Source organism: Pseudoalteromonas umbrosa (assembly GCF_030125375.1).
Taxonomy (GTDB): Bacteria; Pseudomonadota; Gammaproteobacteria; order Enterobacterales; family Alteromonadaceae; genus Pseudoalteromonas; species Pseudoalteromonas umbrosa.
This window is the reverse complement of sequence record NZ_JASJUU010000001.1, coordinates 1-115,343: the sequence shown is the minus strand read 5'-3', so window position 1 is coordinate 115,343 and position 115,343 is coordinate 1. Positions and strand designations below refer to the sequence as shown.

Annotated in this window: 110 protein-coding genes and 3 rRNA genes; 37 read left to right on the top strand and 76 right to left on the bottom strand. The window is 41.3% G+C overall.

The features are described from left to right. Positions 1 to 18: 18 nt before the first annotated feature. From pyrH to rpsB, 3 genes are all read right to left on the bottom strand, one after another. On the bottom strand, positions 19 to 759 hold the full coding sequence (gene pyrH / locus QNM16_RS00560; RefSeq protein WP_023401852.1) for a UMP kinase: 741 nt from the start codon (positions 757 to 759) through the stop codon (positions 19 to 21). A gap of 141 nt (positions 760 to 900) precedes the next feature. After that, positions 901 to 1,752 carry a translation elongation factor Ts gene (gene tsf / locus QNM16_RS00555; RefSeq protein ID WP_046355137.1) on the bottom strand — a complete coding sequence of 284 codons (852 nt, stop codon included), beginning with the start codon at positions 1,750 to 1,752 and terminating at the stop codon, positions 901 to 903. Between the two features lie 104 nt (positions 1,753 to 1,856). Beyond that, positions 1,857 to 2,585 (bottom strand): 30S ribosomal protein S2, encoded by a 729-nt coding sequence (rpsB, locus tag QNM16_RS00550; protein WP_063362921.1) that lies wholly within the window; start codon positions 2,583 to 2,585, stop codon positions 1,857 to 1,859. A gap of 289 nt (positions 2,586 to 2,874) precedes the next feature. On the opposite strand from rpsB, the gene map reads away from it, so the two are divergent. The 4 genes from map (at position 2,875) to QNM16_RS00530 (ending at position 8,139) form a co-directional block, all read left to right on the top strand. Then, positions 2,875 to 3,663 (top strand): type I methionyl aminopeptidase, encoded by a 789-nt coding sequence (map, locus tag QNM16_RS00545; RefSeq protein ID WP_284018658.1) that lies wholly within the window; start codon positions 2,875 to 2,877, stop codon positions 3,661 to 3,663. A gap of 189 nt (positions 3,664 to 3,852) precedes the next feature. After that, positions 3,853 to 6,471, top strand: coding sequence for a [protein-PII] uridylyltransferase (gene glnD / locus QNM16_RS00540; protein ID WP_284018657.1), 2,619 nt, complete (start codon positions 3,853 to 3,855; stop codon positions 6,469 to 6,471). Between the two features lie 11 nt (positions 6,472 to 6,482). After that, complete coding sequence (gene dapD / locus QNM16_RS00535; RefSeq protein WP_284018656.1) at positions 6,483 to 7,310, top strand: 2,3,4,5-tetrahydropyridine-2,6-dicarboxylate N-succinyltransferase; 828 nt, start codon at positions 6,483 to 6,485, stop codon at positions 7,308 to 7,310. A 124-nt stretch (positions 7,311 to 7,434) separates the two neighbouring features. Continuing rightward, complete coding sequence (locus QNM16_RS00530) at positions 7,435 to 8,139, top strand: hypothetical protein (RefSeq protein ID WP_284018655.1); 705 nt, start codon at positions 7,435 to 7,437, stop codon at positions 8,137 to 8,139. Positions 8,140 to 8,211: 72 nt separating this feature from the next. Here QNM16_RS00530 and putP read toward each other — a convergent pair whose 3' ends face one another. Further along, positions 8,212 to 9,690 carry a sodium/proline symporter PutP gene (gene putP, locus QNM16_RS00525; RefSeq protein ID WP_284018654.1) on the bottom strand — a complete coding sequence of 493 codons (1,479 nt, stop codon included), beginning with the start codon at positions 9,688 to 9,690 and terminating at the stop codon, positions 8,212 to 8,214. A gap of 274 nt (positions 9,691 to 9,964) precedes the next feature. Here putP and QNM16_RS00520 point away from each other — a divergent pair, with 274 nt between their 5' ends. Beyond that, on the top strand, positions 9,965 to 11,188 hold the full coding sequence (locus QNM16_RS00520; RefSeq protein WP_284018653.1) for an EAL and HDOD domain-containing protein: 1,224 nt from the start codon (positions 9,965 to 9,967) through the stop codon (positions 11,186 to 11,188). Positions 11,189 to 11,414: 226 nt separating this feature from the next. Then, positions 11,415 to 13,442 (top strand): TonB-dependent copper receptor, encoded by a 2,028-nt coding sequence (locus QNM16_RS00515; protein ID WP_284018652.1) that lies wholly within the window; start codon positions 11,415 to 11,417, stop codon positions 13,440 to 13,442. 45 nt (positions 13,443 to 13,487) lie between these two features. Here QNM16_RS00515 and QNM16_RS00510 read toward each other — a convergent pair whose 3' ends face one another. The 10 genes from QNM16_RS00510 to ccmA are packed head-to-tail and all read right to left on the bottom strand — an operon-like array spanning position 13,488 to position 21,226. Next, positions 13,488 to 14,219 carry an MlaA family lipoprotein gene (locus QNM16_RS00510; RefSeq protein ID WP_284018651.1) on the bottom strand — a complete coding sequence of 244 codons (732 nt, stop codon included), beginning with the start codon at positions 14,217 to 14,219 and terminating at the stop codon, positions 13,488 to 13,490. Further along, entirely contained in the window at positions 14,220 to 15,494 is a 1,275-nt protein-coding gene (gene ccmI / locus QNM16_RS00505) for a c-type cytochrome biogenesis protein CcmI (protein WP_284018650.1), read from the bottom strand. Next, on the bottom strand, positions 15,491 to 15,967 hold the full coding sequence (locus QNM16_RS00500; RefSeq protein WP_284018649.1) for a cytochrome c-type biogenesis protein: 477 nt from the start codon (positions 15,965 to 15,967) through the stop codon (positions 15,491 to 15,493). Before QNM16_RS00500 ends, ccmI begins: the two co-directional genes overlap by 4 nt. Then, a complete protein-coding gene (locus tag QNM16_RS00495) occupies positions 15,964 to 16,536 on the bottom strand; it encodes a DsbE family thiol:disulfide interchange protein (RefSeq protein ID WP_063362911.1) in 573 nt (190 codons plus the stop codon). Before QNM16_RS00495 ends, QNM16_RS00500 begins: the two co-directional genes overlap by 4 nt. 2 nt (positions 16,537 to 16,538) lie before the next feature. Next, positions 16,539 to 18,491 carry a heme lyase CcmF/NrfE family subunit gene (locus tag QNM16_RS00490; protein ID WP_284018648.1) on the bottom strand — a complete coding sequence of 651 codons (1,953 nt, stop codon included), beginning with the start codon at positions 18,489 to 18,491 and terminating at the stop codon, positions 16,539 to 16,541. 1 nt (position 18,492) lies between these two features. After that, positions 18,493 to 18,972: a cytochrome c maturation protein CcmE gene (gene ccmE / locus QNM16_RS00485; RefSeq protein WP_063362909.1), complete on the bottom strand. Its 480-nt coding sequence runs from the start codon at positions 18,970 to 18,972 to the stop codon at positions 18,493 to 18,495. Continuing rightward, entirely contained in the window at positions 18,969 to 19,175 is a 207-nt protein-coding gene (gene ccmD / locus QNM16_RS00480; RefSeq protein WP_211037279.1) for a heme exporter protein CcmD, read from the bottom strand. The genes ccmE and ccmD overlap by 4 nt, the downstream gene beginning before the upstream one ends. Before the next feature lie 2 nt (positions 19,176 to 19,177). Beyond that, entirely contained in the window at positions 19,178 to 19,915 is a 738-nt protein-coding gene (locus QNM16_RS00475; protein ID WP_063362907.1) for a heme ABC transporter permease, read from the bottom strand. Between the two features lies 1 nt (position 19,916). After that, entirely contained in the window at positions 19,917 to 20,603 is a 687-nt protein-coding gene (ccmB, locus tag QNM16_RS00470; protein ID WP_063362906.1) for a heme exporter protein CcmB, read from the bottom strand. Then, positions 20,603 to 21,226, bottom strand: coding sequence for a cytochrome c biogenesis heme-transporting ATPase CcmA (ccmA, locus tag QNM16_RS00465; protein WP_284018647.1), 624 nt, complete (start codon positions 21,224 to 21,226; stop codon positions 20,603 to 20,605). The genes ccmB and ccmA overlap by 1 nt, the downstream gene beginning before the upstream one ends. 105 nt (positions 21,227 to 21,331) lie before the next feature. Between ccmA and fliK the strand changes: the two genes are divergently transcribed. Both fliK and QNM16_RS00455 read left to right on the top strand, forming a co-directional pair. Continuing rightward, positions 21,332 to 23,884, top strand: coding sequence for a flagellar hook-length control protein FliK (fliK, locus tag QNM16_RS00460; protein WP_284018646.1), 2,553 nt, complete (start codon positions 21,332 to 21,334; stop codon positions 23,882 to 23,884). Between the two features lie 2 nt (positions 23,885 to 23,886). Further along, complete coding sequence (locus QNM16_RS00455; protein ID WP_063362904.1) at positions 23,887 to 24,183, top strand: EscU/YscU/HrcU family type III secretion system export apparatus switch protein; 297 nt, start codon at positions 23,887 to 23,889, stop codon at positions 24,181 to 24,183. A gap of 219 nt (positions 24,184 to 24,402) precedes the next feature. Here the strand turns inward: QNM16_RS00455 and QNM16_RS00450 are convergent, their stop codons facing one another. The 30 genes from QNM16_RS00450 to QNM16_RS00305 form a co-directional block, all read right to left on the bottom strand. Then, a complete protein-coding gene (locus QNM16_RS00450) occupies positions 24,403 to 25,512 on the bottom strand; it encodes a serine hydrolase domain-containing protein (protein ID WP_284018645.1) in 1,110 nt (369 codons plus the stop codon). Between the two features lie 157 nt (positions 25,513 to 25,669). After that, a complete protein-coding gene (locus QNM16_RS00445; protein ID WP_284018644.1) occupies positions 25,670 to 26,098 on the bottom strand; it encodes a DUF2802 domain-containing protein in 429 nt (142 codons plus the stop codon). 3 nt (positions 26,099 to 26,101) lie between these two features. Further along, positions 26,102 to 26,599 (bottom strand): chemotaxis protein CheW, encoded by a 498-nt coding sequence (locus tag QNM16_RS00440; RefSeq protein ID WP_023401824.1) that lies wholly within the window; start codon positions 26,597 to 26,599, stop codon positions 26,102 to 26,104. Positions 26,600 to 26,623: 24 nt separating this feature from the next. After that, positions 26,624 to 27,403: a chemotaxis protein CheW gene (locus QNM16_RS00435; protein WP_284018642.1), complete on the bottom strand. Its 780-nt coding sequence runs from the start codon at positions 27,401 to 27,403 to the stop codon at positions 26,624 to 26,626. Continuing rightward, complete coding sequence (locus tag QNM16_RS00430) at positions 27,396 to 28,181, bottom strand: ParA family protein (RefSeq protein ID WP_284018640.1); 786 nt, start codon at positions 28,179 to 28,181, stop codon at positions 27,396 to 27,398. Before QNM16_RS00430 ends, QNM16_RS00435 begins: the two co-directional genes overlap by 8 nt. 61 nt (positions 28,182 to 28,242) lie before the next feature. Further along, on the bottom strand, positions 28,243 to 29,382 hold the full coding sequence (locus QNM16_RS00425; protein WP_284018639.1) for a protein-glutamate methylesterase/protein-glutamine glutaminase: 1,140 nt from the start codon (positions 29,380 to 29,382) through the stop codon (positions 28,243 to 28,245). A gap of 84 nt (positions 29,383 to 29,466) precedes the next feature. Continuing rightward, on the bottom strand, positions 29,467 to 31,737 hold the full coding sequence (locus QNM16_RS00420; RefSeq protein ID WP_284018638.1) for a chemotaxis protein CheA: 2,271 nt from the start codon (positions 31,735 to 31,737) through the stop codon (positions 29,467 to 29,469). 15 nt (positions 31,738 to 31,752) lie between these two features. Next, positions 31,753 to 32,520 carry a protein phosphatase CheZ gene (locus QNM16_RS00415; RefSeq protein ID WP_284018637.1) on the bottom strand — a complete coding sequence of 256 codons (768 nt, stop codon included), beginning with the start codon at positions 32,518 to 32,520 and terminating at the stop codon, positions 31,753 to 31,755. Positions 32,521 to 32,540: 20 nt separating this feature from the next. Continuing rightward, complete coding sequence (gene cheY / locus QNM16_RS00410) at positions 32,541 to 32,924, bottom strand: chemotaxis response regulator CheY (RefSeq protein WP_010364893.1); 384 nt, start codon at positions 32,922 to 32,924, stop codon at positions 32,541 to 32,543. A 47-nt stretch (positions 32,925 to 32,971) separates the two neighbouring features. After that, complete coding sequence (locus QNM16_RS00405) at positions 32,972 to 33,706, bottom strand: RNA polymerase sigma factor FliA (protein WP_284018632.1); 735 nt, start codon at positions 33,704 to 33,706, stop codon at positions 32,972 to 32,974. A gap of 2 nt (positions 33,707 to 33,708) precedes the next feature. Continuing rightward, entirely contained in the window at positions 33,709 to 34,569 is an 861-nt protein-coding gene (locus QNM16_RS00400) for a MinD/ParA family ATP-binding protein (protein ID WP_023401816.1), read from the bottom strand. Next, positions 34,562 to 36,070: a flagellar biosynthesis protein FlhF gene (gene flhF / locus QNM16_RS00395; protein WP_284018630.1), complete on the bottom strand. Its 1,509-nt coding sequence runs from the start codon at positions 36,068 to 36,070 to the stop codon at positions 34,562 to 34,564. Before flhF ends, QNM16_RS00400 begins: the two co-directional genes overlap by 8 nt. A 22-nt stretch (positions 36,071 to 36,092) precedes the next feature. Continuing rightward, positions 36,093 to 38,192, bottom strand: coding sequence for a flagellar biosynthesis protein FlhA (gene flhA, locus QNM16_RS00390; RefSeq protein WP_284018629.1), 2,100 nt, complete (start codon positions 38,190 to 38,192; stop codon positions 36,093 to 36,095). Positions 38,193 to 38,250: 58 nt separating this feature from the next. Beyond that, complete coding sequence (flhB, locus tag QNM16_RS00385) at positions 38,251 to 39,381, bottom strand: flagellar biosynthesis protein FlhB (protein WP_284018628.1); 1,131 nt, start codon at positions 39,379 to 39,381, stop codon at positions 38,251 to 38,253. A 9-nt stretch (positions 39,382 to 39,390) separates the two neighbouring features. Beyond that, positions 39,391 to 40,170, bottom strand: coding sequence for a flagellar biosynthetic protein FliR (gene fliR / locus QNM16_RS00380; RefSeq protein WP_284018626.1), 780 nt, complete (start codon positions 40,168 to 40,170; stop codon positions 39,391 to 39,393). A 1-nt stretch (position 40,171) separates the two neighbouring features. Continuing rightward, complete coding sequence (fliQ, locus tag QNM16_RS00375) at positions 40,172 to 40,441, bottom strand: flagellar biosynthesis protein FliQ (RefSeq protein ID WP_284018625.1); 270 nt, start codon at positions 40,439 to 40,441, stop codon at positions 40,172 to 40,174. Position 40,442: 1 nt separating this feature from the next. Further along, positions 40,443 to 41,186 carry a flagellar type III secretion system pore protein FliP gene (gene fliP / locus QNM16_RS00370; RefSeq protein WP_284018624.1) on the bottom strand — a complete coding sequence of 248 codons (744 nt, stop codon included), beginning with the start codon at positions 41,184 to 41,186 and terminating at the stop codon, positions 40,443 to 40,445. A 5-nt stretch (positions 41,187 to 41,191) separates the two neighbouring features. Continuing rightward, positions 41,192 to 41,563: a flagellar biosynthetic protein FliO gene (fliO, locus tag QNM16_RS00365; RefSeq protein ID WP_284018623.1), complete on the bottom strand. Its 372-nt coding sequence runs from the start codon at positions 41,561 to 41,563 to the stop codon at positions 41,192 to 41,194. Positions 41,564 to 41,574: 11 nt separating this feature from the next. Continuing rightward, positions 41,575 to 41,970 carry a flagellar motor switch protein FliN gene (gene fliN, locus QNM16_RS00360; RefSeq protein WP_284018622.1) on the bottom strand — a complete coding sequence of 132 codons (396 nt, stop codon included), beginning with the start codon at positions 41,968 to 41,970 and terminating at the stop codon, positions 41,575 to 41,577. A gap of 25 nt (positions 41,971 to 41,995) precedes the next feature. After that, the gene (gene fliM, locus QNM16_RS00355; protein ID WP_039609454.1) at positions 41,996 to 43,090 is read right to left on the bottom strand and encodes a flagellar motor switch protein FliM; all 1,095 of its coding nucleotides are present in this window, start codon (positions 43,088 to 43,090) and stop codon (positions 41,996 to 41,998) included. A gap of 9 nt (positions 43,091 to 43,099) precedes the next feature. Continuing rightward, the gene (gene fliL / locus QNM16_RS00350; RefSeq protein WP_039609455.1) at positions 43,100 to 43,624 is read right to left on the bottom strand and encodes a flagellar basal body-associated protein FliL; all 525 of its coding nucleotides are present in this window, start codon (positions 43,622 to 43,624) and stop codon (positions 43,100 to 43,102) included. Positions 43,625 to 43,670: 46 nt separating this feature from the next. Next, positions 43,671 to 45,905: a flagellar hook-length control protein FliK gene (locus QNM16_RS00345; protein ID WP_284018621.1), complete on the bottom strand. Its 2,235-nt coding sequence runs from the start codon at positions 45,903 to 45,905 to the stop codon at positions 43,671 to 43,673. A gap of 83 nt (positions 45,906 to 45,988) precedes the next feature. Further along, a complete protein-coding gene (gene fliJ / locus QNM16_RS00340) occupies positions 45,989 to 46,435 on the bottom strand; it encodes a flagellar export protein FliJ (protein WP_284018619.1) in 447 nt (148 codons plus the stop codon). Further along, the gene (gene fliI, locus QNM16_RS00335) at positions 46,435 to 47,778 is read right to left on the bottom strand and encodes a flagellar protein export ATPase FliI (protein WP_284018618.1); all 1,344 of its coding nucleotides are present in this window, start codon (positions 47,776 to 47,778) and stop codon (positions 46,435 to 46,437) included. The genes fliJ and fliI overlap by 1 nt, the downstream gene beginning before the upstream one ends. Before the next feature lie 20 nt (positions 47,779 to 47,798). Then, positions 47,799 to 48,617: a flagellar assembly protein FliH gene (gene fliH, locus QNM16_RS00330; protein WP_284018617.1), complete on the bottom strand. Its 819-nt coding sequence runs from the start codon at positions 48,615 to 48,617 to the stop codon at positions 47,799 to 47,801. A 3-nt stretch (positions 48,618 to 48,620) separates the two neighbouring features. Continuing rightward, positions 48,621 to 49,661 (bottom strand): flagellar motor switch protein FliG, encoded by a 1,041-nt coding sequence (gene fliG, locus QNM16_RS00325; RefSeq protein WP_023401801.1) that lies wholly within the window; start codon positions 49,659 to 49,661, stop codon positions 48,621 to 48,623. Continuing rightward, positions 49,654 to 51,372, bottom strand: a complete 1,719-nt coding sequence (gene fliF, locus QNM16_RS00320; protein WP_284018615.1) for a flagellar basal-body MS-ring/collar protein FliF — start codon at positions 51,370 to 51,372, stop codon at positions 49,654 to 49,656. Before fliF ends, fliG begins: the two co-directional genes overlap by 8 nt. A gap of 25 nt (positions 51,373 to 51,397) precedes the next feature. After that, positions 51,398 to 51,733 carry a flagellar hook-basal body complex protein FliE gene (gene fliE, locus QNM16_RS00315; protein ID WP_063363410.1) on the bottom strand — a complete coding sequence of 112 codons (336 nt, stop codon included), beginning with the start codon at positions 51,731 to 51,733 and terminating at the stop codon, positions 51,398 to 51,400. A 153-nt stretch (positions 51,734 to 51,886) separates the two neighbouring features. Further along, on the bottom strand, positions 51,887 to 53,296 hold the full coding sequence (locus tag QNM16_RS00310) for a sigma-54-dependent transcriptional regulator (protein WP_284018613.1): 1,410 nt from the start codon (positions 53,294 to 53,296) through the stop codon (positions 51,887 to 51,889). Beyond that, a complete protein-coding gene (locus QNM16_RS00305) occupies positions 53,293 to 54,399 on the bottom strand; it encodes a sensor histidine kinase (protein ID WP_284018612.1) in 1,107 nt (368 codons plus the stop codon). The genes QNM16_RS00310 and QNM16_RS00305 overlap by 4 nt, the downstream gene beginning before the upstream one ends. A 250-nt stretch (positions 54,400 to 54,649) precedes the next feature. Here QNM16_RS00305 and QNM16_RS00300 point away from each other — a divergent pair, with 250 nt between their 5' ends. Then, complete coding sequence (locus tag QNM16_RS00300) at positions 54,650 to 55,267, top strand: DNA-3-methyladenine glycosylase I (protein ID WP_284018611.1); 618 nt, start codon at positions 54,650 to 54,652, stop codon at positions 55,265 to 55,267. A gap of 8 nt (positions 55,268 to 55,275) precedes the next feature. Here the strand turns inward: QNM16_RS00300 and QNM16_RS00295 are convergent, their stop codons facing one another. Both QNM16_RS00295 and QNM16_RS00290 read right to left on the bottom strand, forming a co-directional pair. Next, entirely contained in the window at positions 55,276 to 56,712 is a 1,437-nt protein-coding gene (locus QNM16_RS00295) for a sigma-54 dependent transcriptional regulator (RefSeq protein ID WP_284018610.1), read from the bottom strand. Positions 56,713 to 56,862: 150 nt separating this feature from the next. Then, positions 56,863 to 57,651 (bottom strand): flagellin N-terminal helical domain-containing protein, encoded by a 789-nt coding sequence (locus tag QNM16_RS00290; RefSeq protein WP_284019877.1) that lies wholly within the window; start codon positions 57,649 to 57,651, stop codon positions 56,863 to 56,865. Positions 57,652 to 57,879: 228 nt separating this feature from the next. On the opposite strand from QNM16_RS00290, the gene pseB reads away from it, so the two are divergent. From pseB to QNM16_RS00275, 3 genes are read left to right on the top strand one after another with little or no spacing between them, the layout of a single operon-like run. Next, on the top strand, positions 57,880 to 58,881 hold the full coding sequence (pseB, locus tag QNM16_RS00285) for a UDP-N-acetylglucosamine 4,6-dehydratase (inverting) (protein ID WP_284018609.1): 1,002 nt from the start codon (positions 57,880 to 57,882) through the stop codon (positions 58,879 to 58,881). After that, positions 58,878 to 60,056, top strand: coding sequence for a UDP-4-amino-4,6-dideoxy-N-acetyl-beta-L-altrosamine transaminase (gene pseC, locus QNM16_RS00280; protein WP_284018608.1), 1,179 nt, complete (start codon positions 58,878 to 58,880; stop codon positions 60,054 to 60,056). Before pseB ends, pseC begins: the two co-directional genes overlap by 4 nt. 8 nt (positions 60,057 to 60,064) lie before the next feature. Beyond that, the gene (locus QNM16_RS00275) at positions 60,065 to 61,198 is read left to right on the top strand and encodes a Gfo/Idh/MocA family protein (protein WP_284018607.1); all 1,134 of its coding nucleotides are present in this window, start codon (positions 60,065 to 60,067) and stop codon (positions 61,196 to 61,198) included. Between the two features lie 32 nt (positions 61,199 to 61,230). Here QNM16_RS00275 and QNM16_RS00270 read toward each other — a convergent pair whose 3' ends face one another. The 4 genes from QNM16_RS00270 to pseI are packed head-to-tail and all read right to left on the bottom strand — an operon-like array spanning position 61,231 to position 65,618. After that, complete coding sequence (locus QNM16_RS00270; protein ID WP_284018605.1) at positions 61,231 to 62,775, bottom strand: class I adenylate-forming enzyme family protein; 1,545 nt, start codon at positions 62,773 to 62,775, stop codon at positions 61,231 to 61,233. Beyond that, complete coding sequence (gene pseG, locus QNM16_RS00265) at positions 62,744 to 64,333, bottom strand: UDP-2,4-diacetamido-2,4,6-trideoxy-beta-L-altropyranose hydrolase (protein ID WP_284018604.1); 1,590 nt, start codon at positions 64,331 to 64,333, stop codon at positions 62,744 to 62,746. The genes QNM16_RS00270 and pseG overlap by 32 nt, the downstream gene beginning before the upstream one ends. Then, positions 64,330 to 64,578 carry a hypothetical protein gene (locus QNM16_RS00260; protein WP_284018602.1) on the bottom strand — a complete coding sequence of 83 codons (249 nt, stop codon included), beginning with the start codon at positions 64,576 to 64,578 and terminating at the stop codon, positions 64,330 to 64,332. The genes pseG and QNM16_RS00260 overlap by 4 nt, the downstream gene beginning before the upstream one ends. Continuing rightward, positions 64,578 to 65,618 (bottom strand): pseudaminic acid synthase, encoded by a 1,041-nt coding sequence (gene pseI, locus QNM16_RS00255; RefSeq protein ID WP_284018601.1) that lies wholly within the window; start codon positions 65,616 to 65,618, stop codon positions 64,578 to 64,580. The genes QNM16_RS00260 and pseI overlap by 1 nt, the downstream gene beginning before the upstream one ends. A gap of 168 nt (positions 65,619 to 65,786) precedes the next feature. Here pseI and QNM16_RS00250 point away from each other — a divergent pair, with 168 nt between their 5' ends. The 25 genes from QNM16_RS00250 (at position 65,787) to QNM16_RS00130 (ending at position 89,857) form a co-directional block, all read left to right on the top strand. Beyond that, positions 65,787 to 66,530, top strand: a complete 744-nt coding sequence (locus QNM16_RS00250) for a glycosyltransferase family protein (protein ID WP_284018600.1) — start codon at positions 65,787 to 65,789, stop codon at positions 66,528 to 66,530. Between the two features lie 416 nt (positions 66,531 to 66,946). Further along, a complete protein-coding gene (locus tag QNM16_RS00245; RefSeq protein WP_284018598.1) occupies positions 66,947 to 67,894 on the top strand; it encodes an NAD-dependent epimerase/dehydratase family protein in 948 nt (315 codons plus the stop codon). After that, positions 67,891 to 68,502 (top strand): SIS domain-containing protein, encoded by a 612-nt coding sequence (locus tag QNM16_RS00240; RefSeq protein ID WP_284018597.1) that lies wholly within the window; start codon positions 67,891 to 67,893, stop codon positions 68,500 to 68,502. Before QNM16_RS00245 ends, QNM16_RS00240 begins: the two co-directional genes overlap by 4 nt. Next, positions 68,495 to 69,490, top strand: a complete 996-nt coding sequence (locus tag QNM16_RS00235) for a GDP-mannose 4,6-dehydratase (RefSeq protein WP_284018596.1) — start codon at positions 68,495 to 68,497, stop codon at positions 69,488 to 69,490. Before QNM16_RS00240 ends, QNM16_RS00235 begins: the two co-directional genes overlap by 8 nt. Positions 69,491 to 69,497: 7 nt before the next feature. Next, positions 69,498 to 70,160 (top strand): class I SAM-dependent methyltransferase, encoded by a 663-nt coding sequence (locus QNM16_RS00230; RefSeq protein ID WP_284018595.1) that lies wholly within the window; start codon positions 69,498 to 69,500, stop codon positions 70,158 to 70,160. A 23-nt stretch (positions 70,161 to 70,183) separates the two neighbouring features. Then, complete coding sequence (locus QNM16_RS00225) at positions 70,184 to 71,653, top strand: GSCFA domain-containing protein (RefSeq protein WP_284018594.1); 1,470 nt, start codon at positions 70,184 to 70,186, stop codon at positions 71,651 to 71,653. Continuing rightward, positions 71,650 to 72,450, top strand: a complete 801-nt coding sequence (locus tag QNM16_RS00220; protein WP_284018593.1) for a transketolase — start codon at positions 71,650 to 71,652, stop codon at positions 72,448 to 72,450. The genes QNM16_RS00225 and QNM16_RS00220 overlap by 4 nt, the downstream gene beginning before the upstream one ends. Continuing rightward, positions 72,450 to 73,370 carry a transketolase family protein gene (locus QNM16_RS00215; RefSeq protein ID WP_284018592.1) on the top strand — a complete coding sequence of 307 codons (921 nt, stop codon included), beginning with the start codon at positions 72,450 to 72,452 and terminating at the stop codon, positions 73,368 to 73,370. The genes QNM16_RS00220 and QNM16_RS00215 overlap by 1 nt, the downstream gene beginning before the upstream one ends. After that, a complete protein-coding gene (locus QNM16_RS00210) occupies positions 73,367 to 73,963 on the top strand; it encodes an HAD family hydrolase (protein ID WP_284018591.1) in 597 nt (198 codons plus the stop codon). The genes QNM16_RS00215 and QNM16_RS00210 overlap by 4 nt, the downstream gene beginning before the upstream one ends. Continuing rightward, complete coding sequence (locus QNM16_RS00205) at positions 73,960 to 74,964, top strand: phosphotransferase (RefSeq protein ID WP_284018590.1); 1,005 nt, start codon at positions 73,960 to 73,962, stop codon at positions 74,962 to 74,964. The genes QNM16_RS00210 and QNM16_RS00205 overlap by 4 nt, the downstream gene beginning before the upstream one ends. Further along, positions 74,961 to 76,013, top strand: a complete 1,053-nt coding sequence (locus QNM16_RS00200; protein ID WP_284018589.1) for a zinc-binding dehydrogenase — start codon at positions 74,961 to 74,963, stop codon at positions 76,011 to 76,013. The genes QNM16_RS00205 and QNM16_RS00200 overlap by 4 nt, the downstream gene beginning before the upstream one ends. Positions 76,014 to 76,017: 4 nt before the next feature. After that, complete coding sequence (locus QNM16_RS00195) at positions 76,018 to 77,037, top strand: radical SAM/SPASM domain-containing protein (protein WP_284018588.1); 1,020 nt, start codon at positions 76,018 to 76,020, stop codon at positions 77,035 to 77,037. 299 nt (positions 77,038 to 77,336) lie between these two features. Beyond that, complete coding sequence (locus QNM16_RS00190; protein ID WP_284018586.1) at positions 77,337 to 78,617, top strand: hypothetical protein; 1,281 nt, start codon at positions 77,337 to 77,339, stop codon at positions 78,615 to 78,617. A gap of 96 nt (positions 78,618 to 78,713) precedes the next feature. After that, positions 78,714 to 79,493, top strand: a complete 780-nt coding sequence (locus QNM16_RS00185) for an AAC(3) family N-acetyltransferase (RefSeq protein WP_284018585.1) — start codon at positions 78,714 to 78,716, stop codon at positions 79,491 to 79,493. Beyond that, positions 79,493 to 79,990, top strand: a complete 498-nt coding sequence (locus tag QNM16_RS00180; RefSeq protein WP_284018584.1) for a WbuC family cupin fold metalloprotein — start codon at positions 79,493 to 79,495, stop codon at positions 79,988 to 79,990. Before QNM16_RS00185 ends, QNM16_RS00180 begins: the two co-directional genes overlap by 1 nt. A gap of 4 nt (positions 79,991 to 79,994) precedes the next feature. Further along, positions 79,995 to 81,215 carry a DegT/DnrJ/EryC1/StrS family aminotransferase gene (locus QNM16_RS00175; RefSeq protein ID WP_284018583.1) on the top strand — a complete coding sequence of 407 codons (1,221 nt, stop codon included), beginning with the start codon at positions 79,995 to 79,997 and terminating at the stop codon, positions 81,213 to 81,215. 10 nt (positions 81,216 to 81,225) lie between these two features. Then, positions 81,226 to 82,518: a class I SAM-dependent methyltransferase gene (locus QNM16_RS00170; protein WP_284018582.1), complete on the top strand. Its 1,293-nt coding sequence runs from the start codon at positions 81,226 to 81,228 to the stop codon at positions 82,516 to 82,518. Beyond that, complete coding sequence (locus tag QNM16_RS00165; RefSeq protein WP_284018580.1) at positions 82,499 to 83,560, top strand: Gfo/Idh/MocA family protein; 1,062 nt, start codon at positions 82,499 to 82,501, stop codon at positions 83,558 to 83,560. The genes QNM16_RS00170 and QNM16_RS00165 overlap by 20 nt, the downstream gene beginning before the upstream one ends. Next, positions 83,539 to 84,426: a sugar nucleotide-binding protein gene (locus QNM16_RS00160; protein ID WP_284018578.1), complete on the top strand. Its 888-nt coding sequence runs from the start codon at positions 83,539 to 83,541 to the stop codon at positions 84,424 to 84,426. The genes QNM16_RS00165 and QNM16_RS00160 overlap by 22 nt, the downstream gene beginning before the upstream one ends. Then, a complete protein-coding gene (locus QNM16_RS00155; protein ID WP_284018576.1) occupies positions 84,414 to 85,877 on the top strand; it encodes a PfkB family carbohydrate kinase in 1,464 nt (487 codons plus the stop codon). The genes QNM16_RS00160 and QNM16_RS00155 overlap by 13 nt, the downstream gene beginning before the upstream one ends. A 2-nt stretch (positions 85,878 to 85,879) precedes the next feature. Continuing rightward, entirely contained in the window at positions 85,880 to 86,602 is a 723-nt protein-coding gene (locus QNM16_RS00150; RefSeq protein WP_284018574.1) for a nucleotidyltransferase family protein, read from the top strand. Next, positions 86,589 to 88,046 (top strand): AMP-binding protein, encoded by a 1,458-nt coding sequence (locus QNM16_RS00145; RefSeq protein ID WP_284018573.1) that lies wholly within the window; start codon positions 86,589 to 86,591, stop codon positions 88,044 to 88,046. Before QNM16_RS00150 ends, QNM16_RS00145 begins: the two co-directional genes overlap by 14 nt. Beyond that, positions 88,043 to 88,300: a phosphopantetheine-binding protein gene (locus QNM16_RS00140; RefSeq protein WP_284018572.1), complete on the top strand. Its 258-nt coding sequence runs from the start codon at positions 88,043 to 88,045 to the stop codon at positions 88,298 to 88,300. The genes QNM16_RS00145 and QNM16_RS00140 overlap by 4 nt, the downstream gene beginning before the upstream one ends. Further along, complete coding sequence (locus tag QNM16_RS00135; protein WP_284018570.1) at positions 88,293 to 89,027, top strand: hypothetical protein; 735 nt, start codon at positions 88,293 to 88,295, stop codon at positions 89,025 to 89,027. Before QNM16_RS00140 ends, QNM16_RS00135 begins: the two co-directional genes overlap by 8 nt. Beyond that, positions 89,024 to 89,857 (top strand): AAC(3) family N-acetyltransferase, encoded by an 834-nt coding sequence (locus tag QNM16_RS00130; protein ID WP_284018569.1) that lies wholly within the window; start codon positions 89,024 to 89,026, stop codon positions 89,855 to 89,857. The genes QNM16_RS00135 and QNM16_RS00130 overlap by 4 nt, the downstream gene beginning before the upstream one ends. On the opposite strand, the gene QNM16_RS00125 is transcribed toward QNM16_RS00130, so the two are convergent. The 26 genes from QNM16_RS00125 to QNM16_RS00005 all read right to left on the bottom strand — a co-directional run. Then, the gene (locus QNM16_RS00125) at positions 89,836 to 91,215 is read right to left on the bottom strand and encodes an FAD-dependent oxidoreductase (protein WP_284018568.1); all 1,380 of its coding nucleotides are present in this window, start codon (positions 91,213 to 91,215) and stop codon (positions 89,836 to 89,838) included. The two genes, QNM16_RS00130 and QNM16_RS00125, sit on opposite strands and share 22 nt — an antisense overlap. Positions 91,216 to 91,269: 54 nt before the next feature. Continuing rightward, positions 91,270 to 91,932, bottom strand: coding sequence for a class I SAM-dependent methyltransferase (locus QNM16_RS00120; protein WP_284018567.1), 663 nt, complete (start codon positions 91,930 to 91,932; stop codon positions 91,270 to 91,272). Further along, on the bottom strand, positions 91,932 to 93,236 hold the full coding sequence (locus QNM16_RS00115) for a DUF4910 domain-containing protein (protein ID WP_284018566.1): 1,305 nt from the start codon (positions 93,234 to 93,236) through the stop codon (positions 91,932 to 91,934). The genes QNM16_RS00120 and QNM16_RS00115 overlap by 1 nt, the downstream gene beginning before the upstream one ends. A 3-nt stretch (positions 93,237 to 93,239) precedes the next feature. Then, positions 93,240 to 95,324 carry a motility associated factor glycosyltransferase family protein gene (locus QNM16_RS00110; RefSeq protein WP_284018565.1) on the bottom strand — a complete coding sequence of 695 codons (2,085 nt, stop codon included), beginning with the start codon at positions 95,322 to 95,324 and terminating at the stop codon, positions 93,240 to 93,242. A 17-nt stretch (positions 95,325 to 95,341) separates the two neighbouring features. Next, on the bottom strand, positions 95,342 to 95,638 hold the full coding sequence (locus QNM16_RS00105) for a hypothetical protein (protein ID WP_284018563.1): 297 nt from the start codon (positions 95,636 to 95,638) through the stop codon (positions 95,342 to 95,344). Then, positions 95,628 to 96,056 carry a flagellar export chaperone FliS gene (gene fliS, locus QNM16_RS00100; protein WP_284018562.1) on the bottom strand — a complete coding sequence of 143 codons (429 nt, stop codon included), beginning with the start codon at positions 96,054 to 96,056 and terminating at the stop codon, positions 95,628 to 95,630. Before fliS ends, QNM16_RS00105 begins: the two co-directional genes overlap by 11 nt. Positions 96,057 to 96,073: 17 nt before the next feature. Further along, positions 96,074 to 97,495, bottom strand: coding sequence for a flagellar filament capping protein FliD (fliD, locus tag QNM16_RS00095; protein WP_284018561.1), 1,422 nt, complete (start codon positions 97,493 to 97,495; stop codon positions 96,074 to 96,076). Between the two features lie 21 nt (positions 97,496 to 97,516). Next, positions 97,517 to 97,921 carry a flagellar protein FlaG gene (locus QNM16_RS00090; protein WP_284018560.1) on the bottom strand — a complete coding sequence of 135 codons (405 nt, stop codon included), beginning with the start codon at positions 97,919 to 97,921 and terminating at the stop codon, positions 97,517 to 97,519. 85 nt (positions 97,922 to 98,006) lie between these two features. Continuing rightward, on the bottom strand, positions 98,007 to 98,966 hold the full coding sequence (locus QNM16_RS00085) for a flagellin N-terminal helical domain-containing protein (RefSeq protein ID WP_284018559.1): 960 nt from the start codon (positions 98,964 to 98,966) through the stop codon (positions 98,007 to 98,009). A 159-nt stretch (positions 98,967 to 99,125) separates the two neighbouring features. Continuing rightward, positions 99,126 to 100,088: a flagellin N-terminal helical domain-containing protein gene (locus tag QNM16_RS00080; RefSeq protein ID WP_284018558.1), complete on the bottom strand. Its 963-nt coding sequence runs from the start codon at positions 100,086 to 100,088 to the stop codon at positions 99,126 to 99,128. Positions 100,089 to 100,550: 462 nt separating this feature from the next. Beyond that, entirely contained in the window at positions 100,551 to 101,510 is a 960-nt protein-coding gene (locus QNM16_RS00075; RefSeq protein WP_284018556.1) for a flagellin N-terminal helical domain-containing protein, read from the bottom strand. 332 nt (positions 101,511 to 101,842) lie between these two features. Next, on the bottom strand, positions 101,843 to 103,087 hold the full coding sequence (gene flgL, locus QNM16_RS00070) for a flagellar hook-associated protein FlgL (RefSeq protein WP_284018555.1): 1,245 nt from the start codon (positions 103,085 to 103,087) through the stop codon (positions 101,843 to 101,845). 2 nt (positions 103,088 to 103,089) lie between these two features. Next, positions 103,090 to 105,120, bottom strand: coding sequence for a flagellar hook-associated protein FlgK (gene flgK, locus QNM16_RS00065; protein ID WP_284018554.1), 2,031 nt, complete (start codon positions 105,118 to 105,120; stop codon positions 103,090 to 103,092). A 1-nt stretch (position 105,121) separates the two neighbouring features. Further along, complete coding sequence (flgJ, locus tag QNM16_RS00060) at positions 105,122 to 106,114, bottom strand: flagellar assembly peptidoglycan hydrolase FlgJ (RefSeq protein WP_284018553.1); 993 nt, start codon at positions 106,112 to 106,114, stop codon at positions 105,122 to 105,124. Between the two features lie 102 nt (positions 106,115 to 106,216). Next, positions 106,217 to 107,311, bottom strand: coding sequence for a flagellar basal body P-ring protein FlgI (locus QNM16_RS00055; RefSeq protein WP_284018551.1), 1,095 nt, complete (start codon positions 107,309 to 107,311; stop codon positions 106,217 to 106,219). 11 nt (positions 107,312 to 107,322) lie between these two features. Next, positions 107,323 to 108,003, bottom strand: coding sequence for a flagellar basal body L-ring protein FlgH (gene flgH / locus QNM16_RS00050; protein WP_284018550.1), 681 nt, complete (start codon positions 108,001 to 108,003; stop codon positions 107,323 to 107,325). 17 nt (positions 108,004 to 108,020) lie between these two features. Then, a complete protein-coding gene (gene flgG / locus QNM16_RS00045; RefSeq protein WP_023401742.1) occupies positions 108,021 to 108,809 on the bottom strand; it encodes a flagellar basal-body rod protein FlgG in 789 nt (262 codons plus the stop codon). 18 nt (positions 108,810 to 108,827) lie between these two features. Next, complete coding sequence (locus QNM16_RS00040) at positions 108,828 to 109,592, bottom strand: flagellar basal body rod protein FlgF (protein ID WP_284018548.1); 765 nt, start codon at positions 109,590 to 109,592, stop codon at positions 108,828 to 108,830. Positions 109,593 to 109,702: 110 nt separating this feature from the next. Further along, positions 109,703 to 111,055, bottom strand: a complete 1,353-nt coding sequence (gene flgE / locus QNM16_RS00035; protein ID WP_284018546.1) for a flagellar hook protein FlgE — start codon at positions 111,053 to 111,055, stop codon at positions 109,703 to 109,705. A gap of 38 nt (positions 111,056 to 111,093) precedes the next feature. Continuing rightward, a complete protein-coding gene (locus QNM16_RS00030; RefSeq protein ID WP_284018545.1) occupies positions 111,094 to 111,771 on the bottom strand; it encodes a flagellar hook assembly protein FlgD in 678 nt (225 codons plus the stop codon). Positions 111,772 to 111,786: 15 nt separating this feature from the next. Continuing rightward, positions 111,787 to 112,218: a flagellar basal body rod protein FlgC gene (flgC, locus tag QNM16_RS00025; protein ID WP_063363462.1), complete on the bottom strand. Its 432-nt coding sequence runs from the start codon at positions 112,216 to 112,218 to the stop codon at positions 111,787 to 111,789. Positions 112,219 to 112,220: 2 nt separating this feature from the next. After that, positions 112,221 to 112,634: a flagellar basal body rod protein FlgB gene (gene flgB, locus QNM16_RS00020; RefSeq protein WP_063363463.1), complete on the bottom strand. Its 414-nt coding sequence runs from the start codon at positions 112,632 to 112,634 to the stop codon at positions 112,221 to 112,223. A 1,207-nt stretch (positions 112,635 to 113,841) separates the two neighbouring features. Then, on the bottom strand, positions 113,842 to 113,973 hold the full coding sequence (locus tag QNM16_RS26430; RefSeq protein WP_369291453.1) for a phage virion morphogenesis family protein: 132 nt from the start codon (positions 113,971 to 113,973) through the stop codon (positions 113,842 to 113,844). A 744-nt stretch (positions 113,974 to 114,717) separates the two neighbouring features. After that, a 5S ribosomal RNA gene (gene rrf / locus QNM16_RS00015) occupies positions 114,718 to 114,832 on the bottom strand. A 46-nt stretch (positions 114,833 to 114,878) separates the two neighbouring features. Further along, positions 114,879 to 114,993: ribosomal RNA gene (gene rrf / locus QNM16_RS00010) — 5S ribosomal RNA — on the bottom strand. Positions 114,994 to 115,110: 117 nt separating this feature from the next. Next, positions 115,111 to 115,343: ribosomal RNA gene (locus QNM16_RS00005) — 23S ribosomal RNA — on the bottom strand; the annotation flags it as partial.

Below are 115,343 nucleotides of genomic sequence, written 5' to 3'. Positions count from 1 at the left end.
CCCATTCTCAATTGCTATTTATTCTGCTGCTTTTTTTGACGTGATCAGGGTGCCTTCGTCTTCACCCATGATAACACGCTTTAATGCACCTGGTTTGTTCATATTAAATACGCTCAGAGGCATATTGTGGTCACGTGCCAGAGTAAATGCAGCTAAATCCATTACTTTTAATTCTTTATCAATAATTTCGTCATGAGTAAGCTGACTATACAATGTTGCTTCTGGGTTTTTAACAGGATCATCACTGTAAACACCATCTACTTTTGTCGCTTTGATTACTGTGTCAGCTTCGATTTCAATGCCGCGTAAACATGCTGCTGAATCGGTTGTAAAGAATGGATTACCAGTACCTGCTGAAAAGATAACAACACGGCCTGATTTTAACAAGCTAATTGCCTCAGCCCAATTATAGGCATCACACACGCCGTTAAGTGGAATAGCTGACATCAAACGAGCATTTACGAATGCTCTATGAAGCGCATCACGCATTGCCAAACCATTCATCACTGTTGCCAACATACCCATGTGATCACCAACAACACGGTTCATACCCGCTTCAGCTAATGAGCCACCACGTAAAAAGTTACCGCCGCCGATAACCAAACCCACTTCTACGTCGAGTTCTACAAGCTCTTTGATCTCTTGCGCCATACGATCCAATACTTTTGGATCGATACCAAAGCCTTCATCTCCCATTAAAGCTTCACCGCTTAATTTAAGAAGAACGCGTCTAAAAACAGGTTTTCGATTGATAGTCATAATTTCCGGGCCAAGTTAAAATTGAGACAAAAAATAACCGCGCTTATGATAGACATAAATGCGCGGTTATTTTAGAGAATTTTCTTCATTGACGCAAAAGCAAATCAACACTTTTATGTCAATAAGATTATTCTATTGCGATTATTCGCCTTTTGCAGCTGCGATTTGAGCAGCAACTTCAGCAGCGAAGTCTTCTTCTTTCTTCTCGATACCTTCACCTACTTCTAGGCGAATGAATGAAGAAACTGTAGCGCCTTTCTCTTTAAGGTACTCACCAACAGACTTCTTAGGCTCCATGATGAAAGCTTGACCAGTAAGAGAGATCTCACCAGTGAACTTCTTCATACGACCAACAACCATTTTTTCTGCGATTTCAGCAGGCTTGCCTTCGTTCATAGCGATTTCTACTTGAACCGCTTTTTCTTTTTCAACAACGTCAGCTGGTACGTCTTCTGGCTTAAGGAAGTCAGGCTTAGAAGCAGCAACGTGCATAGCAACGTGCTTAAGTGTTTCTTCGTCAGCATCACCAGTTACAACAACACCGATACGGTCGCCGTGACGGTATGCAGATAGCTTGTCACCATCGATGTACTCAACGCGACGAACGTTGATGTTTTCACCGATTTTAGCAACTAGTGCAACACGAGTTTCTTCGAACTTAGCTTGAAGGTCAGCAATTGTTGCTTTAGTAGCAACAGCGTCGTCAAGAACAGTGTTAGCAAAACCTAGGAAGTTTTCGTCTTTAGCAACGAAGTCAGTTTGACAGTTAACTTCAAGAAGTGCAGCGAAACCTTCGCCTTGCTTGATAAGGATTGTACCTTCAGCAGCGATGTTACCAGCTTTCTTAGCAGCTTTAGCAGCACCACTCTTACGCATGTTCTCGATCGCTAGATCGATGTCACCGTTAGTTTCAGTTAGTGCTTTTTTACAATCCATCATGCCAGCGCCAGTACGCTCGCGAAGTTCTTTAACTAGGGCAGCAGTTACAGCCATTAGAATATCCTCAATTCTGAATTCGGTTTTTTGATAAGCGAATTACCGCTTGTAAAGAATATCAAGTCTTCATCACAATTGGATGAAGACTTGATGACAGCTAATTACTCAGCTTCTACGAAATCGTCGTTTTCTGCTTGAGCAACGATGTTGCTTTCACGACCTTCAGTGATAGCAGTTGCAACAGCGTTAGTGTAAAGCTGGATTGCACGGATCGCATCGTCGTTACCTGGGATGATGAAATCAACACCATCTGGGTTTGAGTTAGTATCAACAACAGATACTACTGGAATACCTAGGTTGTTAGCTTCGCGGATAGCGATGTGCTCGTGGTCAGCATCGATTACGAAGATAGCGTCAGGTAGACCGCCCATATCTTTGATACCGCCAAGGCTCTTCTCAAGCTTTTCCATTTCACGCGTTTTCATTAGCGCTTCTTTCTTAGTAAGCTTCTCGAAAGTACCGTCTTGGCTTTGTGCTTCAAGGTCTTTAAGACGCTTGATTGATTGACGAACTGTTTTCCAGTTAGTCAACATACCACCTAACCAACGGTGATTTACGTAGAATTGCTCACTTGAGATAGCTGCTTCTTTAACTGCTTCACCAGCTGCACGCTTAGTACCAACGAAAAGGATTTTACCTTTGTTAGATGCAACGTTTGATAAAAACTTAAGAGCATCGTTGAAAAGTGGAACTGTCTTTTCTAGGTTGATGATGTGAACGCGGTTACGTGCACCGAAGATGAACGGCTTCATCTTTGGGTTCCAGTAACGTGCTTGGTGACCAAAGTGAACACCAGCTTGAAGCATATCGCGCATTGAAACGTTTGCCATTGTATTTTCCTCTATTTAGTAGGGTTAGGCCTCCACATATCCCATAGCACCAACATGCTTATTGCGTATCTTTTTAGATACAAACATGCACCCAAGTGTATGTGTCGATATGTGTGTGTGTTAAAATTAAATTTTGTGTGTCTTAAGTACAAACAACCATCAAGATCAAATCGAGAAGATTTATTTGTAAAAAGACGGCGCGCTTTATACCATATAAAATAAATTAACTCAATGATGAGACCAAAATTTGCTCGTCATTGCTTTGTGAAAAATATGACTTGGAGTCTCAATGAGTGCAGTGATTAAAACCCCTGAAGAAATCGAAAAAATGCGTGTTGCCGGTAGGTTAGCGGCTGAAGTATTAGAAATGATCGAGGAGTATGTGAAGCCTGGGGTTACCACAGACGAGTTAAATACAATTTGTCATAATTACATTGTAGATGTACAAGGCTGCATTCCTGCACCACTCAATTATCACGGATTTCCAAAATCAATTTGTACATCTGTTAACCACGTCATCTGTCACGGTATTCCAAATGAGAAACCTCTTAAAGAGGGTGACATCGTCAATATCGATGTAACAGTTATCAAAGATGGTTACCACGGTGATACCTCTAAAATGTTCTACGTAGGCAAGCCAAGCATTCAAGGCAAACGTTTAAGTGAAATCACTCAAGAATCTCTTTATCTTGCAATTAAGATGGTAAAACCAGGTGCACGACTTGGTGATATTGGTGCTGCAATACAAAAATTTGCTGAAGGCTTCAACTACTCAATCGTGCGTGAATACTGTGGTCATGGTATCGGTGCACAATTCCATGAAGAGCCACAAGTTATGCACTATGGCAAGCCTGGTACTGGTGAAACATTAAAAGCGGGTATGTGCTTAACTATTGAGCCTATGGTCAACGCCGGCAAACGTCAGTGTAAATTACTTAAAGACGATTGGACTGTTGTGACTAAAGATCGCAGCTTGTCTGCACAGTGGGAACACACACTGCTTGTCACCGATAATGGTGTTGAAATCCTTACACACCGTAAAGACGACACGATTGATCGTGTGATTGAACACGTTTAAATCAAAATTCGCTGCTTGTGAATGCAAGCAGCACCCCACTTGCATTTCATCAAATTGGTTCAGTATTAGGTAAAAAATACCCAATTAGCCTATCAATCCTATAAAACCCGTAAAAAACGCGTCTTTGGCGCTTCAAGTCATGCCAATATACAAGTAAACTGAGTTCATCTTGTGCTCCAAGGATCTCTCGTGGCGTTACCAAATAAAGTAAAGTTGTTGCTTGACCAAGCCGAACAACTTGATGATTATAAAGGCTGTATGACCTACTTTTACAAGTGGCTTAATAATCAATTTTCAAAGCAACCAGTCAGGCTGCTGATTAAGGCACGCTCTGAATTCATTGATACCTTATTAAAAAAGCTATTTGTTCAAACCAGCCTCTCTGAATTTCCTCAACTGGCGCTAATCGGTATCGGTGGATATGGACGTGGCGAACTACATCCATTTTCTGATATTGATTTTATGCTGCTCACAGATGGAGAACCTTGTGATGATCTTCGCAACGCCTTAGAGATCTTTGTTACCTATTTGTGGGATTTAAACTTGGACATCGGCCACAGTGTCCGTACGCATGAGCAAGTTCTTGAGCAAAAAAGTAAAGATGTGCACTTCACAACAAGTTTGTTAGAAAGTCGCTTAATTTGCGGTAACCTTGTTGAGTTTGAGAGACTCAAAAGCCATATTGTGAAAACTCCTATTTGGCGTTCCGATGATTTCTTTATTGCTAAAGTCAAAGAGCAAAAGCTTAGACGTAAAAAGTGCCATGGTACAGCCTATAACCTAGAACCAAATATAAAAGAAAACCCTGGTGGATTAAGAGACTTACAGACTATTTTTTGGGTGGCTAAAAAGCACTTCCATGCTGAAACATTAGAAGAGTTGATTGGCCATGGTTATTTAACTCATGAAGAATACCAAGAGCTCATGGAGTGCTTGGAAAACCTATGGAATATTCGCTTTGCACTGCACCTTGCGGCTGGGCGCTGTGAAAACCGTCTGTTATTTGACTATCAACCGCATGCAGCTGAATTGCTTGGATTTGGCTCTGAAGGTAAGCCATCAGTTGAGCGCATGATGAAGCGTTTATTTAGGATCATGAGCCGTGTTCGTGAAATGAACCAGATGCTGCTCGCCTACTTTGAGCAAAGTATTCTTCCAGATCATGATGCACATGTCGTCACCCCTTTAGATGCGCATTTTGAACGTATCGGTAACAAAATCCGAGTAAAAGATCCCTCCGCGTTCTTTTTACGAGAAAACCTTTTAGTCCTTTTTGAGCACATCGCTGACAATACTGATATCACAGATATTGACCCAAATACCATACGCTCAGTCAGACAAGTACGCAGACGTTTGCTGGGTGATTTGCAAGACTACGCCGCATGCCGAGATGCATTTATGCGCTTGCTCAAGCATCCAAATGGCATGGGAAGAGCATTCACGCTGATGCACAAACATGGCATTATCGCAGCGTATTTACCACAGTGGCGAAGCATATTTGGGCAAATGCAATTTGACTTATTTCATGCGTATACGGTGGATGAGCACACTCATAAGCTAATTAACAATATCCATAAATATCGCGACAAGCAGCTTAGTAAAGATTTCCCTATCTGTGCGGAGATCGTGACACGAATGGATAAACCCGAGTTACTGTATCTGGCCGCTATTTTCCACGATATTGCCAAAGGGCGTGGCGGTGATCACTCAGAACTGGGCGCTGTTGATGCCACTGCATTTGCTAGCATGCATAAACTGACGCCTTCAGATGCCAAGCTTGTAGCTTGGCTGGTTGAGCACCATTTACTCATGTCGGTAACTGCACAGCGAAAAGACATTAATGACCCTGATGTCATTAATGAGTTTGCCTCAAAAGTTAAAAACGAACGCCAACTTGATTATCTCTATTGTTTAACAGTGGCGGATATCCGTGCGACCAATGACAACTTATGGAATGATTGGAAAAACACTTTATTGCGTGAGCTCTACTTGCATGCGCAACGTGCATTGAGGTTGGGTCTAGAGCACCCGATGGATATGCGTGATCAGATCCGTGATAAAAAAGCGCAAGCCATGGAAAGGTTGCTCGAAATCGGATTCGATGAAGAAAGCGTCGCACAGCTTTGGGCGCGCTTTAAACCCAACTATTTTACAGGCTTTAGTGAAGAACAGATATCATGGCAAAGTGAGTACCTACTATCACTAGGAGAACAAACAAAGTCAGGTGTTGCTGTATCCGAAAAACCGATGCACGGTGGTACACAAGTATTTGTATACGCGCCCTATGAAGCAAGCTTGTTTGCCAAACTTGTATCTGTTATTGGTAGTAAAAAAGCACAAATTCAGCATGCACAGGTCATGACTACCAAAGATGACTATGTGGTATTTAGTTTTGTTATCTTAGAAGTTAACGGCGATGCCATTAGCGGGAGCCGAGCGAAGACCTTGCGAAGAGGACTCGATAGCATCTTGATCGATCCGAAGAAAAAAATACGCTTGAAGAAAAACCGCTCACAGCGATTTAAAGATTTTAATATCAAACCAAAAGTGATTGTCCGTCCACATGCACGTGACGATAGAAACCTAGTCGAAATTCAAGCCGTGGATATTCAGGGCCTATTAACCAAAATTGCGGAAGTATTACAGGTTCATAACCTACATATCCACGCTGCACGGATCACCACAGTTGGGGAACGTGCAGAAGACTTTTTCGTAGTCTCAAACGAACATTATTTAGCATTGAGTGAAGATGAAAAAACCGCTTTACATCATTCATTAATGAAAAAATTAAACGCCGAATCTGAATAAAAGAGGAAACTATGTCGGATTTAAAAAGTATTATTGAACAAGCGTGGGAAAACCGCGATAACATCACACCATCTGCTGTTGCACCTGAAGTTAAAAACGCAATAATTGATTCTTTAGAGCTACTAGATAAAGGCGCAGCACGTGTTGCTGAGAAAGTCAGTGGTGAGTGGGTTGTTCACCAATGGTTAAAAAAAGCAGTGTTGCTATCTTTTAGAATTCGTGACAACCAACCAATGAATGATGGTGTGAACCAATTTTACGACAAAGTACCACTGAAGTTTAGCGATTACACACCAGAGCAATTCCAACAAGGCGGCATGCGTGTCGTACCAAATGCTGTCGCTCGTCAAGGCAGTTTTGTTGGTAAAAACGTTGTATTGATGCCTTCATACGTTAACATTGGTGCATACGTTGATGAAGGCACTATGGTCGATACATGGGCTACTGTAGGCTCGTGTGCGCAAATTGGTAAAAATGTACACCTGTCTGGTGGTGTTGGCATTGGCGGTGTTTTAGAGCCTCTACAAGCTAATCCAACCATCATTGAAGACAACTGCTTTATCGGCGCGCGTTCAGAAATCGTAGAAGGTGTGATTGTTGAAGAAGGCGCTGTTATTTCAATGGGTGTTTATATCTCTCAAAGCACACGTATTTATGACAGAGAAACTGGTGAAATTCACTATGGTCGTGTGCCAGCTGGTTCTGTGGTAGTGCCAGGTTCACTACCTAGTAAAGACGGCACCCACAGTCTTTATGCCGCTATCATCGTGAAAAAAGTAGACAAGCAAACACGCGAAAAAGTCGGTGTTAATGCCCTACTTCGCTCTGTACAAGACTAACTCATACCGAGCCGTGCGCAACTTAGCTGCACGGCTACTTTTCAATTCAAGCGTTCAACTCATTATTTTCAACCATGTCAATCTGTGATTAAAATAACGACACACCCAAACATGGAAAGACATAATGATAATAATATTCCGCAAGTACCTTCTTTGCGTATTCATCTTATTTTTAGCTGGATGTGCGAACACCACAACTGTTCACATTTACGCTAAATACATCCCAGATGAATCTCGTATTCAATTAAAGCAAGCCCTAGAAGAAAATGGTTTCAACGTCGAGACCAATACTCTCGATTTCCCAACAAGCATTTCCCAAAATACAATGCTTCATTCGCTCATGCTGCAAGATCCAAATGCAGTAGAAGCTGCCAAGCAAACGGCCAACAAAAGTGGTTTTAAGATCTCAGATATTCAAGCACTTAAAGAGGGTAACCATTGGTACACCAAAAACGCCATTGCAATTTATCCCTTTCCAAAAGATAAACAAAATAGCCCGCTCCTTAAAGCAGACTTGGCACAGCATTTTAAAACTGCCTCATGTGACAGCGAATATAAGCTCAAACTCCATAAAAATGGTGCCTATGAGATCTCTGGTGAGAATGTTTCAGAAGAAAATAAAGGATTATTAAAAGGTACTTGGCACTATGTGCAATATCCATATATGGAGCTAAGACCTTACAAAGGCATTAGCTGGAGCCGCTATTTTGAAATACATCAACTAGTCACTCAAGATCAAGTCAGTGAAATTGAATTAATACAACTAAAGCCAGTTGAAAAACACTACGTAAGCCAACATTGCGTATATGAGTTCGGCACGCGTCTTTAATTTTTAAGTTCACTGAATAAAACAAAAAAGGTGAGCCGAAGCTCACCTTTTACTTTTATCGCGACTGCCTGTTTACAGGCCGCGATTCATTTCGTCAAATTTAGCTTCTATCGTTTTTGAAGGCGGTGCCGTCATTAAGCTCACAGCCACAATCGCAATTGATGCTGCAATGAAGCCTGGTACGATTTCATAAATGAATCCGCTTGGGTTTTGACCTGCAATTGTAAATGGCGCATAGATCCATACAAGCACAGTAACAGCGCCTACAACCATACCTGCAAGCGCACCTGAGAAGTTCATACGTTTCCAGAACAAGCTAAACAGTACCAATGGGCCAAATGCTGCACCAAAGCCTGCCCACGCATTGCTCACTAAGCTTAAGATTGTGCTTTCTCTGTCGTGAGCAAGATAAATCGCTAACACAGAAACGGCTGCTACGCTAATACGACCTACCATGACCAGCTCTTTATCTGTGGCATTCGGTTTGATAAATACCTTGTAGAAGTCTTCAGTTAAAGAGCTAGAGCTCACCAATAGCTGTGATGAAATCGTGCTCATAATCGCCGCTAAAATAGCAGCCAGTAAGAAGCCTGCAATCAATGGGTGGAACAATAGTTCAGACAAGACAAGGAAAATTGTTTCAGCATCTTTAACAACAATGTTGTTTTCATGCGCATAGGCTGCACCAAACAAACCCGTTGTGATAGCACCAACTGTGGCTACAATCATCCAACTCATGCCAATATTTCTTGCAGTCGGCATATCTTTAACACTGCGTACAGACATAAAACGAACAATGATATGAGGTTGACCAAAATAGCCTAAACCCCAAGACATTGCCGAGATAATGCCAATCACGCCACCAGCACCCACCCAAGTGAGCATATCTGGATTTAACTCATTTAGCGTCGCCACAAGTGGCTGTTCTAATAGGCTAAATGTCACTAGAGGGACTAAAACAAGAGCAATAAACATGATACAGCCTTGTACAAAGTCCGTTAGGCTCACAGCTAAAAAGCCTCCAAATAAGGTATAAAGCACAACCACACCAGTTGTTACATACAAGCCCGTTTCGTAGCTCATACCAAATGAGTTTTCAAATAGTTTGCCGCCTGCTACGACGCCAGAAGAGGTGTATAAAGTGAAGAACACGATAATAACAATGGCAGAAACAATACGCAGTGCGTTACTGTTGTCTTCAAAGCGATTTGCAAAGTAATCTGGAATCGTGATCGCATCGTTGGCGACCTCGGTGTAGACACGTAGTCTTGGTGCGACAAGCAAATAGTTTAAGAATGCACCAATTACCAAACCAACCGCAATCCAAGTACTGCTGAACCCTGTTAAAAACATTGCGCCAGGCAATCCCATTAAGATCCAACCACTCATATCTGATGCGCCAGCTGAGAGTGCCGCAACGCTAGGTGGTAGATTACGACCCCCTAACATGTACCCAGATACATCATCGGTAGATTTACGATAGGCATAAAGGCCAATAGCTAACATTGCAACAAAATACAAAGCCAGCGATATCATTGTGCCAATTTCCAAAATGACCTCCGTTAAAAAGAGCTTCTCTCCGAATAACAGTAAACTTACTCCTTAACTGATATTGGAACAAAAGCCAAAAACAAAGGCGCACTATATCACGCCTCCTCTTTACCCCCAAGCAAGTCTACGCAAATAGCTGTTATTGCACATTTCACACTCTAAAATATTACCCTTTAGTACCAAAATACTAAGAAAGTGTAAATTTAATAATGAAATACGCTTTATATTGCCTTATATTGAAGTGAAATGAAGTAACGATTGGGTGTCTTGTTCCATGTATTTTTATGCCGCTAGGCAACCTATTTTAAATATAAATAAAGAAGTCGTCGGCTATGAACTGCTGTTTCGTGATGGCGTAGATAACGTGTTTCCTAATATTGATGACGTAGAGGCTACATCAAAATTAATAGAGGGAAGCCAGTTCAATTTCGGCTTAGAAGACCTAACCGACTCAAAGCCTGCGTATATCAACTTTACACTTGAAACAATTCTAAAAGGCTACCCCACCATGATGGGGCGCGATCAACTAATTGTCGAAATTTTAGAGACGGTGCAACCTGGTAAACGACTGTTGGCTGCAGTGCAAGATCTCAAAGAGAAAGGCTATAAGCTGGTCCTAGATGACTATAAACATCAAAAAGTTTGGCGTCATTTTTATCCCTATATTGATCAAATTAAAGTTGATATGTTGGTAACCAGTGTTGATGAAATTCATGAACTCAAAGAGGCCATAGCACCACATAAACATATTGAGCTCGTTGCCGAGAAAGTCGAAACTTACGAACAGTATCAACTCGCCCTTGAACTGGGTTTTACACTTTTTCAGGGGTTTTTCTTTGCCAAGCCAGAAATGGTGCAAACCAAAGCATTGCCCCCCTCTGAAATGGCATTGGCAGAGCTTTTATATGAAACATCTAGTGTCGATGTCGATTTAAAACGCATTACACAAGTGTTCGAGCGTGATGTAAACCTGAGCTACAAATTACTGCGTTACTCAAATTCAGCCGCCTTCAAACGCAGAGCTGAAATATCCACAATCAAGCAAGCATTGGTTGTACTCGGTAATCAAGAACTGAAAAAATTCCTCTCTTTATTGTTCGCTTCTCAAGTTGCCTCAGATAAGCCCATGGAGCTTATTCGACTTTCGCTAACTCGGGCAAGATTCTGTGAGCTGCTCGCAATCAAACACAACCAAATGCGCGATACCGGTATGGCATTTTTGACCGGTATGATGTCCTTAATGGATGCCATTTTAGATGAAAGCATGGACAGTGTGATGCAAAAGCTCCCTTTAACTATTGATATTAAAGACGCTTTGTTACAAGGAGAAGGCGTGCTGGCGCAATATCTAAGTCTTGTCATGGCGTACGAAAAAGCAAATTGGTCTGATGCTTCTCAATTGACTGAACAGTTAAACCTGCAAACTCAGTCTTTGCCCGAGTTATACTCTGAAGCTTTACAGTGGTGCGACCAACAAGTGGAAGCCATGGGCATTTAACCCATGCTTTTACTACTTCATGTAGCGGTGATGTCTAACATCATCGCTATGAAACTCAAGATTTTTGAGCTGAATCAATTTTTCAAAGCTTTGTAACCTAGTGCGACATTTTGTCACATCCCAACCTGTTCCCACATCAGTAAAATACGCCTCAGAATAAACTATTGGTAATAAAATCAACTGTCTTACTAAAAAGTTATGTTGATATGCAACTCTGAGGATATACATGAAAAAGCGTCTGATCTGTACCGCAATAACCGCATCCATTGCTTGGCAAGGGCACGCACAATCTGAACAAACGATGGAACACATCGAAGTCATTGCCCCTATGCATAGCCCGCTCGATATCAAAACAGATCCCAAAGCCACGAGACAGCCTTTACCAGCACAAGATGGCGCAGATCTGCTCTCTAGTATTGCTGGTTTTTCGCTAGTCAAAAAAGGCGGCGCGAGTAGCGATCCTGTTTTTAGAGGCATGGCAGGATCTCGTATTAAAATTATCACCGATGGCGGTGTCACATTAGGTGGCTGTGGAGGTCGTATGGACCCACCAACTGCTTATATTACACCGCAGACTTATGACACTTTAACCGTCATTAAAGGACCGCAAACCGTCTTATATGGTCCAGGTAATAGCGCAGCAACTGTCGTCTTTGAACGTGAATCAGAGCGCCTGCTTGAGCGCGGTACAACAGGTTTTGTTAACACCACTCTGGGAGACTTTGGAAAACGCGTTATAAACAGTGATATCAAAACTGGCACTCAAGATTACTTCGCGAGAGTTGCCGCCAGTTACAGTGAGGCTGACGATTACCAAGATGGCGACGGCACCAGTATTCATTCAGCATATGAAAAATGGAATTTGGATACACAATTTGCATACACGCCAGATGATACAAGTTTATATAGTTTAAGCCTTGGCCGCAGTGATGGTGAAGTGGCCTATGCTGACAGAATGATGGATGGTAGTCTCTTTGATAGAACGCAAGTGGCTTTACAAATGTCAAAAAGCGAGTTGAGTGGTTTTGTTACGAGTATTGAAGCCAATGTGTTTTACAACAACATAGATCACATCATGGACAATCACAGTTTGCGCCAATTTATGCCAAATATGATGATGAAAACGCCTGTGTCCTCTAACCCTGACAGAAGAACTTTCGGTGGTAAAGTCTTACTCAATTCAGAGCTCAATGACAAAACTGCTCTGGCCTACGGATTAGATCATCAACAAAACCGCCACCGTATTCGAATTGGTCGAGATCTCGAAAATACCCCCGTTGAATCATTGACTCGTCTAGAGACGGCAGAATTTGAGCAAACCGGTTTATTTGCCGAAATTGAATATAGTCTAAGTCAAAACAGCCAGTGGGTTAGTGGATTAAGGGTTGACGATTGGCAAGCCACAGATAGACGCCAAACTCGCACTGTGATGATGAAAGTTGTGCCTAACCCAACGGCAGATATGACACGTGATGATACGCTAATCAGCGGCTTTACACGTTATCAAGCACAAACAGAAAACAGCAGTTATTATATTGGTGTTGGATGCACAGAGCGTTTCCCTGATTACTGGGAAGTAATGGGCGGCGGCCGTGGTGCTGTTGATAGTCCAAGTGCATTTCTCGTCGACCATGAAACAACAAATCAGTTAGATATTGGTTGGCTTGGTCAGTCGAGTGCTTTTACTAATTCAGTCTCTGTATTTTTCAACCGTATCGATAATTACCTCCTTACTGATAACCTGTATGAAAAAATGGGAATGGCCAGTAAAGTGACTCGCAATATTGATGCACAAACCTATGGTTTCGAGGCTGAGAGCCGCTACAACGTCAATAAAAACCTCATGGCAACAGCGAGCATAAATTATGTCAAAGGCGAAAATCGCACTGACAATATAGCCCTTGCCCAACAACCTCCTTTGCAGCTCCGCTTTGCTCTTAGCTATACCAAAGAAAAATGGCAATTTGGCGGCTTATGGCGCGTAGTCCAAGGTCAACATCGAGTAGCGATAGGCCAAGGTAATATTGCTGGTCAAGACATATCTCAAAGCCACGGCTTTGGCACATTGGCGCTCAACACGTCTTATTCACAATCAGATGATTTGGTCTTTAACTTGGGTCTTGACAATGTATTCGATAAAACCTACGCAGAGCATTTAAGTCGCTCTGGCACAATGGTAAGTGGATATTCACAAACTAGTAAAGTAAATGAAGCTGGTCGAACGGTGTGGCTGAATATGAACTGGAAGTTTTAAGCCACTCTTATAAAAGTAAAAAGCCAGCATATGCTGGCTTTTTAATTAAAGGTTTTCTAAGAAATCATCATCAAAATCTTCAGGCTCTTCTTCCATTGGCGGATTGCCATCGTGCAGCTCAAATAGCTGTCTTTGAAAGTAGATATCCTTTAAAAACATGTACGGGTCTAACGCTTCGTTAAGTAGCTTTTCTTGCGACATCAATGATGCACGTGCTTCAACAGCTCTCAATGCAAATACAATCAAAGTTTGTGGCGTCGTCAGTGCAATCTCTGGCAGCACGATGTTATCAACGAGATCACCTGTGGTATTTCTCACCGTTGATGGTCCCATGGCAGGTAACATTAAATATGCACCATCTCCTACGCCCCAAACACCGAGTGTCTGACCAAAGTCTTCGTCTTTGTGCTCAAGGCCTAGCTCTCTTGCAACATCAAAAAAGCCTAAAATACCCACGGTTGAGTTAATTAAAAAACGTGCAACATTAATCCCTGCATCTCCAGGTTTTCCCTGTAAGGCTGAGTTTATTGCATCCGTTGGCGCCGCGATATTGGTGGTAAAGTTAACAATACCACTTCGCACGGGTGCTGGCGTGATGGCCACATATCCCTTCGCCGCTGGACGCAAAATATAAGCATCAAGCACATCCATATTAAAGTCATAGATGGGTCTATTCATGGATTGCAAGGGATCTCGAGGGTCTTCTTTTACCTCAGGGACCTGTGCGCAGCCTACAAGCATTAACGCAAGCGCTGCACCGACAATTTTTTTATACATTTAGCTTCCTGTGCTGGTTATAACACGACTTATAATGACATTAACCTGTTGGCGTGTATCCTTATTTATCATGATCACGTCGGAGGTGCCTTCAAGCTCACCAGCTTGCGTCATCACCGAGTCATCAACAGAAATACGCGCCGTTATCACAACTTCATTAAAGTTTGATAACTTCAGATCTGGCAACATTGCCATACTATCATTCAAAGTGACAACTAAAGGCAAGTTAAAAACTGTAAGTTTTTGCACTGCAAGTGGCATTCTCGGTCCGTTTGCTGCTTTTGCGAACACAAACAAGGTTGCATTGTCTGGTAATTGACTCACTAGCTTATCATCAATGCGCACCTGCACACTCAACTGAGGCCCAGATCCTGAATACACAGGCTCGGTTTCTCCGAGCTTTTCTGCGATCTCATCAATACGCTGTTTGATCATCGCGTAACGTGGATCATTAGGTTGTACAGTTGACAGTAAAACCTCAAATGCAGATTTCGCTTCAAGCCAGTCCTCTCGCTCATACGCAATTAATGCCAACAAAGAAATCGCATCAATGTTTTGCGGCTCAGCCCTAAGTACACGAGATAACATTCGTGCAGCTCGGTTAATACTTGGCTCGGAACCTTCAATTAATAGCGCTTGGCTGTAATTAACCAACACATTATGATTATCAGGCTGCATTATCAATGCTTTATCAAACGCTTGCATCGCCATTTCATAATCGTTTAATGACATGGCGACACGCCCTAACAACATCCAAGCAACGGCATCATCACCACTGTTGGCTAGTTTAGTTCGCAATCCCAGTGCAAATGCTTGCAATTCGTTAGCCGATAAAGGCTCACCGGTTTGCAGCACAGCCCTTTCACCATATTCAGGTAGCTTTTCCACCGCTTTTTGCCAATTGGCTATTTGCTGATGGCTACCTGTGAAATAGTAAAAAACACTGCTGACAACCACAGTAAACGCAATGCCTGTAGCACCAAGCACTAGATTATTGCCACGCGTATCCAGTGTTTGCTCTGGAGACAACTCATTTAACAGCCGTCTTTTTAACTCAATGACGGACTCTTCAAAGTCATTTTGACCAATGCGCTGATTTTCTAATTCGCCTTTTAGTTCATCTAACCTTTGATGATATATTTCAATACGTTGTGCATTGGCATCATGATCAACTGACACCACTTTTTCTTTTCGAAGAAAAGGCATAACCACAAATAGGCAACTCAAGATTGCCAGCAACGCAAAAACACCCCACATTTGAGTCAACTCTATCATTGCTGGCGCTCCTTACGCTGATACTGTGCAATCAACTGTTCGAGTCTTTCATCATCTGCTGCGCTCCACTGCTGCTTTTTTGATGCTTTCTTTTGTCTAAACACGATAAAACCAAAACCTAATACAACGATAACCACTGGCAGTACCCACAAAATGATAGTCGCAGGTGTCACAGGTGGCTGGTAGTGCACAAAATACCCGTATCTATCAATCATATAGTCGATAACTTCTTGCTTAGAGTTACCCTCTTGTACTAGAGCCACAACCTTATCACGTAAGTCTTTTGCAACAACCGCATCTGAGTCAGCAATATTTTGGTTCTGACACTTTGGACAGCGAAGTTCTAATGTCAGCTCTTTAAATGTTTGTGCTCGCTCAGCATTTTTAAATTCATACTTATCTTCAGCAGCATTGGCAACTGTGGCACTTAACAGCAATATCATCACCAACAGCATCACATGTCTGGTCTTCATGGTTGCAACTCCTCAAGGGCAGGTAAGAACTTATTTCGCCATACTCGCTGGTTAATATCTCCAGTGTGATGCAGCAAAATTGTACCTTCCTTATCAACCAAAAAAGTCTCAGGTGCACCCGATACCCCAAGGTCCAGCGCAAGACTGCGCTCTAAGTCCAAAATATTGAACTGATAAGGGTTACCCGCTCGGCTTAACATGGTATCGACTTCTTCTCTGAGTGCATTGATATCGAAATGGTCACCAAAATCTGGGTCATAGGCCTGCTCATAATACAAACCCACTATTTTAACGCCCTGCTCACGCAGCTTAGTTAAATACCCCAGCTCAGCAATACATGTAGGACACCAAGTGCCCCACACATTCATCAAATATACTTCACCCAGTAACTCTTTTTCTGTCCAGCGCTTATTTTCATCCATTAAATCAGGCAAATTAAAGCTCGGCATAGTTTGCCCTAGTCGACCTGTTTGTAACTCTCTGGGGTTACCAAACAAACCTTGATATAAAAATACGCACAGCAAAACAAAAATTAAGAACGGCAAAAAGCCCAGTATTTTTCGATTCATAATTAAACTTGAGCCTCTTTTTTCACACGACGACGATAGCGTTTATCTGCCAGCACGACGAAACCTGCCAAGGAAATCAAAATCCCGCCAAGCCACATCCAGCGAACGTAAGGCTTATGATAAATCCGTAATGACCAAGCTCCTTGGCTCATTTGCTCACCTAAAGCCAGATACAAATCACGGAAAAATCCATCATCGATGGCCGCCTCTGTCATAAATTGCATGCCAATATCGTATAACCGCTTTTCGGCATAAAGCTCTGTTACAAACTCATCGTTTTTAAGCACAGTTACGACCCCAGCATGGCCACTGTAGTTTGGTCCTCGGATCTCTTTGACGCCATCAAAGCGATATTGGTACTCATTTAAGGTCGCAATATCTCCGGGCTTCATAGCAACAGCACGTTCTACCGAATAAGCAGAAGTCAAAGTTACACTGGCAATCACAAAAGCGAGTCCAACATGACCCAGTACCATGGCCCAGTAACTCAAACCGAGTCGTTTGAAACCTTCTGAAATAGATGTCTGCAATGACACTTTTTGCAATAAATCAGCGATGGTTGAAAACACAATCCAAACCGCCAGTGCCGTCGCCATAAAAGTCAGCGCAGAGACTTGCTCATAACTAGAGAACAACCATGCGGCCGTCGCCACAAGACTAAGCACAACATTGATCAACCATTTTTTTGCCAACGGAGACAGTGTGTTTTGCTTCCAGCGCAACATTGGGGCAATCCCTAACAACAATGCAAATGGCACGATTAAAATGGCAAACATCTGATTAAAGAAAGGTACCCCAATTGAAATTGAACCAAGGCCTAATTCTTTGTGGATCATTGGCAGTAAAGTCCCTAACAATACAATTAAGGTCGCAACCACTAAGAAAATATTATTGAGCCACAAAGCCACTTCTCGAGAAGCAAATCGATAACGACCTTCGCTATGAACTTGAGAAACTCGTGCGGCATACAAGGCCAAACTGCCGCCAACAACCACAGCCAAGAAAGATAAAATGTACAAACCTCTATCAGGATCTGTAGCAAACGCATGTACAGAGACGATAATGCCAGAGCGAACAATGAAGGTGCCCAACAGACATAAGCTAAACGCGGCAATAGCCAGCAATACGGTCCAAGATTTAAATACCCCGCGTTTTTCAGTCACTGCCAACGAATGCAGCAAGGCTGTGGCAACTAACCAAGGCATCAACGAGGCATTCTCAACGGGATCCCAGAACCACCAGCCTCCCCAGCCAAGTTCAGCATAAGCCCACCAACTGCCTATGGTGATCCCCAAAGTTAAAAATGCCCAAGCAACCATGGTCCAAGGTCGAGACCATTTAGCCCAAGTATTATCTAGCTTGCCTGTTAATAATGCGGCAATGGCAAATGAAAATGATACAGACAAACCCACATAGCCCATATATAGCAGCGGTGGATGTATGATCATACCGGGATCTTGTAACAACGGATTTAAATCACGTCCTTCAACAGGAAAGTAAGGTAACAGACGCTCAAATGGGCTCGACATCCACAAGGTATACAACATGAAACCAACGCCAAGGAAACCCAGTACGCCCAGTACACGTGCTCTGAGCACCCAAGGCAGTGACTTTGACATTAATGCAACCAATGCAGTCCAGCTAGATTGCATCACTAGCCAGAGTAAAATCGCACCTTCATGTCCGCCCCACGTTGAGGTCACCTTGTAGTACCAAGGTAAGGTGCTACTTGAATGGTGTGCCACGTACGCAACGGTAAAATCATCCGTCAACGTGATATAAATAAGAATGCCAAATGAAAACAATACAAATAAACACTGCCCGATTGCCAAAGATGGGGCTGCACGCATCAACCTTAAGTTCCCAGTATATGCCCCCCAAAGCGGGAAAATACAAAGAAGCAGGCTCAGTGCCATAGCTAAAACTAGCGCAAAATATCCTATTTCTGGGATCATACTAGTTCTCGCTATTTAAATTATATTTAGGTTTTTCGTGCTTGATCCCTTTTACTGCCTCAGCCACTTCAGAAGGCATATATTCTTCGTCGTGCTTTGCTAAAACTTCAAAGGCTTCGATTACATCAGGTTCAATCAAAGTCCCCTGAGCAACAATCCCCTGCCCTTCTCGAAACAGGTCAGGCAAAATACCTTGATAGCGAATGGTCACAAGTGGCCCTGTATCAATGAGTTTGAATTCAACATCTAATGAAGTCTCATCACGCACCACTGAACCAGGCACAACCATACCGCCTATACGCAGCTTTTGGCCAATTGTTGGTTTCTCTAACTCTGGCCCTTTACCATTCACTAACTCGCTCGGTGTGTAGAATAAGTTGATATTTTCTTGCAATGCATACAAAGTCAAACCAACCGCTGACCCAATACCAAAAATCACGGCAAGGACAGTAAACAACCGCTTTTTACGTCTTGGGTTCATACCTGTGCCTCCATTTCTTTGGCCTTTTTAATTCGTTCTTCTCTGGCCATTTGAGACTTTACTTGTTGTTTTAGTTGTTTGCCTTCGTACAGCGAGCCAAATAACAGGCCCAATATGATGACGGCACAGCTACCAAAAGAAAGCCAAACATAAAATCCATAACCACCCATGGCGATAAAGTCGCTAAATGATTCAAACTGCATAATCAACCTCGACTAACTAATTGACGGACCCAAGGACGATGTTTTTCGACCTGTATAATTTCATTTTTTAGACGGATCAAAGTAAGCATCCCAACCAGTGCTGCAAACCCTAAAATATTAATCAGTAAGGGCCAAAGCATCGACGGGTCAATTGCTGATGTATCAAATTTAGTGATAGCGCCTCCTTGATGAAGCGTATTCCACCACTCTACCGAAAAATGAATAATCGGTAGATTAACAACCCCTACAATCGCTAAAATACATGCTGCTTTACCGCCCGCTTTTTTATCTTCAAAAGCATGGAATAGCGAGAGCACACCTAAGTACAAAAATAATAAGATGAGTTCTGAGGTAAGCCTTGCGTCCCACACCCACCAAGCGCCCCACATTGGCTTGCCCCATGCAGATCCGGTGATAAGCGCAATCGCAGTCATCGCCGCCCCTACTGGCGCAATTGCAATGACAGCCAGTTCAGCATTTCGTAGCTGCCAAACCAATGCAATGATGGCAGCTATAGCCATAGAAGAGTATGCCCCCATCGACAAAATAGCCGAAGGCACATGAATAAAGATGATCCGGTAACTATCCTTTTGTTGGTAGTCTGCAGGGGCGTACGCAAGCCCCCACACCCATCCAACCACAATACATAGCACGGACACCACAACAAAGTACGGAAGCAAAGTGTTACACAATTGGTAAGCACGCTCCGCTTTGGCATAAGGATGTAACCACTTCCACATTTTAACTTACACTCACTCTTAAAGCTGACGATATAGCAATTGGTGCGGCGACTAAAGCGACGGCTAACATCGCACCAAGGATTGCAAGCTGCCCACTATATGCTAAAGACATGATGCTAGTATCAATAGCGGACGTTGCAAAAATAAGTACTGGGATATATAGCGGTAAAACGAGTAAACTCATTAAAATACCGCCCTTTTGCAAGCCAACAGTCAGGCCTGCTCCAATGGCACCAATAAAGCTTAATAATGGGGTGCCAATTAGTAATGTTAATATGGTTGCACCGAGCGCTTGCGACTCTAAGTTCATCAACATAGAAAACACAGGCGCCATGACCACCATGGGGAGTCCAGCCGTTGTCCAATGTGCCGCGACTTTCGCTAATACAGCCAGCGGCAATGGATAGGGGGAAGCAATCAGCTGCTCTAATGAGCCATCCATGTAATCGTCACGAAAAATCTTATCTAACCCTAACATAGTTGATAAAAGCGCTGCGACCCAAATAATCCCCGGTGCCATTCTCGCTAATAACCCCGGTTCAGGGCCAATCGCAAGGGGAAATAAAGTAATGACAATCAAGAAAAACAGGAGCGGATTAACGATTTCAGCCCGTTGGCGAAATGCCAGCGTGACATCTTTTTTATAAACGGAGCAAAATAGCGTCCAATATGAATTGCTTACTTGCATCAGTGGCGATACTCCAAAACCAAGGTTTGCAAAGAGCTAAACGAGTTGGTGAGATCTTGGTGAGTTGTTAACAAAATAGCGCCACCGTTATCCAAATGCAGTTGAAATTGCGCTTGTAACATAGCAACACCCTTTTTATCTAAGGCAGTAAAGGGCTCATCTAAGATCCAAAGTTTGGCATCATTAAGCCACAAACGCACCAAAGCTACACGACGTTGCTGACCAGCGGATAAAGTTCTGACGGGGACATCTTCTAAGCCGACAAGACCTAGCTTGCCAAGGAGGTCATATATTTCCGTTTGTGCGCTTTTATAGCCGTGAACAGTGAGCCAATGCATGACATTTTCATAGGCTGTGAGCTGCTGATTAACACCTGTTTTATGTCCAATAAACAGCAAAGACTGAGCAAAGCCATCGTAGTCTTCATTAATATTTTTCTTATTAAACAGAACACTACCTTCATCTGGCTGAGAAAAACCGGCTATTATTCTCAGCAACGATGTTTTTCCTGCACCATTTGGGCCTTCTATTTGCATGATTTGACCAGATAACAATGAAAAGTTAAGTGATTCGAACAAACAACGGTCTTGTTTGATACAAGTTAAAGCCTTAATCTCTAGCAAAATTTGTTATTCTCACGACCCTAAATGTGGGCGTAAGTCTATCATAGTGATATTGTAATACGAATAATACCTTGTGACCGATTACCGAAAATTTGATTTAGAATAATGAATAAGCAAACAATTCCTGTACAACATCCGGCAAATGTGTCAACGACAACAATATCTTCACAAGGTAGCAACACTCAACCGCAATTAGACGCAGATAAAACATTTTTAGCGCGTAATATTGTTATCAAACCAGACTCAATTCAAATGGAAGTTGCACTTGAAGGGCGCTGGCAACCGGTGCGTTTAAGTAGCGAAGCAAACATAGATCAGGTTTTGAAATTACCGGAAGCACAATTAAAATTAGATGCCACTGGCACTGTGCTTACCCTTGTGACACCTGAGGCAAAATTATCGTTAAAATCAGCACAATCACTTCTCAGTTTACTTGGCGTTTTAAAAGGGTTTGGCGATCACAGTGCCATTCAAACCGACGCACAAATAAAACAAACACCTCATTCACAACTCGCTTTGCCCAAGCTAGGGGTGAACGTGCCAATTCCACCAAGCATAGGCAACTTATTGCAGCAAGAATCTAAATTGGTGGCCAGCCTAAGCGCCAAAAGTGATAAAGTCTTGATGCAAGTATTTAATATGTTTGGCGACAAGTTGCATCAAATGCCGGTTGCAAAAAAGGCCATTGCAAAATTAGTGAGTCAGCTCAGTCAACAAACATCTAACTATTTGCAGCTGACGCAAAATAAAGGCACGCTGAAGCTGGGTCGACATCAGCATGACATTACGCAAATTCAAACGCCAACACCTACTGAATTAAAGCAATTACAAAAGCAAGTATGGCATGGTGCTAAGCTAAGCACTGCACCTGATGGGATTGAAGTCGCAATCGCGACTAAGTCAACTAAAATCAAACTAGCTACATCACTTAAAAGTATTTTACCCAAGCTAGATACTCATGCATTTCAAACTCAATTAAAGGAGGCGACTCAGTCATACAAAGAGCAAACTTTAAAATATGACAAACCACTTTTTAACGTCTCCTTGGCTGATATAAAGCAAACCGTAAAACAGGCCTTGCAAGCCATTACTCAAACACCATTTTTTAACCGCACTGCACAGCAAGATACAAATAGAGCCAATCAGCACCCAGCTCAGCAAATTCCATCTATCACTGCTACAGCCAAAACCTATTTACACCAGCCACTTTATACATCAGCAGCCTTGCGCCCTGCTAGCTTAGCGTTAATGACACTCTCTGAAGGTATTAAACAAAATTTCTCTGGGCTGGACTCACAAAATCAATCAGCAATGCACAAACAAGGGCTTGTTAGTGCAAAAAACCAAGCCCTACAATCACCTTTTGGTGGCGCAAACGCGACAGAGCAGCAAAAAGCTAAAAGTATTACCCCTGATAATAACAAGCCAAATAGCTTTGCTCTTCAAGGTGATAATAAGCAATCAGTGAGCACGACAAAAACACAAGCAACGCCGCCTGTAAATGCATTGCAAAGTGCGCAAAGCAGCGCTGCAAAAATACCATTTGAGATGCGTTTGCAACTGATCCAACAAGTCCTTTCTGCAGCATTACCAAAAAATAACGGGCCAATTACGGCAGAACAACTCAGTATGACGCAAACAAAACTCGCGACACAAATGCAATTAACTGATGTGATCCCACTACGTGGCGCCCAAAAATCACAAAATGCAGCACCTGCATCACTGCCACTGGCACATATACTTAGCAAACCTTTGCGAGAAGCCGCATTAACACAAACGCAAACACCAGATCTCAAAGATCCCGCATTGTTGAGCGAGAAAATCTCAGAAAAGATGAGCTTTAAAAGCAGCCAGTCGGTGGATCTCACTCGGCTTGTTCATCAGGCATTTTCACGCTTGATGGACGAAGGAAAAGCAACGCCAGACATGGTTAGCCAAGATTTGTTTAGTCGTTTACCTAATATCGCAACACCGTTAAACACCAGTGTGCCTATGACGAGCTTTACTCAAGCATTAGATAAATTGCTTGTAACACTGCTAGGCACACAACTTAGTAGTCAAAATGAGGCTCAACTGCCAAAAAATGTGTCACAAGAACAACGTATCGCCAGCATGGTGGAAACCTTATTTCCCGGAAATAAATTACAACAACCCAAGCAGTTTATTCAGGCTGTGAATTTATCAGCACAGCAAAATCTGGTTGAGGAACTTAGCTTTATCCAAAATGCAATGTCACCAACCAACCAAACGCAAGCACTTGGTCAAAAGTTTGACAGTGAGAGTCAACTGCTCATCAATTTATTCTTGCCGATGAAAACCCCACCAGAGTGCAGGCAAAGTGAATTGCAAATAGGCAACTACAAAAAACCTGCAAAAGCAGGGTTACCGGAAAAGCAAGTATGGTTTGTCAGGCTAAACTTTGACTATGAAGCACTGGGACAGCTAAGTGTCCAAGCTGAGCTTATGGACAAAGCCGTAGATTGCGAAATTGTTGGTGACAGCCCCAGCGTATGTCAGCTTGCAGAACCTCATCTGGACGCCTTGAGAAGCAAGCTTGCAGCCCATGGCCTGCAAGTAGGTGATATCGCACTGCGTGAAGATGCTGTGCAAGTCAAACAGTTCTACGATAAGCACGCAATCGTTAACATAAAGGTATAAATATGGAACAAAAAACAGCCGTTGGGCTTCTATATGAAGCGGGTAAATCACCTGAAGTTGTCTGTAAAGGGTTTGGAGAACTCGCTGAAGAGATCATCGCTTTGGCCAAAGAAAAAGACATCATGATCCACGAAGACCCTGCACTGGTGAAAACGCTTGGGCAACTAGACTTACATGAAGAGATCCCAGAAGAGCTCTATTATGTCATCGCTGAATTAATTGCATTTTCTTATGTGCTACGCGGTAAATTTCCACCGGGTTGGAAAAATTTTCAGGGCAAGCTAAATATAAAAGCCTAGCAATTAGAAATATTAATAACGATATTAATGTCTTGTGATACATAGTGCGCACTAAAATTTTGTTCGCCACATCAAGTCATAAAGTAAGCATTTAAACTTCAAACATGAATGTGCTTTTTGCCTTATTCTCATTGCAAGCAAAATAGTTGGTTAATATAAATAAGATGACTTTATGATTTCAATCTCATTTATTTATACTCTACTTGCATAGATACTTTATTAAAGCACGTTATAACTTACCCAAGCCACCGCTCTAGAATAAAAGTCAGGTAATGTATGCTGTTGCAGAGAGTTGATTAACCGGCTACTCCATATACCATCTAAATTCCCATTTGTTAGATAAATATATGTCATATAGTCGTCCGTATTTTCTTGATATAAGACAGACACTCTTACCAATGTGCCACCATCATGCCCTGCCGTCGACCAACGCCCCACTTCGTCGGTATCCCACCCCAACGCAAAGTAATTTGTAATACCGTTTTTAAGCTTCTGCGGCCGCCAAAAATCAACTAGCAGGGCTTTATTGATCAACTTACCTTCCATCAAGCCACTCAAGAAAAGATTTAAATCGTATGCCGTAGAATAAGCGCCTGTATGGGCACTACTATAACGAGGAAATACATAACCATTGGGTTTTAAACTATCTCCCCCATTTGATAAGTAAGAACGCACAACGCCTTTAGTAAGGTCATCAACATGAAAAGCGGTGTTGGACATTTTTAAGGGGCTAAAGATGCGTGTTTTAACCAATGACTCATAAGGCTGTCCAGTCAAAGACTCTAATAGCGCTTTGAGTAGCATATAGTTTGTTTGCGTATACTGAATTTGTGTATTTAATTCAAAGATAGGCTGCTGGGCCCCGAGTTTTTCTATCAGCACATCTTGGTTACTTGGCGCCACTACTTCTTGGTCAGACACAACAAAGTACTCAGGCAGCCCTGATGTATGATTCAATAAAGCATTGATAGGTATGTGTTGCCAATGACTTGGTAACTTAACATACTCACCTATACGGTCACTTAATTTAATTTGCTCTTGTTCTACAAGTTGATACACAAGCACATTGGCGAACAGTTTACTTACAGAAAAAATTGGAAACATGCTGTGCTCGTTTAACTTTATATCCTTTTTTTGCTGAGAGGTATCTAATGCATAGTTAAACTGTATATTACCATTGTTACTAATTAATACAGCTTGAGACGGTATACCATGATGTAACGCATTATTATGAACCTGCTGGATCAACTTATCTTGCAAAGATAAATCAGTTTGCGCACAGCCCACAAGCATCAAAAAAATAATAAAGCAACTTAATCGATAAACCATTCACTTTCCTTGGTGAAATTCAATTACTACTATTCTCACATCGAATACTATCTAATTATTGCCTAGTAATCGAGTGTGTTTAGGCTTATGTTTTCATAATTCTGATGTCATAAACAGTATTTCATATATGAAATAAAAAAGGTGCCATATGGCACCTTTATTGGGATTTGTTATGCAGAGACATAAGCAACTCAGCTTCTGCTCGTGGGAGCTCACACTCTCTCATTATTTCTTCTAAATCTGCGCCAAGCTCAACCATCTTGACCGCTCGAGAGTATATTTTTGCATCTGGGTCATCATACTTTTGCGCAGCTTGTTGCTGAGCTAAATCTTTTGCAAAAGTCTCACAGTCAACAAGTCGCTTTCCAATACTCAAAACACTTGCTCTTACTTCTGCGATTTCACTTCTTAAAATGCTAATTTGTTCTGCATCACTACGTGATTGCTTATGTAACCTCGCAGCATTGTTTTGGGCTTGTTGTAAGCGTTTGCTAAATAAAAACAACAAACCTAAACAAGTTAAGCTGACAACGCACGATACGACTACAAGTACAATGAGTACATCGTCTAAATTTACTGCTGCCACAAGTTACAAATGACTCAGCTCATCCCACTCATCATCACTGAGTAGTTTATTCAAGTCAACCAAGATGAGCAGCTCACCTTCACGATTAGATACGCCTTGGATAAACTTAGCGCTTTCTTCAGTGCCAATGTTTGGCGCACTGTCAATCTCAGAGCTACGCAAGTAAACAACTTCTGCAACGCTATCGACCAAAATACCAATCACTTGTTTTTCTGCTTCGATTATCACGATACGAGAGTTATCCGTCACTTCTGCGCTCATCAATCCAAAACGTGCACGTGTATCAATTACTGTTACAACGTTACCACGCAAATTGATGATACCAAGTACATAACTTGGTGCACCTGGTACAGGCGCAATTTCAGTGTAACGAAGTACTTCTTGTACCTGCATTACATTGATACCGTATGTTTCTTCCTCTAGCTTATATGTCACCCACTGTAGGACTTCATCATTACTATCGGCATTTTTATCTGCAGAAAGTATTCTTTCTTGGCTCATGATTAAACTCCAGATTGATGCTAGTTACTGCTCTCGGCTATCGAGGCCTTTTTCTAGCAACCTATTTAAATTCTCTACGTCAATAAGCGCACACATTTTTTCTTTAATAACGCCCGCAAGCCATGGACGCTTACCACATGCTGTTCGCCATTTTACATCATCGGCAGTGAGTGTAATGTTATTGACTAACTTTTCTGCTAGCAGCCCCCACTGGCTATCTCCTAGCATTATCAAATATTGATAATTGAGCTTTGATTCCAATTCAGGGGTAAACTTTTCAGGCATAACCCACCTGGCAGTATCAACAACGTTCAGCTTCTCTTCACGGTTCAGCATCACCCCTTTGAACCACTTGGGTTTTCCAAATAACTGATTGACCTCAGTAAGCTGGTGAATGCCACCCAACGCTTGCAGAGGAACGGCTAACGTCAGCCCAGCAACTTCAAAGAATAAAGCCTGAAACTCCCCTTCAATAAAAGCTTCCTTCGCAGCACTCTTAGCAGGCGCTTGTTCTTTGATAATAGTTGTATTTTCAGTTATCTCAAGCTCTTGGACTGGCATCACTGGAGTTTCTTGCAGAACCTTCTCTACAATCTTCTCCTGTGGCTGAACTTTTACCTCAACATCTGCTGTTAATGCGTCTTTATTCTCGACTTGTTCGAGTAGTTGCTTTTGTACGTCAGGCACTGATTCAAGCAGCCTTGCAACTGGCGCAAGTGCAACATCCTGGCCATCCTCTTCTTGCAATAAGGCGCCAAGATATTGTTTCATCACTTGTTCATTTGCAAACAGGTGCTTACTCATTCTTACCTCTTTCTAATTCACCAATATGCTCAAGCAAAGCTCGATATGCATATACGCCTCTTGATTTGGGGCAGAATTGTACCGGAACCTTCTGTGCCAAGCTAGCATCTCTGAATTTAGTATCAACAGGGATAACACCCGGCCACACTTTATCCTGATATGATTCGACTAACGATTTATACGCTTCTAAAGATGCTTTCGTACGCTTATCGTACATTGTAGGGACTATAGTATATTGATATTGCTTAGAATGCGAACTTTGCATTAATGTCATTGTTCGCATCATTCTATCGAGCCCTTTCAGTGCCAGAAACTCAGTTTGCACGGGAATTAAAATGCGCTCACTAGCAGCTAATGCATTGACCATTAACACACCAAGTACTGGTGGACAATCCAAGATAGCGTAATCGTAATAATCACTAATTTTAGCTAGCGCTTTTTTTAGTATCAGACCCATGCCAGAGCGATTTCCCATGCTTCGGTCTAACGTTGCAATCGCCATTGTCGCAGGTAGGATATCTAGACTCTCAACGGTTGAAGGGCACAAGGCTTGCAATATTTCTTCGCTTTGCATGTTGGAACCGCGGATAAAAATATCATAAACACTCACCTCTAGATCTTCTGAGTCTATTCCAAAGTAATATGTTAGTGATGCATGCGGATCCGTATCAATTAATAATACCTTTTTCCCTTCGGCTGCAAGAATGCCGCCCAAGCTAACCGCAGTGGTCGTTTTACCTACACCACCTTTTTGATTCGCTACCGTCCAAATTTTCACTTTATTATTTTATTCCTTTGTGACTTTCATGACAAAGCTACATCTAACTAGTTTATATACTTTAAGCAATCCCCAGCTCTTTATTAATCCGCAGCGCAACGTCTTGTAAAGCTAGACTTTCTGATGACAAACCAGCTGCAGCGACTGCTTGAGGCATGCCATATACAACACAGGTCTTTTCATCTTGAGCCCAAATTGTTGCGCCAACTTGTTTCAGCATACGAGCACCATCTCTACCGTCTGCGCCCATACCTGTTAACACAATTGCCAATACATCACCTGAATAGGCTTTTGCTGTGCTTGCAAAGGTAACATCAACACATGGTTTATAAGTAATTCTAGGGCTATCGTCCTCAAACACCTTCAGCGTTTTGCTGCCGCCTCTAGACTCGACCATCATTTGCTTACCACCCGGCGCTAAATACGCAACGCCTGGCATCAGTTTATCTCCCTGCTCTGCCTCTTTGACCTTTATTTTGCACAAACTATTTAATCGCTGAGCAAATGCAGGAGTGAACGCTGCAGGCATGTGTTGGATTAGCAAAATAGGATGAGGAAAATTAGCAGGTAGTTGCGTCAAAATCGTTTGAAGAGCCACAGGTCCGCCCGTAGAGGTGCCAATTGCAACAACTTTATATGATTTTCCTGACGCTTTAAAACTACGTTGTGGTGTAGACTCCACCGGCGCTTTTTGAAAGCTTCGGTCTGGCTGCGCGACCGAAGAGCTACTTCTTAAACTCGAAGCAGGTTTAGGCGATGTGCTCGCAGGTGTCGCAGGTTTGGCAGTTGTCATAGGACGAGTAAAGCGACTTACACGCTTTCTACCAATTTCCTTAACCTTTGTTTGCAATGCTCGAGTAGCATCCTCGCTGTTACGAGCAATATCTTCAAACTTTTTCGGTAAAAAGTCGACAGCTCCAGCGTCTAACGCATCTAAAGTTGCACTCGCTCCCTCACGGGTCAACGACGAAAACATCAAAATAGGCGTTGGGTTGCTTTGCATTATTTTTTTGACAGCGCTAATGCCATCTAATACGGGCATTTCAACGTCCATTGTTATCACATCAGGTCGCAACTTACTTGCTTTTTCAACAGCTTCTTGACCATTGACTGCGAAGTCAATGACCTCAATTCCTGCATCTTTTTCTAGTATTTCACTTACACGACGACGGAAAAAACTCGAGTCATCAACTACTGCCATTGGCATCGCTCTTTTTTATGTTACAGATCCGAAAAGTGGTGCCTTTGGCACCACTAATTCGGTGACAACAAACAACATTGAATGTTATTTGCCTGCGTAATGCTTCAACATGCTTGGTACATCTAAGATCAAGGCTATGCCACCATCTGATGTAATAGTCGCACCTGCCATACCTGGAGTGCCTTGTAGTAAGGAATCTAGAGGTTTAATCACCACTTCTTCTTGACCTATCAGTGAGTCAACTACAAAGCCGACTTGTTGAGTACCTATTTGTACGATAACAACATGTCCTTCGGCTTTTTTCTGATTAATGTCTGTACCTTTAACCAACCAGTGTTCGAGATAAAACAGTGGAATTGCCTTCTCACGCACAATGATCGTTAACTGGCCATCAACTACATTTGTTTTAGTCAAATCAAGATGGAAGATTTCACTTACACCAGCAAGTGGTAAAGCAAATGTTTGCTGACCAACCATCACCATTAAGGTTGGCAAAATAGCCAGTGTCAGCGGTACCTTAATTTCTAAGATGGTGCCTACACCTAACTCAGACTGGATGTTAACTTGACCATTCAGCTGCGTGATCTTCGTTTTAACTACATCCATACCAACACCTCGACCTGAGATGTCAGAAATTTCTTCTTTGGTTGAAAAACCCGGTGCAAAAATTAGATTATATGCTTCAGTATCTGACAATCTACTCGCCTGATCTGAATCAATAACGCCTTTGCTTATTGCTATTTTCTTTAGTTTTTCAGGGTCCATACCTGCACCATCATCTCTGATGGTCAAAAGAATATGGTCCCCCTCTTGCGAAGCAGAGAGCGTAACTGTACCTGTACGAGATTTACCACCGGCCTCACGGACGTCTGGCATCTCAATACCGTGGTCTACCGAATTTCTAACCAAGTGCACCAACGGATCTGCCAATGCCTCAACTAAGTTTTTATCCAGATCCGTATCTTCACCTTCAAGAATCAGGTTGATATCTTTTTTAAGGCTTCGAGCCAAGTCTCTTACAACTCTCGGGAATCTGCCGAATACTTTTTTGATAGGCTGCATTCGGGTTTTCATGACCGCACCTTGTAAATCAGCGGTCACCACATCAAGATTTGATATGGCTTTACCCATTGCCTCACTATTACTGTTATTTGCAAGGCTGACCAAACGGTTACGAACTAGTACAAGTTCCCCTACCATATTCATTATTTGGTCGAGTCGTTTTGTATCAACACGAACTGTTGTTTCTGCCTGAGCAGCAGGCTTTTTCTGCGCACCACCTTTGGGCTCGGATTTTGCCGGTGCAGCTTTAGGCGCAGCCTTTGCAACAGGCTTAGGTGCATCCGCTTTAGGTGCTGGTTGTGGTTTTGCAGCAGGTTTTGGCGAAGGGGACGGAGTCGCTTCCGTTTTAGGGGCTTGTACTGGTGCTGAACCTGATGCACCCGATGATTCTTCTAAGTTTTTTGGCGCTTGACCTCTACCATGAAGTTCATCCAGCAACGCTTCAAATTCATCATCATTAATTTCTTCATCACCACCACTGGAAGAACTCTGAGGAGCCGCCGGAGTTGGGGTTGAAGGTGCAGGTGCACTTGTGTCTTGGCCGCTAGGCGCAGGTGAAGTGTCACTTTTGGCACCAAATTGACCTACACCATGCAATTCATCCAACAAACTATCGAATTCGTCGTCTGTAATATCTCCATCATTCACATTTGATGGAGGTGCAGATGAAGGAGCGGATGGTGATACTTGTGGCTCTTCAGCTGCAGGCCCATTACCTGAACCATGAAGTTCATCTAGTAGGCTTTCAAATTCTTCTTCTGTGATTTCATCGATGCTGTCAGATGTTGCTGGTTCACCATCTCCAACATCAAACAAAACATCATCTTCAGAATCGATAATAGGCTCTGGCTCTGGAGCTGGTTCAGCAGTAACAGCTGGCGCAACTATTTCTTCGTCAGCTGATTCTGGCTGGCTGAGCTTGTGCAAGATATCTAGTAGCTCTTGATCCGCTGGTTCTGGCTGCTCACGGTTTTGAATACACGCGAACATATCATTTATTGTATCCAGCGACTGCAAGATCACATCCATAAGTTCAGGATTAACCGAACGCTGCCCTTGCCTCAATACGTCGAAAACATTTTCAGCACCATGACAAGCATCAACAAGCTCGTTCATGCCTAAAAACCCAGCTCCCCCTTTTACGGTATGGAACCCTCTGAAAATTGCATTCAGCAAATCTTTGTCATCTGGGTTATTTTCTAACTCAACAAGTTGCTCAGATAACAGTTCGAGTATTTCTCCAGCTTCAACAAGAAAGTCTTGTAAGATATCTTCATCGACTTCAAAGCTCATTATTATACTCTCCTATTAGAAACCCAAACTAGATAACAAATCATCAACTTCATCTTGACCAGACACAACATCATCTCGTTCTTCAGCGTCAATGATAGGCCCTTCTGGACCAGATAGTTCATCAGTGGTGGTTTCAACTACTTCTTGTGGTTGTTGAGCCGTATTAAGTTGACCCACTTCTGTCGTGCCGAAAACAGTCAAAAGGTGTATTAAGCTGTCTTCTACCTCTCGAACAAGTTCAATAACTCTTCGAATAACCTGACCGGTCAAATCTTGATAGTCTTGTGCCATCAAAACATTTGTCATCAAGCTTTGTAATTCGTCTGTACGGCCTTGTGAAGATTGCATAAAATCATTTAAGTCGTGACAAAGAGATTTGAATTCTCCGAGCTGTATATCACGACTCATCAACCTATCCCAGGTAGGCTTGATCTCAGAAAGGTCATCAGCCAGCTCTTGAGCAAGCGGTAGACTCGCTTCAACCGCATCCATCGTTTTGTTCGCAGCGTTCTCCGTCATTTCCATGACATAGTTTAAACGTTGTTTAGCATCTGGTAAGGCTTCTGTAGTTAAGTCTGATAAACGCGTGTCTAACTCGAAGTTTTTCAACGACTCGTGTAACTGGCGTGTCAATTTTCCGACTTCGGCAAATAACTCTGACTGTTCTTTGTTAGTTGCTTCAATTAAAATTTGATCAGCTTTTTCTTGTTCACCGTTTTCAAGATACTCAACAAGCTGCTTCGCTTGCTCTAATGTAATTTGTGGCGCAGAGGATTCTGACATAAGCCTATCCTTACTCGTAACTAGCCTAAGCGTTCAAAAACTTTTTCTAACTTAGTTTTCAGTGTTCCAGCAGTAAACGGTTTTACAATGTAACCATTTACACCAGCTTGAGCTGCTGCAACAATTTGTTCTTTTTTGGCTTCTGCAGTTACCATAAGCACAGGAATATGCTTAAGGCTATCGTCGGCTCTAATCGCTCTCAACAAGTCGATGCCTTGCATGCCCGGCATGTTCCAATCTGTAACAACAAAGTCAAATTCTTGATTTTGTAACATTGGAAGCGCAGTGCTGCCATCATCTGCCTCTTGAACATTTGTAAAGCCTAAGTCTCTCAAAAGGTTTTTGATTATTCTTCTCATTGTAGAGAAATCATCAACCACGAGAATTTTCATGTTCTTATCCAAAACTTCCTCCGGTGAGGTTTGAACCTAAAAAAATATTAAAATGTACTCTAATTGATCCAGTCATTTATCTTAGCTCTGAGTTTAATCATTGCCTGACCGTGAATCTGACTCACTCGAGACTCGCTCACATCTAGGATTTGGCCAATCTCTTTTAAATTCATTTCATCGTTGTAGTACAAAGACAAAACCATCGCATCACGCTCAGGTAGCGTTTTTATTGCTTCTACTAACGACTCATTAAAGCGCTCATTCTTAACGTTATTGAATGGTTTGTCTAGCGCTAAATCACTGCCTGCAGGTGAAATTACGTCTTGATCGACACCTAAGTCTTCAATGCCAATAATTTTACTTGCATTCACGTCATGTAAAATATGATGGTACTCATCTAAGGGAATATCAAGTTTTTCAGCGATTTCAGTGTCTTTAGGCTCACGACCTAGTGCTGTTTCTAGCTCTGCAATCGCCTCTGCAACCATACGACTATTTTTATGCACCGAGCGTGGGGCCCAGTCACCACGGCGTATCTCGTCTAACATGGCACCTCTAATTCGAATGCCTGCAAACGTTTCAAAGCTTGCCCCTTTGCTTGCATCAAAATTTTTCGTAGCTTCAATTAAACCTATCATTCCTGACTGAATGAGGTCATCGAGCTGAACGCTTGCGGGAAGCCTTGCAAGTAAATGACAAGCCACTTTTTTGACTAAAGGTGTATGACGCTCGACCACCTTATGAAGATGGTCCGCTGTTTGATATCCCGCCATTCGATTGACCGGTGTAGCCATAATTACCCGTTAACTAACTGCTCAATGAAAAACTCTAGGTGACCAGAGGGCTGGTGTGGCACAGGCCATTTAACAGCCTTGCTTGCTAACCCTCTAAAAGCGACTGCGGCTGGAGAGTTAGGGTAGAGTTCAACAATTGTTTTTTGACGGCGAGATGACTTTCGCATGTTTTCATCGAAAGGGATTGTCGCGACGAGCTCTAATGCCACATCTAAAAAACGGTCTGTAACTTTAGACAGTTTCGCAAACAACTCTTGTCCTTCGCGCAAACTTCTAACCATATTCGCAACAATCTTAAATTTGTAAACTCCATGTTCTCGGCTAAGAACTTTGATAAGTGCGTATGCATCAGTGATAGATGTTGGCTCATCACAAACCACTACCATCACATCTTGAGCGGCTCTTGAAAAACTTAGAACCATGTCTGATATACCTGCGGCTGTATCAACGATTAGAACATCAAAATCATTACTCAACTCACTAAACGCGCGAATCAGACCAGCATGTTCAGCAGGACTCAATTCAACCATATTTTGCGAGCCAGATGTCGCTGGCACAATTCTAATACCGGCAGGACCTTCAACTAAAATCTCATCCAGTTCACATTCGCCAGATAGCACATGTGATAAATTACGCTCAACACGTAACCCAAGCATTACGTCACAATTTGCCAATCCAAGGTCAGCATCTAAAACTAATACTCTATGGCCCTGTTGTCCTAACGCAATTGCAGTATTTAATGAAACATTGGTCTTGCCGACTCCTCCTTTACCACCAGTTACTGCTATTACTTTTACTCCGTGGTTACTTTTTTGATTCATTTTACGCAGGCCACTTGCTTGATCTAAAACTGTATTAATCATACATTCCTACTGTCTGGGATGCCACTGCTTCACGTCGTGAATGTTGTGCTTTTGTTCTTTTTAAATACAATTGCTCAGCTTTTTTAACTAATTTTTGAGCATTTGCTACGCGAATGTCTTCTGGCACTCGCTGTCCGTTGGTAAGATACCCTATTGGTAAGCGATTTTGAATCGCTATACTAATAATCTCACCCAAACTTAGACATTCATCAAGTTTTGTGAAAATGCAACCACTCAAATTAACTTTTTTGAAGTGATTAACTGTTTCTTGTAAAACATGCATTTGCGAAGTTGCACTTAATACTAAATAACTGCGTATATCAACTCTTGAACTACGCATCAATGTATTAAGCTGCTCCGTTAAACGCAAGTCTCTTTGACTCATGCCCGCAGTATCTATTAATACTAGACGCTTATTTCGCAAATGATAAAGAACTTCTGCTAACTCGTTTGCATCTTTAACCTGCTTAACCGGACAGCCAATAATTCTACCATAAGTTGCTAACTGCTCGTAAGCACCAATTCTATATGTATCGGTTGTGATTAACGCCACTTTATCCGCACCATATTTTTGTGCGCCTAACGCTGCTAATTTCGCAACTGTAGTCGTTTTACCTACACCCGTAGGCCCTACCATAGCATAAACACCACCTTGACGCAGAATATCATTGTTCGTTGTATGCATCTGATTTACAACCATATTCAGCAAAGCATTCCACGCCTCTTTTCTCGATACATCATCAGGTATGAAACATGCCATTTGCTCTGCAACATCAGCACTAATACCCATACCTTGTAATCTGTCTACCAAACACGCTCTTGTTGGATCTCGGCGGTCCATTTCCTGCTTCATTAGACCTGATAACTGGTATTCTAATAATTGACGGATGGCGTTCATCTCGTCACGCATTGAACTCATTTCATCCTGAGAGGCATTATTTCCACCGCTTGCTATCGGTTGGCTCTCAAGTTCTGAGTCTAATTCGTCTCCAAAATCCCAATCAGACGCAATTGGTTCAGCGTGCTTAACAGAGTGAGGGCGCGCAGCTTGAGGCTGAGAAGAGTGTACATCATTAAATGCAGGTTGCTGCTCTGTCTTTGGTTGAAATAAATCACCAGTATCGATGCCTGATTGAGAAAACATTGAAGCTAGTTCAGGTGAACGAGGTTTTGGAGCCTGCCGTTCTAAAAGCGCTTCTAAGCTGTCTGCTACTTTAGCTTGAGGCTGAGCTTGAGGGCGACGAGTTTGAGGTTTCACAACTCTTGCAGGCTGACTATAAGTTGATTTTTGCATCGTTGCTGCCGGAGCCATTTCTTGGCGCGCCTCAGCCATAGCGACTTGTGGTTGAGGTGCTACTCGGTCATTATCAATCGCTGCAACAATTTCTACACCATCAGCCAATTTTTTATTCGACATGATCACAGCGTCTGCGCCTAGTTCATCTTTTACTTCTTTTAAAGCCGTACGCATATCTTTTGCAAAAAATCTTTTAATCTTCATGACTCAGCACCTCGTTCCTCTATTATTGCCCAACAGAGCTAATGATCTTGATTTGTCTTTCATCTGGTACTTCCTGATAAGACATAACTCTTAAACCAGGGATAGTATGTTTAACAAATCTAGATAAAACACTTCTTAACATACCTGAGGTTAACAAGATGGACGGCTCGCCTAACATTTCCTGCGTTTGATGCGCTTCTCTCAATGAACCTTGAAGTCGCTCTGCAAGACCTGGCTCTATGCCTGCCCCCTCATCACCTGCGTTCTGAAGTGACTGATGCAACATCTGTTCCAACTCAGGCGCCAATGTTATGACAGGTATCTCATCTGCACTTCCAACAGCGTCTTGAACGATTAATCTTCTCAGTGATATACGCACTGCAGCCGTTAGTACATCTGGGTCTTGGCTTCTTGGTCCATACTCAACAAGAGTTTGTACAATTGATCTCATATCTCGAATTGCAACGCCTTCGTTTAATAAATTTTGCAGTACTTTCACGATGGTTGTTAAAGGTAAAATGTCAGGTACTAGCCCTTCAACTAAACGAGGGTGGCTTTTCGCTAACATATCCAATAAATTTTGTACTTCTTCATGGCCGAGCAATAATGACGCATTGTTTGTTAGCAATTGACTAATGTGCGTCGCAACAACTGTCGCGGCATCTACAACAGTGTAACCTAAAGAGTGTGCTTCATCTTTTTGGTCCGGTTTGATCCAAACGGCATCTAATCCAAAAGCAGGATCTTTTGTAGCAACGCCTTGAATAGGCCCAAACACTTGTCCTGGATTAATTGCAAGCTCATCACCATGCTTTAGCTCACCGTCGCCAGAGCCTACACCCATTAACGTGATTTTATATGCATTAGGGTCTAATTCTAGGTTATCGCGAATATGAACCGGAGGGACAAGAAAACCAAGCTCTTGTGATAGCTTTTTACGCACCCCTTTAATACGACTCAATAACTCACCACCTTGAGCTTGATCAACAAGCGGGATCAGTCGATAGCCAACTTCTAAGCCGATTACATCAACAGGCTGGACGTCATCCCACCCAAGCTCTTTTTGGTCTTGCTGCTTGTTTGCAACCTGAGTGCCTTTTGCTTCTTGATCTGCCTCCTCGGCAGCTACTTTCGCTTTATGCTGTTTTGAATAATATGCGAGACCACCAATCAGCGACCCTAAACCCAGAAACGCGACGTGCGGCATACCGGGAACTAGACCCATAACAATTAAGATTCCGGCAGCTATTGAGAGTGATTTCTCGTTACCTAATTGCTGAGTAACCTGTTCACCCATGTTATGGGATTCATTTTGACGTGTAACAACAATCGCCGTCCCGATCGACAACAATAACGATGGTAATTGCGCGACTAGGCCATCACCGATTGTCAACAGTGTATATACTTCCATAGCACGCGAAAACGTTAGGTCATGTTGTACCATACCAACAAACAGGCCACCGATTATATTGATCGCTAGAATGACAATGCCCGCAATAGCGTCACCTTTAACGAATTTACTGGCACCGTCCATCGAACCATAGAAATCAGCTTCTCTGGTCACTTCATCGCGACGAGTTCGCGCTTCTTCAGCAGAAATAAAACCAGCATTTAAATCTGCATCGATGGCCATTTGTTTACCGGGCATAGCATCTAAGGTGAAACGTGCGGAAACCTCTGAAATACGGCCTGCACCTTTGGTGATTACTACGAAGTTAATGATGATAAGAATAAGGAATACAACTAGACCAACAGCATAGTTACCGCCGATAACTACAGAACCAAAAGCTTCAATAACTTTACCCGCAGCATCGCCACCATTATGACCTTCAAGCAGTACAACCCGAGTACTGGCAACATTCAATGCTAGTCTCATAATTGTCGCAATCAAAAGAACTGCGGGGAACATACCAAACTCAAGTGGCTTCATGGTATATACCGTCACCAAGAGTACAACCAGTGCCAGTGCAATATTAAATGAAAATAAGATATCTAATAAAAACGGCGGCATGGGCAAAATGACCATACCTAACGCAGCAAGAACCAGCAAAGGTGTACCAACCCCCTTTGCATAGTCTTTTTTGTCTCGATTTATTTGTTGTAGAACCGCTTTAAAATCCATAACTTATCAACTTCAATTTATTGACGCAGGTAAGTTAAAGCAAGCTTCGTTCCAACTATTAATGTTTGAGGTTGTCAGGAATAGGTAAATCTTTACTTAAAGCATTAGGCCTTCTGCCTCGCCCTTTATTGAACTTTTTCAATTGGAAAACATAAGCAAGCACTTGTGCAACAGCAGTGAATAGCTGATCGGGTATCTGGTCACCTACTTCAGTTGTATGATACAAAGAACGAGTTAACACCGGCGACTCAACAATTGGCACTTCGTTACCAATCGCCACCTTACGTATTTGCATAGCAAGCTCATCGACCCCTTTTGCAATAACTATTGGCGCTCCAGCTTTTTCTGTATCATATTTCAAGGCCACTGAGTAGTGGGTAGGGTTTGTTACGACAACATCAGCGTCAGGCACGTCTTGCATCATCCGACGTTGAGACATTTCTCGTTGTGTTCTTCTGATCCTAGCTTTAATCTGCGGATCACCCTCTGAGTTTTTGTACTCATCTTTTACTTCTTGAAGAGTCATTTTCAGCTGCTTGTGATGAGTATGGCTTTGATAGGGCGCATCAATTGCAGAAATAATAATCATTGTGCAACTCAAAGCCAAGAAAAGCCATGCGAGTATTTCCAATGAATGTATAACACTACCTGGTACCGATTCGATACTTAAATGCAAGATGTCGTAAAATAACCACTTTATAAACAAGATTGCAAAACCTGCCACCAAAACAAACTTTAAAACAGATTTAAGCAGTTCTATTGCAGCTTGAGGGCCAAACATACGTTTTATTCCCTTGAAAGGTGACATTTTACTGGCTTTTGGTGCTGCTGCTTGCCAACTAAAATTAAAACCTCCTAACAAGGTGTTGCCTATAATACCAGCGACCGTGATAATCAGTACAAACATAGACATTGGAAAGAATAACTCTGAAAATGCATCCCCCCAAACAGAGAACATTTTTGTTGTATCATAAGTTTCATTGCGATTGAGTGTCAGCATTCGGCCCATAATGTTGTAGAGGCCCTTTGCAATATCAGCTCCGTATAGAATTAATGCGACAGCAGAGAAAATAAGCACAAACGTCGTTCCTAACTCTTTTGAACGTGCCACCTGTCCTTTTTTTCTAGCATCACTTATTTTTTTGGCGGTCGGTTCCTCGGTGCGTTCTTGACCCGAATCTTCAGCCATCTTAGTCTCCTAAACGGTACAACCAATAAGATTACACATTAACTCAGTCATTTTAAGCCACTGAAACTCATACTGCATTGTAAAGTTACCTAATGTAGCCCAGATAATCATTAACCCAGCAACTAACGTAAATGCGAAACCTACTGAGAAAATATTCATTTGAGGTGCTGCGCGCGTCATAATACCAAAGGCCAGGTTAATCACCAGCATGGCTGTTAGCGGTGCTAATGAAAGAGACAAAGCGGTAGCAAATAACCAAGAACCCCAAGTTGCAATATCATAGTAATTATCAACATGCCACCAGTCTTGCCCAATAGGCCAAGATTGAAAACTAAACACTATCATTTGAATCATCATCAAATGACCATTAAAAACAAAAAATAATAAAGTTGCCAAAATCAAATAAAACTGACCCACTGCTGGTACACTTAGTCCATTGGAAGGATCAACAACCGACGCAAAACCCAAACCCGTTTGCATAGCGAGTATTTGGCCTGCAAGAATAAAAGTATTGAGCAGTAATAAAGATGCAAAACCAATCGCAACACCAATTATCATCTCTTGTATGACAACCAGTATCATCTGGAATGAAAATAAATCGGTAAATTGTGACTGTGGTATTGCGGGTGCTACGGCTAAAGTCACTACCATGGAAAGGCATATCTTGATACGTTTAGAAACGCTCTGTGCACCAAAACCAGCCATGACCATAATCATAGAACTAATGCGGATAAAAGGAATTAAATAGTCACTTAACCCCTGCATTATATCGGAAAATAAAAATTCCATATCAACCTGCTATTTCAGGGATCCGCATCACCATCAATTTAAAAAAGTCCATTAACTCTTGCGTCATCCAATGACCACCTGCAATCAAGGCAACCAGTGTAATAATTAACTTTGGTAAAAAGCTTAAAGTTTGTTCATTAATAGACGTTGCAGCTTGAAACACGGATACCACCAAGCCAACCAATAGACCAGGAATTACAATTGCAGAAACTAATTTGATCACCACAAACAAGGAATCACTTAATATATCTACAAATACTTCTGGTTCCATCTCACACTCCTAAGCCAAAACTTCGTGCTAACGTACCCATTACCAGTGACCACCCATCCACCAAAACAAACAGCATAATTTTAAAAGGCAATGAAACAATCATTGGGGATAGCATCATCATACCCATCGCCATAAGTACACTTGCAACCACCAAATCCACTATCAAAAATGGAATAAAAAACATAAATCCAATAATGAAAGCTGTTTGTAGTTCACTGGTCACAAATGCAGGGATTATAACGACAAACGGTGTATCCTCAGGGCTATCTAATTTGTCATACCCTGCAATTTTCGCAAAGGTTTCTAAATCTTTTATCCGAGTCTGAGATAGCATAAAAGCTTTCATAGGCTCTTTAGCCGCATTGAGTGCTTGCACTGATGTCATTTCTTCATTGATATAAGGCTGCACAGCTTCATCATAGATTTTACTAAAAATGGGCGCCATAATAAAAAAAGTCAAAAATAATGACATACCGACTAAGATTTGATTAGAGGGTGACTGCTGCAAGCCAATCGCTTGACGTAATATTGCCAGTACAACAATGATCCGCGTAAACGAGGTCATCATGATCAACGCTGCAGGAATAAAGCTGAAAGCAGTCATGATGGCTAACACTTGAAGTGTCACAGAGTATTCTTGTGAACCATCAGGGTTTGTAGTCACACTCAGCGCTTCAATACCATCATTAGCGCTTACCTGAGGAAAGAAGATAATTAATCCACACAGGATTAGGAATCGAAGCATGATACTCACTTTGTTTTTGTTGTGGGTTGATTCATAAAACGACTCAGTTCTTTTACAAAAGGTGCCGTTTGAGTTTCACTTAAAGGGGTTTCTAATTCGGTTAAGTAGTTGATATTTTGAGGGGTTACACCAAGCAAGTGCTGCTTATCATCAATTTCAATCACTAACAGTCTTTCACGTGTACCCAAGGGCAGACTTCGTATAACTTTAAAATCTTGATTGTTTCCAACGTTAGGGTTAACTCGTTTCACTAACCATGCTAACCCTACGATCAAAGCAATGATAGACACCAGTGACAAAATCACTGTGACTATTTCTAAACTCGGCCCTTGAGGCTGCTGCGTTGCAGCCACATTCGTAAACAATATCCAAGTCATCTTTAACGTGCTTACCTAAGCTTTTTAATTCGCTCTACTTGGCTAATTACATCCGTTAATCTGATACCAAACTTATCGTTTACAACCACCACTTCTCCGTGTGCGATCAAAGTTCCATTTACCAATACATCCAATGGTTCACCTGCAACTCTATCTAGCTCAACAACGGAGCCTTGGTTTAGCTGTAATAAATTACGAATGTTTATCTTAGAACGACCGACTTCCATTGAGATAGTCACTGGAATGTCTAATATCGTATCTAATTTTCTCTTTTCATCAGCACTGAGATTGGCATTACTCTCTTCAAGCTCTTCTAATTCAGCAACCTCTGCGCTGCCTTGATCGGCATCTTCTGCTTCTGCAAGCGCTGCCGCCCATTCATCCATTGTATCTTGATCATCACTCATGCACTTACTACCTTAAAAAACTTGATCACCAGTCAAGGTCAACACCTTCAGACAGGTGCAGATCTTCTTCTAATTCCGCTAACTCTGCATCAGAATCGAGCTTTTTACCACCTTTAGTAAAGACATGCAGCTCGGATTTCACAGATTCAGGGCGTTTAATTTTTTCACTTATCTGTAAAGCAACGTTGTCTCTAGAGCGGCCCATTTTAGCCCTAAAAGTTGGTAGCTCTTCCACAAAAACAGTTATGTGTTCAGGCATTTCAACCGGTATTATATCACCAGCTTTCAGCTCCATAATTTGCTGCAGCGACAAGTCGACTTCTAATAACTGCGTCGACATCTCAACTTCAACATCCATTATTTCATCACGCAGTGCTTTACTCCAACGCAGGTCTGTATCTTCTGTATCTGATTGGACACCTGCGTCAAGTAGCTCTCGGATCGGCTCCAGCATAGAATATGGTAATGATATATGAAAATCTCCACCACCACCGTCTAACTCAATATGAAAAGAACTGATCACAACAACCTCAGTTGGTGACACAATATTCGCCATAGCAGGGTTAACTTCAGAATCTAAATACTCAAAGGAAACATCCATGACTGGTGCCCAAGCCTCTTTATAATCCTCAAAGATGATCTTGAGCAGCATTTGAACAATACGTCGCTCTGTTGGTGTGAATTCACGGCCTTCAATTTTGGCATGGTAACGACCATCACCACCAAAAAAGTTATCAACTAAAATAAATACTAACCGCGCTTCCATGGTGATCAAACCGGTGCCTTTCAAAGGACGGAATCTCACCATGTTTAAACTGGTAGGAACAAACAAGGTGTGGATATATTCACCAAATTTGAGCATTTGAACACCGTTGATAGATACTTCAGCAGTGCGCCTCATCATGTTAAATAAGCTGATCCGCATGTGTCGCGCAAATCGCTCATTAACAATCTCAAGGGTCGGCATTCGACCCCGAACGATTCGGTCTTGTGAGGAAAAGTCATATTGCAAGGCATTAGCGTCCTCACCATCTTCTCCTGTGGATACTTCATCTTCTTCAACTTCATCAACACCATGGAGTAGCGCATCGATTTCGTCTTGTGATAATAAGTCGCTCACAATCTCGTCCTACTGCATTACAAAACCAGTAAACAGCACACGTTCAATGACCTTGCTGCCTTCGACGCCTTCCATTGCAGCTTGAACTTTGTCCAGTGCAGATAAACGCAGTGTTTCTTTTCCTGCACTTGTGCTTAATTCATCAGCGGTAGTTGTAGAGAACACACCTAGCAAAGTGCCTTCAATTAACGGTATGTGCTTTTTAGCAACTTCCTCGTTTACATCTCCACGTACTAATAATTGTACTTTAATTTGCACGATCCGGTCTCTGCTCGCACCAGGCACGTTAAAGACAAAAGGTCTTGGCATAGCAACATACAAGGCACTGCCCATCTCAGCCGCGTTTTGCTCGCTCAAATCTTCTTGCACCGCTGTTGACTCTTCTGCTAATGAAGCTTCTTCTTCTTCTCCACCAGACATTAAAAAGAAACCTGCAACACCACCCAAAATCACCACAACTGCAGCGATGATAATGATGAGTTTCTTTTTAGAACCACCTGCTTCTTCTATTTCTAAATCGGTCTCTTCTGCCATATGTGCGCTTCTATAACTAAATAATCTTTTTTAATGATAGCAGTTGTTAAGCATAGTAATCTATCGCCGAATCACTTTGTTTTCTGCTAGTCACTGATTGTTCTTTATTATTTTGCGCCTCGCTGCTCTCATTAGCAAGTTTTCCTTGAGCATTATGCTCATTATCTTCATCGCCACTGTTACCTTCTGAGTGCTGTTCAATGCTGCTGTCACCTAATTGGATCCCTTGTTCCTCTAGCATCTCTTTTAGTTTTGGCATTGACTCTTCAAGTAATTCTTTTGCTTGCTGATTTTGTACGACAAAGTTTATCTGCGCCTGCTCTGCATCGGAACGAATACGAATTTGCATACTACCAAGTTCAGCAGGGTCTAATCTTATTTCTGCTTCTTGATTGTTTAAATTAATCATCATATTTACTTTTTCCTGCATCATTTTTGCTGCATCATTTCTTGCAAGATTAAGTGTTTGCATGAGCCCTTGCTCTTGAGGCACTTTCACCTGAGCGGCACTTTGCTGTTGAACGATCTGCTGATTTTGGCGCGATTGCTCTACCTGATGGATCACTTGCTCAAACTCTTCTTTACTCTGAATTTGCTCAGTACCTAAACTACGTATCGCTTTAAAAATATTGTCGACATTAGTATTTGCTGCATGTCGCTGCTGGCTGCCATTATTTTGTGTTTGCTCTTGCTCAGAATCTGCGGTGAATTCTGCACCCTCTTCGCTAACTGCTATTTCTACATTTTGCTTGTTAGGCTCAGTGGAAATTTGCTCTTTCGAAGCGCTTACTTTCGTCGAGTTATAGCTTAATTCTGGTTTAGCCTCTTGGCTGGCTTTTAAATCACTTATCACACTGTTTAATTTCTGCTTGCCATCGTCTGATCCTGCAGTGCTTACAACATTATTTTCCTTACGTGGCGCACTCCCTTCATCAGGCTTATCTGACACCATAGAATATAAAGCACTTTCAAGGCGCTTAACTTGTGGCTCAACCGGCTTATTGCTATTCAATTTTTCATTTAAAGCGGCTTCCAGCTGCTTTTTTTCTTGTGGTGATAATTGGTCAACCAAGGCTTTTAGCTCTGAGAGCGCTTTATCAGTCGACTCTTTTGAACTAACTATGGGTGCCTGATTATCGAATAATGCTTTATCACTTTTGGTTTGAGCCGACACTATTTCTGATTGAATCGCTCCACTAGCCTGAACAGTTTCTTTGCCCTGAGCTATAGCGCTTTTGATTTGTGTAGCCAATGTGGAAACTTCTGAATTGGACGAGTTTTGAATTTGCTTTTCACCATTATCATCCATCACTTTGACATCTGTAGACTGTTGCGGTGCTTTGATTTCTGCATTTATTTTTTTATCAACACCCTGAGCTTTTGCATCTAAGTCTTGTGTTTTTATCCCTTTATAGCTTATCTCACTAACGCTAGTATCATCGTGTGATTTTAGTTCACTCGCTTCAACCGCTGGCTTTTTGTCATGCAAAAACCACTCTCGAGACTTTATCTCTCCATTAAATAGTTCTTTATCAGTGCGAAGTTTATTTTGGACTCCCTGCGCCGCATTTTTTCCACTATCTATTATTTGCTTGGGATCATCGACAGGCCCTTCAGAAACACGAGGCCCAGTTTCAACACCTTTAAATACTTCGCTATCTGTACGAAGTTTTGTTTGAGCAATGTCGCTCTTAGATTGGTCGGTTTGCAGCAATGCCTGCTTGGAGTCAGTCGATTTGTCACCTTGCGATACGATTGGACCAATCAAGTCAATGGGCCCTTTTTTTCCTTCTGTAATCACAATATCATCAGCAATCACTTCCACCTGTCCAACATGATCTCGGATCGCTTTAGGTACTGACGCCAAGTGATGCTCAACATTTGTTTTTTGGTTATTTGATGCGGTAATTTGAGACAACAGGGTGTCAGGATTGGTCGTATTTACATGTGTTATATCATCATCTGATTTATCAACATGTAGAGCCACATCAGGACCTGACTTTTTCTTTGGCAGATTTGAGTCATCCAACTTTAATGGTATATCAGGTCTGGATTGTACCCTAATACTGTCATCTCCCTCTCCTTGATCATTTACCGTAACCTGATCACGCTGGGAGTTTATATTATCTTCTGACTCCAATGCAGCTTTTTTCGCTTCCTCTTGCTCACTCGCTTGTGCCAATACAGTCATAAACCTCTGATCAGCATCTCTATCTTCAGCTTGTCGATGTTGCGGTGAAACTGAGTTATTAATACCTACATCTAGCGAAACATTAGCCATATTCTCACCTTTTTATGTGGCAACCTAAGACCGCTTGCCCACTCCAAATCTCATTGTTAATCAAACAAGCAATTTTTAAGCCACTAATTAAGCAACTTGTTTCTCATAAACATATTCGTTGCAAATTCATCCAACATTTTTTGTTCTGCTTTTGCTTGAAGCCGCTGCTTTTCAAGTAATTTTTTCTCGATCAGTTTTGCAATTGCCTTCACTTTAGCCTGTTGTTCTAACCATAACTTTCTACGCTGCTCTACAACACGCTTTGCCGTTGCAACCGTATTTGCTTGCTGCTTAATTGCCTCTTCAATTTTATTTATAAAGCTGTGATATTGAGTGAACCCACTACTGCTCAAGCCTTGCTGTGCTTTTGTATGCAATTGTTGTGTATATTCCAAACGGAAGTCATTCAGGCCTTTCAACTTTTGCTGGTTGTCACTCAAGCTATTTTCAGCCTGAATAAAGTTGATCCGCAATGAATCCTCTTTGTCAGTTTCCAGTTTATGTAATAAAGATAATTTGTCAGCCGCCATTAGCCTTGCCCTAATAGTTGTGATAAGCCTTGTAAGCATTCATCGTAGTTAAGCACATCTTTCATGCCTTGCTGCAAAAAGCCATTTACGCTAGGCATCATCGCAATAGCTTGATCAAGCATAGGATCACTGCCTTTTTGATAAGCACCTAATGTGATCATGTCTTTGTTCTGTTGATACATTGAGTAAACTTGCTTCAAAACCCTTGCCTGCTGCATATGTGTGTCTGAAACCACTTGCGGCATAACTCGACTAATAGACTTTTCGATATCAATTGCAGGATAGTGACCACTATCAGCCAACTCTCGCGATAAAACAATGTGGCCATCCAATATAGCTCGGGCAGAATCGGCAATGGGATCTTGCATGTCATCCCCTTCACTGAGAACAGTAAAAAATGCGGTGATTGACCCTTGACCTTCTCCGCCATTACCCGCCCTTTCAACTAAAGCCGGTAATTTAGCAAATACAGAAGGGGGATAACCTTTGGTTGCCGGTGGCTCACCGACTGCAAGCGCTATCTCCCTTTGTGCCATTGCATATCGAGTTACTGAATCTAATAGTAATAATACATTGAGACCCTGATCTCTGAAGTATTCGGCAATGGTTACCGCACTTTCACAGCCTTTAAGTCTCATTAATGGAGAAGCATCCGCTGGAGCAGCGACAACAACAGAACGCCTTCTTCCTTCTGCACCTAGAATGTCATCAATAAACTCTTTAACTTCTCGTCCACGCTCACCAACAAGACCAACAACGATAACGTCGGCTTCACTGCCTCGCGTCATCATTCCCAATAAGACTGATTTACCAACACCACTACCTGCAAACAAACCCATTCGTTGACCTTGTCCTACAGTGATAATTGAATTAATAGCCCTTACGCCAACATCCATTGGCTCTTTGATCGGGCGTCTCGCCAACGGGTTAATGGGAGCCTGTGCGAATTTAAGTCTCGCTTCTGCTTGTATTGCGCCTAATCCATCTAATGGCCGCCCCAAGCCGTCAACTACACGACCTAAAAGACCCATACCGACAGGTAATCCAGCTTCTTTTACTTGAGGGATAACTCGTGCACCGGGCAAGACGCCTGATATACGATCATTTGGCATGAGATAGAGGACATCATTATTGAAGCCAATCACCTCAGCATCAATAAAGCCATTGATAGTTTCGATTTTGCACTGACTACCAACAGCAGCATTGAGTCCTTTGGCTTCAAGGGTTAGCCCAACAACACGTGTTAAGCTCCCCGCAACAGCAACACCAAAAGGGTGGATATGTTTTTGGTATGTGTTAATACGTTGTGCAAACGATTGGTTTTGGCGTTCTAGCTCTGACATTTAACATGGCGCAATAATTCTTAGATACCACTGTCATGCAAAAACTTCTCCAATATTTCAGTCAAACGCGTTTTTACCGTTAAATCGATAGAAGAGATCAGAGATTTAATTTCACAACCGCCGCGTTCAAACGTAGGCTCGGGAATAAGCTGCCATTGCTGCTTTTGGATCATATCTGCCCCGTAGGCTTCTTCAACTAAAGAAAGATCATCAGGGTGCAGATGGACTTTGAGTTGCACCTCACCGATGGGTAATGCATCCAGACCTTTTTTCAAAGCTTGTAAAATCAGTTCAGGGTTTGTCTTTATTTCGTGGAAAGTAATTTGTTGTGTCAATAAACTGACAAGCTCAATCAATTGCTTTTCACAAGCATCATCAACTTGATTAAGCGGCTCATGAATTTTTTCAATTAACTGTGTTAATGTTTGAAGTCTTTCTTCCACCAAAGGCTTGGCATCTTCAAGACCTTGTTGCTTGCCGATCTCTAACCCTTCCTTCTGGCCAGCTTCATTGCCCTCTTTGGCGCCTTTTTCAAACCCTTCAATGTAGCCTTGCTCATGACCCTGTTTTAACCCCTCGTCATATGCATCTTGACGGATCTGCTCAAGCTCCTCCAAGGTTAAAGTCGGAATTTCAGGTTCAACTGCTTCAGGCTCAACATTACGTTCAGTCTTGGTATACAACTCTTCAAGCGGAGTACCCATTGCGGTTGAACGACCGCTCAACCCACTTAGGTCCTCTTTGACATCCGGTATCGGCCACTCTTCTAAATGATCGAGTAATGCATCGACAGCCTCTCCATGAACAGGACGTCCACGGTGAAATTTAGGATCAGACATACTTTACAGGAACTCCTCACCGCCACCACCGCCAAGCATGATCTCTCCTGAGTCAGCTAAACGTCTGGCAGTTGCCAATATTTCTTTTTGTGCAGCTTCTACTTCACTGATCCTCACTGGTGGCATTGCCTCTAAATCATCGGCCATCATTTCAGCGGCACGCTTAGACATATTGCTTAAAATTTTGTCTTTTAATGAGTCATCTGCGCCTTTAATGGCTTTCATCAAGACATCTTGCTGTACTTCCCTCAGTATTGCTTGAATACCTCGGTCTTCAACATCCATCAAGTTTTCAAATACAAACATCAGATCTTGGATTTGCTGCGACATCTCTTCGTCATGTTCACGAATTGAGTCCATTAACTGACCTTCAACATTGGTATCTAGGTAGTTCATGATGTCAGCAGCAGCTTTCAAGCCGCCCATTTTCGCAGCTTGTGCACCCGCTTGACCTGCAAATTGTTTTTCCATGATTTCGTTAAGCTCTTGCAATGCTGCTGGCTGAACTTCTTCAAGGTTTGCAATACGCATTGTTAAGTCTAACCGCACTTTCTCAGTAAACTGTGAAAGTATCTCAGCAGATTGCTCCGGCTCTAAATACGACAATACAATAGTTTGAATCTGCGGATGCTCGTTGCGGATAATATTGGCAACCTGTTTTGAGTCCATCCACTTCAGTGAATCTAACCCCTTCGCACCAGAACCCATAACAATTTGGTCTATTAAACTTGCAGCTTTGTCTTCACCTAATGCTGCTGTCAGGGCCTTCTTGATGAAGTCTTCAGACTGGAAACCAATAGTACTAAAGCTCTGAATTTGCTCTATAAATAAATTATGCACGGCACTAATTTTGGACTGCGACAAATCATCAATTGCCGCCATCGCCATACCCACTTTCTGTACTTGCTTAGGCTCTAAATGTTTTAAAATTTGCGCCGCATCTTCTTCTGTTAAACTGAGCAGTAAGATGGCGGCTTTATCGACACCATCTAACTTTTCTACGTCAAACGTAGGGGGCAGTTGTTTTTGTTCTTCATCACTCATCTTCAGTTAACCACGCTTTGACCACTTGTGAAGAAAGCTCAGGTTCATTTGCTACCAATGCTCGAACCGCTTTCAATAGATCTTCATCTCCATGTAAGTCTGGCAATTGTAATGTACCATCCGAAGAGAAGCCAACAGCTGATTCATCAAAGTCATTACTAAGCATATCTAAAGTACTATCTCCTAAGTCTACACCTGCTGTAAGTGCATCCTCATCGTAGTCCTCAAGTGTATCATCTGGGTAAATAAGTCTCTTCAGCATAGGGCGAACTACCGCCATTATCAATACAATGATTACTAAAGCCCCTGCTGCAAGGCGTGCAACCTTCATAAACCATTCTTGTTCCCAAAGGGGTAGCTCTGAAGTTTCTAAAATGTCTTCGCGTACAAACGGCACTGTAACTACTTCTAATGCATCTCCACGCTGCATATCAAAACCAACACCACCTTGTAGCAAGCGACGTATGTTATTCAACTCTTCCTGTGCGCGAGGCACCATAGACACATTGCCTTCAGCATCGGCTTTAGCAACATAGTCAACCGCGACTGACACACTGATCCGACGAATAACACCTGTTTGTTGACGCTTGTGAGAAATCGTGGTGTCCAGCTCATAGTTTCGTGTTGCTTCTCTTTGAGAGCGACTAGGGGTTGTGCCTTTACCGCTGCCGCCCGGCCCAGCAACTTCTGGAATATTTGAGTCCATTGGTGGCTGGTTAGTTAATGCGCCAGGAATACCGGCGGTGATCCCACCAATGTTATTCTCTTCAAATGTTGTTTCACTGCGCACTGCTGGTAAGTCTGGGTTAAAGCGTTTGTGAGTTTCTTCAACTGCGCTAAAGTCCATGGTCAAATCAACTTGTGCTGTAAAATTACCCAAGCCAACCACTGGGATCATAATACTGTCAATTTTTGATAAGTACTCAGACTCACGTTTTCGTTCTATTTCATATTCTTTGCGAGAGCGTGCTGCCAAAGAATCTTGAGAGCCTGAATTTAATAGACGGCCATTTTGATCTGTCACAGTTACACGTGAAGGTTCAAGGCCCTGAACAGCAGAAGCAACAATATCAACAATAGAGTCAACTTCTTCTCCATCAAGCGTACGACCACGCTTCATTGTTAGTACCACTGTTGCTGAAGGCTTTTTCTCTCGACGAGCAAACACATTCTCTTTAGGAATAGCGAGTAATACTTTGGCTCTATTTATATCTTGTAATTCTTCAATCGTGCGCGCTAACTGCTGCTCTCGACTATGCTTTAGTCTTTCTCTTTCAAGGCGCTGACTCACGCCAAAACCCATGTCCTGCATCAAAATATCAGTACCAGAGGTTGGCGATTGCGTAAAACCATCTCGCGCCATTTTAAGTTTGATATTTTGATAATCTGTTTCTGCAACCATGATGGTATTGCCATCTAGCTCGTACTCAATCTTTTGAGCATCTAGAAAGTCTAGTGTTTGAACTAGCTCGTCAGTTGGGTACTGACCGAGTGGACGCATATCAGGTTGACGAGCCCAAATAATGATGAAGATGGCGATTGCCAAACAAATTGCTAAGGCGATTACGAGCGTAACTTGACGTAGCATATCAACGCCACTTAAAGCACTAAAATAACCAGACTTTTGCTCTTGCTGGGTGTCTGCACCTTCAGCGACAGCCCCTGCTGGGCCATCTGAAAGTGCTAGATCTGTCGTTTGATTTGTAGCCACAGTTACTCTCCAATCATCTCATTAATTACACTGGCATGCTCATAATGTCTTTGTAAGCTTCGACAAGTTTATTTCGAACTTGAACGGTTGCTTCAAAGGCCACTGATGATTTGTTTTTCGCAATCATAGCTTCTGCTAAAGAAACACTGCGATCACCCATTTCCACTGCGGTGACTTTAGCTTTTGCATCTCTTTGCAAATCGGCGACGTTATTTAACGCACCTTTTAAAATATCACCAAACTGAGCGCTTGATGTCGCTGCAGTCGCGTCCATAGGTTGCTTAACTTGAGGCTCGATACGGCCTGCTTGAGACGCCATTGACTGCATCTCTTGATATAAACTGGTATTTTGAATTTTCATGTTGCTCACCCTGTAAATTCTCTTACATGAGATAAGCATTATACATGCCAACTTTTATTTATTTTAAATCAATAACTTAAAAAGAAATCTGTGAGGTCGGTTTTTTGACAGGTGAAAAAGCAACCAGATTCTAACTGGTTGCTTTCGCAAGTATTAAGCAGGAACTGGCAGACCTAAATCCCGCATTTTAGCCAGTTTATATCTCAGTGTTCTTGGACTGATCCCAAGTATTTCGGCAACATCTTTTCGTTTACCGTTACAGCGAGTAAGCGTGTCCAATATAATTTGATGCTCTTTATCCTGAAGCTCTTCTTTGTAACTCATGTTATCACTAGAGCTAGGCGTTTCAGAACCCATGTTTGGATAAGCATTATAAGGTGAAGCATCAAGTTCAACAGGACTAGGAGCCAAGACTTCTTCCGTTGAAAGTTCCACTGGTGCTAAATTTTCAATGAAAATATCAGCATCAGTAACTTGCTCTCCCTGCTGTAAGATCAATGCACGTTGAACAACATTATCCAGCTCCCTCACGTTACCAGGCCACGCATGCTGTAACAATTTCTGCTGCGCAGCAACGTTTAACTTAGGTGCCAATTGATTCGACTTTTTACAATGCCTTTCAATCAAGTGCACAGCTAAAGGCACAATGTCTGCAGCTCTCTCTTTCAAAGGTAACCAAGTCAGCGGAAAAACATTTAATCTATAATACAAATCTTCTCGGAATTTGCCTTCAGCAACAGCATCTTTCAAATCTCGGTTGCTGGTCGCTAAAACTCTAACATCCAATTCGATGGTTTTTCTGCCACCTAACCTTTCTACTTCGCGCTCTTGTAAAACTCGAAGAAGCTTTGCTTGTAAGCCTAAATCCATCTCGGTAATTTCATCGAGTAAGATGGTCCCTTTTTGAGCTTGTTCAAACTTACCCGGGCAAGCCTGTATGGCGCCTGTAAATGCGCCTTTTTCATACCCAAATAGAGTCGCCTCTAGCATATTTTCAGGGATCGCCGCACAGTTAATGGCGACAAAAGGCTCACTCTTACGCTCAGAACTATCATGAATATAACGAGCTAATACTTCTTTACCCGAACCACTTGGGCCCAGTACCATCACACTGGCATCTGACAGCGCCACTTTTTTGGCAAGGCTTAATAGCTGAAGACTTTTTGGATCAGCAACAATAGGGCCATCCGTTTCTTTTTCCTTTTCAGGCATGTAACGGCTTACCATATTCAACAATACTTCCGGTGCAAATGGCTTAGCCATATAATCAATTGCACCTAATCGCATCGCTTCTACAGCATCATCAATCGTTGCATATGCCGTCATCATCAAAACAGGAAGATTTGGATAATTCAGCTTAATGCTTTTCAGTAGATCAATACCACTCATTTGTCCCATCTGAACATCACTCACCACCAGCGAGAAACTCTGCTGTTTGAGTAATACCATAGCTTGCTCTGCGCTATCTGCCTCAACACAATCAATGCCAGCAAGCTCTAATGTGTCCAATAGTGCTTCTCTTAAACCTGCGTCATCTTCAACGACTAGAATTTTATTGCTCATACAACCTCCTGAAGTTGAGTATGTTGAGATATGGGTAATAGCATACTGAAGCATGCTCCTCCGTTTGGCTCGTTGTTCACTTCAACGCGCCCTTTGTGCGAATTGGCGACTGAACTAACAACTGCTAACCCCAGTCCAGTGCCTTGTGATTTAGTAGTAAAAAATGGCTCAAAGAGTTTATCTGCCAAAGTCATGTCAACACCAGGGCCATTATCACACACCGCAATGCGGACATGTTCATCTTGATCTTTCACCGCACTCACTGTGATTTCGGCACCAGAGCCAATGACTTGAACGCTATTGTGGATCAAGTTTTGAATAGCACTTGCCAATGCTGTTTTATTACCAATAATTTCAATATCTGGATCAGGTAGTATGACGTCTAGCTTGGCATGGTGTAATGATAACATCGCATCAGAGCCCGCCTTAACCTCGTTAAGTAACTGCTGCATTGACACTTGCTCGATCACTTGCTGTTCACCACTTTTAGCAAACAACAGCATATCGTTGACTTGATTTTCAAGATCTTTCAGTCTGGACATGAGCTTGTTATGGAATTTTTCACGTGACTTTGTTGGTAAGTTTTCACTTCCCAAATTCGCGCCATATAGCATAGCAGCTGAAAGGGGAGTACGAACTTGATGCGCAAGCGACGCTACCATTTTACCGAGCGCACTCAAACGCTGCATGTGAGCAACCCGGGCTTGAAGACGACGCGTTTCAGTCAAATCTGTCATTAAGATCAATTGACCCGGCTCAGGTGTCAATGCTGAGATTTCCAGCTTAATCAATCGGCCATCACGCAGTGAAACTTCATGCCCATCATCCTGCTGAGGACTAAAAGAGCGCTGAATGATGTTAAACCATTTTTCACCTTCTAGTGGCTCACCTAGCATATCTTTAGCAATTTGGTTTGCTTTGGCAATCATACCTTGACCATCCAATACGACAACACCAGCTGGCATAGTATCGACCAAATGGCTCAGCCAACTTGCTTGTTGTCGCAAGTCACTCAACTCACCAATATAAGATTCTTGCAACAAGCAAGGGTTATATTGATTTTCTGGCACAAATTGTGGATTTATCACTTTCGCTAACGCCATGACACTACTCTCATGTATCTTCCTGAAAGGATAAAAGCAAATGGCGTGCCAAAATTATTTTATATAAATAACAATAAGTTAAATTAAAAACACACAGGACAAAACTTTGACACACTCATTGCTAACACACCAAAACACAATTGTTGAGATAATTTCAAAGTGCTCAATTCACATCAATCTCACTATATCTTGATTAAAAATACTTAATGTAAGATAAATACTAATATGACACCCTCACCAGAGAACTAAAATGTGTAAAAGATGTTTGTGGCTTGATGAGAGCAAACCCGATTATGTTGCTTATCATGATCAAGAGTGGGGAGTACCTATTTGGGATGATCGCAAATTATTTGAGTTTATTACTCTGGAGTCAGCACAAGCTGGACTAAGCTGGTATACCATCTTAAAAAAACGTGAAAACTACAGAACCGCCTTTAAAGAGTTTGATGTTCAGAAAGTCGCAAACATATCAGAGCAAGATGTAGATATACTTATGGAAAACAAAGGAATTATACGTAATAGAGCCAAAATATTGGCCACCATAAACAATGCACAACGTTTTATCGAAGTTCAGTCGGCTTTTGGCAGTTTTGCAAAATACCAGTGGGCATTTATGGACTTTATCCCAAAAATAAATGATATTAAAAGCAAAGATGACTACCCAACTACTAGTGAAATAAGCGAAAAATTTTCCAAGGATTTAAAAAAGAGAGGATTTAAGTTCTTGGGACCGACTACAATATACGCACATATGCAGGCTTGTGGCATGGTGAATGATCATGATAACGACTGCCATAGAAAGCAGCCGTTAACCGACTTAATAGCCTCTTTAGACCTAACTAAGGAGCTAAACAAAGAGACTAATTAGTTATAGCCTTAATCTCTATTAAGGTTATACTTTTTCATTTTTTCAACCAGTGTCGTGCGTCTTACACCGAGAATTTCAGCAGCACGTGCGACAACATAATCATAACGCTCCAATGCTTGTGTGATAAGACTCACCTCAAGCTCAGCTAGATAATCTTTCAACTCAATCCCTTCATCTGGCAATAGTCCAAGCATAGGCTGCTCTGACGCGACAATATCCTCTTCCTCTTCAAAATCACTAAAACCTTCACTAAATAAGTCATTGAAAGCATCCCTTTCCATGAGTTCTTCAGGATATTCAGGTTCAAATGCTTCGACTTCTATGTACCTATATTTGGTTGGCAAGTCAGTTACATCAACCAACTTATCAGGAAACATAATTGCCATACGCTCGACTAAATTTGCCAGCTCTCGAATATTGCCTGGCCAAGCATGAGACTTCAAGCTTTCAATAGCTCTATCGGTGAACTTCACTCCTTTATTGCCTTGTTCGGTCACTCTTCTAAGAAGTTCCTTTAATAATAAGGGAATATCATCAACTCGCTGACTAAGAGAGGGATTTTCTATAGGAAATACATTGAGGCGGTAGAATAAATCCTCTCTGAATTTACCCTCTTCTATCATTGCCTCAAGGTTCCGGTGTGTCGCCGCAATGACTCGAACATTTGCCTGAATTGGCTTAGTTCCGCCTACTCTTTCATAGCTACGCTCTTGTAAAACTCGCAGTAATTTAACTTGCATTTGCAGCGGCATATCGCCAATTTCATCTAAAAACAACGTACCATTTTGAGCTAATTCAAAACGCCCTTTTCGAGCCGAAATGGCACCAGTAAACGCACCTTTCTCATGGCCAAATAGTTCACTTTCAAGTAACTCCCCAGGAATAGCACCACAGTTTACTGGCACAAAAGGACCGTCGGAGCGGTTAGAAAGTAGATGTACATTGCGAGCAACCACCTCTTTACCAGTCCCTGATTCTCCTAGAATTAGAACATTAGCATCCGTTTGTGCGACTTGAGAAATTAAAAACCTAACCTCTTTAACCGCATCAGTATCACCAACTAGTCCATCAAATGATTTAGCATCACGCCCTTGCTCAGTTTGACCTGGTAACAAACTCAAATACTGTTGACAGTCGTGTAGTAACTGCATCGTCACGTCATGGCTAAATGGCTCGGTGATTAATCCAATTACATTAGCAACGGACATCAGAGGTCTAAGTGTTTCGCCAACTAAAATGAAAGGATGAGCAGGAAGGCTCCTTATATGGCGCTCATGATCCAATCCATCGAGTGCACCTAGTATCACCTTACATTCTTGATACTTTTTTACCAGCTCTGGGCTAAAGTCTGATTCAGCAACTACGTTTGCTGGTTGTCCACAAAATGACAATGCAGCAGCTAGTCCAGAAGCGCGATTATTGTTTTTATCGATGATCAGTATCATTTGGACTGGATCCAAGAATTTTTTATAAGTCTATGAGTATGATTGTAAGGGAGTATCTATGGGATGCAATACCTAAGTGGCAATTTCTTGACGTAAACGCCAAATAAATGCCACTGAGTATGTTTTGAATCAATACAATAGTATTAATTTTTACTGGAGAAGATTAAGTACAGAGGATGCTGACTGATTCGCTTGACCTCTTAGAGCAACAGATGTTTGCGATAGAATATCATTCGCAGCACGTTCAGCAGTCGCTTGCGCAAAGTCAGTATCCGCTATTCTGCTTTGACTTTCTGCAATACGATCACTCTGATTACCAAGGCCTCGTATCGTGCTATCCAAAGTATTTTCAAATGCACCAAGTTGAGAGCGTTGAGAGTTTACATCTTTTGCTACTTGATCCGCAGCAGTAATCGCTGCTTGAGCACCAGCCTGAGTGGAAATATCCACACTTAAAATTCCCGCAGCAACTGTGCCATCTGTTGGAGTAAAACTTTGCGTAGTATTTGCATCGGGTCCAACTTGAAAACTCGCCTGCTGACCATCAAATAAAGGGTCACCACCAAAAGTTGTGTTTTCAAATGTCTCTGTGATCTGAGTTTGTAGCTGTGAGACCTCGTCTTGCAAAGCTTGTCTATCACTATCATTCAAAGCGCCGTTACCAGCCTGAATGGACAATTCTCTAATTCGACTAACAGCATCATTAACACCAGATAACGCTGAGTCAGCAGTTTGAGAATACGAAATACCATCGTAAGCATTACGAATAGACTGGTTATATCCTTCTTGCTGTGAGGTTAAACGATTAATTATCTGTAGCGCAGCAGCATCGTCTGCGGCCGAGTTTACCTTTTTACCCGTCGCTAGCTGTTGATTCAATTTATTATTCGTTTGCTCTGTTCTATTAAAGAAAGAGTTACTCGGCGAGTTGATTTGCAACATGACACCTTCCTCCGCAATACTGATACTCTTATATTACGCTCATTAGTGCAAAAAGTCACCTATCGTCTAAAAATCACAAACCAGCTTGTGTTAAATACTGCAAAATTCGAAGAAGTGATATAAAGTATTGAGTAATCACTTTTTTTAGGATGCAGGGGCACAATCTTTACCTAGTACTTTTTTCTACAGTGTAAAGAAATGATTGCACCTTTAGATGGGTAAAATATGTTTGATAACAAAACAATCTTGATTACTGGCGGGACAGGCTCCTTCGGCAAGAAATACGTTAAAACTCTGCTTGAAAGGTATCGCCCTAAAAAGATTATCGTTTTTTCACGAGACGAGCTAAAGCAGTTTGAGATGCAGCAAACATTCAACGCACCATGCATGCGTTATTTCATCGGTGATGTAAGAGACCGAGATCGACTCCGCAGAGCGATGCAAGGTGTTGACTACGTGATCCATGCTGCAGCACTAAAACAAGTACCAGCAGCTGAATATAACCCCATGGAATGCATTAAAACAAATATCAATGGCGCAGAAAATGTCATTGAAGCAGCACTTGATAGTGACGTTGATAAGGTAATTGCACTCTCAACTGACAAAGCAGCCAATCCAATCAACTTATATGGGGCGACCAAGCTTGCTTCAGACAAACTATTTGTCGCAGCAAACAATATCGCAGGCGGTCACAAAACCATGTTTTCTGTAGTACGTTACGGAAATGTGGTTTGCTCTAGAGGCTCTGTGGTACCGGTCTTTCAAAAATTTATCGATGAACAGCAGGATCACATCCCCATAACTCACCCTGATATGACGAGATTTTGGATTAGTTTACAACAAGGTGTTGATTTTGTTCTTAAAAATTTTGAACGCATGCTAGGTGGTGAAATTTTCGTCCCTAAAATACCTTCCATCAAAATTACTGATTTAGCAACCGCTATGGCACCAAATCTAAAGCAAAAAGTCGTAGGGATAAGGCCCGGTGAAAAACTCCATGAGGTGATGTGCCCCGAAGACTTGTCTTTTGATACTTTTGAATTTGATGATCATTTCGTCATTGCTCCTGGGATAAAATTTAGTAGCAGAACAAACGCCTTTGACATCAATGCTCTCAATGAGAAAGGTAAAGCCGTACAGCCTGGTTTTGAATACAACTCACTGACCAACACTGAATATTTATCTGTCGAAGAAATAGCTGAGTTCAATAAACAGGCATTATTATGATCCCTTACGGTAAACAAGCCATATCTCAGTCTGATATTGATGCAGTAATCGAAGTCTTAAACTCTCCTTGGCTAACTCAGGGTCCAAAAATACCTGAATTCGAATCCTCAGTCAGTAGTTACTGCCATGTAACCCATGCTACTGCGGTTAATAGTGCTACTTCAGCATTGCATATCGCATGTCTCGCTCTAGATGTTGGGCATAATGATATTGTCTGGACATCACCAAACTCTTTTGTTGCCTCAGCAAATTGCGCATTGTATTGTGGCGCAAAAATCGACTTTGTCGACATTGATGCAGACACTGGTAATATGTGCATTAACGCACTTGAATCAAAATTAATCGCTGCAAAAAAAAATAATGCTCTGCCTAAAGTCGTCATCCCAGTGCATTTTGCAGGCCAATCCTGTGATATGGAGTCATTACACAAACTCAGTGTCGAATATGACTTTAGAATCATTGAAGATGCGTCCCACGCAATAGGTGGGCAATACAAAAATAGCCCTGTTGGTAATTGCCAATATTCGGATATCTGTATTTTCAGCTTTCACCCAGTTAAAATTGTCACATCAGCTGAAGGCGGTATGGCACTGACCAACTGCAAAGATTTAGATGAAAAATTAAAACTATATAGAAGCCACGGTATTACTGCCGTACCAGATTTGTTAGAGCAAGACTCAGACGGCCCTTGGTATTACGAGCAGCAAACACTAGGGTTTAATTACCGAATGACAGATATCCATGCCGCACTTGGTATATCACAACTTGACCAGTTAGATCAGTTTGTCAGCAAGCGAAATGAACTTGCAGCGCACTACGATACATTGTTCACCAAACATGATGAGATCAGTCCGCTCAGACAAAGTAACGACGCTTACAGCGCGTATCATTTGTACGTTGTTCGAATCGCCAATTCATCTGCACAATTACATAGAGAACTTGTAACGGAATTGAGAGCTAAAAATATCTTCTGTCATGTACATTACATCCCGATTTACTTGCAGCCATACTACAGAAAACAAGGGTTTGAACAAGGGTATTGCCCTAACGCTGAATCGTATTATCACAGCGCGGTTACATTGCCTCTCTTTCCTGAACTGACACAACAAGAGCAAGATTATATTGCAGCGACACTTGTTAAGACACTAACTAAATTGAGAAACGTGGAAAAATAGGGAAAATCATGTCAAAACGCTGTTTAAAACTTGCATTCATTGGGGGCGGTGCCAACTCGGCTGTAGGGTATGTACACTTTTCTGCTGCTCAACTAGATAACAGATTCCAAGTCGTTACAGGCGCATTTAGCCGAGATAAAGAGCAAAATGAACTTACGGCACAACAATGGGGCATTGAACCGAATCGTGTTTATGATGATTGGCAAGGTATGCTCAAAGCTGAACGCCATAACATTGATGCTGTGGTTGTATTAACACCCACACCGCATCACTTAGAAGCCCTTGAAACACTGTTTAAGCTCAACATTCCAACTATTTGTGAAAAGTCGCTTGTCTGTGGCAGTGATGAAATTCAGCAGTTAGCTCAAAAGTATGACGCACAAAAGCACTTTCTTGCGGTCACATTCAACTATTCTGGCTACGCCATGGTTAGAGAGCTTAAAAGCCTAATACAACATGGAAAGCTCGGCACGATCCAAAAAATACATTTAGAAATGCCACAAGAAGGATTCAAAAGACCGCCTGAAATCGCGGGAAAGGCATCTCCACCTCAGGCTTGGCGTTTACAAGACTACGCAGTGCCGACAATCTGCCTTGATTTAGGTGTACATTTGCATCATCTATCTAGCTATTTACTTGAGCTAGAACCAGAAAAAACAAGTGCCCTATTCGCTACCCACTCTGAATACACTGGTTTAGTGGATGATGTTCAAATGTTGCTAAAGTACCCGAACAACATCACAGGTAGTATGTGGATGTCTAAAACGGCGATCGGTCATAGAAACGGCTTAAAAGTACGTGTGTATGGCACCGAGGGAAGCGCACTGTGGTATCAGCTCAACCCAGATGAGCTTGAACTCAATTTTAACGATGGGCGCAGAGAAATACTTGATAGAGCAGGCCAATGCCAGTACGCGAATCAATTTAGATACAATCGAATGAAACCTGGGCACCCAACGGGGTTTGTCGAGGCATTCGCTAATCTTTACACTGATATACATCTCGCTTTAGAGAGCTATCTAGCTGCACAAGACAATGCCAATGAATACGTATTTGGTTTTGAACAAGCCCGTGATGGCTTAGCATTGTTTGAAGCGGCAACACGCTCCAATCAATCTGGTACTTGGGAAAGTATCAAATAATACCTATGAGTGAAGGCGATGCCTTCACTCATTTATTGGTTTTGTAACTTAACGTCATTGCGCAGCACTTTGCCCATTTGATTTCTTGGCATCTCATCTAAACGTACAAACTGTCTTGGCTGCTGATAATCAGTTAACTCTTGCAAACACATTAATCTCAGCGCCTTATCTAAAAGTGCATCTCCTCGCTGCTCATAAGCCACTCGGATCACTTCCCCTAATTGAGGCTCTGCTACGCCAAATGCAACGCATTCAACAATGTCAGGGTGACGTTTGATCACAGCTTCAATATCCTGTGGAAAAATATTGATGCCGCCACTAGAGATAACCTCTTTTTTTCTACCAACATAATATAAATAGCCTTGTGCATCGAGATAGCCCAAATCACCCGTGTAAAAAAAGCCCTCAGAGTCATACGCCGCTGCTGTTGCATCAGGCATTTTGTGATAACCACTAAACCCAGTAAGCGTTTTGCACGCAATCTCACCTACTTCACCAACAGACACTTGTTGACGCTCATCGTTGCAGATTTTCAAATCCACAAAAGGAAGCGCCCGCCCTACACTGCCGTTTTTATCAGGCTCAGCCGACACACAAAAATCTGTTACAACACCGACTTCAGATGCTCCGTAGCATTCGTGAAATGCGCAGTTCAATCTACTCAATAGCGCCTTTTTTGACTCTGCATTTAAAACCGCTGAAGAGGAAACAAGACAACGCAAAGAGCTCAGGTCAAAATTTGGACCTTCATAGGCTAGAAAGCTTTCTAACTGAGCGGATACTGCAAATAAAAAGCTTATTTTGTGAGTTTCTATGGCATCCAACCAGCTTTGCAGTACAAACTTGGCCATGATCACAGTGGTTGCGCCTAGCATCAATGGCATTAAAACACCTCGCTGGGCGAGTGAATGGTACAAAGGCGTAGCCACTAAAATTTTGTCACTTTCAACCAAACCATAATAATTTTTAGTCGCTTCAATCGCACGTTGCACTTTACAATGTTGACTCAATACAATCGGTTTGGGTGCACCTGTAGAGCCAGAAGTCATGGTCAAAATAAACGGCGCATTCTCATCTACAGTGGTTTCAGCAACGTCCAAAGTCTCATTATCTTGCTCGTTAAAAACTTGCTGCCATATCACTTCACCTGCAACTGACTTTTCAAAGCTAATTAACTTGTCTTGCTCAATTAAGTCTTTCTCAAGCAATACTTTACTAATGGTTGGCCAAGCCAAAACGGCTGCGACAGGCGTTTTTTTCAAGGCAACTTCAAGCGCAGCACCTTTCAAGCTCATTGGCAATGGCACAACAGCCAACCCCATTTTTGCAGCCGTCATTAATACTACAGGATACTCTATGCCATTAGGTGCAAATAGTGCGATCCTATGCCCTGCTTTAAGGCCTATTTTGGTAAAGTATGAAGCTAAGCGGCATACTTTATGGTCCAACTCTTGGTAGCTTAAGCTAGTATGCTTGAAAATGACCGCTGTTTTATCAGGTGCCGATTTCACATGGTTTTTAAAAATAGCGTAAATCCCACCCATCTTAGCCTCGGCTTGCTGGAAACTTTGCGACATAATTAAACTCTTCCTCTGATGCTTGGGGGAATATAATTTGTGTAACTAAAAACTCATCTGAAGCCTTATCTGCCTGGATAAACCCTTCTTTTTGATTGAGTAAATTAACGAACTTATTCTCTTTATTAATCACAGCGACCCAAGTCGCGTTGGGATGTAACCCTTCACAATAGGCTAATTGCCATTTTAAAACCATTTGAGCATGAACAAAGTTCACCTTATCACTCGCCGCAAACCACCCTCCATACAAGTACTCTGTATCTTTGTGGCGATATACTTGATGCCACACATAAATTAAAGGCAATCCATTGTCTTCCAATACAAATGAGTGTCGTTGATTATTAAACCACCAAGTGTAATGATCGATGGGCTTGATAGAGTCGGTGATTGTCATCCGCCACATATTTTCTGAACGATTGCGCGCTGATAAATAGCGATTAACATCAGATATTTGAATTTCTCGAACGCTCAAAGAGTCTGTTAATTGAGACACTAGACCTCCAAGTGCAGGCGCTTGAGACATGGGCATACCACTCAACAACTCGCCACTTGTCAAGTAATCAGCAATGCGCCTTGCTCCGTGACCATCGACCGATACCAAAGGGCTTAAGCGCTGTTTCTCAATAGTCGCTCTATACTCAAATAACGATAGGATCAGCCTAGCTATTTTATCAGCGGAGAAATTAAGCAAATCCTCAATATGATAAAAATGCCCCAGATGCTCTAAATCTTCAATGTTGTTGTTTTGGTTAGCTGCGAGTGAAAAAGTCAGTGCAGGTGTTTGTGTCGCGGCCAGCTCATACAATGACGTACCTAATGCCCCTACAAACAACCCTGTTTTTCTGTAGTACTCAGATAAGCTACTTGGTGCATAAACCAGTGTTAACTGCGCATACTGTTCACAAAGGGCCTCAAGCGCTTCAATATCCGTTGCTTTAGGGCCTATAATAGCAACAAGATCGCTAATTCCCGGAGCTTGTATGCATAGCTGTTCTATAACGGGTGTCAAAGTACGCCAACTACCACCACCGCCGAGGGAGAAAGTAATACGTTCAGTACGAGATAGCGAAGTATTCGCAGCTAACTGATACTCGGGAGATAAGATGGCAAACTCTGGCCCCAGTAGCTTATCTGTCTCAGCCGGCACTAAGCCAGTATATCGCTCTGAAGTCACACTACCGGCCCACTTCATATCAAGCACCGCATCAGATTTATGCTGTCGAGCCAAGTCATCCACAGCCAGCAGCTTTATGCCATGTGCTTTTATTTCTGCTTCCCAGCTATCATCAAACGTATAGCCATCGACAACAAACCATTTAATCTCGTACTTATGTGACTTTAGATAGGTTAAACAAAAACTTGCATCATCTTGGCAGCTGTCAGCTTGAGGAACGATGACAAGCTCAGCATTTAGTTCGTTTGTAAAGTGCGCTAATGCATCACTTTGGTCTATAAAAAAAATGGTGGGTTCGTTGCGCTTTTCTAACTCGACTGCAAGCCATTTCATTCGCATAAAATGGCCCATTCCACATTGTGTATCTACACGAAATGCAATCATATGCTTTCCATCAGAGCATTCACAAGATTGCCAACTATGGCATTTTTTTCATCCAAAAGTAATTCAGGGGCGACTGCGATAGAAAAGTGCGCCTCAATTCCCATCGTCAGTGTTAAAATTTCAAATGAGTCCAACTCCCCCTCAGCAATGAAGTTATAACTCTCTAGTGAAGATGCATCGAGTAATACCCCACGCTCTTCCAAAAATTGCTGAATATATTCAAGTAACGTCTCTTTAGAAATCATTATTGTAAGTCCTCCCAGCTTAACTGCGTGCCGCAAACAAGCGCTTTATTAACACGGCGACCAATAAGCCTAGGTAACTCTTGAGGCATGATCTCACCGCCTCCGGGACGCATTTGTCTTAAATGCGCTGCGGTCAGGACTTCATTTGCCTTAATATCTTTAATAATATAAACACAGCGACGAGCTTTTGACGCCTCACTTGGGTAGTGAACCGTGCCCATCGCCTTTTCAATTTGACGTACACCATGCACCAGCGCTTTTAGCTCATCCGGCGTCATTGAAAAAAAGCTATCCGCGGTATTATCTGTTTTATCCAACACAAAATGCTTTTCAATCATGCAGGCACCAACCGCCACAGACGCCAATGGCACATCATTGCCCAAGGTGTGATCGGACAACCCTACTGGACATCCAAATGCGTCACGCATATGTGGGATAGTTCGCAAGTTTATTGATTCAGCGGGTGCTGGGTAAGTACTTGTGCACTTCATCAATGCAAGCGCTTGCACCCCTGCATCCTCTGCCACTTTTACAGCCTGTGCTATCTCGTTTAGCGTGGCGCCGCCTGTTGACATAATCATAGGTTTTTTCGTTGCTGCTACATCTTTGATAAGCTGATGATCTATCAATTCTGGTGACGCAATTTTATAGGCTGGCGCATCAAACTGTTCTAGTAGGTCTACTGCGGTTTTATCAAAAGGGGATGAAAAGCACGTCAAACCAAGCTTAGCTGACAGTTCAAACAGCTCAGCATGAAAATCCCAAGGCATGTAAGCGCCTTTGTATAAATCATGGAGGTACTGACCTTTCCAAGGCCCTGTCGCTTCAAAATGCGGCAGCTTACAGTCCATAGTCAAAGTATCTGCGGTATAAGTTTGCAACTTTATAGCGTCTGCCCCTGCCTCTTTAGCAGCGTGTACTAATTCCTTTGCTTTACTTAACGACTGGCCGTGATTAGCCGACATTTCAGCAATGACGTAGCAAGGTGAGTCATGACCAACTTCCCTGCCTGATATCTGAAATTGAGATTTAAAATTCACAATGCTCTCTTCTTTATTTTAGGCATATAATACAAATTGCGTAGCAAATTTCACGCCGACAATTAACAATGGTACAAAAAGCGCCCAACGCCAATAAACTCAACGTACACAATCAATTTTTTATTCTGTATTTGAGTGTAATGATTTGCTATATTGAACGCAATTATAATGATAACAACGACTTCGATGGAAAACGTTCAGATCATCATTCAAGCTAGAATGACCTCAACTCGATTACCGGGAAAAGTATTGCTCCCTCTGTGTAATTCTACTGTACTACAGGTCATGTTAGACAGACTTGCAGCATTTAAAGAGCATATCATTATCGCGACAACGAATGATGGTTCTGAAGCGCCTATTGTTAAGTTGTGTAAAGAGCAAAAAATAAAATATTATCAAGGTAGTACTGAAGATGTGTTGTCTAGGTATTACGAAGCAGCGACGCAATATGGTGCGATAGATGATACTACCATCGTACGCTTGACCAGCGACTGCCCCCTCATTGACTCACATTTAACTAAGCAAGTCATCGAAAAGCATAAGCGCTCTCAATTTGACATAGTCAATTTAGGGCCACACAGTGGCTACCCTAGAGGCCTAGATTGCACAGCGTTTTCTTATCAACTTTTAAAAAAGACCCACCAGCTTGCAACAAGCAAAGCGGACAGAGAACATGTCACTCTTGGCATGGCTAAATTTAGCTCGATTGCCACTTTTTCATTCGCAGAAGGTGAGTCGTTGGAACATTGGCGACTGACTTTAGATGAACCCGATGATTACAAAGCAATCAAAGCAATCTATGCCCATTTTGGTAATAACCTCGACTTTTCTTATCCTGAGCTGAAAAAACAATTAAAGAAAAAGCCAGCGCTTACCGATATAAATAAACATGTAAGTCAAAAAACTGTTTAGGGGAACCAATGAAATACTTTCATTTTAGTGCCAGTGTCGTTGGACAACCTCCGAAAAATAATTCAGCTCTTTTTGCAATTGAAATATATTCAAACTCAAATAGTAAATATACAAACAAGCGGTTCCTTGAATACCAAGGCTACACTTTAAACATTATTCGCAAATTATATTTTAACAAAATAATAGGAATGCCTAGAAATCTTCAGGTGCTATTGCTAGCTTGGTTTACTCATTTTAAATCAATACCTTACATATTGATGAGATACTTATCCAACTCAAGGTAATTCGATGATGTCGTTACATATTCTTCTGAAGTAAACCTAATATGGTTCCTAAGCTAAGTTCTTGTGATGACTCAAATTAAATAACCACTGCCAGCAATAGTGGATTTGAAAGCAATTTCGAGCAGAGAAAACATGACAGATAAAAAAATTTTAGTTACTGGTGCGACGGGCTACAAAGGTACTGTTTTAGTGCTAAAACTATTAAAAAAAGGCTACAACGTTGTGGCTTTAGATACTCAATGGTTTGGGAATTTCTTACCAAACCACCCAAACCTAACTGTGATTAAAGGCGATGTGAGAGACACACATAATATTGATCTTACAGATATTGATAGCATCATTCATTTAGCGTCAATCGCTAATGACCCCTGTGGTGACCTCAACCCTAAACTAACTTGGGAAGTCAGCGCTTTAGCTACAATGCAATTAGCTGATAAAGCCAAAAAATCTGGAATTAAGCAATTCATCTATGCATCATCTGGTAGCGTCTACGGAGTTAAAGATGAAGAGCAAGTGACTGAAGATCTCTCACTAGAGCCTATTTCAGAATACAACAAAACTAAGATGGTTGCTGAACGCGTATTACTGAGCTACGCAGATGACATGGCTGTGCAAATTGTCAGGCCGGCAACAGTATGTGGTCTATCAGACCGTATGCGTTTAGACGTTTCTGTCAATATGTTGACAATGCAAGCGCTTAAAAATAAAAAAATCACTGTTTTTGGCGGCGCGCAAGTACGCCCGAATATTCATATCGATGATATCACCGATCTTTACATCTACATGCTTGAAAATCCAGAAAAGACTTCTGGCATATTTAATGCAGGTTTTGAAAATATCTCGATCATGGATATCGCAAAAATGGTGCAAAGCAAAGTTAAATGTGAAATTGAAGTCACGCCATCTAACGACCCGAGATGCTACAGAATAAACTCTGAAAAATTATTAGCAACTGGCTTTATCCCGAAGAAAAATGTCAGCACCGCCATTGGTGAAATAATCGAGGCATTTGAAAATGGTCAACTTGAAGATCAAGATCGTTTTTACAACTTAAAGTGGATGCAACGAGAAGTACTATGAGCAACAAACAAGGTGCAGTTTCTGAGCTGCAAATAGCACATCCTGCAGAGTCCATAACAGCGGACTATATAAAGACATTAAGTCAGGTACTCACTCAACTGGACGGTAAACAAATCGCACAGCTCGTGGATACCTTGCTCGATATGAAAGCGCACAACGGCACCTTATTTATATGCGGAAATGGTGGTTCAGCAGCAAACGCCATTCACCTTGCTAATGACTTTACTTTTGGTATTCACCCACAAGGCAACGCACTAAAAGTAGAAGCTCTCGCCGCAAATAGCTCAGTTTTAACTTGTTTGGGCAATGACATCGGCTATCAGAATATTTTTAGCCACCAACTCAAGGTTAAAGCAAACAAGCATGATGTACTTTTGGTGTTATCTGGCAGTGGTAATTCAGAAAACATCATAAATGCCATTACACAGGCACAAGCACTCGGTATGACCACCGTTGGGGTCCTAGGGTTTAAAGGCGGTAAAGCCAAAATAATGCTCGATCAAGCTTTTCATTTTGATGTTCAAGATATGCAAATATCTGAAGATACCCAAGTGATCATCGGGCATATACTTATGAAAGCACTTTATCAGGAACTTAAAGATGTCTGACTCTCCTATTTTAGTACTTGGTAGTAACTCTTTTTCAGGCGCTTCTTTTTGTGCACATATGCTTGAGAAAGAACAAGTCGTGATCGCAGCAAGCCGTTCAGAAGAACCACATAATGCGCTGCTACCTTACCAGTGGGTTAAACAAAAAAATAATATCGAGTTTCATCAACTTGACTTAAATCACCACCTTGATGAAATTATTGCTTTGGTTGAAAAGCACAAAGTAAAACACGTTTACAACTTTGCTGCACAAAGCATGGTTGGACAAAGCTGGGATTACCCAGAGCACTGGTTTATGACTAACTGCGTGTCCACCGTACAATTACACAACCGCCTGAGGCATATTGATCATCTAGACAAGTACATTCATATCTCGACACCTGAGGTATACGGTAGTTGCGAAGGGTTAGTTCCAGAACATCGCAATTACAATCCAAGTACACCTTATGCTGTCTCCAGAGCAGCTGCAGATATGAGCTTACATACTTTTTTTGATGTGCATAAATTCCCTGTGTTGTATACACGTGCAGCGAACGTGTATGGTGAAGGCCAACAGTTATATCGTATTATTCCTCGCACCATTTTATTTGCATTACTTGGTAAAATATTACCGCTACATGGCGGTGGCCACTCTACTCGCTCATTCATACATATCGACGATGTATCCGCAGCGACTCACGCAATTGCTCAACACGGGCAACTAGGTGACATCTATCACATTTCAACCGAACGCACGATATCCATCCGCGCACTCGTTGAGCTGATTTGTGACATGTTACAAGTGCCATTTGAACAGGTATGCCAAGTAACAGAGGATCGCTTAGGAAAGGATGCAGCCTACCTGCTCGATGCAACTAAACTTCGTGAGCAATTAAATTGGCAAGACAAAGTGTCGCTCGAAAATGGACTTGAACGCACCATTAACTGGGTAAGAACACACCTTGACGATTTAAAAAATCTACCAGATTCATATATTCATAAACCGTGAGAAAGCTATGCTAGGACAAGAAATAGACCTACTAAAAAATTACCCTAAGTCTAAGCGAGACACCAAAGGTCGAGCTAATGTGATTACCGAAGCCGACAGAGAAATTGCAAGGCAGTATGGAAAAGACTTTTTCGATGGTGATCGTACCTATGGCTATGGTGGGTTTAGTTATTTTTCGCGCTTTTGGCAACCTGTTGTTCCCGATTTACAAGCTCATTTTGGCTTATCTGCACAAAGTAGTCTGCTCGATGTCGGCTGTGCTAAAGGGTTCATGCTGTACGATTTACAACAATTGATCCCAGGCATAAAACTAAAGGGCTTGGATATTTCTGAATACGCCCTTGAACATGCAAAAGAAGAAGTTAAAAACATACTGACGCAAGGCAACGCCAAGTCTTTGCCGTATGAGGACAATAGCTTTGATGTCGTCATGTCAATTAATACAATTCATAACTTAGATGAACATGAATGTGCATTAGCATTACAAGAAATTGAGCGAGTAAGTCGTGGTAAGTCATTTATTACTGTAGACGCTTACCGTAACGATGAAGAAAAAGAGCGTATGCTGGAGTGGGCATTAACAGCCAAAACAATCATGCATGTTGATGATTGGAAAACATTTTTCTTGGATAATGGTTACACCGGTGACTTTTATTGGTTCATACCATAAACATACCTAGCTGGAGAATAGTCATGCAAAATTTACTCCTGGGAAACATCCCAAGCCATGAGCGCCTTAATTTAGCTTTGCCTCATTACAATCTCATCGACAATTTAGATAAGCGGTTTGTTACCTTTGGGAGTTGTTTTGCATCTTCAGTAAGTAGAGGGCTATGGCGGTTAGGTTTCGATACATATTTTTCTGAAGAAGAAAGTTTTCATTACTCACCCAATTCAATCAAGCAATACTTCGAGCAACTCTCTGCTTCCGAGAAAGACTTAGAGAAATTTACCGTTCCTCTTGAAGATGGAAAGTTTAAGTCGGTTGCAACTAGGTATGTTTCTGAGCCAGGACAAAACCTAGCTGAATTCTGCTCATTTCTAAGGCAATCAAATCAGGAAATGAAGCAGCGTATTGAGAAAGCTGATTTTATCGTTCTTACTTTAGGTAATGCGACATATCAAAAACTCAAATCATCTGGACTAACTCTGTGCCACGGTGGAGGCTTACCTACTGATCTATACGAAGTAATAAAGAGCCCATATGAAGAAGTACTCAGTGACTTAACTCAGTGCCTACATCAGTTAAAAAGTCTTAATGCTTCGTGTCAAGTTATTATTACCGTCTCTCCGCAGAGGTACGGGTGGTTGATGAACGCCAATCTATCGACTGGTATCAATGAGATCCTTGATTTAGATAAAACAGCAGCAACCAATTGGCTTTTGAATAGTAATATTGATAAAGCAAAATTAAGACTCGCTATCGATTCTATGATTGAGAGTAACGCCGTTGATAACATGCATTACTTTCCTTCCTTTGAAATCGTGATGGATGAATTAAGAGATTACGAAGGCTTTAACCACGACGTTAAAGATTTAATGCACGTCAACATGCCTAATACTCCAAACTTTGTTATTAATAAATTTTTGAATTCTTTTTGTGACGAAAAATTAAGAGAAGTGCTTGCTTACTTCAGAACAACGCTTGATATTTTAATAGATATATACCCTTCTCGCCTCAAAAAAATGAGTAATGAACAAGCAAAAGCGTACATTGAAGAAAAACTGCCAACAATATCTAACTATATCGACGCTGTGCACTGCCACAAACTTGCGGGCTATGTGCTCAAAGGAATGATGGCGGCATTTCCAACGTACACCAAAGAGACTGTTAACCACTTAAAGCTCGCGAATTTAGAGCCATTTTTGATTGAGCCAATCAAGGATAAGGCACTAAGAATCAACGCACTGCGATCTGAAAGTATTTGTGTAATTGGAAACACAACAGAATTAGATATTTTGTGTAAAACATCAGAATTATTGAGCAAAAATATAACGCGTATTCTCACTAAGGATCAAAACGAAACATTCTGGGGCTTGCCTGCTCTTGGTATTGACAATGAAACTACCATAGAGGAAGACGTTGTTTTGGTATTGGACGAAAGCTTACTACGCCGACTTGAGCAACAAGGTGGATTACGCGCTAAGGTAATAATAGAATGAAGTACAAAGAAATCGCATCACAAATTCGATATACACTCTGTGATGTTTCCAGTAAAACCAAAACTCCACATTTAGGGAGCTGTCTGTCTTGTGTAGATATTTTAGTCTCCTTATATTGGGAGATCATGAATATAGATCCTAAAGCGCCTGACAACCCAGAGCGTGATTTTTTCTTGCTTGGAAAAGGGCATGCTGCAAGCGCGCTATATACGGCACTTGCCTATCGCGGCTACTTTTCTATCGACTCACTATATGAACATGGCCAAACCAACAGTCAGTTTGAAGAGCATCCAGGTATTCATTCTCCTGCAGGTGTTGAGACGGTATCAGGCTCACTAGGCCATGCACTTTCTTTGGCTGCTGGCATGGCACTTAGCACACGCCTACAAAGGAAAACTAACCGCTTCTTCACGTTATTAGGTGATGGTGAACTAAATGAGGGAACCATTTGGGAAGCAGCTATGTTTGCTGGAGGGAAGCGCCTCAATAATCTAGTGGCTATCGTCGATTTTAATAAATTACAAGGCACTGGGGAAAGCTGCGAAATTATGCATTTAGAGCCACTTGAAGATAAGTGGCGCGCATTCGGATGGCATACAATCCGTATTGACGGGCACGATATAAACGCACTTATCAGTGCCCTATCTGATATCGGTAAGTACGATAAACCTATATGTATTATTGCTGATACAGTAAAAGGGAAAGGCATTTCTTTTATGGAAAATGATAACAACTGGCACTATCGGATCCCAAAGGCAGAGGAAGTTGAAGATGCAAAACAGGAGTTATCAGTCTAATGAGAAATGCTTTCGCAAAAGTTTTAACTGAACTAGCCCGTGACGACGATAAAGTGCTTCTGTATTACGCAGACATTGGTAATAGACTTTTCAACCCATTAAAAGAATTTGCAGCAGATAGGGCAATAAATGCAGGTATTGCAGAAGCAAACATGGCTTCTATGGCTGCGGGTAGCGCAATGATGGGCCACAAGCCCTTTATTTATACGATAACCCCATTTACTACAGCGAGAAACTTTGAACAAATTAAGATTGATATTGCTTACCAAAATCAGCCCGTTGTAATTGTTGGTACAGGCTCTGGTCTTTCATACGCAAACCTTGGCCCAACTCATCACTCCTTCGAAGATATCGCATTGATGCGCTCTTTGCCGAACATGAATATTGTTTGTCCTGCGGATGCGTTGGAACTGGAAATACTCATGCCACAAATTATTGAGTTGAACCAACCATGCTATTTTAGAATTGGTAAAAAGAATGAACCTGAAGTTCACCCTACTCGACCTGACTTAAAGTTTGGTAAGGCACATATCATGCAACAAGGAAAGCAAATTGCTATCCTTGCTACAGGCACGATAATGCCGTTAGCACAAGAGCTGCAGTCAGCATTGATCGAAGCAGGACATAGTCCTGAGCTTGTAAGTTTCCATACAGTAAAACCGCTAGATGAGTCTTACTTACAGACAAGCCAAGACCGCTTTAAACATGTGATCACTCTAGAAGAGCACAATGAAAGGGGTGGTTTTGGAAGCGCCGTGCTCGAATATTTCAATGATCAAAACTCACAAGTGGCAGTTCATCGATTTGGTATTCCAGATCGATTTATTGACCAAGTTCACAGCCCTGAAGATGCGAGAACAAAAGCTGGTTTGACACTAGCAGCGATCTCAGAACGTCTAAAGGAGCGAGGTGTACTATGATCATTGGCGTTGACTTTGACAATACAATAGCTGATTACACGGGTGTATTTTATCGGGTAGCACTCAACTTAGGCTGGATCCCTGAACACATTGGAAGTTCGAAAGAAGAGGTAAAGCAATTCTTTATTTCACAAGATAGAGAAGCGAAATGGACAGAGCTACAAGGCATTGTTTATGGAAAACAAATTTCCCAAGCCAAGCCATATCCAGACAGTTTAGTGCGACTTCAACAGCTCAAAAATCAAGGCCATGAGCTACGTTTAGTGTCTCACAAAACCAAATACCCAATCATTGGTGACAAAGTAAATTTTCATAAGGCGGCAAAAGGTTGGCTCGAAACCCATGGCTTCGTAAACTGCACAAATGCCCCCTTTGACCCACAGCATGTTTATTTTAACGAGACCAAAGATAAAAAGGTGCAAATAATTCAGTCCCTATCATGTGACTTTTTTATTGATGATTTAGAAAGTATTCTACTACATGAATACTTTCCTAATGACTGTCAAGGTATCCTATTTTCACCAAATAAAACACATTGCGCGTCACATTTGCTCGCTCAAAATTGGACACAGATCCCTGCATTAATTGTATGATCGATTCAAATATACTAGCTTGGCTAAAGGACACATTAGGCAATCATGATATTGCGCTCACCACGATAAATGGGGGCGCTAATAATCAAGGGTACCGCGTAGATTCATTCAATGAACAGTTCTTTTTAAAATGTTTTGCACCACACGAACCACGTTCGCTCAATAAACTTCAAAACGAATATGTCTTTACCCAACATTTAAATAAGACTGATATACACAATGCTGCCAAGCCAATTGCGTGTAACAATATACTCAAATGCGCTCTATATACGTTTATAGCAGGGCAACCTATTTTGGTACTCAAAGATTATCATATTGACGCGGCATTGGAGTTTATTGAAAACGTCAATGATCCTAATAATATTATTGATTCACTGCCAGAGGCCAGCGAGAGCCCAGAGACTTTATATGGTTTTATAGAAATCATTGAAAAGCGCCTAACAAGATTTAACAATCTAGAGCTTGATGATAATAATCAATTACATGCTTTACTAAACTCAATTCGAAGCAGAACGCAAGAAATAGCACAGCATGCAACCCCTATTTGGCATGACAAGTTGCCCAAAACATTATTGTCGCCTTCTGATTTTGGATTTCACAATGCCATCGAAGCTTCAACAGGCATTCATTTCATCGATTTTGAATATGCAGGTCGTGACAATGCGTGGAAGCTACTTAGTGATTTTTTTGCTCAACCCGCGATACCAGTCCCGATCTCTCACATAACAAAATTTATAGCGAGTCCAATATTTTCAGAAATAAATCTGAGAAGGCAAGAATTCAGAACAATATACGAGCTAACATTGATGAAGTGGTGCTTAATCATGCTCAATGAATTTATTCCAGATATAGAAAAGCGCAGATTATTTTCATGGAACAATTCTTGCTTGGAATCAAACAATAACTTAATCAGTGAAAAGAAGCAGAGTCAGCTGAAAAAAAGCGTACGTTACTTTGCAAATATACCTGAAAAGCTGAATACTTTAGATAGATATTTATGAAAACACATATGAAAGCGGCTGTACTTTTCGAAACCGGCAAACCTTTACAAATTATTTCAGACATTAAAGTTCCTTCACTAAGCAAAGGGCAAGTACGTGTTGAAATCCTCTATAGTGGCCTTTGTCACTCTCAACTTATGGAAGTAAGAGGTGGAAGAGGAGAAGATAAATATTTACCTCATTTACTCGGGCATGAAGGTGTCGGTTATGTCACTCAGATTGGTGAAGGGGTTACCAAAGTAGATGTCGGTGATAAAGTCATTATTGGCTGGATAAAAGGTCAAGGCCTTGATGCGCCAGGTGGTAAATACCCACATCAAGACTTTCTCATCAACTCAGGCAGTGCGACGACCTTATCAGAGCAGTCAATTGTTGCTGAAAACCGGTTAGTTAAGTTACCAAATGGCTTCCCCGAGAAACTGGCCGTATTGCTCGGTTGCGCCCTACCAACCGGTCTGGGCCTCGTATTTAATGAACTAAAGCCACAACCTAATAAAACCATTGCAGTATTTGGCCTTGGCGGGATAGGACTCAGTGCCCTTTTAGCTGCAAAACTCAGTAATCCCACTAAGTTAATTGCGATTGATGTCAATCCAGATAAATTGGCACTCGCAAAACAACTTGGTGCAACACATTGCATCAATTCAACAACCACGGACCCAGTAACCGAAATCTACCGCTTAACAGAGCAAGTCGGGGTTGACTATAGTTTGGAAGCAGGTGGAACCACACAAACAATTGAGCAAGCTTTTGAGAGTGTGCGTGACGGAGGGGGACAATGTATTTTTGCCTCTCACCCAAGCGATGATTTAAAAATTCAGTTAGAGCCGCATGCATTTCACCGAGGCAAGTCAATCCGAGGAAGCTGGGGGGGCGGTGCTCAACCAGATAAAGATATTCCTCTTTTTGCCGATATGTATTTTGAAGGGAGGCTCAACTTAGAACCTCTGATCAGTAAAGAATATACACTTGACGAAATTAACGAGGCAATTGACGATTTGGAAAATAAAAAAATCGTCAGAGCTTTGATAAAAATCGCGCAAAGGTAATTGTATGAGTAATAATAAAATTCCGGTGCCCCATCTACCTCCAAGAATGTTGATGGATCTGTACACAGACTGTAATTTGAAATGTCCAATGTGTATTGTGCATGGACAACCAGATGCACCTGAATTAAAAGGGATGCTAAAAAAGAGTATGACATTAGCAAATGCTAAGAAAATACTTGATGAAGCTATGCCCGCTGCTCCCGCTGTTGGCCCGACGCTCTGGAGCGAGCCTCTAATGAGCAAAGATATATTGATACATCTCAAGAGTATGAAAATGAGAAATATGAATATATCGATGAATACCAATGGCTTGCTGATGAACAAAAAAATGTCACAAGCTCTGATTGAAATCGGAGTAGATAGTATTACTGTGAGTGTTGATGCAACAACACCAGAGGTACTAGAGCAGGTTCGAGGCATTAAAAATTTAGACAAAATAAAAAATAACTTGTTCAATCTCTTAGAACTTAGGGGAGATACTCCGTTACCTCGAATAGGCGTTTCACTGACTAAACAAGACTGCAACCTACACCAAGTTGACGAATTCGTTGACTACTGGGTAAATATTGTGGACTTTGTCAGGATCGGAGAGATTTTTGATGAAGGCACCTTTCCTAATGTGGAAGTGGATCACAGTCAACGTAAACCTTGCCCCGAAATATACTCTACCATGGCTATTCATACTGATGGTGATGTTTCACTATGCTGCCTAGACGGCTTTAAAGATCAAGTTGTAGGCAACGTGATCGAAGAAGGTGTTTCAGGGGTTTGGAATGGTGATAAACTTAATGAAATTAGGCACTACCATGAAACAGCCCAATGGGATAAGGTGCCATTTTGTAAATCCTGCGAACGCTGGTCCTCTTCAGACTACACAGAGGAAGTTACCGGAGACATATTAATTAGGCGCTCAACTGAGTACACCTTTTACAATGATATTCATAAACTTAACAATTGGCGCGAAAACTGTCGTCATAGCCGAGACGATAAGGCTCAGCAAATACAAGTTAAGATGGTTGAGTAGCCAATGCAGAGTATGTTGTACAACGCTCACAAAAGCGATTTATTCGCCCAAAAGAGTATTGGAATAACTTACTCTGCTTCATTTTCTTTGCCTAGGGGTTTTTCTATAACGAAAACCTGTTTAAATAATATACAAGCGAGTAACGACAAGCTAATTATTAAATTAGTTTGGCTGCTACTTCGGTCACAGTATTTGCCCACTCGCGTTTTGGGTCGCAGTTCAATTAACCTCTTTGCAGTATGAACGATTATGGAATACAACTTCTTGCTTTTAAAACTTATTAAGGAACATGTGTCTATATGAATAATGGCCTTACTGACGTCATTCTCTACGGTATTAATGGCGTAACCGACATCCTGTATAAGGAGTTAGACGGTCAGCATATCATCGCAACAACTGACGGGAATGGAAGCTACCAAGAGCAGCCAGTTCTTTCACTTCAGCAGCTGTCTGAACATAAAAACCGAAACGTAGTAATTTGCTCCGTCTTTGTTGACGATATTGTGTCTTCATTATTATCCATTGGGTTTCATATTGAGCAAATATTCTTCTTTCACATGCCAAAAAATACAATAGAGAGCGCATGTGACTTTATTATTCCACCATGTCAAAAAGATGACATTCTCTATGCGATCTACGATCTGGGAAGCTCAATCGCAACATTTGACGCCACTAACTTTGTCGTATTAGCTGAAGCAAAACGTATTGAATTAGGTAAAAAGCACCTTCACTTTGTTGTTTTACCAAAAAGGAACTTTAGTCAAAATATAAGACTACATTCAATGCACACACAAGATGAGGTTAATTGGCGTGTCAATCATATCCTTAACCCTCTATTTCAGTGCATAAAGTCCACCACAGGGATCAGCTACCTAAATGCTCGTGAGGAACTTGACGGTCTACTAGGAAAAAGCGCTACCGTTTTCCCTGAGGGCTTCTCTTTGAACAACACAATTACGCAAATGGGATACCAAGAAATCATCGAGCAAACAAGAAAAGGGACTTGTATTGCGCACCTAGAAGCACCAGATACAGCAAAAAGACTTGTTGACAACTATATAAAACATCACTGTGGTGATAAACAAATTATCACAATCACCATGCGTGAATATAACTCGCATGAACAGAGAAATAGCTCATCAGATGGTTGGTCTCAGTTTTTAGCTGAGTTAGACACAGACAAGTATTACCCAATTATAATTCGTGATACCTATCAATCAACAACTCCAATAGCTGAAGAACTACAGCATATTGAGCAGTTTCCATTAGCTTCAATGGACTTGACAGTAAGGGTCGCACTGTATCAGCGAGCATACCTTAACTTTTCTATTCCAACAGGGCCTGCTTACTTATTTTACTTTATAAAGCCTTGCCCATCGATAGTGTTTCGAACGTTTAATGAAGATCACTTTGCCACCAGCAAAATGACCGTTGAAAAAGGAGGGTTCTTTATTGGAGAACAGCCTGAATTTAGAAATAGCCTCAATCAACGCGTTTTTTGGGGTGAGGAAAACTACCAGAATATAGCCTCATCATTTGAAGAGTTTGAAAATGAATTCTCAGATACCTCAGCCGATTGAAGCTAAAATGCAATTTATGGAAATTAGCAACGCTAATTTAAAGTCTTATATTTCTATTTTAAACAGTGGCTGTAGTAGTTTTGGAGTGAGCACTAGATGACATTTGAATCATGGTTAGAAAGTACACTATTTAAATCAATGGGGGTACAGAGTTCAAGTACGCTCATGGTGCACAGCTCATTGAGAGAGTTAAGTACAGCTGGTGTAAAAGCTGAGGCAGTCTGTGACTTTTTGACCAATTATTTATCACATGGCAATGTTATTATGCCTACGATGACATGGCGAACAGTCAATCAATTTAATAACACATTTGACGTATCATCAACGCCATCACATACAGGTATTTTAACAGAGATTTTTAGAACTCAGTATGCAGCACATCGTAGCCTACACCCTACTCACTCCGTCGCTGCCACCGGTGTTAACGCTGCTTATCTAACACAAAGCCACCATCTTAGTTCTGGTCCATGCTCATCGAATAGCCCCTATGGGTTAATAGAACACTCAGATTTGAGAGAATCGTCATTCATACTCTTAATTGGTGTCGGGTTGGAAAGTTGTACGTATATACATGTATTTGAAGAAATATATAATGAAGACGCTTTTCTTAAGCTAGATAACAACACATATTACCTTAGTGATACGTCAGGTGTTAAATCCGAGTATGCGCTAAAACGCCATACCAAACGAACAAGAGATTTTCACCAGTTTGGTAGAAAACTCGCAAAGATCGGCGGGCTTGTATTATCTCAGTATGAAGGATGTGATATTACATTAATCAATGTGAATAAACTCTCTGAGATCCTCCATTCTGAGTTTAAAAAGTCTCTCCTCGCAACCTATTGTTGTCATTCGTACCTTACGGAAATCAAATAATGGCTGTCGCGTATTTCAATAACCTGGACGTTGTGTCTGTTGATAACAAAAGTATCAACCACATTGAGCAACATGCTATCGAGTCAGAACAAGGGCACTATCGGTTTTGCTTGCATCATGACAACAGTGCACCAATCCAAGAGATGGTAATAGCACTTACCAAACATGCTATTTTTCCACCTCATAAACACCCTCTTGGAAAAAGTGAGTCGATTCACATCATCTCTGGAGAGTTGGCGACATTCATTTTTGATAACACTGGCAAAGTGACTCAAGTAATTCGACAGTCTTGTAGTGGTAACCAAGCAAAACTCCAAAGAATTGAAGGAAATACATGGCATTTACCAATTTGCATAAGCGAAACTGTAGTTTATCATGAAACTCTAGTTGGCCCCTATGATAAAGCCTCTGATGTGATCACCCCTGAATGGGCCCCTAGCCTAGAAGACAAAGAAGGGTTGGTTACGTTTTATGAACAATTAAAATTGTTGTTATAAATTAATGATGAAACAAAGAGAAAACCTAGCGATCTTCGGTGGAGAGAAGTCCATCAAAAAAGCCATGCCAAAGAGAATCGCTTTTGGTGATGAAGAAGTCCGTGCACTTAATGGTGCCGTCGAGTTTTATTCTAGCCAAGACAATGATCCTGGTTATTATGGAAAATACGAGCATCAATACTGCAGCATGTTTAGTGACTATATGGCCGGGGGCTATACCGTTGCGGTTGCAACAGGTACAGCCGCACTATACGTTGCTATTGCAGCCCTTGAATTGCCCCCAAATAGTCATATTGTTATGTCTCCTATTACTGATCCAGGCTCCTTTAATGCTGCTGTATTACAAGGGTTTAAGGTATCTTTGGCAGACACACAAAGTAACAGCCTCAACACGAGCTGGGAACAAATAGAAAAAGTCTTAACTCCACAAACCAGTGCCATTTTGCTCGTTCACTGTGCAGGAATAAATGCTGATATTGAAAATATAGCCAAACATGCAAAAGCACGAGGAATAAAGTTAATTGAGGATTGCTCTCAATCACCTGGTGCAGAATATAATGGTAGAAAGCTAGGAACTTTTGGAGACATATGCGCTCTGTCAACAATGTATCGTAAAAGCTTAGCCTCTGGCGGGAGTGGTGGGTTAGTCTACACGACAAATAAAGATCTACATTACAAGTGCCTATCCTATAAAGATCGTGGCAAAGATTTCGAAAGCCCTGACTATCAAGAACGCAATGCAGAGGCTTATCTTTTTCCAGCGCTTAATTGGAATACAAATGAGTTATCTTGTGCAATTGGAGTCGCATCTCTAAATAGGCTAGATGATACCATTAAAAAAAGAGCAAACTTTTGCAAGGTGATCACTACATTGATGCAGTCCTCCCAGCTGTGCCAAATTCCTAACTTTATAGAGGGCACATCTCCATTCTTTTTAACTGTTTATTTAAAAGATGCAAAAATAGACAAAGAAAAGTTTTGTGATGCACTGTTAGCTGAGGGCGTTGAGCTTAATCCACATTACCGTTTTGTCATCTCTCAATGGCCTTGGGCACAACCATATTTAACTGAATATAAACATACCCCTAATGCTCAAATAGCGCGTGATAGCTCGTTTAACATTTACTTAAACGAAAATTACACAGAAGAAACCGCAGAAGCTATTTTTGAAGCAATGATGAAAGTCGAAAGTTACTTTCTCAATAGTACTAGCACAGAAATGTAAGAGAATTAATATGAATCAATGTCTTGAACAAGATAGTAAAAGCCATTATCAGCACAGAAGCAATTGCCGTTTATGCCTGAGTACAGATTTAACCTTGGCGATCCCATTTGCGCCAACTCCTATTGCAGAAAAGTATGTCTCTGAGCCAAAGGGCGTTAAAACACCTTTATTCCCTGTTGACCTTTATATGTGTAATAGTTGTGGTCATGTTCAAATATTAGATGTGATCGACCCTGAATACCTATGGTCAGATTACACTTACCATTCTGGGCAAACACAGGGCATAGTTAATCATTTTAAAGATGTTTCTCAACAGATCATGAGCGACTATGGTCCATTCAATAAGCAATTTGTTATTGACGTAGGCAGTAATGACGGCACATTTTTAAAGTGTTTCAAAGAGAAAGGTTTTAAAGTATTGGGAATTGATCCTGCCACTGAGATAGCAGCCAAAGCAACAAGTGAAGGCGTTGAAACCATTGCGGACCTAATGACCGAAAATAAAGGCCATGAAATCCAAACTAAGTACGGTAAAGCTGACTTAGTCACTGCATTTAACGTATTTGCGCATGCAGATGAGATGATTGATCTCCTCAAAGGTATAGTCCAAGTTTTAGATCACGATGGAGTATTTGTTTTCGAAGTATCTTACTTAAAAGATATTATAGACAAGATGCTAATTGGTACTATTTTTCACGAACACCTTTGTAATCACTCATTGCGCCCCATGGTCGACTTCCTCGCAGCACAAGGGTTAGAGGTGTTTGATGTAGAACATGTGTCTATCCAAGGCGGATCAATCATTGGATTTGCTCAGCATAAAGGTGGCCCAAGAAAACCCCAGCCCTCTGTTGCAGCAATGCTTAAAGATGAAGAGCAAAGTAAACTTCACGAGTTAGCCACTATGGAACAATTTGTATCTCGGTTTGATAGCATGAAAGCCGACGTTGCAAATATCGTCAAAAACACGTTAAACAACGGTGGGGTCATTGCCGGTTATGGCGCCGCACGCAGCGGGCCAATGCTATTAACTCAATTTGAAATTGGTGAGCACGTTAGTGAAATCTATGATGACCATAAACAAAAAGTAGGATTATATACACCAGGTGACCTGATAGAGGTTAAGCCCACACAAACTATCAACGAAACTCAACCTGAACTTACTGTGATCCTTGCTTGGATACACGCTAAGGCAATTATTCGTAAACACGAAGAGTATCTCAATAATGGCGGACAGTTCTTAACTCTAACGCCAACAGTTCAATTAATAAATAAAGATAACTATGCCGACTTCATCGCATAAAATTCGCTTAGGATTTATTGGTGCAGGCTTTATTGGTCAAATTGCGCATATAGAAAACTATGCGCAATTAACCAATTGCCAACTTCACGCAATCGCTGATTTGCGCCCAAAACTGTTAAATCAAGTTGCTGATAAATATGACATCCCACATCGTTATAGCTCTCATCAAGAATTACTTGATGATGAACAAATAGATGCGGTAATCGTTGTGACTGCACGCTCACATACCGCAGATATAGTAAAAGATTGCTTACTCGCAGGTAAACATGTTTTCAGCGAAAAGCCAATGGCAGGAAATAGTGACATTGCAAGTGATTTAGTACAACTGGCTGAACAACGCGGCTTAGTCTACTGCGTCGGTTACATGAAACGATGTGATGCTGGTGTAGTAAAAGCCAAAAGTATCTTTGATGATCTATTGACGAACTCTACTCTTGGCAACCTTTTGCAAGTCAGTGCTCAATGTTACATGGGAGATAGTTACTGTAAGGCTGCGGGCTATATACATGGTAATGAAGCCAGACCTAACATGGTCAACGAAGCAAATTTTGCTCCTAGCTTTTTAAATGACGAGCAAAAGCCTATTTTTGCACGTTATGTCAATGTTCACTCTCACTTGCTTAACTTCCTTCGCCACTTTATGGGCTGTAAGCCAACAGTAGAATATTTCAATACACTTTCACCATTAGCACATGTGTGTGTCATGCGTGTTAATGATACATTAATTACGCTAGAGACAGGCGAAGTTGAACAGAAAAACTGGCAAGAGAAATGTACTTTTATATTTGAGAAAGGCCAGCTTATTGTCACTCTGCCTCCGGCTTTATTGCGAAATGTTCCAGCAACAATTGAACTACAGCAAAATGCGGAAGTATCTCAAAGTACATTAATCCAAGTAGATTGGTCTTGGGCTTTTAAACACCAAGCAACTACATTTATAGAAAGTGTTTTAAACATAGAAGTTGATAGCATAATCAGCGCCAAAGAAGCATTAGTAGATATTGAATTAGCAGAGGATATATGGAAAAAACTCAGCAATTAACCCCCATTATTTTTGGTGCCAGTGGTTTGCTTGGCGGACACCTTTTTGAGCATTTTTATACCAAAGATAAACACACAATTGGTACCTACTCCAGTAACGAGAAAGCCCAACTGACTAAATTTGATCTAGTTGAAGACCACTTAGACATATTGAAGCTTCAAACCAGCCACAAATATGTTGCGATCATTTGTGCTTCGTTAACCAATATCGGCTACATCAATTCTAACCCAGATGAAAGTTTTGCTATCAATGTCAGTGCTACTGAAAATCTGATCCGCTCACTTTACGATAAACAGATCCCGATCATTTTCATTTCATCAGATAATGTTTTTCCAGGTCGAACAGGTGGCTATGCAGATAACAATCAAGAAGCACCTGTTTCCGAATATGGTGTGCAAAAGCGTGAACTAGAATCTCGCCTTATGGACATTACACATGGAAATAGTTGCATACTGAGACTTGCTAAAATCATAGGCGAAGCTGGACAAGATGGCACCATACTCAATGACATTGTAAAACAACTTAAATCAGGTAATGAAGTCAAAGCCGCCTCTGACCTCATTTTTAACCCTACTGCGATTTCAGATATCGTCTCAGCAGTAGAGAAATTGATAAGTGAGCGCAGAAAAGGAACCTATAACTTCTGCAATCCACAGATCTTTAGTCGCCTTGATTTGACCAATATGCTTGCCTCCTCACTTGATATTGGAAATAGCCATATCACGGATATTAAATTCTCTGAATTAGATAACTCAGGGAAAAGGCCACTCAATACCACAATGATTAATTCAACTATTTTTGATGACTTTAAGTTTACAGATGTTGAAACATGCATTCAAAAAGGGCTGTATTCATGGTGCAAATAGACGCATCTAAGAAGTGCATATTGGTGCAAGGCAATTTCGATGTACTCCATCCAGGACATATTCGGTTACTGAGCTTTGCTAGAGCATGTGGTGATCAATTAGTCGTTGCGGTAAATACAGATAGTGCAATGGAAGTAAAAAGTCGTGTTAATGAGCAGCACCGACTGGAAATGGTGACTTCATTAGAGTGTGTTGACCATGCTTTTTTGACCAGTGATTCTGCACAAGCTATTGTGGAGAAACTTAAGCCCTATGCAGTGGTAAAAGGAAAAGAGTTTGAATGCCGTGACAACCCAGAGCAATTAACACTCGATAAATATGGGGGGAAACTCATATTTGGTTCGGGTGAATTTGAAAGTAACGCTGAGCAGTATATAAAGAAACGCAGTCGCATCACGAGCAATCTTGATTTCTCTGAAATGCAAGAGTATGCCAAACGACATAATGTTGAACCTGAAAACTTAGAATCTGTCTTAAATCAAGTGAAAGATCTCAGCGTGCTCGTGATTGGAGAAGTGATAGTTGACGAGTATATCCAAGGGACAGCTGTGGGTATGTCACAAGAAGATCCCACGATTGTCATGACGCCAAATAAAACAGAAAAGTTTTTAGGCGGAGCAGCCATTACAGCTGGACATATTAAATCCCTAGGTGCACAAAAAGTCTCTCTTTTTTCTGTGATTGGCAATGATAGCGCAGGTGAATATACCAAGCAGAAAATCGTTAAATATAGTGTGGAAGATGAACTATTCATAGATGCGACTAGACCAACACCACTCAAAACACGCTATCGAGCATCAAACAAAACACTATTGAGAGTCAATCAAGTAAGGCAACATAAAATTGCCAAAGAATTACAAAATGACATTCTAGGTAAAATTACAAAGATAATTCACAAAGTTGATCTGCTGGTGTTTTCTGATTTCAACTACGGTGTATTACCCCAGCCTCTCGTTGAAGCAATTGCACAATTGTGTCAAAAGCACGGGATCAAAGTAGTCGCCGATAGCCAAACGTCATCACAAGTTGGTGACATATCCCGATATCACAATATGGATCTGATAACACCCACAGAGCGAGAAACTCGAGTGGCTTTAAACAACCCTGATGATGGGTTAGTAATACTTGCAGATAAACTAACTCACAGAGCAAAGCCAAAAAACTTAGTGATCACATTAGGAGACGAAGGGATTTTTATCCACGTACCTAACCACCTCAACAACAGCTGGGAAAATGATAAACTCCCGGCACTGAATCGTAATGCAGTCGATCCAGCAGGCGCAGGAGATTGCTTCCTGGCAGCAAGCTCTTTGGCGTTATGCGTCAACGCCTCACCTTGGGAAGCATTTTACCTTGGTAGCTTAGCAGCTGCCTGTCAAGTTGGGTCATTAGGTAATACTCCCCTCTCAATAAACATGTTAGAGCAAGCCATTTCAGAGTCATTTAAGTAAACATGAAAGCAATACTCTTAGCCGCGGGTTTAGGTACCCGCTTACGACCGATCACAAATACAATCCCTAAATGCCTTGTGCCAATCAACGGTGAGCCGTTACTTGGTTTATGGATCAAAAAACTTGTGGCATTAGACATTAAAGAGATATTGATAAATGTTCACTATTTTGCAGAGCAAGTCGAGCAGTTTATCTCACAATCCCCTTATCGTTCGCGAATAACCCTAGTCAGAGAACAGCAGCTGCTTGGAACTGGCGGTACACTTATATCGAACAAAGACTTTTGGAAAGATGACACTACCCTCGTCATCCATGCTGACAATTATTGCGAAGATACACTCGATGATATGCTGATAGCTCACAATCAAAGGCCTGAACCATGCGATGCTACACTTCTACTTTTTAACACAGAACAACCCAAGCAATGTGGCATAGTTGAACTTTCTAGTCATGGTGTTATCAAAGCATTTCACGAAAAAGTCGATAACCCACCAGGGAATCTAGCTAGCGGCGCTCTGTTTATTTTTTCTGAGCATGTGTATACCAAATATTGCACACACTTCACCCAAGGTCACTTTTACGAAATTAGTCTAGATATAGTACCTTTGATGGTTAACAATCTATATACATATAAAACTTCTGGTATGTATGTGGATATTGGTACACCAAGTGCATATGAAAACTTGCAATCTATCTTAAAGCACCCAAATAATGAAGATATCTGAACAGTTATTGACAACACCAAAAGAGCAAAACAATGCACTTTTTGTAGATGGCCAACATTATACTTATGAACAGCTGAAAAAAGCTGCTTGCGCAATCGCCGACCAGCTCGGTAAAGACAATGCTAAAATCGGCATCTTAAGTTATCGAAATATAGAATATTTTGCATCAGTGTTTGGCTGCATAATCACAAACCGAACCTTTATACCATTGGGTGTAAAGTTTCCGATAAAGAGACTAATATCAATTATTGAACAGAGTGGTTTAAAGCATATTATTTACTCACCATCATATGCTGATATTGTCGAACAACTGATTCAGTATCTACCACATGTAACATTTTGTGCTATCGACACAGCATTTATTGAAGCTTCTCTACAAATGACTATTGAAGTAGAAAAACTAGAAAACAATGCCCTTGCATATATCATGTTTACTTCTGGTTCAACAGGTTCGCCAAAAGGTGTACCAATTAGCTTCTCTAACTTAGCTAGCTACTCAAATTATATGACCAAGTACCTTGGTTTGACTTACCAGGATAAAGTCAGCCAAGTATTTGACCCTACTTTTGATTTAAGCATCCACGATATGTTAATCACATGGCTCAGCGGTGCTTGCTTATATGTGATACCCGAAGTTGCCATGCTTGCACCAGGTAAATTTATCAAAAAGCATGAACTGACGGTCTGGTTTAGTGTTCCTTCAACGGCCGCAATTATGGCTAAACTAGGGATGCTCAAACAAAATGCTTATCCACTTTTACGCTTTAGTTTATTTTGTGGTGAGCCGCTTCCCGTCGACTTAGCCAAACAATTTCAACTTGCTGCGCCTAATAGCAAAGTGATTAACTTATACGGACCTACTGAGGCAACTATTGCATGCTCGCAGCATGTTTTCGACTCTACCAGAGCCTATGCTCACAGTTACGTTCCAATTGGAGAGCCATTTGAACATATGACGATGGTAGCAGACGCTCAAGGAGAACTGCTAATTTCTGGAGAGCAGGTGTTCTGTGGTTATCTAAACAACAAACGCAAGACCCAAGAGTCAATCAAATGTCATCAAGAAAAAACATATTATCACACAGGTGACGTTGTTAAGCACAACGATTTAGGTGAGCTTGAATACATCTCTAGGCTAGACGATCAGGTTAAAATTCAAGGCTATAGAGTAGAGCTAGCTGAAATAGACACGGTGAGTAAAGCTCTACTGAACAACCCTTTAGTCCAGAGCATTGCTTACCCTAAAGCTATACCACAATTTATCGCTTTATTTATTTGTGGTCAGGCCGATAAAAATATTGAACAGCAATTAATAACTAGTTTAAAGTCCAAATTACCCAGTTATATGATCCCCAAAAAAGTCATATGGCTTGATACCATGCCATTGAATTCTAATGGTAAAATTGACAAACTTGTGCTGCACGCTACGTTGGAGAATATATGAGCTTAGCAACTAAAATTGAAGAGACGATTTATCAAACTCTAGCTGAAAAGCACGGAGAAGAAGCAATCGATAACATTAACAAAGACGAAAGCCTCATTACTGCCGGCCTGTTAGATTCTATGGATTTCATCACATTACTTATGAATATAGAGAACACATTTGAAATTGACATAGACTTTGAAGAGGCAGATCCAGTCTCATTCACTGCTATCAATGGCTTAGTAAAGTTACTTAGCGAAAAGCAACATGCCTAATAAAGTAAACTGGCAACAAATTTACAGCACTGAATATGTTAAAGCACCCGAGTGCTGGAAAACATGTGGTGGGTACTGTTGTAAAAACTTTTATGGTGAACATTTCAATATTCTAGACAAGAATGGAGTATCACTTCCTCTTCTAGAAAAAGAATACGAGTATTACAAATCTATTGGTGGCATTTCGAATATCACTGAGCCTCCCAAAAAGCGTACTTTTAATCTTTCTAACGGTAAATCTTTTAGTATTTACCTATTATCATGTAATTGTGCTGGTATGTGCGAACCGCATGGACACAGACCGCTTATCTGTCGAATATATCCTTACTTCCCTGTTGTTGATGCATCAGGAACTATTTTCGACTTTGAATATGCCGCACTCATGGATTTATTCTATCGAGACCCAGATGCAGACCACAAATGTACACTTGTAAGGGAACAATCTGAGCGAATAAAGCGAGAGCTTTCTATTAGCCTAAAACCGCTTCTTCGAGACCCTGAAGTGGTGTTTGTCTTTCGCTGCTTAAAAGAGCTAGTAGACAGACTAAAACAAAAAATGAACGGATACATCAATACATTAGACGAACAACAATTGAAAAAGTTTATTACTAAATATGAATGGATGATCCTCTCTGGTAAACCTTGGAAAGACAAAGCATTCTCTCAACGGATTGATGATATTTATGACGAAGTGAAAAATGCATTTGGAGGAGAAGACTTCTTATGAAAACAACCTCAGTGCAGGAAATTAAAGATACCTTAGTCGATGTTGGTATTGGTCAAGGTGATAGTGTGTTTATTCACTCTTCATTGTTTACCTTAGGAAAAATACAGAATGTTACACCGCAAGATATTCCACTTACATTCTTATCTTGCTTTACAGACGTGATTGGTGAACAGGGCAATGTATTCATGCCCTGCTTTAACTATGACTTTCCTCGGACACGACAAGCTGATTTAAATGTTCAAAAAACGGTTTTAGGCTATTGGCCAGAATGGTTTAGAAACCGTAAAGATGTTGTTCGCTCTGGGCACCCGATGTTTTCTGTATGTGGCATAGGCCCTGACGCAAAAACCATTTGCCAACCTGAACAACCAGAGTTTTTTGCATTTGGTGATAATTCAACTTTTTCGCGCTTGGTAGAGTCCGACTGTGTACTTATCCTGCAAGGAATTGGCCTAAGAGTAGCTACCGTTGTTGTTCAAATAGAAGCCATGTTAGGGCTTAAGTATCGTTTCAATAAACCTTTTATGGGCGAAGTTACTCTTACTGATGGACAAGTCATTAGAGACAATTTTTACCACTTCTGCTTTCCTCTAAACAACGCTTACAGAGAAAACTACTCTCCGCTTGAGAAAGCGTTACTTGAGCAAGGCGTTATGAAAAAAAGTGCGTTAGGTCGCTCATTTATATATGCTGTACGTATGGCTGATTTATTTAATGCTGTACAAGATATAACTCTAAATGACAAATTTGCACTTCTAAATTGCCGCCCCCACGAGCTCTATCGCTTTGAAGACGGCAAGGAAGTACCTTATTCAGCCAATAAGTACTGATTTATCTCATTATAGGCGGCAACGAGTACATCAGCTTGTCGCCACTGTTTGCCACCTGAGCGACCAGAAATAATAATATTATCTATACTGCTTTCAAGAGTAAGATAATTCTTATCGTTATTTTCCTCAAACTCCAGAGTTGGAACAGGGAAAGTATTGTGGATAACCTGCTTAATATGACTTAAACATTCAGCCTCAGGAGCAATGATTTCCATTTCTTTTAACTGCTCAACAACCATACTCAATTGAAAAGAATCAACCTCTTCGGGACGACACAATATTTCAGCGGACAAAGTATGAAAATCACTCTTGGGATTTAAATTTGGATACAAAGTAAGGCGGAAAATATCACTAAATTTATCCCAAACCCATAAGTAATGTGATTGCTGATTTAATAGGGCTTTATTCAAATTAAGATGAAACACAATTGCTGTACGCAATTCTGGTTTATTGGATACCACAGGCAATCCAAGAGCTTTAAGAGCAATGAAAGGAGGCGCGCTCCAAAACAGCAAATCACATTCAATGGCTTTTGAATCACCCTGTATGAACACTTTTTCAACTTTACGCCCACGAGTTTCTAAAGATGCGATTTTACAATTACAGCGTATTTCAACACCCGATTGTTCCACTTTTTTCTTTAGATAGTCCACCCACGACTGAATCCCCACTTGCGATGTCGGATAAAAGTAATCTGGCGTCGATGATGCATCTTTTTTCTGACGCGCTTTAAAGTGTGTCTCAGCTTGATAACCAAGTTTAGAATCGAAAACAGGCAACTCTTTAAGCATATTCGCCACATCTTCATCAAACGCCAAAATGCGGGTAAACCCAAACAACCCAGCTCCCATAGTCAACTGTGATAAATCAGTATGTCGACCGTACAATTTTTCTAAAATTGGGCGAATTATATGATGGGTAAATGTTTCACCTAACGTCTCAGTACAATAAGGCAAAATCAGGCGCTCTTGTGAAAAATTCGTGCTTTGAATCAACTCACCACACCCTTTCAAATAAACATCTTCACGTAGATTTTTACTATTTGCAAACGGAGAAGTAAGATCCCAAGAACCACCGAAATAGTTACCCGATTTAAGCTTTTTAATGACATTCCAATGCTCGGTGCGCTCAGAGTGTGCACCAAATAACATCTCATCTAATTCTTCAATACCAGTTGCATTTGGGATATGTGAGCCCATATCGTAAAATGCACCATGCTCATCCTTAACAGAACGAAACAAACCGCCGACCTCGTTACTCTGCTCGATTAACGTAACCTCATCAAAATTACGTTTCAGCAGTAAAGCAGCCATTAAACCACATATACCACCACCGACCACTACAGCTTTACTTTGCATATTTGCCTCTGAACCTAATACCTGATTTAGTTAATACTGCCTTAAAATAATCGTTTAGCTCTGATCTACGTCAGATTTATAGGCAATGATAGACCACTGCGCAGATGTGATTCTTCCTGAAAGTGTTTCTGCTTTATTCAAGGAGACAGACGTCTTCACAAAATGACCAAACAACTGTTTTATATCTAATGCAGATGCAAAAAAAAGGCCATCAATATCTTGAAAGCCCTCATGAAGCATACCCTTACTGAATTCAGGTGAAGTATTAAGCGCACTATGGTGAGCAGGGTGGCTATCTGCATAAATTTGAGAAAAGATTCGCCCCCCCGGCTTCAGTACTCTATGTACTTGTTGTAAAGCGGTTTTTATTTGTTCTCTAGGTACGCAATTCAAAGCGCTGCGATCAATCACCAAATCAAAGGAGTTTGCAGACCAAGGTAAGTTGGTAAAACAGCCAACTCGTAAATCAGCAGTTAGCTGCGACTCCTCTATACGACTCGTTGCAAAGCGCAATGCACTTGGGGAGCAATCTATACCAGCACATTGGATACCCTCAGAGGCCATAAAATATATGTTATTACCTGCACCGCAGCCAAGCTCAAGTACCTTTAAAGATTGGTTACTTTTTTTCATTTGAAAAATAAGCGAAACAATCTCACTAAATGGATACTTATTTAATTGCTGACCAGATTGATAAATGGACTCCCAACTCGCCATTACAACATCTCTAGTAAAGCGTTTTGCTCTAACTTATCGATAGCGCTCGACATCTCAGTAACGCACTTATTTTGTAGGTTAGCTATATCAATCGTGTCGTGCATCTTATCCCCATAATTAAGCAACATTCTCATATCATTAAGCTCAGTTGCTTGACGCTCTCTTTCCTTAGATACCATGCTTATAGTGGGGTATAACCCTCTGCTTCCAAGGTTAGGCTCACCATACGGACTGGTATTTTCCAATGTTGCACACTGTTCATGTGCTAAGAAAATTTTCTCAAGCTTATCAATACTGTCTATGAGCGGCTTGATACCCATGGCTTCTTTCGTATCAAAAGAGTTGTGATATTCTTTAAAGCCCGTATGAAATGCTCTGCTCACACAACATACCGGTAACTGAAAACCAGGTGAGTTATATTGCCTCTCATCTGATCCTTTCATTGGACTAAATGGAATATTACCGTGTTTATATCCATAATTATTAAGATGATATAATAGCTTATCCAAAATGCCATTATCATTTCGACTATGCTTAAATACCAGTTCCTCAGGCTCGCCTCCCATACAATTAATGACTAAACCTGAAACCATATTTTGTTTAAAATGATCTCCAAGGATATGTAAAACCGACAAGCTGCCAATAGTTTCTGGGTTTAGTATAAAGCGATACGTATAACGTCGTTGAGGCCAGTTTTTGATCCTATGGTACAGACCAAGTAGAACAAGAGGACCACTAAGTTCATTGTTTGCCATGGAGGGATGACATAAGTAAGAACTCAGCATAACCTCTTTTTTTGACTGCCCCTTTAGAACAGATTGTGCAACATCCAATGTACCATCCACAAATTCACTTTTAACTACCGCTTTATAAGTTCCAGGGGCCAGCTTTTCGCGCTCATTTTGCGAAAGACAAAATCCCCATCTTTTTTTGTAGTAGCTCGTAACGTAAGGAATTGCGTCAGGTAAATCCGGTAAGCTGTAAAGGTGCGCTTGAAGTTCATCTAATTCAATTTCCCTGTCTACAGGCTCAGAGTAATTTAATACTTCGATATTTAGCCGCTTCATGTCTGCCACAGTCTTACCATTTGGATCGACTAAATATGCATCCTCACAATGCCACTCTTGCGGTATGTGCCAATCAAACACCTTAGTGCCAGACTTAAGCGAAGTAATTTCTAATGGCATATAGCGACCAAAAATATCATAACTTTGACGCAAGCCAGGACCCGTTATAGATCTCAGGATGGGAAATAACTCATCATAAAGGTTGCTGTAAAAATTTTCAGTTTCTTGGTACTGCACGCGTTACTCCTTACCCAAGTCACATTTAGCTCGGTAGTCCTTTTTATAAGACTCTTTCATTTCAGACACATAACCTTTCCAAAGCTCATTCAACTCTTTGTAACTTTCCAACGTAAACTGCTCATCTTCATAGGTGTATAACAGCGAAAGCATAGGGCAATGGTAGTAGAGAAGCGCGCCTTTAAACATATGATGAAGATGATGAAGAACTGAGTTTCTTAAAGAATAAATGTATCGAGCTTGCCTAAGCAAATTATCAGAAGCATCTTTGCGTGTTGGTATAGGCTCTTGAGCCAAATTCAACACATGTTCGCAGATTTCTTCAAATGCCTCGACACCTAATAGACTGTCATCTACCGAATCAACATTAAACTGCTCGAAATAATCCTGCTTGAGAAATTCGACTTGTGATAACTTATCTCTATCAGTTGGTAGAGGAAGAAGCTCTTCTGCATGTACTTCATGCGCGCCATTTATTTTTGCGCCATTACCAATGTTATAAACAGCTCTGTTTGGGTAATGTGCAATCAACTTTTCTATTTGGCTATGAGCTGTCATAAATAAGTCATTAGACTCAACCTGACCACCAAAATTGGCAGGCAAATACTTGCCATCCATTTTTAAACACACTACCCCGTCTTCATTTTCATCTTCTTGATTAAGACGATAGATACTGTCTTTACTATGGTGTTCACCGGTTAATAAATTACCATTATCAATACCAAACAAGTAAATATTTTTAAAGCCAGCAAACATAGAGAAAGAAAGAGCCGCATTTGCAACTACAGGGTTGCAATATGGCATTAGTGGAATGCCTACCTGTCTTTGTGTCTGGCTAATGATCTCTAATAGAAACGTTCCAGCTTCATTACCCTTACCAGCAATTCCAGACCACTTATACCTGTCTGTATTGTCTGGATACAGTGTATTCAAACCAATTAAGTTTGTTTTTTTGTATTCTTCAGGTGGTAATATGTCACCAAATATTTTGTAATTTGAGTAGGGTCTTTCTACTAGTACATGAAAATCAACCGGAATACCTTTTTTATATAAAGACGCAATCGATGTGCCTGCAGCCATTAAAATCGCTTTATCACAATTATCTTTAATAAACTGCTCAGCTTCGTCTAGCGAAGGGCCATTACCTAAGATAAAAACAGGCGTTGATAGATCGAGCCTTTTTTCCTTTGGCTGCACTAAAATCGGTATATTTTTTTCGAGCAAATGTACTGAATGAGACAACCCTGTAATAGCATCGTTAAAGAAACCGTGTCCAAACTGGAATCTAAAGTATTGCTGCGACCACTGTTGGATCAGTTCAATAATCTCAGGAAGCGGCGTGTGTTGATAACAAAAAGAGCGTACGACTGAGAATGCACCGATATCATCAGCAAGTACTTCTAAGTCTTTAATAAATGATTCTTTGTCTGCACCGAGTTGAAAAAATAAAGAGCCACCTTGCTCGTCAACTTTTTCGATTATTTTGAACCAATCTGTACAAAACAAACTAGCAAAAAACACTTCAAAATCAGGCTCAATAAGGAAACAATAATCAAACTGTGTTTTTTCTAGAAGCAATTCAATATGATAGCCAAGACCTATTCCGAATATCATAGCTGAAGGAAAACACGCAGGTAATTCAGTAAAGTGTGCTTTATTGTGAGCCTGAATTTTACGCATAGCGCGCGTAAGTGCCCCCATGTAACGCACATGAATACGCTTATCTGCATCATTCGGTTGATAAGCAGTATAATCTGTCGCACTGAACATGGGATTTTTAATACTATGCTCTACCTGCTGCTTAACCTGCCCTATGGGATCATCACTATAAACAGGTGCAGACATATCTGCAGGCACAAAGTTACCATATCCAGTCGTAGTGACATGAATACAAAAATCTTCACGGACTTGGAAGTCACTTATGGCTTGAGCGATATCTGGAAAGTATTTCTGAAAACAAGATATGTTTAATGCAAACCTGTCGTTTGCTTTTTCTGCAAATTCAGCTTCTCGAGCTTGATGTTCGATTGAGCTAGATAACTGCTCATCTAATAATTGAATTTGCTCTTCGAGGGATTTTTGGCTCATATTAATTTGATATTGGCTTAGATGCTTTTGTATACGTTTATTTTCTTTTTATTGCCTATATGCTGCGATAACTGGCTCGTCACATCGCCTTTTTGTTGACGTAATTTATCACTTATAGCGGATATATTTTCGTAGCAGCTTTTTAAATGTTCTACTTGCTCTGTTGATAAGTCTAGATCATCACTTGAAAATATTCTCTTTAAAGTGAAGTCTACCTTAGTGAGCGCCTCCTCAGCGCTTTCTAGCTCACCAGCTTGACAGTGAGCTTCTAATTTTTTTACATGGTCATCAAGTTCCGTTAGCTCAGCCAACATTCGCATCAGCACCATTTTGATTAAGCGTCTTTTCACGTACTTCGTATGGAATAGCATCCCAAGCGGACTTAATCTCTTTTAGAAGGTTAGAAACTTCATCTACAATAGCTGGGTCATTTTGCATACTAGCATCGAGTAAGCGTTCCAACATATATGTGTACAAAGCATAAAGGTTTTCAGTTACCTCTCCACCTACTTCAAAGTCTAAACAATCTCTAAGAGCCCCGATGATTGCCGAAGATTTAGATATATGCTCAGCTTTGGCCTCTAACTGTTTTTTCTCAATAGAGACCTTAGCTAGTACCATTTTTTCAATAGCGCCTGCCATAAGCATTTGAATAACTTCATATCTATCTGCACCAGCGACTCGAGTTTTAAGTGCCTCACGCTGATAATTTTTGACTCTTGCGTTATACATAACGGCTCCTTACTTTATTATTTCTTGGTAAACCCAGGTAAATTCGCTAGTTGTGCACCTAGATAGTTTTGAGTTTGCTGCATTTGAGCAATCAAAACATCCAAGCCCGCATATTGCTTCCTTAGCCGATCTTCTAGTGACGCCATCCTAAACTCGTGGTTTATTACATCGTCTTCTAAATCTTTAATCTGGCTATTTAAGCTATCTTCTCTTTGCTTGAGCAAACCATCTGAATCTACATAGTTACCAAGTAACGATTCAAGTTCTTTAGCAACACCATTTTCACCTGCAAATGCTGTGCCAATATCATCAAAGTTAGAGTCCATTGCTTCATTTAAGCTACGCACAAGAGATGACTTTTCAAGATAACCCTCTTTATCCACACCTAAGCCGATATCGAAAATAGATTCAAACGGCCCAGCATCAGTCAAAGATTTTGACAAGGCAGTAATTAACTGGTCATCCAAACTACGCATCGAAGAGTCGCCGTTCAACGGCTCACCAATTCGAGTTCTAAAACCTATTTGCCCTATTACGGCATTATAATTTGTTATTAATTCGTCTATTAATGTATTAACAGATTCTCTATCATAATCGATGTTTAGCTTAGCTGTGTCGTATTCCAATGACGTTGCATCTTGCTCACTTAGAGCTTTCGCAGTAATAGTCATATCCTGCACCGCATCTTTGAAAGTATTTGTATCGCTGGTGACGAGCAGACCATCGACTAAAATTTTTGCGTCTTGTGCTTTATCGTCATCAGCGATCACCATGCCACCGGTCGGATTTGTTGTTGCGTCATAAGTCTCGATTGCATCTAATTCAGCAGTATCACTTGTTATGACTAAATTGTTAGTAGAACCTGTCACACTCGAGGTTAAAACTAACTTACTACCTACGTCTGTATCTCCAGTATTGATGATATTTGCTGTAACGCCAAAATTGTTTTCATCCGCATTGATAGCATCTCTAAGCTCACTCAATGTCATTCCAGCTGTTACGCTAAGGTCAAACGTGTTTGTTCCAGCTGCGAAAGAGAGCGTACCACCAGATGCACTGACAACTGCATCTGCATCTGCAAAAGCTCCATCGGTACTTACAGCTCGACTTCCTTGCGCTAGCTGCGTTACTGCTATGTCAAAATTACCGACTGAAATATCAGATGTAGGTGTTACACTAATAATATCCCCACTGCTTGGTTGGGTTATATTGGCAACACGCTTGTTGAAATTATCAATATCCGCCAATTTTTCGACGGTTTCATTAAGTTTGGAGATAGAAGACTTCACTTCGCCTATCGCAGAAAGCTCGACAGTGAGTCGTTCATCTTTCAACGCAAACTGTTGCATCTTGGGTCTATTTTCAGCATCTACAGATGCTTTAATAATACTTTCAAGATCCAAACCTGAGCCTACTCCAGCAGACGTAATAAGTGGCATTTTGCTACCTCCAACTAATAATCAAGCCGTTCTGTCGAACAACACGCCTTTACCTGATACCTTATCGGCAAATTCATCCAAAGCCTTAGCTACTTCTCGAAACTCTTCAGAAGGAATTTCTCTAATCACTTCGTCACTGCCCCTATCAATCACTCTAATGAAAGGCGGATCACCATTTTCATCAAATTCAAAAGACAGGTTAGTTGAAGTGACAGGCAAAACGTTATTGAGTCGCTCAAGATTAGCTTTAACTCCTTCAAAAATTTCAGGTTGAAGTTTCTCTTCGTCTTCCTTCTTTTCTTGAGATAGTTCAAGCTTACGTGCATCTTCGATGGCTCGTAACGTTTCGACTCCTTCTTCGGGCTTCACTCTATCAGGAGCTGGCACCATGCCGTTAACGCCAACTGTAGATTGAACGTCTTTCATAATACACCTCCAAGTAACAAGCCTAATTTATAGTATACGTCAAGTTTGTATTTTGTCCCAAACTTGACGCAACCATAACGCCAGATTAACCAAGTAGAGAGAGTGCGACCTGAGGTCTTTGGTTAGCCTGACTCAGAATTGAACTACTTGCCTGTTGAAGTATCTGCATTTTAGTCAAACTTGCAGTTTCAGTGGCAAAGTCAGTATCTTTGATACGTGAACGTGCAGCTGATAGGTTTTCAGATACATTAGACTGGTTACGAATAGTTGACTGGAATCGGTTTTGAACCGCACCTAATTCCGCACGTTTTTTATCTACTACAGCAATCAACGCGTCCATACCAGCTAAAACAGCCTGTGCATTTGCTTGTGAAGATACACTGATAGACCCAGCTTGGAATGTGTCACTAAAAGTAAAGTCGTTAGACGCACCAGAAATTGAACTAACGCCGCTCGCTAAACCTGATAAATCATTTTTTGCGATCGCACTTGCTACACCAGCAATACCTGACAAGGTAAAACCACCGTTCGCACTTACGTCATTAGCTGTACCTGATACATTTTGCATACTAAATGCTATCGTTTGAACTGCATCAGCACCTACTTGGAAGCTGGCATCATATGTACCATCCAATAGGTTTTGACCACCAAAAGTAGTATCGGCAGCAACTCGGTTTACCTCAGACGACAATGAGCGGATCTCTTCTTGGATCGCCAATCTATCTTCATCAGTATTTGAACCGTTAGAAGCTTGCTGTGCAAGTGTTCTAATTCGTTGGAACATTTGCGTTGTTTCATCAAGCGCACCTTCTGCTGTTTGCGCAAGTGAAATACCATCGTTTGCATTTCGAATACCTTGATTAAGACCATTTATCTGGCCTGTTAATCGGTTTGAAATTTGCAAACCTGCTGCATCATCTTTCGCACTATTAATACGAGTACCAGATGACAACCTTTGGAATGATACATCCAAAGAGTTTGACGAGTTATTTAATTGCCTTTGCGCATTCAAAGAACTCACATTGGTGTTTACGTATAAAGCCATAATAGCCTCCGCTTTATCAATTTTGGTCGCTAAAACGGGATACCCCTACCCTGTTTTAACGATTGCTAGAGTCCTAAAGTTATAGTTCTCTAACTCCGCTATCGACTGATAAAGCGAAAGCTTTAGCTTTATTTGCAAATAATTTAAAAAATAATTTAATTAACCTTGTAATAAACTTAATGCAGCCTGTGGTCTTTGATTCGCCTGACCCAAGATAGTTTGGCTAGCTTGTTGTAAAATCTGATTTTTTGTAAGCATAGCAGTTTCTAATGCAAAGTCCGCATCTCTAATGCGTGATTTTGCAGCCGCTAGGTTTTCAGAAATATTTGACTGATTTCGAATAGTCGATTGGAAACGGTTTTGAACAGCACCAAGCTCTGAACGCTTTTTATCTACAACCGCTATCATCGCATCCATTCCCGCCATAACAGCTTGTGCATTTGCTTGTGTAGATACACTAAGAGTGTCAGCCTGATACACATTACTAAATGTATAGTCGTTTGACGCGCCAGAAATTGCACTGACACCATCAGCCAACCCAGACAGATCGTTTCGTCCTACTGCACTTGCAATACCAGCAATACCCGACATTGTGAAACCACCATTAGCAACCATTGAGTTTGCTGTCTCACCAACATATTGCATACTAAAGCCGATTGTTTGTACTGCATCAGCACCCACTTGGAAGTTTGCTGAATATGAGCCATCAAGCAAGTTCTGCCCACCAAAAGTAGTGTCTGAAGCGACTCGGTTAACTTCCGCAGCCAATTGACGGATCTCTTCTTGTATTGCTAGACGGTCTTCATCTGTATTTGAGCCATTCGCCGCTTGTTGTGACAAAGTTCGAATACGTTGAAACATTGACGTGATTTCATCCATTGCACCTTCAGCGGTTTGCGCTAGTGAAATACCATCGTTTGCATTTCGGTTACCTTGATTCAAACCTAAAATTTGCGATTGCAAGCGGTCAGAAATTTGAAGACCAGCAGCGTCATCTGCTGCACTGTTAATACGAAGACCTGAAGATAATCTTTTAAACGATGTATCTAGTTCAACACCCGACTGCTGCAACTGTCTCTGTGCATTCAGCGAGCTTACATTAGTATTTACAAATAAAGCCATGATTCACTCTCTCTATTCAAATGCTCTGAAATCAGAGCAATTATTGCGCACAAGAGGTCAGTTCTAATCGCGAAAACATTTTTTGCGATGGGGCAATAAACTGCCACTTGCACAACTAATCAAAGTTTGAATAAGTAAAAGCAAACAATATGCCAATTTAAATTTTGTTTTTTGACCTTTTCTGGATAAAAACGCCAAAACATTGAAAAATAAATATTTAAATTTGTTTGGACGATAAAAAAGGAGGCTACTGCCTCCTTTTATAAAAGTTTGAGAGTGAGTGTCAATATTTTATTCTAAATATTGGCACGGAAAGTGCTAACATTAAGGTGTTCATTGAAAACATGAACTGTTTTGGATTATAAGCTCCTCCGCTTTACCATCCAATTCCGGTGTCTGTGTTAATACCCCATCAAGCACAGACACCATCTTCTTCCTCCGCTTACCTAATTTCTACTTTTATTAACCTAATAGACTCAATGCAGCTTGCGGACGTTGATTAGCCTGACTTAAGATTGTTTGGCTAGCCTGTTGTAGAATCTGCATCTTAGTTAGTGATGCTGTTTCTGTAGCAAAATCAGTATCTTTAATACGAGATTTTGCAGCTGATAGGTTTTCAGCAATATTCGACTGGTTACGAATAGTTGACTGGAATCGGTTTTGAACCGCACCTAATTCCGCACGTTTTTTATCTACTACAGCAATCAACGCGTCCATACCAGCTAAAACAGCCTGTGCATTTGCTTGTGAAGATACACTGATAGACCCAGCTTGGAATGTGTCACTAAAAGTAAAGTCATTAGATGCGCCTGAAATTGCACTAACGCCACTAGCTAAGCCTGACAAGTCATTTTTAGCGATTGCACTGGCAACACCTGCAATCCCTGATAGCGTAAACCCGCCATTAGTAGAGATATCATTTGCCGTGCCGGCAACATTTTTCATACTAAAGCCGATTGTTTGTACTGCATCAGCACCGACTTGGAAGCTCGCTTCATACGTACCATCTAATAGGTTTTGACCACCGAAAGTAGTATCTGCCGCTACACGGTTAACTTCTGCCGATAATGAACGAATTTCTTCTTGAATCGCCAATCGGTCTTCGTCTGTATTTGAACCATTCGAAGCCTGTTGCGCCAAAGTACGGATACGCTGGAACATTGACGTTACCTCATCCATTGCACCTTCAGCTGTTTGTGCTAATGAAATACCGTCGTTTGCGTTACGGTTACCTTGGTTTAGACCGTTAATCTGTGATGTTAAACGGTCAGAAATTTGTAGACCTGCCGCATCATCAGCTGCGCTGTTGATTCGGAAGCCTGATGATAGACGTTTAAACGAAACGTCTAATGAGTTGCCTGAATTGCTTAGTTGTCTTTGAGCATTCAATGAACTTACGTTAGTATTTACATAAAGTGCCATGGTAATTCTCCCACTGTAAACTGAGTACTTACTCTCAAACTTGTAACTCTCATGACCTTCGAGTTATTTAAACTGTCCGGCTTGGTTAATTAAGTTATCGGACGGCAAAAAGTTTCCTTTAGAATTTTTTTGATATTTTTTTTAAGATATTGAATTTAAAGTGATTTAAATCAATTAAAGTGAGCTATGTATTAGATGGGAAAGAAGTTTCCGTTTGCAATAGTTTATTACTACTGGGTAAGTTTACTTATGAAGTTCAGTTGGTTAGTAAAAAAACTTGATTTTTTAAGGCCTATAAACAAAAAAGCCGTCAAGTTACTGACGGCTTTTAATTATCGAATATAATCAAGTAATGATAAGTTGGACAATCGTCCATATGTTGCTTGCGATGCTTGAAGCTGAGTTTCGTGTTTGGTGAGCTCAGTGATCGCTTCAGCCATATCTAGCTCGATCAGATCCGCTCTCGATATTTTATTATTAATATCTAAATCTATATTTGCTTCAGTGATCCGTGTCGCAGTGTTCATCCTTCCACCTAATCCAGATTGAATTTGAGACACCCTATTTTTTGCATTTTCTAACCCAATCATTGAGTCAGCTAAAACTTGACGATAATCTTTGTCAGACAAATTAGGATCTTGTACAGCGGTTATTAAGTTATCTAAAGTATTTAACACATTGTCTTTTTGAGGCGCTTCAAGTTCAAATGTAATTGTATCAGCAGCACCCGCAGTCCCTGTAAAACTGAACTCCATTCCAGCTACTTGAATATTATTTTCAGTGTACGTACCCGAATCAAATACTGTTGCGCCTTGCATCAATCTGTAACTTGGTGGAGTTGTTGTTCCATTTAATTCAAGTTGGAATTCATTTCTTGTCGCTGGTGCCGTAGGGTCTGGGTTGTAATTTGCTTTATGAAATAAATCAAATGGACCTTGCTGGGTAACATATACGTCTGAACTTACTATACCGCCCGAAGGCGTAGCTGTATTGCTCGTAACATTTAACCGTTGTTCTACGCTCTCAAAAACATCATACCCATTATCACTTGATTTAATCTCAACACCTTCAGCCACTTTTATCTTATGTTGACCTTGGTCACCGCTGTAAGCATATCGATTATTGTTACTATCGTATTCGTATGTTCGAGTATTATCTTGATAACCAGAGAAAATATAGCGCCCGTCTTCAGTTTTAGAATTCATCAGCTCTAAAACAGCTGTTTTTATCGATTCAAGCTCTTCAGATAATGCTGATTTATCTGGTGAAGTTAAAGAGCCATTACCCGCATTCACTGTCAATTCAATAGAACGAGTCAGTGAGTCTTTAATATTATCTAATACACCCTCTTGCGTATCAAGACGACTCTTAAGCATGGTCAGGTTTTTCGAGTACTGCTCGTTAGTTTGAATTTTATCAGAATACAGTAAGGACCTTGCCATTGCAGAGGGATCATCAGATGCCGATAATACACGCTTTTGCGTATTAACTTGATTCATCGACTTATTGACTTCTTGTTGACTGTTTAAAATAGAATTCAAGTTATTCTTAAAAATCATATTATGAGATAAACGCATAATTACCTCGCTGCACTAAGTAAAGTGTCAAAAACAGTTCTGGCAGCACTCAATATTTGTGCCGCAGCAGAATAAGATTGTTGAAAACGTAATAAATTTGCTGCTTCTTCATCTAAATTTACGCCAGCCACTGACTCAAACCAGGCTTCAGATTGCGCAGCAAGTGCATCATATGCGGCCCCATTTGTTTTCGCTTGGTTTGCCACTACACCTATTTCTGTCACCAAACCGGCATAAGCTTCATTAAACGTCTTCAAATTATCTGCAACTGCTGTTGTCACTACATTTTGTCTGACAAGTTCTCCTGATTGAAGCTCGCTTAATAAGAGTCCGTTACGGTTATCATCAAACCCGCCTTCATTGAACTCAATAACGTACGTATCACCTGTTGCAGGCTCGCCATCAATATCAAAATCAAAACCATAAGCCGCAAATGCGCCACCCGCCGCAGCTAAAATATTCTCTCGCGGTGCGGGTGCTGTAAATGTTGTCGTTCCGCTAGCATCTGTTATTTGATATTCATCAGGGTTACCTGTTTTCACCAACGTAATTGTGCCATTAGTAAAAGTAGGAGGCGTAGTCGCAGAAAAGTTACTGCTTGCGGGATCAGTATTAGTAACCATTCCCACAGAAATAGTCGCGTTACTAACATTATTCGCTGAAGACTCTGTACGAACAGGAGAAGCCAAAGCAAGGCTTTCAGGTCTATCCGTGGCTAGAGACAATGTGCCTGCAGCCGCAGAATTCAGCTTGATATCAAATATATCTCCGTCGTTAGGTAAAGCTGCAGCACCATTCACATCTGTGAAGTTAATTTCCAAACCAAATAGTTCAGCCCCTGTCGGGGTAACAGTTTGAGAATTTAAAGGTGCAGTATAAGGGACGGTAGTGGCGTTACCAATAGTATTTCCCTGAGCATCAATTGCAGCAATCGTGACGTTACCTGCATTATAAGTGACTCTAAAATCTGTTGCAGGGATCTGCTTACCTTGACCAGCTTCTAATGTAGCATTTAGCTGAGTTGTACTTGTGTTACTGCTGTGTGGATAACCCGCAGTCGTCGGAATAGTAAATATATTCCCTCCCAAGTTACCATCTAGATCCATGCCCAGTTTGTTTTGTTGATTAAAAGCATCTGCTAAGGAAAGTGCTATTTGACCAAGTTGGTTTTGTGCAGGGATCAGGATTTCATCTCGAAATGCCAAAAGCCCACCAATTTTTCCCTGTAACTTTGTTTGATCGACAGCTAGAGCAATTGCAGCGCCCTCTGTAATATCGAGCTTCAATTCCTTTTTATTGGGGTCAGGATCACCATCCAATGAAAATAGATTGAAACTGCCGTTTTCCATCACGACGGCCTGGCCAGACCCCAAAAAGACTAGCTTTTCACCGTTAGAACCATCCAATGTTTCAATATCAACTAATTCAGAAAGATCTTTGATCGCTTGGTCTCGTTCATTGAGTACAGAATTAGCATTATCATTATCTGGGTTCGCATTAAGTGCACCAACCTGTCCATTTAAATCGCTTATTTTCTGAATTAAATTATTTGCCTCTTGCGAATATATCGACAATTGCTCATTCACTATATTGTTTTGATCAAACACAATACCCGACAAACGATCCATCTGATCAATCATATTTTGCGCGTCTGTTAAAAATAATGAGCGAGTCACTGTTGAGGAAGGCAAATTCATTGCTTCTTGTAAATTATTAAATAAGGAGTTAATACTCGAGTTTAAGTTGTTGGAATCCTCGCCGAACAAGGTATCAACACGCGTTGACTCAGTAACAAACTGATTATAATAAGACTGACTAGATATATCTCTATACAACTGCTTTTGCGCAAACTCATTTAACAGTCTGACAGTTTCTCCACGCCCTACTTGATTGCCTATCATGGTCGCGTGCTCTGTACGCTCCCTGATATATCCGACTGTGTTTAAGTTGGCGATATTTTTACTGGTCGTTTGCAGTAACTCACTACTTGCTCTAACGCCAGAAGTGCCAATGTTCATTAAATTAAAAGACATCTTAGTTTACTCCTTGACGTATAAACGAAGACAAAGCCGATTGAAAATGACTTCCACCTAATACATTTTTAATTTTGTTCGCATAATTTGGGTCGGTCGCATATCCAGCTTGCTGCAAGGCATCTAGGTAATCACTCGGTTTAGCAACTTTTTTCAATGCATCTTCGTAACGAGGGTTAGACTGTAAAAAGTTTACATAATCACTGAAACTGTCTTTCAGTGACTCGTAAGCGCGAAAGTTTGCTTGTTTTTTAACAGGTAAGCCCTGTTCAAATTCAAGTGTCATTTTACTGGCACTATCTCCTGTCCAGCGGCTATCCGCCTTGATATTAAATAAGTTAAAACTGCTATTACCATCAGGTTTTGAAATAACATGCTTGCCCCAACCAGTTTCTAAAGCAGCTTGTGCCACCATAACAGCAGGGTTTAGCCCAATTTTTTCAGCAGCTGACTTAGCGTAACCCCACAAAGTATTGATAAACTCTTCTGGGCTTTCAAAAGCTTGAGGATCAGTTTGCTGCTGTTGAGCAATCTCGGAAGGTGCTGACGTAGTCAATTCAGTGCTGTCTGGGGTATTTTTATGTGGAGCTTGGCCACCGGCTATTTTATCGCTTTGGATCTCCGCCCCAGTACGAATAACTGAGGAAGGCATATAACCATCTTTTTGCGGAGAAAGTTGCTGAACAATCAAATCCGCTAAACCTAAACTACCTTTACCTGACAGCTCTAGTGCCATTTGCTGATCATGCATGTCGCGGTAAAATTTAACACTGCTCGAATTGAAAGGGCTATCTTTGTCTTCGAATGCTTCATTTGCCTTACGCATGCTGCTCAATAGCATTTGCGTAAAGATTGACTCAAACTGCTCCGCAGCCTTTTTTAACGCCTGCTTTGACGCATCACCATCCCCTGCACTTTTTAATGCATCCTGTCTCAGTGAGTTCAGGTTGTTTAAATCAAAAAAACTTTGATTGTGTGTAGGATCAGTATTCATGGTCAAAAACACGTCGTTAAAACAGATAGTGTTAGCAATGCAAATACTGGGCCAAAAAAAAGCCTCAAAACATTGAGGCTATCTTATTGATTATAAATAAAACTATATGACGACTAATTGACCATGAATTGCGCCTGCTTCTTTCAGCGCTTCTAATATGGCCATTAAATCGCCCGGTGCTGCACCGACTGCATTAATGGCACGAACTAAATCATCTAAGCTACTACCGGGATCAAATACAAATGCTCGAGAATCATCTTGATCAACATCAACAATGCTCTGTTGCGTCACAACAGCATCTGCATCTGTCAAAGGCTGAGGCTGTGATACATTCGTTTGCTCCGCAATCGTGACTGTCAAACCACCGTGCGTTATAGCAGCAGGCTGAAGTTTGACATCTTTACCAATTACAATAGTCCCTGTTCTAGAGTTAACTATGATTTTTGCCGAGGTATCTGCTGGCTTAAACTCCAAGTTTTCCAAAGTGGACAAATAAGCAACTCGCTGTGATGGATCTCTAGGAGCTATAACTCTCACAGAGGCGGCATCTAATGCGCTGGCGCTATTTGGACCAACTAATTCGTTGATTCTGTCGGCTAAACGCTTCGCTGTTGTAAAATCAGGTCGATTTAAATTAAATGTAATATGGTCTCCCTGTGTAAACGGGCTCTTAACTGCTCGTTCAACCATTGCGCCGTTAGGAATTCGGCCCACAGTCGGCGTATTAATGACTACTCGACTGCCATCTAACCCCTCCGCACCTAAACCACCGACGATCATACTGCCCTGCGCTATTGCATAAACATTACCATCTACACCTTTTAAAAATGTTTGTAACAATGTACCGCCTCTCAAACTTCCAGCGCTACCAATTGACGATACTGTTACATCAATACTTTGTCCTGGTTTAACAAAAGGCGGTAATTCAGCATGGACAGCTACAGCAGCAACATTTTTAATCTTTGGTTTTAAGTTACCAGGCAAAGTAATACCAAAGCTATTTAGCATCGCTTTAAAACTTTGTTCAGTAAATCGGCTTTGCTCACCGGTACCAGGTAAACCCACCACAAGACCATAACCGATGAGTTGGTTGCTCCTAACTCCTTCCACAACACTGACATCTTTAATTCGCTCAGCTTGTACATTTATCGACAAGATAAGGAGCCATGATAAAATAACACTTTGCAGAATACGCATAATCAACTTCCTTAAAATGGCATTAATGTGCTCATGAAGAATTTAGTTAGCCAACCAGCACTTTGGACTTCTTGCGTCTGACCTTTACCTGAATATTGGATACGTGCATTAGCAATTCGATTAGACTCCACTTCGTTTTCAGCGGAAACATCTTGTGGCCTCACTAAACCCTCTAAGCGAATAAACTCTTCCCCCGTATTAAGTGTCAGCCATTTCTCACCTCGGATCACCAAGTTGCCATTGGGTAAAACTCTCATAACATTCACAGAGATGTTACCAAACAAACTATTTGATTGATTGGCTTGTGCATCACCTTGATAGGAAGAGTTCGCTCCCATATCCAATTGAATGGCATCGCCACCAATATTGACAGGGGCGTTGCCTAGACCAAGAAAAGGGTCCACATTTACTTCACTGTCTTTATCTAATTTGGAATTAGCCGCTTTAGAAGCTTGAGTAGACTCTCTCAATACAACTGTGATTATGTCGCCGACTCTCACTGCTTTTTTATCAGAGTACAGATCATTTGAATATGAGTTGAACAGCGAGCCCGTTGTGACGACTGGCTCAGCTTCCATTTCGGGATACATAGGTGCGTAATAAGGATCATCTCTAACAACATCACTGTTTTCCGTAGACATGCATCCACTTAAGCCTAAACCTAACGTAACTACCAATATACATTTACGCATGATCTGCCCTACCCTACTTAAAGTTGTTGATTGATGTAACTTAGCATTTCGTCAACTGACTTAATGACTTTCGAGTTCATCTCATAGACGCGCTGGGTCTCAATCAGGTTTACCAATTCTTCAGTTACGTTCACATTTGACGTTTCAAGCGCCCCCTGCACCATAGAACCTAATCCTTCAACACCTGGGTTACCTTGCACTGGAGCCCCACTTACAGCAGTTTCTGTATACAAATTTTGTCCAATCGGCTCTAACCCTGATGGATTGATAAAATCACTGATAACCAATTGACCAATAACCGTGTTTTCCGCCTGACCGTTGATGCTTACGGATACTTCACCGTCTTGGGATATGGTGATGGAGTTCGCATTATCTGGTACTGTCATCTCTGGCTGCACAGGAAAACCTGCGCCGGATGTCACAACCCGCCCTGTTTCATCCGTAGTGAATTGACCATTACGAGAATACGCTATCGTGCCATCTGGCATTTGAATTTCAAAAAAGCCTGGGCCTTGGATCATCCAGTCCAAAGAATTCTCAGTGCTGATCATATTCCCTTGAGAAAAGTTCTTTTGGTTGGCTACTACTTTCGAACCTGCACCAAGCATTAAACCTGAAGGCAATTCAGTATCTTGTGAAGAACGACCACCCGGCTGGTTGATATTCTGGTAAAGCAAGTCTTCGAAAATTGCTCTACTTTTCTTATAACCAACGGTACTAGCGTTAGCTAGGTTATTCGAAATAACTGAAATATCAGTTTGCTGAGCATCAAGCCCTGTTTTACTTATCCACAATGCTGGATTCATAATTTATACCTCACTCTCTTATACTATGCGCAGGAGCGAAGTGTGTCGCTCGTCGATTTCTTCTGCTGACTTCATTAACTTCATTTGCATCTCAAACTGTCTTTGGTGATTAATCATATCGACCATTTCATGAACGGGATTCACATTTGACATTTCAAGATAACCACTCATAACTTTGGCTGTCGGGGAAACCTCACAAAAGCCACAATGCCCGTCTTCAAGCTGATCTTCTTTTGGCCTAAATAAACCATCATTGCCTTTCTCTAATTTATTATTGTCCGCAGAAATAATTTTCAACCTATCAACGGTTTCTAAGAAATTAGCAGGCGCGCCTTGAGGGCGAACTTGAATTGAGCCATCATCACTAAACACGACCTTATCGATCGGTAACGGTAAGATGATTGGTCCTCCTTCGCCAATTAATTGACGTCCATGGCTAGTTACCAAAGCACCATCACTTGTGATATTTAGCGTCCCCACTTTTGTATAAGCTTCTTCGCCACTTGCATCCATTACACTTATCCATGACTTTTCATCTACAGCAATGTCCAAGTCCCGGCCTGTTTCAGCAACTGCTCCGCTTAACATATTTGTTCCAGGGCGTTCCTGCATGGCGAATACTCGAGTAGGCAACCCTTCTCCGAAAGCCTGCATCGATCTCGCTTGTGCGAAATCAGCCTTAAAGCCTGTCGTATTTGCGTTTGCTAAATTATTAGCCTTAAGCGCAACACCGCGAAGGCTTTGCTTAGCGCCAGACATGGCGACATAAAGCATTTTATCCATGAGAACGACCTAAAACTGTTCAATATATAGTGATAAAAGCAATATTAATGCCAAGGTGAGTGTCAAAAAATAAAAAAGCCGCAAATGCGGCTTTTTTTACAGAAGGGGTATTATCGGATCTGCAAGATAGCTTGTTGCAATGTTGAATTCACTTCTAGCGCCCTTGAATTTGCTTGGAAGTTTCTTTGCGCGCTTATCAAGTCAACCAACTCATTAGTCAAGTTTACATTTGATTGCTCAAGCGCTGATGAGTTGATTGTACCCAAAGTACCTGAACCAGGTTCGCCTGCGATTGGCTCACCAGACGTTAAACTTTTCTTCCAGCCAGTATTACCGGCTTCAGTCAAACCCTGTGAGTTTGAAAATCTCACCATCGCAACCTGTCCTAGGAAGGTTGAATCACCATTACTGTAAGACGCGACAATCTTACCATCAGAACCAATATCAATACCTGCAAGTCGGCCAGTTGTCGCACCATCTTGGTCAAGTGCCTTAACTTCAAAACGGCTTGCAAACTGCGTTGGTAACTTATTGGTTGTATTAGCTTCATCACGCCAGTTTAATTGAATGTCTGACGGAAAGGTTGCGCCGTTAGTTAATAACCCAGATAAATTACCTGCTGTTAAATTAAGTGGGTTAAAGGTTGTACCTGTGTTGGGGGTTTCTGCAGCGTCAGTATGCTCTGGAAAACCTTGCGCATTAAATCCAAATTCAGTAATGGCCGTTATTGTTGCGGGCGGAACAATCTCACTGCCATTTGCATCAAAAGACTTTCCACCTAACGTTGCAAACACCTGCCACTCATTTGGAGCAGTTGCTGGATCTTCTTTACGGAAAAATAGTTGCAATGTATGTGGCTCACCCAAAGAGTCATACACTGTCGTCGACGTTGAGCTGTTATAAGATGCCGACGTATCGGGGTCGAACGCAATCGTTGGTGCAGTCGCTGTTGAATCTAAATTAAATGATGAATAAACATTCGTTGTTGCACGCGGAGAACCTGAAGCATCTGGTATTTGCAATGGTGACGACGTACTTAAACTCACTGATGTTGTATCACCTGTACTTGGATCAACAGGGAAACCCTGTAAAAAGTTACCATTAGCATCGACAATAAAATTATCTTTATTCAGCTTAAAGGCACCTGCTCGGGTGAATGTATAATCTTGACTACCTAAATCTTCACTCATTGCGAAATAACCTTCACCTGTAATAGCAAGGTCAAGTGAGTTTTGGGTAAAGTTTAAAGAGCCTTGGTGGAATTGCTGAGCAACCATGGTTGTTGATACACCATCACCATTTTTAGTTTTACCAGCACTAAATACTGACGATGCATATACAGAAGCAAATTCTGCACGAGACTCTTTAAAGCCCGTGGTATTTACGTTTGCAATGTTATTAGCTGTTGTGTCCAAATCTTTTTGGGCTGCAGCTAGTCCTGTTAAAGCAATATTAAAACTCATACTCTAATACCTCTATAAATGAAGGTTAAATCTTGTGATTAAGCTATCTCTGCAACGTCAGACAGTCTAACTGCACCAGCTTTAGTGTTAATTACAATGCCCTGAGAGCCATTTACATTCACACTATCAATATTTCTAAATGTTGCTGTTGGCAATGCCTCAAACTTACCGTTTGTTTGCCCTTCAGCTTTAATTGTGTACTCGCCAGCAGGGGCTGGTTCATCATCATCAGTAAGCCCATCCCACTCGAAGCGGGTTGCACCTACACTTTGGTTACCTAATTCAATCTTTCTGACAAGCTCCTTCTTATCATTGATGATACTCAAAGTGAGTTTTTCGACAGGCTCTGCAACAATGATAGACCCTCTCGCCTGCAAGCCGGGTCCATGCTCGATGGTGTCAGACTCGAGCAAAGCTTTCTTACCTATCAATGTCGATGCTTGAAGTGCTGAATTTGATGTCATCGATGCGGCCAATGACTCAAACTTCGTATTTAAGTTTGAAATACCCTCAGCCATCGTAAAGTTGGTCATCTGGGATATCATCTGATCATTGTCAGCTGGTTTACTCGGGTCTTGAAAAGACAATTGCTGAGTAAGTAGCGCAAAGAAATCTTCCTGCTTTAGCTCATCATTTTTCTCAGTTGGCACTTTGTTATCTTGCCAACGCAACGAGTCAACAAAGGACGAAGTTGCGGAATTGACATCATTACTCATCAGCTATACTCCCAATTAGCGCTGACCAAGCAACAGAGTTTTACTTAACATCTGCTTTGCTGCGTCTGCTACTTGAACATTCGTTTGGTACGACCGTGAGGCGGAAATCATGTTTGTCATTTCTTCCACCACGTTCACATTCGGTTTATAGATATAACCATCTTTATCAGCACTTGGGTGATTAGGGTTGTATTCAACTTGCAGCGGCTTGTCACTCTCAACAATACCCAAAACCTTAACTCCCACAGACGAACTCAATGTATTAGGATTTGCCGCTGCTGCCTTATTCAATTCGGCAGCAAATACGGGATGCCTAGCTCTATACACTTTATCCTGACTAGAACTGATGCTGTTTGCATTGGATATATTACTGGCAGTGGTATTCAAGCGTACATTCTGTGCACTCATGCCAGAGCCTGCGATATCAAAAACGTTATATAAACTCATAATTAGGCTCCTTGACCACCACCAAGCGCTTTTTTCAAGCTTTTAAATTTACCACCCAAAAAGTTCAAACTAGCTTGGTACTCTAATGCATTTTGTACATACAAGTTTCGTTCCACCTGTATATCAACAGAGTTGCCATCGCCCGTATCTGTTTGATTTGGATTACGAAATAATTCTTCACTGTTAGTCAATCTTGTCCCACCACTAATGTGTTTTTCGTTGGTACGGGTCATCTGATTGCCGCTTTGCTGTGCCGACTTTGCCGCATTTAACGCTCGGCCAAAATCTATGTCTTTTGCTTTGTAACCGGGAGTATCAGCATTTGCGATATTACTCGCTAAGATCTCTGCACGTTGAGAACGGATCAACATTGTATGCTGATGCACTCCTAGCGCTTTATCAAAACTAATTGCCATAACCAACTCCAAAAATTTGACTATATGCAGGTTAATGCAAAAGTAAGACCAACTTTAGGTCTAATCAAGAAAACAAATTTAAGCAATAAATATCAATAAGTTAAAACACAATAAAAAGCGAATCAACTTTGTCAATAATATGCTTTTAACCCATCCATAGCTGTGTTTAAGCAGGTTTTATTCCAGCAATAGGAGGAATTCTGACAATAATGATTCAAAAATAATGCTAGTCTTAGATTGGCATTCAGATTTCTGCGGGCAGCTTATCCAAAATGTGTAGCACCGAGACAAAACCTAGTAGGTAAATCAATAAATTAATGTCAAATTTCGGTTTTTTAAAAGGCTATGTTTATTACGTTTTCTTAGGTTGCCCAATTAAGCCCAGTGAAATTTAAAGGCAAAGCCATCGAATTAGATACCATCATCAGTATGTTTAAAGTTGAAAGCTCAGCGATAGAAAGTGGTATTCAGGGCGGTGTATAAATTGTGTCGATAGGCTGAGGCTCGAACTCACATCATAACTGACGTTCACCGTTACCAATTGGAGATACTACCGCCATTATTAATTAATACTCATGCATTAGGTGGTCGAAATATGAGCTCACACAAGTGACTGTAATTATCTGTCGAAGCAGTTTAATGATCAGAATAGAGCCTATATAAATAGTAGAGATCGTATCAGGATAAGCACAGCAAGATGCAACATCAATAGCTGCTTAGCTAGATTCCTTGTCAGTGAAACGAAGTATAGTAGGAATTTGGATTCCTCATTATATTTTCCCTATCTCTTATGTCGCAATAGTTAGTACATGGACCGCTGTTCTTGCTATTAAAGATTATAATTATCGAATGAGCACTTCTTCAACTGTTTTCTTATTAGCCAATTTATATAACTGTTTAAATCAAATTTATAGACCTGTTGCAGAAAAAGCCTGTTTAAACACCTTTAGAAACGTTTCTAAACGGGGTTAATATTCATAAATCATTCCATTGTAGCCGTACATCACCTCAGCGCCTCTCAGGAGCACACAACGCACATCATAAAAGGTTCATCAGCTAACTGTAGTAGGTCAGCCCTGAGAATTGACAACTAGGCACCGCAGCCAGACCAAGGTGCTATATCATCTGCATGAGCGCGGTTTGAGCCAAACTCAACGCCGGCTTCATCCGCAAAGTATGCAAGGGCTTCACTCTGAAAATCGTACTCTCATAAAATCGAGTTTTTGTTTTTAGTGTCACTTTTCTGAGTAAATTCGTTCAGAGGTTCCCAATTCGAGCCGTCGGGCACTTGCTGTTTATCCCAGCGCTCTGCTGTTGATAGAAGTAAATATTTACCAATGTTTTAGTGGAGTGTTTTCGGGTTTGGGAATTCAGAAGCATTTGATTAAGTTATGTTGATAACTATCAATGATAAAATTGTAGACTGAATTTAACTCCTGCCATTATGCTTTTCCTCTCTGATCTGCACTAAGCGCCCACTTTCGGCAATAGATATCGTTTATTTTACTTTATCGGTTTGCAGCACTTACCCAACCAGCAAACCGAGTAATCATAACCGTTGAGCATATAGTTATTGAAACGAGTTCAACTACTACTCGCTTGAGAGGGTCGAGCAAGCAGATTAGTGGTGGTGAAACTTGCTCACTTCAACTTGCACTTATCGTGCAAAAGGTTAGCGACAGCGAACAAAGTGAGTGCGCTCTTTTTGCGCAAGGTGAATATCGTGCGAAAGGTTAATGACACAGCGCGAAGCGCTGACATTCTTTTCGTGCAAGGTGAAGTGAGCTATTTTAGCTGTTGCCAAGAGACTTAAACACAAAAACCCGTTGCATCTCTGCAACGGGTTTCTTTTATTTGGCGCTTTTGGTGCGCTACGCAGTAGAATGTCCTACTTTCACATGGGAAAGCCACCGCTGGCCGCCCCACACACTATCATCAGCGCTATCGTGCAAAAGGTTAGCGGCAGCGAACGCAGTGAGTACGCTCTTTTTGTGCAAGGTGAAATGAGCCGCTTTAATCGCTGCTAAGGGACTTAAACGCAAAAAAGCCCGACTCTTTCGAATCGGGCTTTCTTTTATTTGGCGCTTGGCAATGTCCTACTTTCACATGGGAAACCCCACACTATCATCGGCGCTATTTCGTTTCACTACTGAGTTCGGCATGGAGTCAGGTGGTTCCAAAATGCTATGTTCACCAAGCAAATTCTTTACTTTTAGTTTTTATTATTTATTTTTTAAAATTGGGCCCTGGCAATGTCCTACTTTCACATGGGAAACCCCACACTATCATCGGCGCTATTTCGTTTCACTACTGAGTTCGGCATGGGGTCAGGTGGTTCCAAAATGCTATGTTTACCAGGAAATTCTGTATGCAAGATGTTTAAAACACCTTACTAAAATCTGGAAGCGTAATTAAATTCTTATCGTCTACTTTCTATTCTTAACTTCTAACAAGCTTAAAACCACTTTGGCGTTGTATGGTTAAGCCTCACGGGTAATTAGTACGAGTTAGCTCAATGCCTCACAGCACTTCCACATCTCGCCTATCAACGTTGTAGTCTTCAACGGCCCTTCAGTTAACTTAAAGTCAAAGTGAGAACTCATCTCGAGGCTCGCTTCCCGCTTAGATGCTTTCAGCGGTTATCGATTCCGAACGTAGCTACCGGGCAATGCTATTGGCATAACAACCCGAACACCAGCGGTTCGTCCA

Bases quoted from the DNA above. Each gene is read 5' to 3' on its own strand.
- pyrH (WP_023401852.1), bottom strand. From the start codon at position 759: ATGACTATCAATCGAAAACCTGTTTTTAGACGCGTTCTTCTTAAATTA.
- tsf (WP_046355137.1), bottom strand. From the start codon at position 1,752: ATGGCTGTAACTGCTGCCCTAGTTAAAGAACTTCGCGAGCGTACTGGC.
- rpsB (WP_063362921.1), bottom strand. From the start codon at position 2,585: ATGGCAAACGTTTCAATGCGCGATATGCTTCAAGCTGGTGTTCACTTT.
- map (WP_284018658.1), top strand. From the start codon at position 2,875: ATGAGTGCAGTGATTAAAACCCCTGAAGAAATCGAAAAAATGCGTGTT.
- dapD (WP_284018656.1), top strand. From the start codon at position 6,483: ATGTCGGATTTAAAAAGTATTATTGAACAAGCGTGGGAAAACCGCGAT.
- QNM16_RS00530 (WP_284018655.1), top strand. From the start codon at position 7,435: ATGATAATAATATTCCGCAAGTACCTTCTTTGCGTATTCATCTTATTT.
- QNM16_RS00520 (WP_284018653.1), top strand. From the start codon at position 9,965: ATGTATTTTTATGCCGCTAGGCAACCTATTTTAAATATAAATAAAGAA.
- QNM16_RS00515 (WP_284018652.1), top strand. From the start codon at position 11,415: ATGAAAAAGCGTCTGATCTGTACCGCAATAACCGCATCCATTGCTTGG.
- QNM16_RS00510 (WP_284018651.1), bottom strand. From the start codon at position 14,219: ATGTATAAAAAAATTGTCGGTGCAGCGCTTGCGTTAATGCTTGTAGGC.
- ccmI (WP_284018650.1), bottom strand. From the start codon at position 15,494: ATGATAGAGTTGACTCAAATGTGGGGTGTTTTTGCGTTGCTGGCAATC.
- QNM16_RS00500 (WP_284018649.1), bottom strand. From the start codon at position 15,967: ATGAAGACCAGACATGTGATGCTGTTGGTGATGATATTGCTGTTAAGT.
- QNM16_RS00495 (WP_063362911.1), bottom strand. From the start codon at position 16,536: ATGAATCGAAAAATACTGGGCTTTTTGCCGTTCTTAATTTTTGTTTTG.
- QNM16_RS00490 (WP_284018648.1), bottom strand. From the start codon at position 18,491: ATGATCCCAGAAATAGGATATTTTGCGCTAGTTTTAGCTATGGCACTG.
- ccmE (WP_063362909.1), bottom strand. From the start codon at position 18,972: ATGAACCCAAGACGTAAAAAGCGGTTGTTTACTGTCCTTGCCGTGATT.
- ccmD (WP_211037279.1), bottom strand. From the start codon at position 19,175: ATGCAGTTTGAATCATTTAGCGACTTTATCGCCATGGGTGGTTATGGA.
- QNM16_RS00475 (WP_063362907.1), bottom strand. From the start codon at position 19,915: ATGTGGAAGTGGTTACATCCTTATGCCAAAGCGGAGCGTGCTTACCAA.
- ccmB (WP_063362906.1), bottom strand. From the start codon at position 20,603: ATGCAAGTAAGCAATTCATATTGGACGCTATTTTGCTCCGTTTATAAA.
- fliK (WP_284018646.1), top strand. From the start codon at position 21,332: ATGAATAAGCAAACAATTCCTGTACAACATCCGGCAAATGTGTCAACG.
- QNM16_RS00455 (WP_063362904.1), top strand. From the start codon at position 23,887: ATGGAACAAAAAACAGCCGTTGGGCTTCTATATGAAGCGGGTAAATCA.
- QNM16_RS00450 (WP_284018645.1), bottom strand. From the start codon at position 25,512: ATGGTTTATCGATTAAGTTGCTTTATTATTTTTTTGATGCTTGTGGGC.
- QNM16_RS00440 (WP_023401824.1), bottom strand. From the start codon at position 26,599: ATGAGCCAAGAAAGAATACTTTCTGCAGATAAAAATGCCGATAGTAAT.
- QNM16_RS00435 (WP_284018642.1), bottom strand. From the start codon at position 27,403: ATGAGTAAGCACCTGTTTGCAAATGAACAAGTGATGAAACAATATCTT.
- QNM16_RS00425 (WP_284018639.1), bottom strand. From the start codon at position 29,382: ATGGCAGTAGTTGATGACTCGAGTTTTTTCCGTCGTCGTGTAAGTGAA.
- QNM16_RS00420 (WP_284018638.1), bottom strand. From the start codon at position 31,737: ATGAGCTTTGAAGTCGATGAAGATATCTTACAAGACTTTCTTGTTGAA.
- QNM16_RS00415 (WP_284018637.1), bottom strand. From the start codon at position 32,520: ATGTCAGAATCCTCTGCGCCACAAATTACATTAGAGCAAGCGAAGCAG.
- QNM16_RS00405 (WP_284018632.1), bottom strand. From the start codon at position 33,706: ATGGCTACACCGGTCAATCGAATGGCGGGATATCAAACAGCGGACCAT.
- QNM16_RS00400 (WP_023401816.1), bottom strand. From the start codon at position 34,569: ATGATTAATACAGTTTTAGATCAAGCAAGTGGCCTGCGTAAAATGAAT.
- flhF (WP_284018630.1), bottom strand. From the start codon at position 36,070: ATGAAGATTAAAAGATTTTTTGCAAAAGATATGCGTACGGCTTTAAAA.
- flhA (WP_284018629.1), bottom strand. From the start codon at position 38,192: ATGGATTTTAAAGCGGTTCTACAACAAATAAATCGAGACAAAAAAGAC.
- flhB (WP_284018628.1), bottom strand. From the start codon at position 39,381: ATGGCTGAAGATTCGGGTCAAGAACGCACCGAGGAACCGACCGCCAAA.
- fliR (WP_284018626.1), bottom strand. From the start codon at position 40,170: ATGGAATTTTTATTTTCCGATATAATGCAGGGGTTAAGTGACTATTTA.
- fliQ (WP_284018625.1), bottom strand. From the start codon at position 40,441: ATGGAACCAGAAGTATTTGTAGATATATTAAGTGATTCCTTGTTTGTG.
- fliP (WP_284018624.1), bottom strand. From the start codon at position 41,186: ATGCTTCGATTCCTAATCCTGTGTGGATTAATTATCTTCTTTCCTCAG.
- fliO (WP_284018623.1), bottom strand. From the start codon at position 41,563: ATGACTTGGATATTGTTTACGAATGTGGCTGCAACGCAGCAGCCTCAA.
- fliN (WP_284018622.1), bottom strand. From the start codon at position 41,970: ATGAGTGATGATCAAGATACAATGGATGAATGGGCGGCAGCGCTTGCA.
- fliL (WP_039609455.1), bottom strand. From the start codon at position 43,624: ATGGCAGAAGAGACCGATTTAGAAATAGAAGAAGCAGGTGGTTCTAAA.
- QNM16_RS00345 (WP_284018621.1), bottom strand. From the start codon at position 45,905: ATGGCTAATGTTTCGCTAGATGTAGGTATTAATAACTCAGTTTCACCG.
- fliJ (WP_284018619.1), bottom strand. From the start codon at position 46,435: ATGGCGGCTGACAAATTATCTTTATTACATAAACTGGAAACTGACAAA.
- fliI (WP_284018618.1), bottom strand. From the start codon at position 47,778: ATGTCAGAGCTAGAACGCCAAAACCAATCGTTTGCACAACGTATTAAC.
- fliH (WP_284018617.1), bottom strand. From the start codon at position 48,617: ATGTCTGATCCTAAATTTCACCGTGGACGTCCTGTTCATGGAGAGGCT.
- fliG (WP_023401801.1), bottom strand. From the start codon at position 49,661: ATGAGTGATGAAGAACAAAAACAACTGCCCCCTACGTTTGACGTAGAA.
- fliE (WP_063363410.1), bottom strand. From the start codon at position 51,733: ATGAAAATTCAAAATACCAGTTTATATCAAGAGATGCAGTCAATGGCG.
- QNM16_RS00310 (WP_284018613.1), bottom strand. From the start codon at position 53,296: ATGAGCAATAAAATTCTAGTCGTTGAAGATGACGCAGGTTTAAGAGAA.
- QNM16_RS00305 (WP_284018612.1), bottom strand. From the start codon at position 54,399: ATGGCGTTAGCGAAAGTGATAAATCCACAATTTGTGCCAGAAAATCAA.
- QNM16_RS00300 (WP_284018611.1), top strand. From the start codon at position 54,650: ATGTGTAAAAGATGTTTGTGGCTTGATGAGAGCAAACCCGATTATGTT.
- QNM16_RS00295 (WP_284018610.1), bottom strand. From the start codon at position 56,712: ATGATACTGATCATCGATAAAAACAATAATCGCGCTTCTGGACTAGCT.
- pseB (WP_284018609.1), top strand. From the start codon at position 57,880: ATGTTTGATAACAAAACAATCTTGATTACTGGCGGGACAGGCTCCTTC.
- pseC (WP_284018608.1), top strand. From the start codon at position 58,878: ATGATCCCTTACGGTAAACAAGCCATATCTCAGTCTGATATTGATGCA.
- QNM16_RS00275 (WP_284018607.1), top strand. From the start codon at position 60,065: ATGTCAAAACGCTGTTTAAAACTTGCATTCATTGGGGGCGGTGCCAAC.
- QNM16_RS00270 (WP_284018605.1), bottom strand. From the start codon at position 62,775: ATGTCGCAAAGTTTCCAGCAAGCCGAGGCTAAGATGGGTGGGATTTAC.
- pseG (WP_284018604.1), bottom strand. From the start codon at position 64,333: ATGATTGCATTTCGTGTAGATACACAATGTGGAATGGGCCATTTTATG.
- QNM16_RS00260 (WP_284018602.1), bottom strand. From the start codon at position 64,578: ATGATTTCTAAAGAGACGTTACTTGAATATATTCAGCAATTTTTGGAA.
- QNM16_RS00250 (WP_284018600.1), top strand. From the start codon at position 65,787: ATGATAACAACGACTTCGATGGAAAACGTTCAGATCATCATTCAAGCT.
- QNM16_RS00245 (WP_284018598.1), top strand. From the start codon at position 66,947: ATGACAGATAAAAAAATTTTAGTTACTGGTGCGACGGGCTACAAAGGT.
- QNM16_RS00240 (WP_284018597.1), top strand. From the start codon at position 67,891: ATGAGCAACAAACAAGGTGCAGTTTCTGAGCTGCAAATAGCACATCCT.
- QNM16_RS00235 (WP_284018596.1), top strand. From the start codon at position 68,495: ATGTCTGACTCTCCTATTTTAGTACTTGGTAGTAACTCTTTTTCAGGC.
- QNM16_RS00230 (WP_284018595.1), top strand. From the start codon at position 69,498: ATGCTAGGACAAGAAATAGACCTACTAAAAAATTACCCTAAGTCTAAG.
- QNM16_RS00225 (WP_284018594.1), top strand. From the start codon at position 70,184: ATGCAAAATTTACTCCTGGGAAACATCCCAAGCCATGAGCGCCTTAAT.
- QNM16_RS00220 (WP_284018593.1), top strand. From the start codon at position 71,650: ATGAAGTACAAAGAAATCGCATCACAAATTCGATATACACTCTGTGAT.
- QNM16_RS00215 (WP_284018592.1), top strand. From the start codon at position 72,450: ATGAGAAATGCTTTCGCAAAAGTTTTAACTGAACTAGCCCGTGACGAC.
- QNM16_RS00210 (WP_284018591.1), top strand. From the start codon at position 73,367: ATGATCATTGGCGTTGACTTTGACAATACAATAGCTGATTACACGGGT.
- QNM16_RS00205 (WP_284018590.1), top strand. From the start codon at position 73,960: ATGATCGATTCAAATATACTAGCTTGGCTAAAGGACACATTAGGCAAT.
- QNM16_RS00200 (WP_284018589.1), top strand. From the start codon at position 74,961: ATGAAAACACATATGAAAGCGGCTGTACTTTTCGAAACCGGCAAACCT.
- QNM16_RS00195 (WP_284018588.1), top strand. From the start codon at position 76,018: ATGAGTAATAATAAAATTCCGGTGCCCCATCTACCTCCAAGAATGTTG.
- QNM16_RS00190 (WP_284018586.1), top strand. From the start codon at position 77,337: ATGAATAATGGCCTTACTGACGTCATTCTCTACGGTATTAATGGCGTA.
- QNM16_RS00185 (WP_284018585.1), top strand. From the start codon at position 78,714: ATGACATTTGAATCATGGTTAGAAAGTACACTATTTAAATCAATGGGG.
- QNM16_RS00180 (WP_284018584.1), top strand. From the start codon at position 79,493: ATGGCTGTCGCGTATTTCAATAACCTGGACGTTGTGTCTGTTGATAAC.
- QNM16_RS00175 (WP_284018583.1), top strand. From the start codon at position 79,995: ATGATGAAACAAAGAGAAAACCTAGCGATCTTCGGTGGAGAGAAGTCC.
- QNM16_RS00170 (WP_284018582.1), top strand. From the start codon at position 81,226: ATGAATCAATGTCTTGAACAAGATAGTAAAAGCCATTATCAGCACAGA.
- QNM16_RS00165 (WP_284018580.1), top strand. From the start codon at position 82,499: ATGCCGACTTCATCGCATAAAATTCGCTTAGGATTTATTGGTGCAGGC.
- QNM16_RS00160 (WP_284018578.1), top strand. From the start codon at position 83,539: ATGGAAAAAACTCAGCAATTAACCCCCATTATTTTTGGTGCCAGTGGT.
- QNM16_RS00155 (WP_284018576.1), top strand. From the start codon at position 84,414: ATGGTGCAAATAGACGCATCTAAGAAGTGCATATTGGTGCAAGGCAAT.
- QNM16_RS00150 (WP_284018574.1), top strand. From the start codon at position 85,880: ATGAAAGCAATACTCTTAGCCGCGGGTTTAGGTACCCGCTTACGACCG.
- QNM16_RS00145 (WP_284018573.1), top strand. From the start codon at position 86,589: ATGAAGATATCTGAACAGTTATTGACAACACCAAAAGAGCAAAACAAT.
- QNM16_RS00140 (WP_284018572.1), top strand. From the start codon at position 88,043: ATGAGCTTAGCAACTAAAATTGAAGAGACGATTTATCAAACTCTAGCT.
- QNM16_RS00135 (WP_284018570.1), top strand. From the start codon at position 88,293: ATGCCTAATAAAGTAAACTGGCAACAAATTTACAGCACTGAATATGTT.
- QNM16_RS00130 (WP_284018569.1), top strand. From the start codon at position 89,024: ATGAAAACAACCTCAGTGCAGGAAATTAAAGATACCTTAGTCGATGTT.
- QNM16_RS00125 (WP_284018568.1), bottom strand. From the start codon at position 91,215: ATGCAAAGTAAAGCTGTAGTGGTCGGTGGTGGTATATGTGGTTTAATG.
- QNM16_RS00120 (WP_284018567.1), bottom strand. From the start codon at position 91,932: ATGGCGAGTTGGGAGTCCATTTATCAATCTGGTCAGCAATTAAATAAG.
- QNM16_RS00110 (WP_284018565.1), bottom strand. From the start codon at position 95,324: ATGAGCCAAAAATCCCTCGAAGAGCAAATTCAATTATTAGATGAGCAG.
- QNM16_RS00105 (WP_284018563.1), bottom strand. From the start codon at position 95,638: ATGTTGGCTGAGCTAACGGAACTTGATGACCATGTAAAAAAATTAGAA.
- fliS (WP_284018562.1), bottom strand. From the start codon at position 96,056: ATGTATAACGCAAGAGTCAAAAATTATCAGCGTGAGGCACTTAAAACT.
- fliD (WP_284018561.1), bottom strand. From the start codon at position 97,495: ATGCCACTTATTACGTCTGCTGGAGTAGGCTCAGGTTTGGATCTTGAA.
- QNM16_RS00090 (WP_284018560.1), bottom strand. From the start codon at position 97,921: ATGAAAGACGTTCAATCTACAGTTGGCGTTAACGGCATGGTGCCAGCT.
- QNM16_RS00085 (WP_284018559.1), bottom strand. From the start codon at position 98,966: ATGGCTTTATACGTAAACACCAATGTGAGTTCTTTGAATGCGCAAAGG.
- QNM16_RS00080 (WP_284018558.1), bottom strand. From the start codon at position 100,088: ATGGCTTTATTTGTAAATACTAATGTAAGCTCGCTGAATGCACAGAGA.
- QNM16_RS00075 (WP_284018556.1), bottom strand. From the start codon at position 101,510: ATGGCACTTTATGTAAATACTAACGTAAGTTCATTGAATGCTCAAAGA.
- flgL (WP_284018555.1), bottom strand. From the start codon at position 103,087: ATGCGTTTATCTCATAATATGATTTTTAAGAATAACTTGAATTCTATT.
- flgK (WP_284018554.1), bottom strand. From the start codon at position 105,120: ATGTCTTTTAATTTAATGAACATTGGCACTTCTGGCGTTAGAGCAAGT.
- flgJ (WP_284018553.1), bottom strand. From the start codon at position 106,114: ATGAATACTGATCCTACACACAATCAAAGTTTTTTTGATTTAAACAAC.
- QNM16_RS00055 (WP_284018551.1), bottom strand. From the start codon at position 107,311: ATGCGTATTCTGCAAAGTGTTATTTTATCATGGCTCCTTATCTTGTCG.
- flgH (WP_284018550.1), bottom strand. From the start codon at position 108,003: ATGCGTAAATGTATATTGGTAGTTACGTTAGGTTTAGGCTTAAGTGGA.
- flgG (WP_023401742.1), bottom strand. From the start codon at position 108,809: ATGAATCCAGCATTGTGGATAAGTAAAACAGGGCTTGATGCTCAGCAA.
- QNM16_RS00040 (WP_284018548.1), bottom strand. From the start codon at position 109,592: ATGGATAAAATGCTTTATGTCGCCATGTCTGGCGCTAAGCAAAGCCTT.
- flgE (WP_284018546.1), bottom strand. From the start codon at position 111,055: ATGAGTTTTAATATTGCTTTAACAGGACTAGCTGCAGCCCAAAAAGAT.
- QNM16_RS00030 (WP_284018545.1), bottom strand. From the start codon at position 111,771: ATGAGTAATGATGTCAATTCCGCAACTTCGTCCTTTGTTGACTCGTTG.
- flgC (WP_063363462.1), bottom strand. From the start codon at position 112,218: ATGAGTTTATATAACGTTTTTGATATCGCAGGCTCTGGCATGAGTGCA.
- flgB (WP_063363463.1), bottom strand. From the start codon at position 112,634: ATGGCAATTAGTTTTGATAAAGCGCTAGGAGTGCATCAGCATACAATG.